A 113,452-nucleotide genomic window follows, 5' to 3' on the forward strand; every position below is an offset into this window, starting at 1 on the left:
GCCAGCCCCTATTATTGCAGCTCTGACGGCGTCCGTGGTCGCGGCGCTCCCATGACGAACTTGTCCCATGATGATTCCCTCCATTCCTGAGAAAGGATCGCACCATCAAAACCTGGGATCAAAGAACTAACAGCAAGGCATGGTCTATGTGGTGCATATCCGGACGGACTTTGCGCTGTCGACCATGACCTGTGGCGGCCCGCGCATGCAATGCGATCTTGTCGACGAGGGCCACGAGATCCGGCGGCACCGGACGGCGCGGTTGGTACGCGAGAACCAGTGGATCGCGCGGCAAAACAGCTGTCCAAACGGATGACGGGCAGCGCGCATACCTGGCCTGTCGTGCCCGATCTGGTGGCACAGAGCGTCACGACGGATGGCCCGGACCGTAAGTTTGGGGCGGGCATCTCCTCCATCTGGGCGGCAGAAGGCCGGCTTTCCCTCTCAGTCGTGCTCGACTTGTTCTCGCACCGAGTCGTTGGGTAGGCGACGAGTGACCGTCAGAAGCGCGACTTCGCAGTCGAAGCTCTGCGGCGTACTCTAGCGGATCGCGTCACTTCTGCGCCGAGCATCAGGCTCTGATCCGCAAACGTGACATCCTGATCTCGATCAGTGGGCGCAGGAACCGCCATCGTAAATAGATGGTGGAAAAATTTTCCAAGAGCATCAAATTGGAGCTGATCTGGCCGGTCTTTTGGCAATCGCGCCAGCAGGCTGAAAACGCCGTCGCCAGGTACATCAACGAGTTTCATAACCACGTCAGTCGACATTGATCGCGTGGGTTCCAGAACCACATCGCCTTTGAGCGCAAGGTATCAGAAGCGACTTGAACGCTCCTCAAACAAATTGAGTAAGTCAAACACCAACCGTGCTCGTTAGGAAGTAAGGCGAGATATGAGCGACAACCGAACCCACCATCATGCATGGAACGGCTTCTTGGCATCAGCCAAGTTGAAACTGCAAAAGAGATAAAGCGCACAGGCGTTCGGAAAAATCGCGTCCGTTCATGATTTACGCGGCACCACCGTTGAAATGTCGGCGGGTCGAATCGACCGATGTCGTTATCGCCACGATCGAAATGCGATTGCAAAGAAATCGCCGCGTACGCGAGGTGCGAAATCACGAAGGCTTGGGAACGAAATAGCTGCAAAAAAGGGGATAAGGTGCAGGATTCTGTTGCCAGGCTCCTGCGGGCCCCGCCTTACGCTGCTAGGCGCAAGGGCTTAGGTTTCGATCTCTCGAACTGCTTACGCAGCCAGAGCGATCGGAGCACGGTTGTCATTGGCAACTGTACGTTTTGCACCGATAACGGTAGTAGCTCACCGAGACAAAGCATAACCCCTTTAGACGTTCGTCGATCCTGTTTCGACCCCATTTGCCCCCAATGAAGGGTTGTTTGGTGGAGTCGCCGGGTACCGCCCCCGGGTCCGATCCGCTTATTACGAGCGCGTTTATGTCCATAGTCAGAATTGCTTCCGACAGGACCGATATAGGTGATTGACGCGAAAGCGGCAAGGGGCGGCGACCCAAGTCAGTGGCTCGGATTCCGGAACTGCATTGCGCAGGAAAGGGCCGACGATAACGCGTTGCCATGCGGAATGATGGTGACGGCGGCAGGCGCAAACAGGCCGCGTGCCCAAAGACCCAAGTCGGGAATGATGCGTGGGTTAACGATTGCCATCGCATCAGTGCAAACAGGCGACCGCTTGGGGCCGCCCGTTCCTGTTGGTGCTCAGGCTACCTGCGCCAATGGTTGCGCCTGCCGTTCGATCAGCGCGCCGTGCAGGGCCTTGATGCCGGGGGCAAGCGCGGTGCGCTCCAGGATGAACTGCACATCCACCGGGCGTGGCCCCTGCGTCGCGCCGATCGCCTCCAGCCCTGCGGCGGCAAGGGCGTTCAGGCCGCGACTGAGAACCGCCAGCCCGTCCAGGTCGCGTCCCACGGCCGATGCCATGGCCACCGCCCGCGACGACACCTGCGCCGAGGGGTAACGCTCGGCCAGATCCTTTTCGACCCGGCGCAGCACCTTGAGGCTGCTGTCCACGTAATGCGTGATCGTGTTGGCGTTCGACACCTTGCTGACGATGCGCACCTTGTGACGGGTCAGTACCTCGAGAATCGCGGCGTCATAGCCCTTGGCTCCGACCATGTCCTGTTCGAACAGTTCCAGCGCAAAGACGTTCAGGCCGGTCACGATCTCCACCGCGGGGGTGGTGGCGGGCTGGTCGTCGATCAGCGTGCCGGGGTCATGAGGCTCGAACGCGTTGGTCACGCGCAACGGTACGCCGGACTGGCGCAGAGTTTTGGCAGCCTTGGGGTGGATCGCCTCCATCCCCAGGTTCGACAGCTGGTCGGCCACGTCGTAGTTCGTGCGTCCCAGCTTGCGTACCGCACCCGCGCCGACCAGATTGGGATCGGCCGAGGACAGGTGGAATTCCTTGTGAATGATCGCCTCGCGCGCGCCGGTCAGGGCGGCCAGACGCGAGAACGTCACCTCGGAATAGCCACGGTCGAATTCGCGCATCAGCCCTTCGGTGCACTGGGCATAGCCGGTGACGATGGGCATCTCGGTCATCGGATCGATGCCAGCCATCGCGCCGGTGATGCGCTCCTCCAGCGTAACCTGACCCGTGTCGCGCCAACCCGACAGATCGACGAACCGCGCCTGAATGCCCGCACGTTGCAGCATCAGCGTGGTGACAAAGGCGGAATGCGCCTCTCCCAGACCGGACAGCAATTCGCGGGTGTGCAACATGTGCTCTTCCAGCCGGAAATGGCCATAGGAACACAGCCGCTGCAGGTCGATCAGGCAGTTGCGCGCGCCTACCAGACGGTCGCGGACGAACGCATCGGCGCGTTCCAGATCACCCGCATGATCCAGCACGACGTGGTGCGCCTGAATCATCGCATCGCTGGCACGGTCCAGCGCGGCCAGCCAACCGTGATCGCCGTCCCCGGACGCGAAGGCCGCATAGACGCCGGGCTCGCCCGATTTCTTGTGTTCCAGCAGCAGGTTGGTGATGCCGCCAAAGGCAGACACCACGAAGATCCGGCCATAGGGCGCGTCGGGGTCAGCGATCAGCACCGTGTCGCGCAGCTCGTGCACGCGCGACATCGACGTGCCGCCGATCTTTTCAACGGTATGACCCATCACGCGGTCTCGGCAGGGGCGTAGCTGCCGTCCTCCTGATGCACCTCGGTTCCGGTGACGGGCGGGTTGAAACAGCAGGCCATGACCAGCGTCTCTTCCGCGCGCAGGATGTGCTTGTCATGCAGGTTCAGCGCATACATCACGCCGGGCGTGATCTCATGCGTCTCGCCGGTACCCAGATCGGTGATCGAGCCCTTGCCCTGCATGCAGAACACGCTTTCAAAGTGGTGCTTGTAGTGGAACTGGTGTTCCGACCCGGCCTCCAGCGTGGTGATATGGAACGAAAATCCCATTCCATCATCGGCCAGCAGCATGCGGACCGAATTCCATTGCGCATCCGACACCGAACGGTCGGTGTCTTTCAGTTTATTGAAATCACGAACGATCATGTGAGTTACTCCGCAGCAATCTTGGTGGTGGAAACAACGTCGCGGGCGGCATCCAGCAGGATGTCAAAGCCGCGCGACAGCAGCGTGTCAGGGGTGGTCAGGGGGGCCAGCACCTTGACGACCTGATCCTCGTTGCCGGATGTCTCAATGATCAAACCGCCGTCAAAGGCACGCTTGCAGATGGCGGCGGCCAGATCGCCCGATCCGACATCCACACCGCGCATCAGACCGCGGCCCTTCAGATAGGCGCCGGGGACCAGATCGGCCAGTTCGGTCAGCCGGGTCTGGATCAAGTCGGCGCGGCGGGCCAGATCGGCCTCGAACGCCTTGTCGGACCAGAACTTTTCGATCGCCACGCGGGCAGTGACAAAGGCGTGGGTGTTGCCGCGGAACGTGCCGTTGTGTTCGGCGGGGCCAAAGACGTCATGTTCCGGACGCACCAGCACCATCGCCAGCGGCAGGCCAAAGCCCGAGATCGATTTCGCCAGCGGCACCAGATCGGGCGTCACGCCCATGTCCTCAAAGGAAAAGAATTTGCCGGTGCGGCCACAGCCTGCCTGGATGTCATCCATGATCAGCAGCGCGCCGTGGCGTTTGGCGATATCGGCGATGGCGCGCACGAATTCGGTCGATGCGGCGTTCAGACCACCCTCACCCTGCACGGCCTCCAGCATGATGGCGGCCGGGGCGTCGATGCCACCCGAATTGTCCGACAGCATCTGGTCCAGCAGGGCTGCACTGTCCAGCCCCTCGGCATAGCCGTCAAAGGGCACGCGGGTGACGCCCTGCGTCTCCATCCCGGCGCCGCCGCGGTGGTATCCATTGCCGGTCGCGGCCAGCGCGCCCATGGTCACGCCGTGAAAGCCGTTGGTAAAGGCGATGACATTGGTGCGGCCTGTCGACTTGCGGGCGATCTTCATCGCGGCTTCGACGGCATTGGCGCCGGTCGGTCCGGTGAACATCACGCGATGATCCATGCCGCGGGGCGTCAGGATATGGCGTTCAAATGCGTCCAGAAACGCCGCCTTGGTCGTCGTGTGCAGGTCCAGCCCGTGCGCGATCCCGTCACCCGCAATGTGATCGATCAGCGCGGATTTCATGTCAGGATCGTTGTGACCATAGTTCAGCGACGAACAGCCTGCGAGAAAGTCGATATAGTTCTGTCCGTCGGCACCGGTCATCACCGACCCGCTGGCCTTGGTGAAGACGGTGGGTATTCCGCGGCAATAGGACCGCGCCGCACTCTCGCGGCGCTCGAAAATGGCGGTCCCGGTCGTGGTGGTCGTGGTCGTCGTGTCGGTCATGTCTTTAGGCATGGGAAATCCTTTCGCATCATGTGCGTCAATCTGAATGCTTCGATGGACAAAGGGATCAGGCGGCGCGGGCCTGATCAACGTGGCGCGGCAGGGTGATCGTCACCATATGCTCGGTCGCGTGGCGCCCATCGAAATGATCATGGCGTGTGTAATGAGGATCGTCGGTCAGCCGCCCGCCCTGATGGCGGGCAAAGCTGCGGAACAGCGCCCAGGATGCATCGTTGTCGCGGGTGATGGTCGTGTTCATCCGTTGCGCATCGGCGCATTCGTCGCGTTCCACCAGATGCGTCAACATCTTGCGGGCCAATCCCAGACCGCGGGCATCCGGTCCGACGGCAACCTGCCAGACGAACAGCGCATCTTCGTTCGGGATCATGTGCCCGGAAATCCAGCCCACGATCTGATCGTCCAGCAGCGCCACGACACAGGTGTCGCGGAAATGCTCGGCCTGCACCAGATTGCAATACATCGAATTCTCGTCCAGCGGCTTGCATGCCCGGACCAGCTCCCAGATGGCGGAACCATCGGTCGGATAGGGCTTGCGCAGCGTCAGCTGACGGGGGCGTTCGAGTTCTTGCACATCTTTGGGCATGGGCGGCGGGTCCTCAATTGCTTCGTGGCCCTAACTAGTCAAAAGATGCTCTGGTTGCAACCTTGGTGTCGATAATACGCCGTATTTCGGCTAACGCCTTACGCTGGCGTGATATTTGCACACGCTCTCGTGACCGTGTGGTTCGCCTGTCGAATTATCTGCCACTCAAAGCATGTCATATTGCCCTGTCATGCCCGCCGATGGCATACAGACGGGCATGAGCCAGTCTTCCTCCATCCCCCGCACCGACGCCGCGCTGATCGCGCTGCGCCGAATCTTGCGTGCCACCGAACATTACGAACGCGACCTGGCCCAGGCCGCCAAGCTGACCCCGGCCAAGCTGCGGGTCCTGCAGATCCTGGCCGGGACCGAGACGCGGTCCGCCATGCCCACGCAGCTGTCGACCCAGATGGGCGTCAGCCAGGCCACCGTGACGGCGTTGGTCGATCAGCTGGATAAATTGGGCCTGACACAGCGCCAGCGATCCAGCACCGATCGCCGGCAATTGCACGTGATTCTGACCGATGCCGGGCTGGAGGCGCTGCGCAGCGCGCCCGACGCGTTGCAGCAGCATTTCGTGACCGGGTTCCTGGCCCTGCAGGATTGGGAACAGGCGATGCTGGTCGCGTCATTGGAACGGGTCGCGGCGATGCTGAATGCGCAGGGCATCGACGCATCGCCACTGTTGGCCCTGGGCGATATCAGCCGCCCGCGCGGCTGATCAGACCGCGTTTCCCCAGGGGCCGTGCGGGTCGTCGATGCCGTCCAGACGTTCGAACCCGTGCGCGCCGAAAAAATCGCGCTGTGCCTGGATCATGTTCGCCGTGCCGCGCGCGGTGCGCATCATGTCGAACCACATCAGCCCCGATGCCAGCGCCGGCAGCGCATGCCCCGCGCCGATACCATGCGACACCACGCGGCGCAGACCGGGCAGGGCGCCTTCGATCAGGTCGGCAAAGAACGGCGCCATGATCAGGTTGCGCGCCGGATCGTCGGCCAGCGCATCCGCCATGTCGTTCAGCATGGCCGACCGGATGATGCAGCCCGCCCGCCAGACGCGCGCGATTTCGGGCAGGTCCAACGTCCAGCCGAACCGCCCCGACGCGCCCGCGATCATCGTGAAGCCCTGCGCATAGCACAGGATCTTGCCCGCGATCAGCGCCTGTTCCAGATCTTTGGGGGTCAGGTCCACGGCACCGGGGGCCGCGCCGAAACGCGCCTGACCGGCCTGCCGCTCCTCCAGCCGGGCGCTGACGTTGCGGGCCATCACCGCGGCCTCGATCACGGGGATGGGGGCGGACAGGTGCTGGGCCTCGATGGCGGTCCAGCGGCCGGTGCCTTTCTGGCCCGCGCGGTCCAGGATCACATCGGGCATCGCCGCACCCGTATGCGGGTCGCGTGCTGCCGTGACCTTGGCCGAGATCTCGATCAGATAGCTGGACAGGGTGCCGCCGTTCCAGTCCGCGAAGATGTCGGAGATGGCCGGGGCCTCCAGCGACAGCCCGTCGCGCATCAGGCCATAGGCCTCGGCGATCATCTGCATGTCGGCATATTCGATGCCGTTATGCACCATCTTGACGAAATGGCCCGCGCCCGCGTCACCCATGCGCGCGGCGCAGGGTGTGCCGTCGTCGGCCTTGGCGGAAATGGCGGTCATCACATGCGCCACGCGGTCCCAGTCGGCGGCATCGCCGCCGCCCATGATGGCGGGGCCGTGGCGTGCGCCCTCTTCGCCGCCGGACACGCCCATGCCCAGGAACCGGAAGGGCAGGCCGGCCGCGGCGCGGCGGTTGGTGTCGTGGAAATCGGCATTGCCCGCGTCGATCACCAGATCGTCCGCGTCCAGCAGCGGCGCCAGCGCCTGCAACTGATCATCGACGGCCTGGCCCGCCGGGACCATCACGATGATCGCGCGCGGCGGCGTGATCGCCTGAACCAGCGCCTGCAGGGAATCGGTCGGGATCACGCGGGGCGCCAGATCGCCAGCCTGCGCGGCAAAGCGGTGCGTGACCTCTGTCGTGCGGTTCCAGACGGCGATCGGAAAGCCCTTTTCGGCGATGTTCAGGGCCAGCGCGGCCCCCATCGTCCCAAGCCCGATCAACCCGATTTCTGCCTGCGCCATTGCCATCCTCCTGCGGAAATTCTGGTCGCGGTTTACGCTAACGGTCCGCCACTGTCACGTGGGCGCACGACCCTGGACGCAAATCAGCGTCTGCAGGCCTGTCGCCACATGGGCCCGCGCGACACCGCTGACGGCATGGACATCGACCTGACAGACGGTCAGCGTGCGGCCTGCCTTGACGACGCGGCCGGTGGCCTCCAGGCAGTCGCCCTCTGCGGGGTTCAGCAGGTTCAGCTTGAATTCGGTGGTCAGCACGTCGCAGCCCTCGGGGAACAGCGTCAGCGCCGCGTAACCCCCCGCGCTGTCCGCCAGCGCCGTGGTCGCACCGGCGTGGAAATACCCCATCTGCTGCGTCAGGTCCGGGTGAAAGGGCAGGCGCAGCGTGACCTCGGCGGGGCGGATCGCGGCCATCTCGACGCCCAGGTGGCGCATCAGGCCCTGCGCGCGAAAGCTGTCCTCGATGCGGGCGATGGTGTGGGGTGTCAGGGTCGGGGTCAATCGCTGCTCCTCGTGATCGCGTGGGTGCAGTCTGACCACGGGCGGGGCAGGGCGAAAGCCCTGTTGACGGCGCGGACGTGGGGTCACGATGCGAAACGGGGCCCGCATGGGGCCCCGTCACGGTCGCGCTGTGTCGCGGCTCAACCGCGGCGTGCAACCGCCTGCAGGGCCAGCGCGCCTAGGGCGATCTTGACCATGTCGCCCAGAATGAACGGCGCGACGCCCACCGCCAGCAGCCGGTCCGCCGGCACAAAGGCTGACAGCCAGATCAGGCCGGGGACATAGATTGCCACTGTGCCGGCCAGCATCGCCACCGCCCGCATGCCCAGCCCGCGCCCCTGCGCCAGCACGCCGGTCACGACCATGGACAGCGCCATTCCGATCAGAAAACCGGTGGTCGGACCCGCCAGATACGCCAGCCCCAGCCCGCGTTCGGGCGATCCGGCGAAAACGGGCAGCCCTGCCAGCCCCGCGGCCATGTATGCGCCCATCGCGGCCAGACCAAGGCGCGGCCCCAGACCTGCGGCGATGACCAGCACTGCCAGCGTCTGCAGGGTCATGGGCACGGGCCAGAACGGCACCTGCGCCTTGGCGCCAAGCGCGATCAGGGCGGCGGCTGCCAGGGTCAGGCCGACCTTGGCCGCAAGGCTTTGTCCTGCGATATGGTCACGGGAGAGCAGCATGGGATGTCCCTTTCATCGAAGTGTCGCGAATCGAGGGCAATATCCTGCACCCCGGCTGCGGTCTATCAGACCCCGAACGGCAGGGCGCGCACAAGACCGCAGATGCCCGGTCCGCATGCGGCGTTCCGCGATGACCGCCTGATGACACCCGGGCGTGCTGTGCCAAAATGTCGCGGCGCCGCATTGGCCGGTGGTGTTCCAGCGGCACGGCGGAAACCGGGATACCTATTTACAGGGCGCGCGCGCACGCAAGGACCCTTGCTGATGCGCCAAGCGCAACTTTCGGTCGCCAAGGCCGATTTAGCCGCCCCAAGCGACTGTTTTCCGCCGACCAAGGGTGCTAAGCCATCCGCCAATTGCATGCCGCGACAAGGGTTCGAGACATGGCTGACGACTATCAATCGGTTGACCGCGTCATGGGTGGGCCTGCGGGCTGGATCTCGATCGCGTTCCCGACCGTCCTGTTTGTATATTTTCTGGGGCTGCTGCCCGAAATCGTGCAGGGTCCGCAGGTTTACGGCCTTGACTGGGTGCCGTCACTGGGCGTGCAGCTGTCGGTTCTGCTGGATGGGCTGTCCATGACGTTCGCGCTGCTGATCACCGGGATCGGCGCGGCGGTCACGCTGTACTCGGCACGCTATCTGGGGGATCACCCGCATTATCCCCGGTTCGTCAGCTATCTGCTGATGTTCATGGTCGGGATGCTGGGGCTGGTTCTGGCCGACAATCTGATCATGGTGTTCGTGTTCTGGGAAATCACGACCATCGCGTCCTATCTGCTGATCGGGTTCAACGCCGATAGCGCCGCGTCGCGGCGATCCGCGCTGCAGGCGCTGCTGGTGACGGGGACGGGGGGTCTGATCCTGCTGGCGGGACTGATCGTGTTGGGCACGGTCGCGGGCACGTTGCAGCTGTCGCAGATCGTGACGATGGGCGACATGATCCGCGCGCATCCCTGGTACCTGGCGATCATGCTGCTGTTCCTGGCGGGCGCGTTCACGAAATCGGCGCAGGTGCCGTTCCATTTCTGGTTGCCCAACGCGATGGCCGCGCCCACGCCCGTGTCGGCCTATCTGCATTCGGCCACGATGGTAAAGGCCGGCATCTTCCTGATGGCGCGCATGAACCCCGCGCTTGGCGGGACAGACGCGTGGTTCTGGATCCTGACGCTGTTCGGCGGGGTCACGGCGGTTTTCGCATCGGTCATGGCGCTGCGCCAGACCGACATCAAGCAGGTGCTGGCCTATACCACGCTGATGGCGCTTGGCACGCTGACCATGTTCATCGGCGCAGGCACCCATTACGCCATCGTCGCCGCAATGTTGTTCCTGGTGGTGCACTCGCTCTACAAGGCGGCGCTGTTCCTGATGATCGGCATTGTGGACCATGCCACCGGCACGCGTGATGCGGGTGTGCTGGGCGGCCTGTCCAAGGTCATGCCGCTGACCGGCCTTGCCGCGGCGCTGGCCGCGATCAGCATGGCGGGCATTCCGCCGATGATCGGCTTCATCGGCAAGGAATTCATGTACAAGGCCGGCCTTGGGCTGGAGGGGTTCGGCGCAATCTGGGTCACCGCGATGGCATTCGTGGCATCGGTGCTGATGTTCGCGGTCGGCGGCATCGTCGCGCTGAAACCGTTCCGCGGCGATCTGCGCCCGACCCCTACAACGCCGCACGAAGGGCCGTGGGCAATGCTGGCGGGGCCGCTGGTCCTGGGCGCGTTGTCGCTGACCTTTGGATTGCTGCCCGGCGTGCTGGGTCATTACCTGGTCGGTCCCGCCACCCAGGCCGTCACCGGAGAGGTTCATGACGTCGATCTGTACCTGTGGGGCGGCGTCAACACCGCGCTGATCCTGTCGATGCTGACGTTTCTGACGGGTTGGCTGGTCTATCGCCGCCACCAGGCCATCCGCGACCGGCTGGCCGCGTTCGAGGCGCGCAGCCCGATCGACTTTGACGCGGGCTGGGACCGTCTGCTGGACGGGTTCAAGGCCTATGCCGCATGGCAGACCCGCATGATCCAGACCGGCAGCCTGCAACGCTATATGGCGGTGATGTTCGCGACCTTCGTGGTGATGGTCGGCGGCACCTACCTGCTCAAGGGCGCGTTCCAGGGGCTGCCGGGCCTGTCGGGGAACGGCGTGCATCCGATCCAGTGGACCGTGCTGGGCCTGATCGTGACGGGCGCGATCCTGACCGTGTGGACGCACAGCCGCATGACGGCCGTCGCGGGCATGGGCGCTGCGGGCATCGGCGTATCGCTGATCTTCATCATGTTCAGCGCACCGGACGTCGCCATCACGCAGCTGCTGGTCGAGGTGCTGGTCGTGGTGCTGGTCAGCGTCGTCATGCTGCGCCTGCCCTATCTGCCGCGCCGGTCCAAGACGCTGTTCCGCACCGGGCACGCGATCATCGCGGGTGGCGCGGGGCTGGTCACGACCGTCCTGCTGATGTCGGTGATGGCGACCGATTTCGACCGCCGCCTGACCGCGTTCTTCGAGGCCGCATCCTATCCCGAGGCGCATGGCCGCAACATCGTCAACGTGATCCTGGTCGATTTCCGCGCGCTGGATACGTTCGGGGAAATCACCGTGGTGACCATCGCCGCCATCGCCGCATTCGCGCTGCTGCGCGGTGCCCCCCGCCGCAAGCCCGAGGAGGAGAACTGAGATGCAGTCGCTGATCCTGACCACCACCACGCGCCTGCTGGCGGCCCTGCTGCTGATGTTCTCCGTCTATTCGCTGTTGCGCGGGCACAACCTGCCCGGCGGCGGTTTCATCGGCGGGCTGATCGGGGCGACGGCGTTCATCCTGTATACCATCGCCACATCGGTCAACGAGGCGCAGGCCGCGTTGCGGGTCGACCCGTCGAACCTGGCGATGGCGGGCCTTGGCGTCGCGGCCCTGGGCGGCATCGGTGCGGTCTTTGCAGGGCAGCCCTTCTTTACCGGACAGTGGCTGTTCCTGTTTCGCGACGGTGACAGCTATGTGCCGCTGTCCACCGTCCTCGTGTTCGACATCGGAGTCTACATGGCCGTCTTTGGCGGAATCCTGACCCTGGTCTTTGCCCTGGAACAGGAGACCTGATTTGGAACTGCTGCTTGCCATATCCGTGGGCATCCTTGTTGCCGCCGCGGTCTATCTGATGCTGGACCGGAACGTGCTGCGTTTCCTGTTCGGGCTGGTGCTGCTGTCGAATGCGGTCAACCTGTTGATCTTTGCCAGCGGCCGCCTGACCCCCGGTGCCCCGCCGCTGATCGCTGCGGGTGAATACGCCCCCACCGGCGTCGTCGCCAATGCGCTGCCGCAGGCCCTGGTGCTGACCGCGATCGTGATCGGCTTCGGACTACTGGCGTTTACGCTGGCGCTGGTCTATCGCGCGTTTCTGACCCTGGGCACCGTCAACAGCGACGAGATGCGGGTGGCCGAACCCGTCGACGCAGGCAAGGAGGCCGGGAAATGAGCTGGCTTCTGGTCTATCCGATCCTGATCCCGCTGCTGACGGGGGTTCTGGCCTACCTGTTCCGCAATTCGCCCGCCGGGCGCTGGATCTCGGTCGTGGGCACCACGGCCCTGCTGATGGCCAGCATCCTGCTGATGGTGCAGGTTCTGGATCACGGCGTGATCGCTGCGCAGATGTCGAACTGGCAGGCGCCCTTTGGCATCACGCTGGTGGCCGACCTGCTGGGCGCGGTGATGGTCGTCATCACCGCCATCACCGGCCTTGCCACCGTGATCTATTCGCTGTCCGACATTCCCGAACGTCTGGAGCGGCTTGGTTTTCACGCGCTGCTGCAGATCCTGTTGATGGGCGTCTGCGGTGCCTTTGTGACGGGCGACCTGTTCAACCTGTATGTCTGGTTCGAGGTCATGCTGATCTCCAGCTTTGGTCTCTTGGTGCTGGGCGCCAGCCGTGAACAGTTGGACGGCGGGATCAAGTACGTACTGCTGAACCTGGTCTCGACAACCATGTTCCTTGCAGGGACGGGACTGCTCTATGGCCTGACCGGCACGCTGAACATGGCCGACCTGCACCTGGCCGTGCGCGAGGTCGAGAACACCGGCCTGCTGACCACGATCGCCGTGATGTTCATGGTGGCCTTTGGCGTCAAGGCGGCGCTGTTTCCGCTGTTCTTCTGGCTGCCCGCGTCCTATCACACGCCGCCCGTGGCGGTGTCGGCGATCTTTGCGGGCCTGCTGACCAAGGTGGGCGTCTATGCTCTGATCCGCATGTTCACGCTGGTCTTTGATCAGGATATCGGGTTCACCCACACGATCCTGTTGTGGGCTGCGGTTGTGACCATGGTCACGGGCGTTCTGGGCGCGGCCGCAATGAACGATTTCCGGCGCATCCTGTCGTTCCACATCATCAGCCAGATCGGCTATATGGTGTTGGGGCTGGCGCTCTACACGCCACTGGGCCTGATGGGCGCGGTGTTCTATCTGGTCCACCACATCATCGTGAAAGCGAACCTGTTCTTTGTGTCGGGCGTGGCGAAACGCATCGCCGGGTCGACCGATCTGGCGCGCATCGGGGGCCTGTACGCGCATGCCCCGGTGCTGGCCTTCCTGTTCCTGATCCCGGCCTTTTCGCTGGCGGGTTTTCCGCCGCTGTCGGGGTTCTGGGCCAAGTACGTGGTGGTCAAGGCCGCCCTGGACCTGGAGATGTGGTTCGTGGCCGGGGTGTCGCTGGCCGTCGGCCTGCTGACCATCTTTTCGATGACCAAGATCTGGGGATCGGCCTTCTGGCCCGCACATCCCGACGGGATCAAGCCGCGCCTGTCCGACGTGCCCTTGGGCGAGCGGATGGCGCTGATGATGCCGATCGTCGTGCTGGCCGCGTTGACCTGCATCATCGGGCTGTACCCGGAACCCTTTGTTCAGTTCGCCGAACGGGCTGCGATGCAGCTGCTTGATCCGACCGAATATGTGACGACCGTTTTGGGGGTGCAGCCATGAACATGTTCGCCATCAACATGGTTCTGGCATTCGCCTGGGTCGCGCTGACCGGCGGACTGACCCTCAGCGGGCTGACGACGGGGTTCGTCGTCGGCATGATCGCGATGTGGCTGGTCCGCCCGCTGTTTTCCGATACGGGCGTCTATTTCCGGCGCCTGTATTACTGGGCCCGGCTGATCGTGATGTTCGTCTATGAACTGGTGGTCAGCTCGCTTCCGGTGGTGCGCGATGTGCTGACGCCGGGGCATTCGTCCCAGCCCGCGCTGATCGCGGTGCCGATCACGGTCACCACCGACTTGCAGATCACGCTGCTGGCCAATTTCATTTCGCTGACCCCCGGCACGCTGAGCCTGGACGTGTCCACGGATCGCAGCACGCTGTATATCCACGCAATGTTCGGCGACGACCCGGACGCGATCCGTGCGCAGATCCGCGACCGGTTCGAGGTCTGGGTCCGCGAGGCGACGGAGTGAACGATATGACCATGTTGGAATTTGTAATCCTGATCGGTTTCGCCCTGGTGATCCTGGGGGTCGTGCTTGCCGCGATCCGGCTGGTGCGGGGGCCGACGCTGGCCGACCGTATCGTGGCGCTGGACCTGATGACGGTGCAGCTGGTGTCGTTCGGCGGGCTGACCGCGCTGCGGTCGGGCAGTGCCGGTTTTCTGGACGTGGCCGTCGTTCTGGCACTGGTGGGTTTTCTGGCGACCGTTTGCCTGGCACGCTATCTGGAGCGCCGCATCCTGCTCAAGGCGGAGGAGCTGATCTGATGCATGACATCATCGTTGCCCTGTTCGTGCTGTCTGGTGGCGTATTCTGTTTCGCGGCCGGGATGGGGGTGCTGCGCCTGCCTGACCTGCTGACGCGGATGCATGCCTCGACCAAGGCGGGGACGCTTGGATCGGGTCTGATCCTGGTGGCCGTGGCCGTCCATTTCGCCGAAGGCACGGTCATCGCGCGGGCCGTGGCGGCGATCCTGTTCCTGCTGATGACGGCACCTGTCGCGGCGCATCTGATCGGGCGCGCGGCATTCCGCACCGGCACCCCGATGGTCGACAGAACCGCCTGCGAGGATGGTGTGACCGATGCGTTGCGCGGCCGTCATGGCATGCGGGAACCGGACTAGCACCCGACCAGCGGTGCGCGGCGTCGGGGCTTTTCAACGCGCGGCGGTCGGCGTAAAGCTGTGCTATTGGCGGACGAACCGCCCGATCTGAAAGAGCGCATGAGCCAGGACATCCCCACCATCACCCGCACCGAAGACCTTGCCCGTTTCTGCGAGGCCGCAAAACTAGCCCCTTATGTGACCGTCGACACGGAATTCCTGCGCGAACGGACCTATTGGTCCAAGCTGTGCCTGATCCAGCTGGCGATCCCGCCGGCATCGACGGCCAAGACCGGCGGGGGCGATGCCGTCTTGGTCGATCCCCTGTCCGAGGAGCTGTCGCTGGAACCCCTGTACGACCTGTTCCGCCACGAGGCGACGGTCAAAGTGTTCCACGCCGCCCGTCAGGACCTTGAGATTTTCTTTCATGACGCCCAGCTGTTCCCGACACCGCTGTTCGACACCCAGGTCGCCGCGATGGTCTGTGGTTTCGGTGAACAGGTCGGATACGAGACGCTGGTCCGCAAGATCGCCAAGGCTGATCTGGACAAGTCGTCGCGTTTTACCGACTGGTCGCGTCGGCCATTATCGGATGCGCAGGCCGCCTATGCGCTTGCCGATGTGACGCATCTGCGGGTGATCTATGAATTTCTGTCGGCCGAACTGAAAAAGACAGGCCGTGACGCCTGGCTGGCCGAGGAGCTGGGGGTTCTGAAGGACCCCGAGACCTATATCACCCGCCCCGAAGAAGCCTGGCTCAAGGTCCGCACGCGGACCAATTCGCCGCGGTTTCTGGCGATCCTGCGTGAACTGGCGCGGTTTCGCGAAAGCTATGCGCAGGCCCGCGACATTCCCCGCAGCCGCGTCTACAAGGACGATGCGATGATCGAGCTGGCCTCGACCAAGCCCCTGTCCGAGGCTGACCTGGGCAAGTCGCGCCTGCTGCTGCGCGAGGCGCGCAAGGGAGACATCGCCAACGGTATTCTGGCCGCCGTCAAGGCCGGCATGGAGTCCAAGGACCTGCCCCAACCCAAGGGCGACGAACCCGGCAAGCCCGGAAACGCCGCCCTGTCGGACCTGCTGCGCGTGCTGCTCAAGGCCAAGGCCGACGCGGCGGGCGTGGCGCCCAAGCTGATCGCATCGTCGTCTGAACTGGACGCCCTTGCCACTGGCAGCCGCGATCTGCCCGCGCTGCAGGGGTGGCGGGCCGAGGTCTTTGGCCAGGACGCCCTGCGCCTGGCGGGCGGGGAAATCGCGCTGTCGGCCAAGGGCGGCGCGGTCCGGGTCGTTCCGGTCGGATAGGCGATGCACCCGCCGGTCGCCCTGACGCGCCCCTGGCCCGAAGACGCCGATGATATCGCGGCGGCCCTGGCCGATTGGAACGTCGTGCGCTGGCTGACCACGTTGCCTTGGCCCTACGGGGCCGACGACGCCCGCGATTTCGTCGCCGTCGCCGGGCTGGACGAACATGCGATCCGTCAGGACGGGCGGTTGGTGGGCATGGTCCAGGCCGGGCGGGTATTCGGCATCTGGGTTGCACCGGACCGACAGGGGCAGGGGATCGGCAGGCGTGCCGGCGTGCTGGCCCTGTCGCGGCTGTTCCTGTCCGGTGCGACAGAGATCAATGCCCATTGTCTGGTGGGCAACGACCGTTCCGCCCGGCTGCTGGACTGGCTGGGGTTCCGGGCGTGCGGTCGGACCGTGCTGCAATCGCGCCCCCTGCGGGACGAGGTTCAGGCCGACCTGCTGGTGCTGGACCGCGATACGTTCCAGCGGCGGCATTCGATTGCGCTGATGACACCGCGCCTGCGTATCGACGCCGTCACCCCCGAAGACCTGCCCGACCTGCACCGGATCGTGACCCTGCCTGACGTGGCGCGGATGCTGCTGCGTTATGACCCAGCGATGTCGCTGGACGACGTCCAGCCGCTGCTGTTGCAGGGCGCGCTGGTTCCGCCGTTGCGGCTGGCGGTGCGGTATCAGGGGCAGGTGATCGGCATTGTTGGATTGTCCGAAGGCCCGCCGCCACGCCTGAACTATTTCCTGGACCCCACCCATGCCGGCAAGGGTCTGGGCCAGGAAATGGTTGCCGCCGTTTTCAACGAGGTCGTGGCCAGGCTGGACCCGTCAGAGGTTCTGGCAGGAGCCTTTGTTGACAATGATGCGTCGCGCAAGATCCTCAAGAACCTGGGTTTTCGCCGTGGCGACGATCTGGAATTGCAGAGCATGGGCCGCGAATCGCCCGCACCCGCCGCCGTCTATCGCTGGCGTCCCGGCCTGTTGGGCTAGTCGTCAGTGCGCGTCGGCAGCGGTTGAATGACCCGGAACAGGGCGCGCCGTTCCTCGGGTGTGTCAGCCTGGGGAAAGCCGCGATGGGGCTTGTCGGTTGCAGGCTTGTCGGGCGTGGGCTTGCCACGGACGGGTCCGCGTGGCTTGAAATCAGTGCGGCCTTCGGCAAACCCGATCGCTGACGGCGATGGCTTGACCGTCGTGCCCCCCTCGATGATCGGCATCACCTCATCGTCCAGAATGTCAAAGCGGCGCGGCGCGATGCCGGTGTCGCCATCGGCCACCAGACAGCCCAGGGCGCGGGTGACATCACCCAGATCTGAGCGCAAAGGCAGCAGCAGCATCTGCGCGCTCAGCTGTGGGCGGCCATAGTCGGCCTTGCCCTGCAACGTCAGCTGCGCCACCTGCGGCGCCTTGAACACGCTTTCCAGTACATCCGAGAACCGCCCCCGCGACGAGGTGTTCAGAAACGCGCAGACCGGCATGCCGCGCACCTCCATCCCCATCAGATCGATCAGGTGACGTCCCGCCAGACGCATGCGTCCGGCCCCGGGCGCAATGCGTTCCAGGATGAACGCGTAATCCAGTGTCCGCGCGATGCCGCGCGGATCGACATCCGACCGCGCCGGGATCGCACGGCCCTTTCGGATGCTGTCCCAATACTCGCGCATTTCGCGCAACACGCGGTCAGGCCTGCAGGTATCGTAATCCTGCAGGCGCACGATCCGGCCCATGGCGTCGTCGGACGACATTCCCGGCCTGGCGTCTTGTCCGTCTTCCCGGTCCGGCACGGTCAACCCTTTACTTTATCCGGCCAAGGCCGATCACTGTTCATGACTTATGTTAGCGCGTCCACCGCCCCCGCGCCGAGTCATTTTATGAACGAATGGTTAAGATGCCATCCAGTTGCGGGTCTTGACCCCTGCGGCGGGACGGGGCATCCCCGAACGCACCGCCACCAGTTGCCAGGAAACATGCCGCCATGATCGAACGCACCGGCCTGATGGTCATCCTGTCCTCTCCGTCCGGGGCGGGCAAATCGACGCTTGCACGTCGGCTGATGGACTGGGACGCGGGGCTGCGGTTCTCGGTCTCGGCCACGACGCGCGCACCGCGACCCGGAGAGGTCGACGGAGAGCATTACCATTTCACCACCCGCGACGGGTTCCTGCGGATGGTCGCCGATGGGCAGATGCTGGAACATGCCGAAGTGTTCGGCAACCTCTACGGCACCCCACGCGGCCCGGTCGAACAGGCGATGATGGCCGGGCGGGACACGCTGTTCGACGTCGACTGGCAGGGTGGCCAGCAGATCCGCGCATCGGCACTGGGCAGTCATGTCGTGTCGATCTTTGTGCTGCCGCCGTCGTTGCCGGAACTGGAACGGCGGCTGCGCGGCCGTGGTCAGGACAGCGACGCGGTCATTGCCGGGCGCATGCTGAAAAGCCGATCCGAGATCAGCCACTGGGCCGAATATGATTACGTCCTGGTCAATGACGACCTGGACCAGACCGAGGAACGCATGCGCGCCATTCTGACCGCCGAACGTCTGCGTCGCGACCGGATGGCGGGTCTGGGCGCCTTTGTGCGTGACCTGATGTCCGAAGGTGACGCATGATCTGGACACTGGACGGCGTCGCGCCGCAGATCGACCCGCAGGCGTGGGTTGCGCCCGATGCGCAGGTCATGGGACGGGTGGTTCTGCGGGCAGGGGCCTCTGTCTGGTTCGGCGCTGTGCTGCGCGGTGACAACGACCTGATCGAAGTGGGGACCGGCAGCAATGTCCAGGACCTGTGCGTGCTGCATACCGATGACGGTCACCCGCTGGTCATCGGGGCGGATTGCACCATCGGGCATCGCGCGATCCTGCATGGCTGCCGGATCGGGGACGGTGCGTTGATCGGGATGGGGGCGACGTTGCTGAATGGCGCGGTCATCGGGTCGGGTGCCCTGATCGGCGCGGGCGCGCTGATCCCTGAAAACAAGGTGATCCCCGACGGGGCATTGGTGATGGGCGCGCCGGGCCGGGTGGTGCGCATGCTGGACGCCGATGCGTTGGCGGACCTGCGGGAATCCGCCGCGCGGTATCGCGACAACGCGGCGCGGTTCCGGGCCGGCCTGATCCCTGTGGAGGGCTAGCACGATGGCCGCCAGCCTGCGCCGGGTCGAGGGGTTTCTGGACGGCATTCCGGTGCCCATGCTGGCCGTTGACCGCGAGGCGCGGGTTATCGCGGCCAACCCGTTGGCGCAGGCGCTGTTCGGCCTGGATCTGATCGGACGGCCGTTTGTGACCGTGCTGCGCCATCCGGCCATCGTGCAGGCCGTGGATTGGGTGCTGGACCCCGAGGGGATGCCCGCGCCCTCTCCGGACCCGGCGTTGCCCGTGCCTCCCGACGGTGTGGCGACCCTGCGTGCCACATGTGCCGCCGACGGGCGCGAGATCCTGGCCGAGGTGACCGTGGCGCCGTTGCCCAGTCCGCTGGGGCGCGGTGCGACAGTGGCCATTCTGGATCGCAGCGTGGCCGAGGAGGCCGAGCAGATGCGCCGCGATTTCGTGGCCAATGTCAGCCACGAGCTGAAGACCCCCCTGACCGCCATGACCGGGTTCATCGAGACGCTGCGCGGTCCCGCCCGTGACGATGCCCGCGCCCGGGACCGGTTCCTGGACATCATGGAACGCGAGGCCGCACGCATGAACCGCCTGATCAGCGAATTGCTGTCGCTGAGCCGGGTGCAGGCGGATGAACGATCCCGCCCCGCGGGCCGGGTCGACCTGCCGGGCCTGTTGCGCGGGACGTTGGCCATGCTGGCACCCCGCATTCAGGCCGCGGGGGTCAGCGTCACGACCGAAGGGCTGGAGGTCGACCTGCGGCTGCCGGGAGATGGCGACCAGCTGACCCAGGTGTTCCAGAACCTGATAGAGAATGCGGTGAAATACGGCGGATCGGGCGGTATGCTGCGCGTCATCCTGACGCGCATCCCGCACGAACCGTTGCTGCGCGGCCCGGCCTGGGCCGTGGCCATCGAGGATCGTGGCGATGGCATCGAGGAACAGCACCTGCCACGGCTGACGGAACGGTTCTATCGTGTCGACACACACCGGTCACGCGCGCAGGGTGGGACCGGGCTGGGCCTGGCCATCGTCAAGCATATCGTGAACCGCCACCGGGGCAGGTTACGCATCGAAAGCAGCGTGGGGCAGGGCAGCCGATTTACCGTGATCCTGCCCGAGGGGTTGGCACGCGGCTGAGGGGTCGCGGCCCCTCGCCCTTGGTGGTGGCTTGGCCTATAAGTGGGCGAACGGATTATGGAGGGGATGTCGTCATGTCGCAATCACCGCAGGTCGATCCGGCCAAGCTGGCCGCCGCCAAGGCCGCGGTCGCGCTGGTCACGGACGGGATGAGGCTGGGTCTGGGCACCGGCTCGACCGCCAGCGTCATGGTGCGCGAACTGGCCGCCCGCGTGCAGGCCGAGGGTCTGTCGCTGCGCTGTGCCGCGACATCGCGCGCGACGGCCGATCTGGCGGAAAGCCTGGGCCTGCGCATCGAGACGCTGGACGACATCGGCTGGCTGGACCTGACCATCGACGGCGCCGACGAGGTCGACCCGGACCTGCACCTGGTCAAGGGCGGTGGCGCCGCGCATCTGCGCGAAAAGGTCGTGGCCGCCGCCAGCGACCGCATGGTGGTGATCGCCGACCCCGGCAAGGTGGTCGAGACGTTGGGCGCCTTTCCCCTGCCGGTCGAGGTGCTGCATTTCGGGTTCGAGACCACGCGCACGCTGATCCGCCGCGCGCTGGAGGCGCTGGAACTGGGTGAACGCGACATCCTGCAGCGGCTGAAGGACAGCGATCCGGTGGTCACGGATGAGGGGAACCTGATCCTTGACCTGCACCTGGAGGCGATCCCGGACCCTGCCGCGCTGGCGCGGGCATTGTCGGGTATTCCGGGCATCGTGGAACATGGATTGTTTCTGGGGATGTGCGATCTGGCGATCATCGGGCGCGAAGATGGCAGCGTCATAGAACTGGCGCGCAATGACATCGACGCCGACATGCTGGCGCAGGAAAGGGAATGACGTGACCTTTGATTATGATCTGTTCGTTATCGGCGGCGGCTCGGGCGGGGTGCGCGCCGCGCGGATCGCGGCGGGCGAACACGGCGCCAAGGTTGGCCTGGCCGAGGAAAGCCGCATGGGCGGCACCTGCGTCATCCGCGGCTGTGTGCCTAAAAAGCTGATGATCTTTGCGTCCCAGGCCGGGCTGATGTCCGACGAGATGCGCGGATACGGCTGGTGCGACGCCCAGGCCGGGTCATTTGACTGGCCGATCTTTCGCGAAAAGCTGCACGCGGAGTTGTCACGGCTGGAGGTGATCTATCGTGCCGGCCTGACCCGCGCGGGGGTCGAGATCCACGACCAGCGCGCGGTCCTGGACGGGCATCACCAGGTCAGGCTGGCCGACGGCACGACCAGGACCGCCCGCCACATCCTGATCGCGACCGGCGGTCGTCCCGCACCCATCGGCATTCCCGGAGAGGAGCTGGCGATGATCTCGGACGACCTGTTCCTGATGGACCGGCTGCCGGGACGCATCCTGCTGGTTGGCGGCGGCTTTATCGCCTGCGAATTTGCGACCATCCTTGCGGGGCTGGGGGTGGATACGGTTCAGGCCTATCGCGGTGACGCCGTGTTGCGTGGGTTCGACCGCGAGGCGCGCGATCTGGCCACGCTGCAACTGAGCGCGGTGGGTGTGGACCTGCGCCTGGGCGTGACGCCCGCGGCGCTGGAACGCGACGGCGACGGCATCCGCGTCCGGTTCGAGGACGGCACGGACGAGCGTTTCGACGCGGTTTTGATGGCCACGGGGCGCGACCCCTATACCCGGGGGCTGGGGCTTGAGACGACAGAGGTCCGCACCGGCCGCAACGGCGCGATCGAGGTCGACGAATGGTCGCAGACCTGCGTGCCGTCGATCTTTGCCGTGGGCGACGTGACCGATCGCGTGAACCTGACTCCGGTCGCGATCCGCGAGGGGCACGCCTTTGCCGACACGGTTTTCGGCGCGCGACCCCGGACGGTCGATCACACGCTGGTTGCCAGCGCCGTCTATCTGCGCCCCCACGAGCTGGCCACGATCGGCCTGACCGAGGAGGAGGCCAAGGCCCGCGGTCCGGTCGATGTCTTTGCCACCACCTTCCGCCCGATGCGGTCGATGTTCGCGGGCAGCGACGCCAAGGTGATGATGAAGCTGCTGGTCGATCCGGCGGACGACCGCGTGCTGGGGTGTCACATCTTTGGCCCAGAGGCCGGAGAGATGATCCAGATGGCGGCCGTGGCCATCACCATGGGCGCGACCAAGGCCCAGTTCGACGCGACCGTGGCGGTCCACCCGACCGCGGCCGAGGAACTGGTCACGATGCGCGCACCCACGCGCCGCCATGAGGGCGTGGAGGGCTGACAATGCCGTGGGCGCGGCCTTGGGTCGCGGCAATGGCAGGGGCGCAGGCTTGACTTTTCAGCCCCACGCCCCAGTTTTCAACCAACGGAAATTTCTACGAAAGAAGGTCTAGCGGATGGCAAATCAGGGCCCCTGGGGCGGAGGCGGCGGCGGCAACGGCGGCCGGGATGACGGGGATCGTGACAAAAAGCCAGCAGGTCGTCCCTGGGGCGAACAGCCGCCCCCCGGCGGCCCGCGTCGTCCCAACAACGACCCGCAGCGTCCCGAGATCGAGGACCTTATGAAAAAGGGCCAGGAACGCCTGCGCGTCCTGATGGGCGGGCGTGGCACCGGCGGCGGCACGGGCGGGGGCGGCGGTGGCGGTGGCAGCCCGATGGGTCCGAATTTCGGCCTGAACCGCTCGACCCTGGTCGTGGCGGGCCTGGCGGCGGTCGGCCTGTGGGCCTTTGCCAGCTTTTATCGCGTGCAGACCAACGAACAATCGGTCGAGTTCCTGTTCGGTCGTGCCATCGCCGTGGGGACCGAGGGTCTGAACTTTGCCCCCTGGCCCGTCGTCACCGCAGAAGTGGTCCCGGTCACCAACGAACGCGTGACGGAAATCGGAACCGGCTCGGCCGGCCCGATGGATACCGGCCTGATGTTGACCAGCGACCAGAACATCGTGAACATGGAATACCAGGTCGTCTGGAATATCCGCGATCCGCAGGCGTATCTGTTCAACCTGGCCGATCCGTCCGACACCATCCGTGCCGTGTCCGAGGCTGCGATGCGCGACATCATCGCGAGAAGCGAGCTGGCCCCTATTCTGAACCGCGACCGTGGCGTGATCGCCAGCGACCTGCGCGCCGCCGTTCAGAACACGTTGGACAGCTATCAGTCCGGGATCAACGTCATCCGCGTCAACCTCGACCGTGCCGATCCGCCTGATGAGGTCATCGACGCCTTTCGCGAGGTGCAGGCCGCCCAGCAGGAGCGGGACCGTCTGCAGAACGAAGCCGACGCCTATGCCAACCGCGAACTGGCAGCGGCCCGCGGTCAGGCAGCCCAGATCCTGGAGCAGGCCGAGGGTTATCGCGCCGAGGCGGTCAACACCGCGGCGGGTGAGGCCGCGCGTTTCAATTCGATTTATGAGGAATACGTGAACGCGCCCGACGTGACGCGGCGCCGGATGTATCTGGAGACGATGGAGCAGGTGCTGGGCAGCGTGAACAAGATCATCATCGGCGAGGGCATCGGCGGTGGCGAGGGTGGTTCGGGCGTCGTGCCCTATCTGCCGCTGGATCAGCTGCGCGGCACCGGGCAGGGCAATGCGCCCGCGGCCCCCACCGCCGGCCAGACCAACGGCACCCCCACGAACAGCGGAGGAACGAACTGATGGCTGCGCGCAAGAACCTGCTGACTGCCATGGCCCTGCCTGCCTTGGTCGTCGTCGCCGTCCTGGCCGGATCGGCCCTGTTCATCGTGGACGAGCGTGAAAAGGCGCTGGTCCTGCGGCTTGGCCGCGTGGTCGACGTACAAGAGCAGCCGGGTCTGAACTTCAAGCTGCCCTTCATCGACAACGTCGTGAAATATGACGGGCGCATCCTGGGTCTGCCGACCAGCCCGCTGGAGGTCACGCCGCTGGACGACCGCCGTCTGGTGGTCGATGCCTTTGCCCGCTGGCGCATCACCGACCCGGTCCGGTTTCGCCAGGCTGTCGGTGTCCAGGGCATCCAGGCGGCCGAGATGCGGCTGGAACCGATCGTGATCGACGCCATTCGCGGTGTTCTGGGTACGGTGCCTTCGACGTCGGTTCTGTCAGATGACCGGACCAGCCTGATGAACCAGATCCGTGACGAGGCCCGTTCGAATTCGGGTGGCCTGGGGATCGAGATCATCGACGTCCGCCTGACCCGCACCGACCTGCCAGAGCAGAACCTGAACGCGACCTATGCCAGGATGCGGGCAGAACGCGCACGCGAGGCCGCGGACGAAGTGGCGCGCGGCAACGAGGCTGCGCAACGCGTCCGCGCCGCCGCAGACAGGACAGTGGTCGAACTGACCTCCGAGGCCGGTCGCCGGTCCGAGATCGTCCGAGGCGAGGCCGACGCACAGCGCAACGCCATCTATGCCGACGCCTATGGCCGCGACCCCGAGTTCTTTGCGTTCACGCGGTCGCTGACCTCGTATGAACGCGCACTGCAGGGGTCGAACAGCTCGATGGTGATGCAGCCGGACAGCGAGTTCTTCAGCTATCTGTCAGGCGACGGGGCCGCGAACGCGAACCCGGCATCGACGCCGGTGCCGCCGGGCAATTCCGCAGAGCGCCTCAACGCGAACGGCCCGGTTGAATCCACCGAAGACGAGGAACTGGTCGTCCCCGAGGTGGTCGATCGCGACGGCAATCGTCTGGGCGAATCGGCGGGGATCGAACTGACCCCCGTACCGGAAAACCTGACAACGCCTCCGCAGCAACAGCCCGAGATGCTGTCGCCGGACGTCCCCGTCGAGGGTGCGCCCCCGGCATCAGAGGCACCCGCGGCTGACGCCCCTGCGGACGACGCGGCGGCTGATCCCGCGCCCGCGAATTGAACGGCGAGACCGGGGCAGAGGGTGACCTCTGCCCCGGTCTGCAATAAAAATCACGATCTGTTCACAGGCCGAGAGCGTGGTTTATTTGCCACGGCACCCTACATTGACGTCATATCCATCAGGCAGTCCGGGCAACCGCCCCTGATCACTGCCGTCGAGAGATGAGGACATCCCGCATGAAACCGCTTTTCCCTCGCCATATCCTGACCGCGTCGGCGCTGGCGCTGGCGGTGGGGCTTGGCCAAGCCGGCGCGCAGGCCGTCGATCCCGCCAATGACGATGTGGCCCCGGAGGTCAGCCAGCAGGCCCAAGAGGCCGCTGAGGCCAACCAGCCGTTGGGAATGGACGCCGCATCCAGCGACACGTCGCAGGTGATGCCGGGCAGCTTTGCCGATCTGGCTGAACAGGTCTCTCCGGCCGTGGTGAACATCACGACGACGTCGGTCGTGTCACAGCCGACCGGCGGACCGGCTTTTCCCGAAGGCAGCCCGTTCGCCGATCTGTTTCGTGAGTTTGGAATGCCCGGCGGTCCGGGGGCACCCGAAGGCATGCCGGCGCCGGGAAATCCGCAACGCTCGAACGCACTGGGTTCGGGTTTCGTGATTTCGGGTGACGGGTTCATTGTCACGAACAACCACGTCATCGAAGGCGCCGACCAGATCGAGATCGAGTTCTATTCGGGTGAGACGCTGCCCGCAGAGGTGGTGGGAACCGACCCGAACACGGACGTCGCCCTGCTGAAGGTCAGCAGCGAAGAGCCGATTCCGTTCGTCAATTTCGGCAACAGCGACAGTGCCCGTGTGGGGGATTGGGTTCTGGCACTGGGCAACCCTCTGGGACAGGGTTTTTCGGCAAGCTCGGGCATCGTGTCGGCCCGCAACCGAGAACTGTCGGGAACCTATGACGACTATCTGCAAACCGACGCGGCCATCAACCGGGGCAACTCTGGCGGGCCGCTTTTCAACCTGCAGGGCGAAGTGATCGGTGTGAACACCGCGATTCTGTCGCCCAACGGCGGATCTATCGGCATCGGTTTTTCGATGGCGTCGAATGTTGTTTCGCAAGTCGTTGAACAGCTGCAAGAATTCGGGGAAACCCGTCGTGGGTGGCTGGGCGTGATGATTCAGGACGTCACCCCGGAGATGTCCGAGGCGATGGGGCTGAACGTCACCGGTGGCGCGATGATCACCGACGTTCCCGAAGGTCCTGCCCGTGACGCGGGCCTGCAGACGGGCGATGTCATCACCGGCTTTGCAGGCACCGATGTCGAGGATACCCGCGGCCTGGTGCGTCGCGTGGCCGAGGCACCGGCGGGTGAAACCTCGCAGATCGTGGTAATGCGCGATGGCGACGAGCTGACGCTGGATGTGACCCTGGGTCGCCGGGAGACCGCACAGAACGGTGCGTCCGAGGCTCCGGACGCCAACGAGCCGTCCGAGAGTGATGTGCTTGGGATGACCGTGACCGTTCTGACGCCCGAAATGGCGGCCGAGTTGGGTGCGCCCGGCGATGCCACCGGGCTGGTGATCACGGGGATCGACCCGGAGGGTCCGGCCGCCGAAAAGGGTCTGGCCGCCGGTGACATCATCACGGACGTGAACCAGCAGAGCGTGACCAGCGTGGCCGACCTGAACGCGCGCATCGACGAGGCAACAGATGCCGGTCGACGGTCCGTGCTGGTTCTGATCCGCCGTGGCGGAGAGCCTCTGTTCGTGGCGCTTCCGTTGGTTGACGCGGCGCCCGCTGAATAGGCGGCATAGCTTTGCAAAAGGGGGGTGGCCTTTCGGGGCTGCCCCTTTTCAATGGCCGTCCGATTAAGTAGTTCTTGCGGAACACAAGGGAACAGATACGCATGGCGAAGATCACCTATATCGAACACAACGGAACCCGCCACCAGGTCGAGGTTCGCCCCGGCATGACCGTGATGGAGGGTGCACGCGACAACGGCATCCCCGGAATCGATGCCGATTGCGGCGGAGCATGCGCCTGTTCGACCTGCCATGTCTATGTGGCGCCCGAGTGGACGGACAAGCTGCCGGCGCGTGATCCGATGGAACAGGACATGCTAGATTTCGCGTACAAGCCTGACCCGGAACGGTCGCGCCTGACATGCCAGATCAAGGTGACCGAGGAGCTTGACGGCTTGGTCGTGCAGATGCCTGAACGCCAGATCTGAGCCGGGATCACGATGACTTGTGGATGGCCGCGCCCGCAAAGGCGCGGCCATTGGCATGGCGGCACCCAGCACAGGTTGTTCCGGACCGCATTTCGTGGTGACCTGCCCGCCATGTCGGGTCGGGACGCCACGGGGGAACGAATGCAGCATTGTCGCAGGATCGGGATCACGGCGCTGATCGCCGCCACCGCCCTGGCCGCGCCTGCCCACGCCGCCAGCATCGACGTGATGGTGACGGGGATTCCAAAGGACAGCGGGTTGCTGGCCTGCAGCCTGCACGCCGATCCCGGGGGGTTTCCCGATGGACCGGGCGCGGCCCATGCTGCCGCATCGCCCCATGGGGGATCGGCCGTCTGTACGTTCGACGGCGTGGCGCCCGGACGCTATGCCGTGGCGGTGCTGCATGATGCGAATGCCAACGGGCGGTTGGACACGAATGTTCTGGGCATGCCGCAGGAGCGGTGGGGCATTTCCGTCAGGCCCGCGCCGCGCCTTCGCCCACCGCGATTTGACGAAGCGGCGTTTGATATGGGCGACGATCCGCTGCGGTTGCAGATCAAGCTGCGACCCTGACCGCGACCTGAGTGACCGACAAGGATTTTCATAGATGACATTCCGGTTTCTGCATGCGTCCGATCTGCATTTGGGCAAGCCATTTGGCGGCTATCCCGAGGGTATCCGCAACCGCCTGCGCGAGGCCCGGCATGCCGCGATCGGTCGGCTGGCGCAGGCTGCCCGGCAGGGGGGTGCACAAGTCGTGCTGCTGGCTGGCGACAGTTTTGACGCGGAAACTCCGGCGCCGGACACCCTGCGCCAGGCGTTGCGGGCGATGGCGGACGAGGCCGACATCCGCTGGATCATGCTGCCCGGCAACCACGACAGCCTGGCCGCGACGGAACTGTGGCGGCGCATCGCGACCGACGGGCCGGCCAACCTGCAACCGCTGCTGGACGACAACCCCGTGGCGCTGGCGGGCGACGTCTGGTTGCTGCCCGCGCCCTGCACGCAGCGCCGCGCCGGGCGCGACCTGACGCAGGCGATGGACGCCGCCACGCCAGAGGGCGTGCGGCGTGTCGGGCTGGGCCATGGCCCGGTCACCGATTTCGACGACGGTGATGGGCGCGCGGGGATCATCCCACCTGATCGCGCGGCCCGGTCGGGGCTGGACTATCTGGCCCTTGGCGACTGGCACGGACAGCGCCAGATCGGCCCCGCTACCTGGTATTCGGGCGCGCCCGAGGCCGACAGCTTCAAACATGACGGCCCGGCGGGGGCGCTGTTGGTCGATCTGGGCGGGCAGGTCACCGCGCAGCCGGTGCCCATCGGTCAGTTCCGGTGGACCCGCCCGCATCTGGACCTGCTGCCCGGTGCCGATACCCGGGCCGCGCTGACCCGGGCGCTGCCCACGGAACGGGCGCGCGATCATCTGGTCAGCGTGACCGCCGGGGGCCGTTTGGCGATGTCGGACCGCGCCGCGCTGGACGCAGCCCTGCAGGCGATCGCGCCTGATTACGGTTGGTTTGCGGCCGACCTGTCCGCGTTGCAGGTCGAGGCGCGGCCCGATGATCTGGACCTGATCGACCGTGCGGGCGCGTTGCGCCATGCCGCCGACACCCTGTTGGCCGACATGACCGACCCGCAGCGGTCGCAGGCGGATCGCGACATCTCTGCCGCGGCGCTGTCGCGGCTGTACAGCTTTGCGCAGGAGGTTCAGGCATGAAACTGCGCGGGATCGAGCTGACCAATGTCCGCCGTTTTGCCGGACGCCGGGCGGTGCTGACCGATCTGGGCGACGGCATCACCGTGCTGTCCGAGCCGAACGAATTCGGCAAGTCGACGTTCTTTGATGCGCTGCACGCGCTATTTTTCGAACGACACCGCAGCAGCCGCGCCCCCGTCAAGGCGCTGCAGCCCCATGCCGGCGGCGCGCCCGAGGTTGCGGTCGACATCGACCTGCCGCAGGGGCGGTTCCGCATCCACAAGCGGTTCCTGTCGCGGGCGCAGGCGCGGATCACCGACGCGCAGGGACGCCTGATCGCGCAGGAGGACGAGGCCGAGGCGTGGATCGACCGCATGCTGGACGGCGGGTTGGCGGGGCCGTCGGGCCTGTTATGGGTGCGTCAGGGCCTGTTGGGGCTGGAACCCGAAGGCAGCAGCGCGGCCGATAGACAAGACCGGGACCGCAACCTGGGGACCCGGCGGGATCTGTTGTCTTCGGTCGCCGGAGAGATCGACATGATGACCGGGGGGCGGCGCATGGATGCCGTCCTGGACCGTGTGGGACAGGAGATGGCGCGGCTGGCCACCGCCACGGGGCGGCCCAAAGCGGGCGGCGAATGGCATCGCGCGCTGGACGACGCCGAGCGCCTGTCGCGTGCAGAGGTCGAGGCCCGTGACAAGGCCGCGCGCCTGTCCGGTGATCTGGCCCGCCGGTCCGAGGTGATGCGCATGCTGGCCCGCCTGACCGATCCGGACGCCGCCCGCGCGCGTCTGTCCGCCGTCGCAGAGGCCGAAGAGGCGCATCAGGTTGCCCGCAAGCATGCCGACCGCCTTGCGCAGGCCCAGCAGGAGCTTCAGCTGGCCCGGGTGGTCGAGACGGCGGCCCGCCAGCAGATTGATCAGATCCGCCAGCTGTCCGACCGTGTCACCCAAGCCCGCGAAACGTTGCGCGTGGCCGAGACGCGTGCCGTTGCCGCCCGCGACCGGGCCCGGACATTGTCCCTGCGCGACGCCGACGCTGCCGATGCGCACCGTCAATCAGCGCAGGCCGCACGTGATTTGCGCAGCCGCCTGACACGGGCGCAGCAGGCACGGCTGGCCCTGGCGGCGCGGGCGCGCGTGGCCGATCTGACCCATCGGCTGGACCGCGCGCAGGCGTTGCAGGCGCAACTGCACGCCGACCGGGCACAGCGTGCGCGGTTGATCATCACGCCCAAGGCGATGGCGCGGCTGGATCAGGCGCAGACGGTGCTGGACCGACTGGTCGCGCGGGCCGAGGCGCAGGCGGTGACGATCGAATTCCACGCGGACGGTCCGCACGCGATGCTGGACGACGGGACGGCCGTCGACGGTGTGTGGGCCGTGCCGGGGCGCATGCGGGTATCGCTGCCGGGGTTTGGCGCGATCAGCGTCGATCCCGGGGCCGCGCAGGGGGCGGCGTTGGCTGCTGATCTGGCGCAGGCGCAGGGCGACGTTGCGCAGGCGCTGCACGATTGCGGGGCGGCCGATCTGGCCGAGGCGCGTGACCGGCTGAACCGCGCGACGCGTCTGGACGATGCGTTGCGACAGGGGGCGCAGGCGTTGGACGATCTGTCGCCGCAGGGGTTGGATGCGATGCGCGAGGCGCTGGCGCTTGCCACCGCCGAGGCCGCAGACGTCCCCGCCGACGCCGAGGATGCGGCCACGCTGGAGCCCCTGTTGACCGCCGCCGACGCCGCCGAAACCCAGGCGCAGGCCCTTGCTCGCAGCGCGCATGATGCGGCCACCGTTGCTGGCGAAGCCCGCGCCGATGCCGAGGGAGAGCGCCGGTCCGCCGAACGCGCCATGGCCGATGTCGTGGCCGAGGCGGGCTCGATGGACGATCTGGTGGCGCATCTGGATGCGCTGGCGGCGACGCTGCCCGACCTATCGGCCCGCAGCGCCGAGGCCGCACGGCTGTGTGGCACCCTGGCCGATGCGGCCCCGGACCTGATCACCGCCCAGGCCGCATTGTCGCGGGCAACCAGCGCCGCTGAACAGGCCCGCCGTGACGCCGATGCGATGGCGCGTGATCTGGCCACGCTGAACACCCGGATCGAGGTGCTGGCCGAGGAGGGGATCGAGGAGACACTGGACGAACTGTCCGGCCAGCGCGCCGAGGCACAGGCCCGCGCCGACCGCTATGGGGCCGAGATGGCCGCCCTGACGCGGTTGCGCGACACGCTGGACCAGGCGCGCACGCGCCAGCGCGACGCCTATTTCAAGCCGGTCCTGCGCGAGTTGCAGCCGCTGTTGTCGATCCTGTATCCGGGGGCGGCGTTGCAGATCGACGACCAGACCCTGTTGCCCCATGCCCTGACACGCGACGGCCAGGCCGAGGCGCTGGACATCCTGTCGGGGGGCACCCGCGAACAGGTGGCGATCCTGACGCGGCTGGCCTTTGCGCGGCTGTTCGCGCAGGCCGGGCGACCGGTCCCAGTGATCCTAGACGACGCGTTGGTTCATACCGACGACGACCGGATCGAGGCGATGTTCACCGCCCTGCACCGTGTTGCCGCCGACCAGCAGGTGCTGGTCCTGACCTGCCGCCAGCGGGCGTTCCAATCGTTGGGCGGCTCTCGTGCGCGTATCCGCATCGAGGATCTGTAGCGCCTGAATCCCGGCAACTGCGCCCCGTCCGATTGTCCCGATCCGCCCCGCGGACGGTACGATCGCCTGCCCAGCCGTGCCGCCCATAGGTATGGCGGCGTGCTGGGTCCGGGTCGCGTTGACAGTGGCCGTCACGGCCCGACGCACGTCGTTCGCGGCGTGGCGTCGCGTCCCGCACCTGTGTTTATCCCCGCCGCTTTTGGTCCGGCATCGTACCCTGCCCAGATGTGGTTAGGCCCGCTGCCACCCGTCAAACCCTGACCTGACTTCCCGGGGGCGTAGGGGTCAGGCAATATCCATGGGGTCACGGTATATGGTCGCGGTGTCCCTCTGATCCGCCTGCGGGACCGAGGTGATCTGCTGCGTGGTTCATGGACGGCAACTTCCGTCAGCAGGGCATGTGGTCCGAACTGTACCGGACTGAATTATCCTGGCATCGTATGGCGGCGCAGCGGGTCATGGGAACATTCGATGGTGTTCAGCACATCGGCGCGGGCGTTTTTGCAGGTGCGATACCCTGTTCGTTCGGTCATTGACATTCAGAGGAAACGTGCCATCGCATGCCCTGCCGGTTCGATGTCGGCAATGGCCAAGCGTTCGTTATGATCCCTGGGGCTGCCACGACGCCAAAGCCGTGAGCAGACAGCGTTGCGTCGCAGATCGCGATCCCATCTTGGCCTGCGCAGTACCCGCATCGGTTTGGCGATCAATGTCGCAGGGGCGACCCATTTTCTGCAAGAAAATTGTGCGCCGCGTACCGAAACTGGTCGCAGGTATCATGATCATCTGTGGAGTGATCTTCCCAAAGGCGTGGCCTGTCGTGGTCAGGAAACAGATCTTGCTGACACTGCGATGAATCCAGCGATTGTATAGGAACGGGGCTGGTCCATGTTTCATCACGCTGCGATGTCATGGTGATCGCCATGGATCGTGGCATTCGAGGCCCGCCGTCCATCGACGCACGGCAACGGTTCGCGGGATAAATGGACCGATTGTGCGCCATCAACCCATGAACTCTGAGCCGGGGGAAGAGGTTGAGGCAATCGCCGCTTCGTACCATCCGCGCTTGTGCAGATACAATATCATGGCGACCCTGTTGCGGTCAGCGGCGACCATATCGCGACGTGTCGGCGCGATGTCAGGGTCTATGCGATGCCATTTTACCACGCGATTGCGGTCGGTGCACGGCGCAGCGTTCGCAACCTGATTGTTGTCATCTGCGGCCATGGTGTCGTAATGACGCGGAAACGTTCGAGGTCTGACAATGCGAGTTCATTTTGCTGCTATTCTGGCTGTTGTGATCGCCACCGGCTGCGCGGTCGGATCGGGCGCCGTCGTTGCAGGCGCCGGACCCGATGAGCTTCTGAAGCTGCGCGAGGGTCCCGGGCTGGAGCACAACATCATCATCGGTCTGCCTGACGGAACGCGTCTGACCCGGCAGCGCTGTGTGACGAACGCCGGCAAGGTCTGGTGTCGGGTCACGCTGACCGACAGGCCAAGCGTTGCGGGATATGTCTCTGCGGACTATCTGGCGCATCGCTGAGGTCGGGACCGGACCCGCGCCACGGGCGGCAAGACCGCGACCCCTCCCGATGTGACGGGCATGGGTTGTTGCCGACAAGGCGGTGGGTATATCCGTGCTTGCCGGTCGGATCATAAGCACCCTCCCGACGGTGGCGTCATGCCGGAGGGCGGATCGCCTGGCCTTCGCTGCGGATGCGGATCTTCAGGACGATAGCGTTCAGCACGGTAAAGACGATCGCCACCGCCCACAGGCCCAGAACCATCGGCGCGACGATGATTTCCGCGATGACAACCATATAGTTCGGATGGGACAGCCAGCGATACGGACCCTTTATCACCAGCGGTTCGTCCAGCACGATGATCCTGGTGGTCCACCGCGACCCAAGGCTGGCCAGCACCCAGATCCTTAGGCCCTGCAGGACGACGAACGCGGCGAACCAGCCGGGGCTGACTGTGTTCGACCAACCCCAGACACAGATGGCCAGCAGCCATGCCGCATGCATCGCCACGATCAGGGGATAGTGCCCGCGACCGTGTTCGACCGCGCCACGCGCCAGAAGGCGACGTGTGTTCCGCCGGGCCAGCACCAGTTCCGCACCCCGCTGGAGCAGCAGAAACGCGATGAAGGCAACGGCCAATGCATGCTCAGTCATGTGTGTCGACCGTGATCGGCAGAACCGACAGCGTAAAGCCCGGGCCAAGCGCAAGTGCCACCAGCGACCCGGTGGCACCGTCGCGCAGAACCTGATCCAGCACGAACAGGACAGTCGGCGCCGACATGTTGCCGTTGCGCGCAAGAACCTGTCGTTCCGCGTCCAGCGACCCGTCCGGCAGTGACAGCGTGGTTTCCAAGGCCGTGATGACCTTGGCGCCGCCCGGATGGCACACATAGCGGTCCACGGGATCATCGGGCAACAGGCCGTTCATCGCGCTGCGCAACTCCGCCTCGGCAAAGGCGGGGATTGATCGGTCGAAGATGACGCCCAGGCCGGTTTCCTCGACCGTCCAGCCCATGATGCCCAGGGTGTCGGGCCACATGTGCTGGCGACCCTGCCCGATCCGGGGGCGGGGACCATCTGCGGCAACGCCGGCGCGCAGCACGACGGCCGCCGCGCCATCGCCAAACAGGGCCGTGGCAATGATGTCGGCCTTGGCCAGACGGTCCAGCCGGAACAGGACGGTGCAGGTTTCGACCGCGACCATCAGCACGACCGCGGCGGGACGGGCCACTGCCAGATCGGCGGCGATCGCCAGACCCGACACGCCCCCGGCGCAGCCCAGACCAAAGACGGGCACCCGCACGACATCCGGTCGAAACCCCATCTGCTTTGCGCTCAGCGCCTCCAGCGTGGGCGTGACGATTCCGGTCGAGGACACGGTCACGATTACATCGACCTGATCGGCGCGCAGCCCCGCCTGTTCAAGCGCCTGACCCGCGGCGTCGCAGAACAGCCGCGTGGCGCCGTCCGCATAGGCCTGCGTCCGGTCCACCCATCCATGCGTCTCACGGAACCACCCCAAGGGCACTACCGAATGGCGGGTGTCGATGCCTGCATTCAGGAATGCCGGCGCAAGCCGGTCGAACTGGGCAAACCGCGATTGCAGCAGGGCCCGCGATTCCGTCAGGATATCCTGCTGATGCAGCAGGTTAGGCGGCGTCGCCGTGGCAATGGACAGCAGCCGTGGCCTGTTGTCATCCAAAGGGGTCATAAAGCACCTGTCATTCGTAGCTGGGGCCCGACCGAAACGGAAAGGCGCGCGGTATAAGGCGCAACATTGCGCCATTCTGGTGGTAAACGCCCGTAACGCGCCAACGGTGCCCGAACCGCGACGCTTTGCAGCGGAATGCCGGTTTTGCCATTCGCGTGCCTGTCGCGGCTGGTTCCGATCACGGCGCGCCGCTGCCGGCGTGGGGTTTGGGCGATGTCGGGGCGGGGCGGCCACGGGCAGGCGGTGGCCGATACCCGTGGATCGGGATCACCTGCCTGCCGGGAAACATCAGCGCGCGAACCCCCATCGCGGCGCGAATAGCCCTGGGACAGGCCGCGTCTCACGGTCCGCAGGCTGGCGGCACCGAACGGTGCAACGGTCGCCCCGAACGCCGGCGTCGTTCGACGCGGGGCATGGTCCGATGAAGGGTGTCGTGCGTGAATGACCGGACCTCTGTCTGTGGTTCGTGATCGCGCCCTGACACGCGAACCTTGCAACAACCTTGCAGATCGCCCCGGTGGCGCAATATTTTCATGACCGGACGATTGTGATTGATCAGGCCGGCACGGCCCTGCACCTGTATGCAAAGCTCAGGGAAATCTGCCATGCGCGTTCTGTTGATAGAGGATGAGGCTGATATTGCCGATGCGTTGACCCGGTTCCTGCGGGCACAGGGTCATGCGGTCGATCACGCGCCCGATCTGGACGGCGCGCGCGCGGCGTTGGACGTGGCGGTTTTTGACGCGGTCCTGTTGGATCTGGCACTGCCGGACGGGTCGGGGCTGATGCTGTTGCGCGCCCTGCGGCGGGGCGGCAACCGGGTGCCGGTGATCATTGCGACGGCGCGTGACCAGATATCGGAACGCATTGCGGGGCTGGATGCTGGAGCCGACGATTACGTTGTGAAACCCTATGATCTGGCCGAGATCGAGGCGCGGCTGCGCGCCCATGCCCGCCGCGCAATGGGCGATCCGGGAACGGAGAGCCGTCTGGGGGGCCTGCGGATCGACCGGGGCGGCGCACGCCTGTATCGCGGAGAGACCGAGATACGCCTGACCTCGCGCGAATGGGCGCTGTTTGATGCATTGCTGTCGGCGCGGGGCAGGGTGTTGTCGAAACCGGTTCTGGAGGAGCGGCTCTATACCTTTGACGATGCGATCGAGGGGAACGCTGTCGAGGTCTATGTGTCGCGCCTGCGCGCCAAGCTGGGTGCGGACGTCATTCAGACGCGACGGGGATTTGGGTATCTGATTGCATGACGGCGGCATGGTCCCTGGGCGGTCGTCTGGTGCGCCGGGTGGTGACGGGGGCCTGCCTGGCATGGCTGGCAGGTGTGGCCCTGGCCGCGACGGTGATCGCCCATGAAATGTCAGAGCTGATGGATGAAAGCCTTGCGGCCGCCGCGCGCCTGTCACTGGCGCTGTATCAGGGGGCCGGACAGATCGGCCCGGTCGCGCCCGGCGACGAGGTGGCGATTCGTCTGTCGGATGCGGGTCGGCTGATCTCTGACGCGCCATGGCCGCCCCTGACAGACGATGGCGGCCAGGACCGCGGCCGCTGGCGGGTGTTTCGGCTGACGGACGGCCCGGTCACGGTCGAGGTCGGCCAAAGTGGCGCATGGCGGCGCGAAGAGCTGGTCGAAAGTCTGGGCTGGCTGGTCGCGCTGATGTTGCCGGTGCTTGTGGCATCGCTGGTTGCGGTCCGGGGGGCGGTGGGGTCGGCCCTGCGCCCGGCCACGGCATTCGCGAACGCCCTGCGCAGGCGGTCGGCACAGGACCTGTCGCCGGTCGCCGCCCCAAACCTGCCGGTCGAGCTGACACCCATTCCCCAGGCGCTGAACGGCTATCTGGACATCATCCGCACGCGGATCGACGCGGAGCGCCAATTCGCGACCAATGCCGCCCACGAATTGCGGACACCGCTGGCTGCCGCATCGGCACAGGCGCAACTGATTGCCGCGGGACTGGCCGATGCGAACGCGGCGGATCGGCTGGCGGGCGCGCTTGGACGGATGGGTCATCTGGTCGAGCGTCTGCTGCAGCTGGCGCGTGCCGAGGCCGTGGATCCGGGCGCAGGCGCGGGCAGGGGCACCTGTGATCTGGTGCGGGTGGTGCGTCTGGTGATCACCGAAACCGGCATCCCGGTGATCTTTGACGATGGCGAACAGGCGCATGTGCCGGTCCCGGTTGATCCCGATGCGCTGGCGATGATCCTGCGCAATCTGCTGGCCAATGCCGCGGCCCATGGGACCGGCGATATCCGGGTGCTGTTGCAGGCCGGGCCGGTGCTGAGCATTTCGAATGCGGTTGGTCCGGGGGCCGTGTTCCGCCATGCGACATTCGAGAAATCGGCGATGTCGCAGGGAGCCGGACTGGGGCTGGCGATCGTGGCACAGTTGGCGGGCGCACAGGGCATCGCGGTGGATCACGTCATGGCCACGGGAAGGGCGACGGTGGTGTTGCGTTTCTGACCGCCACTGGTCGCCCTGATACCCGCCTACCACAGCGCCAGCAGGGTCAGGTGCCCCATGCGATGGGTCAGATCGATCGCCTCTGCCAACGGAAGGGCCGCCAGAAAGACCAGGGCATCGCGCCCATTGCGCCACAGCAACTGGGGTCGCACCTGCACCTGTGCGGCGCTGTGAAAATGCGACAGCCGTGGGCGGATCATCGGAACGCGGGCGCGATATGTGTCGTGAACCGCCCCGAAACGGGCCTGCAGAAAGCGCTCTTCGCGCGTGGCGATGTCATGCAGCACGGCAGCGCCCGCCAGCCCGAAGAGGCAGGCCAGCATCAGGCTTTCCAACGCCAGCCCAAAGCCGGTGATGCCGATGACGGAAAACAGATACAGGGGGTGGCGGCAGATGGAATAGGGCCCGTCCTGCAACAGCTGGTCGTTCTTGCGCCCGCCAATGTACAGCGTTGCCCAGAACCGGCCCAGTATCGCCGCAAAGATCATGATCGTGCCGGTGACATGCAGCGCCGCCGCGGGCAGGGCCGGCCACAGGGGATAACCGACCAGAACCAGCGGCATGGCCGCCAGGAACAGCGCGCGCAGCACATTGATGCGGCGGCGCTGATTGGCCGGATGGATGGGTCGTGTCGGGATGTCGGTTGCGGTCATCGCAGTGTTTTCAACTGTCGTATCCAAGGGAGGGCTCCAGTGCTTCCCAACTGAGGTTCATGGGCCAGGCGGCGCTGACAGGCAGCGATACATGGCCGTATTGGAACGAGATCTGCGCCTCGGCCTCGGCTTCGGGATGTCCAAGGCTGGCCAGATACAGCGCCGCGGCAAGGCCGGTGCGGTCGGCCCCGGCCTTGCAATGGATCAGCAGGGGTTTGGGCAGCGCGTGCAGCAGTGATATCAGGTCTGCGGCGCGGGCGGGGGTCATCTGCTGATCGTCGCTCATCGCGAAATCGACATGGTGCAGGTTCAGCCGCCGGGCCTCGCGGCGTTCCTGCCGATACCAGGTCGCATCGGATTGTCCGCGCAGGTTCAGGACGCTGCGAAACCCATATGCCGTCGTCCAGGTCGACAGGCGCTGTCCCGAGGGCTGGGCCGAGCGATAGACCTGTCCCGCGACGACCGCATGCAGGTTGCCCGTGTGTTGCAGCCAGCCCGCCCATCCGACCGCGGCAATGCCCGCAATGACCAACCCGATCGCCAGCGTTACGGCGACCCGTTTCAACAGGCGCACGATCATGGGCGATCCTTGTCCGACAGCGCACGTTTGGTGCCCGTCAGCATTGACAGAACCAGGTTTTCCCGGTGGCGCAGGCTCTCGACCAGGACGCCCGCAACATGCAGCGCCGCCAGCAACAGGATCAGGCCGGCAAACGCCCCATGGACCGTTTCCATTGCGGATGATCCCCAAAAGGCATCGGTCGTCTGCAGCCAGCCGGTCAGGATGGTACCCGCCACGGCCAGCAGCAGCGCCACGATCATCGCCCCGCCAGCCGGGTTGTGACCCAGAGAGCGGCGTTCCCGCCCGTGCCACAGGTCGCGCAGATAGGCCCGCACGACGCGCGGCCCACGGACGAAATCCGTGAAGCGGGCATGGCGGGGGCCGACCAGCCCCCAGACAACGCGCGCCGCAATCAGGGCGGCGGTGGCATGGCCCAACCATTCGTGCCAGATTTTCGGCCCGTCCGCTGTCAGCCAGCCCCCGGCGATCAATGCGACCAACGACCAGTGGAACAGACGGACAAAGCCGTCCCATACCGGGATCTTGTCAGTCATCACTGCCCACCGCCTCGAACGTGGCGGGATTGAAAAAGGTCTCGACCCGGGCGCCGGTCTGGTCATGGCCATAGACCTCGTAGCAGCCGTCCTCGGTCTTGATGTTGTTGACCGTCCAGCCTTGCGCCGTCAGGTCGTTGGTCAATTCCTCCACTGTGCGCCATTCGGCGCGCGGTACGTCGCAGCGTTCGGACGCAAGGGCAGGGCAGGCCAGTCCGGCCAGCAGCAGAGCAGCAAGGGGGGTCCGCATGGTGGTCTCCGTCATCGTGTTTCGATGCGGTCAGTCATGCGCGCCCAAGCTTGCGGGAACCTTGCGAACAGAGCGGAAATGTCGACCCCTGCGTTTTTCTCCGATGTGGCGGCCCGGTGATCCGCATGTCCGTTGGACGACGGCAGTATTTGCGACCAGACAGGCGGGACCGGTCCTGTGCCGACCTGTCGATGGGCAGATCCCCGTTTCCTTGCGACAAAGGTGATCGGCCGTGCGCTGGCACCGCGCAGACCGGGCAACGGCATGTCGTATCGTCGTTTGTGACGGAACAGTGCGGCGACGTTCAATGGCGGTCGGTTCAGTCAACTTTATCGCATGACCGCGGCAAGACGCGTTCTTACCCCGGATTGCCGTTGCCCAAACCCGTTGCAGGCGGCGAAAGGTCTGTGCGTCCGGTGGCCCTGATGCGGGGTATGCTGACGTCGGTGCGGGCGCGCCCCGACCGTGATCGCAGGCGGGCATTGCGCAACCCTGACGCGCGGACTGGTGTTGGATTGCACCGTGTTGATCCATCAACCGGCCTCTGGCACGCGGGGCGCCGTGCCGCAAAGTCGGCACGCATCACCGTGACCGACGGATGGCGACACTGAACCCGACAGGCCGTCTTGCCAGATCGGGATACGGCGGTGCAGCCAATGGAGGCGCGATCAGGAGCGTTGACCTGTGACGGCAGATGCAGCCTCCCTGCAGTCACAGCTTTTGGCGCAACAACCAGTCGACCAACAGTTTGACGTCTGCGCGCCCGGCGGAATCGTCATGTTCGACCAGCTTGAAGTTCGCGCCCATCGGGATTTCCAGATCCATCGGCGCGACCAGCCGTCCCTCCTCGATATGGCGCCGGGCAAAGCTTTTGCTGATGATCGCGCAGCCATGGCCGGCGGAAAGGATCTGCAGGGCGATCAGCGATGAATCGGCCTTGATCCAATGCGCAGGCCTTGGCCCGTGGAAACCGCACAGCTCAAAAAGGCGATCCCAGTCGGTTTCCGAGCCGCCGATCTGGACAATTGCGGCTTTGGCCAGGATTTCCTCCACCGGGGTTGGGCCAAGGACGGCGGCGTAATCCGGGTGGCAGACGATGACGGCGCTGTCGACGGGCAGCGGGTGGACGCGGTGCTCTGTCCAGCCGCCTTCGCCATAGCGGATATCCAGATCGATATGTGCGCCGTTCATCCGGTCTGCCCAGACCGTCGTGGACAGTTCCACCTCTATCTGCGGATGCGTCGTGCAGAACTGGCGCAGCAACGGGGCGACGATCAGGGCCGCGAACGAGATCGAGCAGCGGACGCGTATGACCGAACGCTGCTGATCGCGAAACAGGCCATCGGTGGCCGCCTGCATCTCCTGAAAGGACTTTCGCACGGGGACCGCATAGGCCACGCCCAGATCCGTCAGCTGTACGCCTTTGGCAAGGCGGCGAAACAACTGGATGTCCAGATGCTTTTCCAGAAGGCGGATCTGTTGGCTGACCGCGGCAGGCGTCAGGTTCAGCTCTTCGGCGGCAGAGCTGAAGGAACTGTGCCGCGCCGCCGCCTCGAACGAGCGGAGCCATGTGACGTGGGGCAACCTGCGCATATCGTGTCCATGTTGTGTGCCAGCCTCTTTTGGCAGCTTCCGTCGTTGACGCAATGCCATAAGCCTAAAATCGATCAGGGCTAAGCGATCATATCCGTTGTTTGCGCAATTCATGCACGGATGATTTGAGCGGACTGTACAACCGTCCGAGGGCCGGCAGTCATGACCGCTAGTGAATTTGATTACGTGATCGTCGGCGCAGGATCTGCGGGATGCGTGCTGGCCGACCGGATCTCTGCCAGCGGCAAGCATCGTATTCTGGTCCTGGAGGCAGGCGGCAGCGACCGCCAGTTCTGGATCAAGATACCCGTCGGTTATGCCATCAACTATGCCAAGCCTGCCCTGAACTGGGGCTATCACACCGAGGCCGATGGCGCGCTGAACGCACGCAAGAGCTATTGGCCGCGGGGCAAGGTCGTCGGTGGCTCCAGCTCCATCAATGCGATGGCCTATGTGCGCGGTCAGGCACGCGATTTCGATGACTGGGCCGCGGCCGGGGCGGATGGCTGGGGCTGGAGCGACGTGCGGTCGACCTATGACCGGATGGAGACGCGGTCGGACGCGCCCGATGCGGGCGGTCCTGTCTGGGTGCAGAACCTGGCGGATCAGATGAACCCGTTTTCGCGGCATTTTCTGACCGCCGCGCAGCAGGCAGGGTTTGCCGCCATCGACGACATGAATGCGGATGGGGCCGAGGGCGTCGGGTTCTATCGCAGCAATGTCCGGCGCGGGATGCGCTGGTCATCGGCGGACGCATTCCTGCGCCCTGCACTGAAACGTCCCAATGTGACCCTGCAGACCCGCGCGCATGTGATGCGGCTGGAGTTCGACGGCGCCCGCGTCGTGGGCCTCAGCTATGCGCATGGAGGCCGGACACACCGGGTCACGGCGCGCAAGGAGGTGATCCTCAGCGCGGGTGCGATCAATTCACCGCAACTGTTGCAACTGTCGGGCATAGGGCCGGCGGAACTGCTGCGCGGACAGGGCATCACGGTGCGCCACGACCTGCCGCAGGTGGGGCAGGGGCTGCAGGACCATCTTGCCGTGTCCTATCAGTTCCGCGCCACCCAAAAGACGCTGAACAGCATTCTGGGGCATCCCCTGGGGCGGCTGGCGGCGGGGATGCGTTACGTGATGACACGGCGTGGCCCGCTGGCGGTGCCGGTCAATCAGGTCGGCGGTTTTGTCCGGTCGGGCACGGGGCAGGACGCGCCTGATATCCAGTTGTTCTGCAACCCCGCATCCTATGAGGTCTCTCCGGCCGGAGAGGTGATCGTGGACCGCGATCCGGGCTATCTGCTGTCGGCTCAGGTCTGTCGCCCGACCAGCCGTGGATCGGTTCAGATCACCTCTGCCGATTATCGCAATGCGCCCGCCATTCAGCCCAACTCGCTGTCCACGAACGAGGATTGCGATGCCGCTGTCCGCGCCAGCCGCGTCATCCGCGCGTTGTCGCGCACACCCATTTTGCAATCCCTGACCGCCGCGTCCAAGCTGACCGGGTTCGACACGATGGACGATGACGCCCTGCTGGCCGAATTCCGCAACAGGGCCGGCACCGTCTATCACCCGACATGCACCTGTCGGATGGGTCAGGGCGCGGCAGATTCCGTGCTGAACGCGCGGTTGCAGGTGCACGGGGTGCCGGGGCTGCGGGTGGTCGACGCCTCGGCCTTTCCCAACATCACCTCGGGCAATACCAATGCACCGACGATGATGCTCGCCATGCGGGCAGCCGATCTGATCTTACAGGACGCAGGATGACCTGCCGGAACACGCAAAGGGGGACGCATGCGGCTCGATAAGCTGGAGACATTTGTCGTCGGGAACCCGCCGCCGCGGCATGGCGGGCGGTATTTCATCTTTGTGCGCCTGACCACGGCATGCGGGATCACCGGCGTCGGAGAGATCTATAACGCCACCTTTGGCCCGGAGGTCTGTTGCGCCATGGCGCAGGACATGTTCGCGCGACAGTTCGCGGGGGCCGATCCCCATCATGTCGAATTGCTGTTCCGCAAGGCCTACAGCGCCGGGTTCACCCAACGTCCCGATGTCAGCGTCATGGGCGTGTTCAGCGGGCTGGAGATGGCGTGCTGGGATATCGTCGGCAAGGCGGCGGACAAGCCGGTATACGAACTGTTGGGCGGGCGCGTTCATGACAGGTTGCGCAGCTATTCCTATATCTATCCCGCCAGCGGTGACGTCTATCCCGACCCGTCGCAGCCCAACGCCTATAACGATCCGGGCATCGCGGCAGAGGTGGCGCGGGGCATGGTCGACCAGGGCTTTACCGCGCTGAAGTTCGACCCTGCCGGACCCTATACCATATTTGACGGGCATCAGCCCCGGCTGGAGGATATCAGCCTCAGCGTCGCGTTCTGCCGGGAAATCCGCGCCGCCGTCGGCGACCGCGCCGATCTGCTGTTCGGAACGCACGGACAATTCACCGTGTCGGGCGCCAAGCGCATGGCGCGTGCGCTGGAGCCCTTTGATCCGCTGTGGTTCGAGGAACCTATTCCCCCCGAAAACCCCGCCGACATGGCGATCGTGTCGGCATTCACCTCGATCCCGGTGGCGGCGGGCGAGCGGCTGTGCACGAAATACGAATTCGCGCGGCTGCTGGAATCCGGCGCGGCGTCGATCCTGCAGATGAATCTGGGCCGCGTGGGTGGCCTGCTGGAGGCGAAAAAGATCGCCGGCATGGCCGAAACGCGGCAGGTGCAGATCGCGCCGCACCTGTATTGCGGGCCGATCGTCGCGGCCGCCAACATCCAGATCGCCGCCTGTTCGCCGAACTTCCTGATTCTGGAAAGCATCGGCACGTTCGAGGGCCCCTACATGCAGGCGGTCAAGGGGACGATCGAATGGGACAACGGCTATATCATTCCGTCCCGGGCTCCGGGCCTTGGGCTGGAACTGGACGACGATGCGATTGCAGCGATGCCCTATGTCGACACTGAACTGCATCTGACCATGGATCAGTTTCATGTTACCCCCCGTGGAGGAAAGCAATGATCACGCTAGACAAATTCTATATCAACGGCGCTTGGGTGGCACCTGTCGCGCAAGAGACCATGCCCATCGTCACGCCTTCCACCAACGCCCAGATCGGTACGTTGTCGCTGGGCAATGCCATGGATGTCGACCGCGCCGTTGCCGCCGCCAAGGCCGCGTTCGAGACATTCTCGATGACATCCAAAGAGGAACGTCTTGCCCTGCTGCGCAAGCTGGCAGAGGTGACGCGCGCAAGATTGGGCGATCTGGCCGCGGCGATCACGGCAGAGATGGGCGCCCCTGCAACCATGTCGCGCGACGCGCAGGCGGATTCGGGACTGGGCCATCTGGAAGCGTTCATCGCGGCGCTGGAGGCCCATGAGGACGAGGAAGTGCTGCCGAATGGCGATATCGTCAGCCGCGAACCGATCGGCGTCTGCGGGCTGATCACGCCGTGGAACTGGCCGGTCAACCAGATCGCCCTCAAGGTCGTTCCGGCCCTTGCGACCGGGGCGACCTGCGTGCTGAAACCGTCGGAATACACGCCGCTGTCCGCGCAGATCTATGCCGAACTGATACACGAGGCGGGCTATCCCGCGGGCGTCTTCAACCTGGTCTTTGGCGACGGCCCGTCGGTCGGCGCGGCGCTGTCGCGTCACCGGGATGTGGCCATGATGTCGTTCACCGGATCGACCCGGGCCGGCAGCGCCGTGTCGGTGGATGCCGCGCCGACGATCAAGCGCGTGACGCTGGAACTGGGTGGTAAATCGCCCAACCTGATCTTTGCCGACAGCGATGTCGCATCCGCGGTGACCGACGGTGTTCAACAGTGTTTCTACAACACGGGCCAGTCGTGCAACGCGCCGACCAAGATGCTGGTCGAACGCGCGGTCTATGACCAGGCGCTGTCCATCGCGCGCACTGTCGCTGAGGCGCAGATGGTCGGTGATCCGGAACAGGAGGGGGATCACATCGGCCCGCTTTTCAACCAGATCCAGTATGATCGCGTGCAGGAGTTGATCCAGACCGGCATCGCCGAGGGCACGCGGCTGCTGGCAGGCGGTCCGGGTCGCCCGGATGATTTGCCGACGGCGCTGCAGACGGGCTGGTTCGCGCGTCCGACGATATTCTGTGACGTCACGCCCCACATGACCGTCTGGCGCAAGGAGATTTTCGGGCCGGTTCTGATCATTTCGCCGTTCGACACCGAGGACGACGCGATCGCCATGGCCAACGACACGGAATATGGCCTTGACGCCTACCTGTCGACCACCGACGAGGCGCGCGCCCTGCGCGTCGCGCGGCGGCTGCGCGCCGGATCGATCCATATCAACGGGCACGCGACCGGCTATGGATCACCCTTTGGCGGGTTCAAGCAATCCGGCAACGGGCGCGAAGGCGGACGTTTCGGGCTGGAGGATTACCTGGAAACGAAAGTGCGCCCGCCCTTCGCGCTTTGATCTGCGCGACATCGTCAACGAAAAGAGCCGCCTGCAGATCGCAGGCGGCTTTTGTTTGGTGCTGATTTCCGGTCTATTCGGCCGGAACAGGCTGCTTTGCGCCAGCCGGGGCTGACAAGCCGGTCGGGATCACCTCATAGCCCGGTTCCTCGGGCTCGTCGTCGGTCAGTTCCGCAGGAAAGCCGGGCGCGCTGATGTGCAGGCCGGTGGCTTCTTCCAGACGACGGATGATGTTCGGCGACAGCTCACGCTCGCCAAAGCGGGCGATGCCATCATTGAAGATATCGACCATCAGCGGGCTGATCTCCAGGGGCACACCCAGGTTATCGGCGATCTTCTGGAACAGGCCGATGTCCTTTTTCACCAGGTCCATGGTAAAGGATACGTCACGCGATCCGTTCAGGATCAGCTGGCTTTCCGTTTCGTGCACGAATGACGTGCCCGACGAGATCTTCATCGCCTCATAGGTGGTGTTCATGTCCAGCCCGGCGGCCTTCATCGTGACCAATGCCTCGCAGCAGGTCAGCAGGTTCGCCGTCGCCAGATAGTTCGTCATGACCTTCAGAACCGATGCCGTGCCGATGTCACCGGTGTGCAGCACGCGGCGCCCCAATGTCGTCAGCGTCGGCAGCATGCGTTCGAACGTGGCGCGGTCGCAGCCGGCAAAGATCGAGATGTTGCCCGTATCCGCCCGGTGACAGCCGCCCGAAACGGGGCATTCCATCGCGGATCCGCCCTGTGCCTTGACCAGTGCGGCCAGACGCTTGACCTCGCTCTCGTCGGTCGTGGACATCTCCATCCAGATCTTGTCCGGCGTGACGGCGGGCAGCATCTCCTCGACCACGGCGGCGGATGCTGCGGGGGACGGCAGACAGGTGATGACCGCGTCGCAATCCTGCATCATCTGCAGGGGGCTGACGGCGGGATGGGCACCGCGCGCGACAAACGTCGCGACCAGCGCGGGGTTCAGGTCATGCACCGTCAGGTCGAACCCGTTGCGCAGCAAGCTGCCCGCAAGTTTGCCGCCCACGTTGCCAAGTCCGATAAAGCCGATTTTCATATACGATGTATCCTTGTCCGAAGCGCTGATCATTATCGCAACCAAGGTGGATCGGATCGTATTTTCAGTAAAGCAACGGCATTTGGCCCAATGGGTTATGATCCATTGGGCCCTGCGCGGTCTAGAGCGGCTTTGTCGCGCCGTCCTGTTGCCGGCTTGCGACAACGGTTTCCAACCAGCCGACCTGCATCTCCGGCACGGAGGCCAGCAAAAGCTTGGTATAGTCGTCAAAGGGCGGCGCAAGAACCTGCGATTTGGGACCATAGCGGACGACCTTGCCACGGTGCATCACGGCGATCTGGTCGGCGATGGCCTTTACCGTCGCCAGATCATGGGTGATGAACATATAGGCCACGCCCTCCTGTGCCTGCAGGTCCAGCAGCAGTTTCAGGATGCCGTCGGCGACCAGCGGGTCCAAGGCGGATGTGACCTCATCGCAGATGATCAGGCGGGGCTTGGCGGCCAGGGCACGGGCGATGCACACCCGCTGTTTCTGTCCCCCGGACAATTCCGCCGGATAGCGATCGATGAAGCCTTTGCCCATTTCGATCTGTTCCAGCAATTCCTGGACGCGGGCCCGTTTCGCCGCACCTTTGAGACCGAAATAGAACTCGAGCGGTCGCCCGATGATCGTGCCGACGGTATGGCGCGGGTTCATCGCCACGTCCGCCATTTGATAGATCATCTGCAGCTCGCGCAGGTCGTCGCGGGCGCGTCCATTCAGGGCAGACGACAGAACGCGGCCGTCGAAGGTGATGTCACCCGCAGATGGTGGCAGCAGCCCCGTGACGGCACGGGCCAGCGTCGATTTTCCTGAACCGCTCTCGCCGACAACGGCCAGCGTCTGACCCTGCGCGATCTGGACGTTCACATCCTTGAGAACGTCGAATGACAGACCCGGATAGCGGGCCGTCAGGTTGTTTATCGACAGCAGCGGCGGCGCCGGTTCCTTTTCGGTGTGATCGATCGACCGCACCGAGACAAGGGCGCGCGTATAATCTTCGCGCGGGGTCTCGATGATCTGGCGGACATCGGCATGTTCGACAGTCCTGCCCGATTTCAGGACCATGATCTCGTCCGAGACCTGCGCCACGACCGCAAGGTCATGGGTGATGTACAGCGCGGCAACCCCGGTGTCGTGGATGGCCTTTTTGATCGCCGACAGCACGTCGATCTGGGTGGTCACGTCCAACGCGGTTGTCGGTTCGTCAAAGATCACCAGCGACGGTTGCGGGCACAGCGCCATGGCGGTCATCACGCGCTGCAACTGTCCGCCCGACACCTGGTGCGGATAGCGCTGTCCGATGGTCTCCGGGTCCGGCAGCCCCAGTTGCCCGAACAGTGCGATGGCACGCGCCTCGGCCTCGGCGCGGGTGGCCAGACGGTGGCGGACCGTCGCCTCGACCACCTGGTCCATCAGCCGCATCGCCGGGTTGAAGGCCGCAGCGGCGGATTGGGCGACATAGGTCACCTCGGATCCGCGCAGGGCACGCAAGCCCCCCGAACCCTCCTTCAGGATGTCCCGGCCGTTCAGGAACACCTGACCGCCGGTGATCCGCACGCCGCCACGGCCATAGGCCATGGCCGACAGGCCGATGGTGGATTTGCCCGCACCGGATTCCCCGATCAGTCCCAGCACCTTGCCCTTTTTCAGGGCAAAGGAGACACCGTGCACGATCGAAATGTCGGTTGGCGCGGCATCGGGGGGGTAAACGGTCGCGCCGATCGTCAGGTCGCGTACATCAAGCAGGATGTCATCCATCCCTGCCTCCTTTCAGGCTGGCGGTGCGGCTGAGGACCCAGTCGGCCACCAGATTGACGGAAATCGCCAGCGTCGCGATGGCAAAGGCGGGGATCAGCGCGGCAGGGATGCCATAGACGATGCCGTCCTTGTTCTCCTTGACGATGCCACCCCAATCGGCCAGCGGCGGCTGCACCCCAAGGCCCAGGAACGACAGGGTCGAGATGAACAGCACCATGAAGATGAACCGCAGCCCCATTTCCGCGATCAGCGGCGACAGGGCATTTGGCAGGATCTCGTGAAAGATGATCCAGCGGTTGCCCTCGCCGCGCAGTTTCGCGGCCTCGACATAGTCCATGACGGTGATGTCGACGGCAACGGCGCGCGACAGGCGAAAGACGCGGGACGCATCCAGCAGGCCCATGACGACGATCAGCACGGGCAGGGTGACCGGCATGACCGACAGCACCACCAGCGCAAAGATCAGCGCCGGGATCGACATGACCAGGTCGATGAACCGCGACAGCGCCTGATCGATCCAGCCACCCGCGACGGCGGCCGTCAGCCCCAGGATGGAGCCTACCGTAAAGCTGAGGATCGTGGCGGCGGTGGCGACAAAGATCGTCGTCTGCCCGCCAAAGATGATCCGGCTGAGGAGGTCGCGGCCGATGTTGTCGGTGCCCAGCCAATGGGCTGACGATGCCGGCTCCCAGACGTCACCGACGACCTCGGCCATGCCGTATGGTGCGATGGCGCCGGCAAAGATCGCGCCAAAGAAATACAGCGACACAAAGCCAAGCCCGATCAGGGCGGAAATCGGAATACCCTTCATTTCGGATGCCTCAGGCGTGGGTTGGACACGATCGACACGATGTCGGCAACCATGTTGAGGCCGATATAGACGGCGGCGAAAACCAGGCCGCAGGCCTGCACGACGGGGACATCACGTTTGGTGACGTGATCGATCAGGTACTGGCCCATGCCGGGAAAGACGAACACGACCTCGACCACGACGACGCCCACGATCAGGTAGGCCATGTTCAGCATGACCACGTTGACCACCGGCGCGATGGCATTCGGGAATGCGTGGCGGGCGATCACGGTGATCGGACGCAGGCCTTTCAGCTCTGCTGTCTCGATATAGGCTGATTGCATCACGTTCAGGATTGCGGCCCGCGTCATGCGCATCATGTGGCCCAGCACGACCAGCACCAGGACCAGAACCGGGATCGCCACGGCATTCAGCTTTTCGCCCAGGCTCATGCTGTCATAGATCGTGGAGACCGACGGAAAGACGCGGAACTGAACCGTCAGCAGGAACATCGCGATATAGCCGAGCATGAATTCCGGGATCGACACCGATGTCAGTGTGATGCCGGAAATCACCTTGTCCGGCCACTGTCCGCGATAGCGCACGGCGATGACGCCCAGGATGATCGCCAGCGGCACGGCGATGATCGCGGCGCAGGATGCAAGAAACAGCGTGTTGGCAAGCCGTCCCGACATGGCCGTCCAGATGTCCTGACCGTTGGTCAGCGCGGTGCCCAGGTCACCGTGCAGAATACCGGTCAGCCAGTCGACATAGCGCGTCAGGGCAGGCTCGTTCAGGCCGAGTTCAGCACGCAGGTTGGCAAGGGCTTGCGGCGTCGCGCCCTGACCAAGAATGGATTGGGCCACATCGCCGGGAAGGATCTCGGTTCCCACGAAGATCAAGGCAGACGCGGCCAGCAGCAAAAGGAGGCCCAGCGATAAACGCAGGGCCAACAATATGACGATCGGACTGCGCTGCACGTCAGGCAACCAGCCAGGTCTTGTGCGGAGCCAGTCCGTTCATGGTGTCCTGACCGCCATCGGCGACCCAGCCCTGGACGTCGTTGCTGATGGCTTCGACAAAGTCGTTGAACATCGGCACGATGACGCCGCCTTCGTCATGCAGGATCGCCGCCATCTTGGCATAGGTTCCGACGCGCGTGGCGGGGTCCAGTTCGGCACGGGCCTGCATCAGCAGGTCGTCGAACTCGGGGTTCGTAAAGCGCGTGTCGTTCCAGTCGGCGGTCGACAGATAGGCCGTCGAATACATCTGGTCCTGAACCGGGCGTCCGCCCCAGTAGGATGCGCAGAACGGTTCCTTGTTCCAGACCTCGGACCAGTAGCCGTCATTGGGGACGCGCTGAATCTCCAGCGGGATGCCGGCGGCGGCTGCGGATTGCTGGAATAGTGCTGCTGCATCGACGGCGCCGGGGAACGCGGTATCCGCGACCTTCAGCACGATCGGGCTGCCGTCATGGCCGGACGCCTTGTAGTGTTCGGCGGCCTTTTCGATGTCAAAGGTTCGCTGGGGCAGGGTTTCCTCGAACAGCGGATAGGCGGCGTTGATCGGAATGTCGTTTCCGATCGTGCCATAACCCTGCAGGATCTTGTCGACCATCTCGGCGCGGTTCACGGCAAATTTCAGGGCGAGACGCAGGTCGCGGTTGTCGAACGGCGCCGTGTCGGTGTGCATGGCAAAGATATAGTGACCACGGCCGGGGACGTTCTTGACCTCCAGGTTCGGGGCACGGTTCAGCAGGGCCGCGACCTTGGGCTCGACCAGGTTGGCGATATGGACCTGGCCGGACTGCAATGCCGCCATCCGAGCGGTGGAATCGTTGATGATCAGGAACTCGACCGCGTCATAGTGACCGCGCGTGCTGTCCCAATAGGTCGCGTGCTTTTCGAACGTATAGCGGACGCCGGGTTCATGCGCGGTCAGCTTGTACGCGCCGGCGCCGATGCCGGACGCCGGGTCGTCGCGCCCGCCGTTCGGCTGGATCTGCAGGTGATAGTCGGACATCAGATAGGGCAGGTCGGCATTCGGCGTGCTCAGCGTGACCTCGACCCAGTCGCCGTCGACACGCATCGATTCGATGCCCTGCATGATGCCAAGGGCGCCGGACTGGGATTCCTCGTCCGAATGGCGTTCCAGCGTGGCCAACACGTCCTCGGGCGTCAGGACCGCGCCATCGTGGAACTCGACCCCCTGGCGGATCTTGAAGCGCCAGACCTTGGCTTCGGGATCGCTTTCGACCGCTTCGGCGACGCGCATTTCCAACGCTCCGTCGGCTGCAACATCGACCAGCGGTTCTCCCAGGATGCGCATCAGGTGGAACGTCACAGAGTTCGCGGCAATCGCCGGGTCGAGGCTGTCAGTGGTGCCGCCGCCGCCCAGGGCCATCTTCAGCGTGCCACCCTTCACGGGCTCCTGCGCAAAGGCACCGGTCGCCATGATCGTGCTGCCGAACGCGGCGGTCATCGCAAGGGCAGACGCGCGACCCAGGAAGGAGCGGCGATTGATCCCATTGTTCTGGAGGATGTTTTTCATATTACGATTTCCCTGTTCTCTGTTTTTTTTGTTGTGTATCCGACACCTGCCAAACGGCAGGTACGGGCCATGTGTCGTCGTCAGTCATCAGCCGTCGATCAGGCCGTTGCGCAAAGCAAACATGCCTTGGGGGTGGCCGGAAACATTGCGGGCATCTGGTGTCGGGTCGGCGCATCACGCGCTGCAGAGCCCCTGAACGGACATCTGCAGGGCGCCACTGTTTTCATACCATATTCCCATTGCGGAAACAGACCCGGGACAGTGCGAAACGCGTCACGTCGATCTCTTCTCTGGTAACTCTATCGTAGTCATTCAAGATTTGTGACCAAGTTGGGTCAGATCGAAACCGCAGTAAAGCAACGACATTTGACCCAATGGGGTTGCTGAACTATTTGCTGGGGTCTGATCTGATGCTGTGCAGAAAATGTACAAACGCTGTCCGTTTTGGGTGCAGGGCGGCTGAGCGCCCTATGGGAGTGCAGGCATCAAGCGCGCTAGAGCGAATCGTCCAGCCCGGTGATCCATTTCAGAAAGCTGCGTCCGCTGGCGGACAAATCATCTGCTGCGGTGACATAGTATGCGGTTCCCAAATCTACGCCGCCATCCGGCCAAGGTGCAAGGGCCCCGTCGCGCACGCCATTTCCAGTGATCGATCGCCACCCCAGCATCATCCCGCGTCCGTCCAGCACCGCCTGCGCCGCCTGCACATAATTGTTGAAACTTTGCCCGACCATGTTGTGACGGGTGATACCCCGCAACCTCAGATAATCCTCCCACCCGGCCCAATGTTGATTGTTCTGGCTGCGGACGTGGATCAGGGGCGCGGTGTCCAGACCGATCCGGTCGGAAAGCAGGCGCGCGACCAGATCGGGCGCGCCGACCGGGCAGACCTGTTCGGGGAACAACTGCTGTGTCTGGCCCTCCCTCCAGCCTCCGACACCATAGCGCAGGGCGATGTCAACGCCTGGCGCAAGAACCGGCAGGTCGGTGGCCGGTGCCTGCACATTCACGGTGATGTCGGGAAATTCGGCATAAAACGCGGGCAACCGCGGCATCAACCAATAGCTGGCCATCCCAAGGGTGCATGACACCGTCACCTGCAGGTTGGCGGTGTCATGCAGGGCGCGGATGTGGTCCACCGCCGCCGTGATCTGTCCCAAGCCACCGCGCACGGCACGGGCCAGGATATCGCCGGTTTCTGTCAGTCGGGCGGGGCGGACACTGCGATCGATAAGCGGCGCGCCGATGTAATCCTCCAGCGCAGTCAGCGCCTGGCTGACCGCAGGCTGCGTGACGTTCAGCTTCAGCGCAGCCTCTCTCATGGAGCCATGACGCGACACCGCCTCGAAGGTCGTCAGCAAGCGCAAGGGGGGCAGTCGATCCATCGGGGTAACTTAACCTGTGGCTTAATCTACTTTCAGCTTAACCGGTCTTTTGACACAAGAGAAACTCTGAAATGGTGTCGGTGACCCAACCTCCCCCCTCCAGACATGCAGAGCATTCAGATGAACGAGATGACAGCACCGACCTCTTCCGCCCCGCAGGTTGTCACACTGAAGGCCAAGGGGCTGGACGTGACCCTGTCCGATGGCAGCGCGCACTATTTCAATTACTATTGGCTGCGGGACAACTGCCCCACATCGTTCAACGCCAACACCAGAGAGCGGTCGTTCGACATCTTTCACCTCGCCACCGGCCCCGTCGCCAAGGCCGCGATGATCGAGAACGATGCCCTTGTGATCTCATGGGCCGACGAGGACCACGTCACGCGCTTTCCGCTTGGCTGGCTGGAAGCGTACTCCACGCCCACCCCGCGCGCCGATCCGGCGGATCTGCCCCGCGTCGCGTGGTTCGGCGACCATTATCCGGATGTACCGCGCTTCTCGCAGCCCGATCTTGTCGCCGATCCCGAAACGCGCGCAAAGTGGATCGAGGCGCTGATCGTCGAGGGTTTCGCCATCGTCACCGACATGCCCGACAGCGATGCCGGGCTGACCGAGACCGCCAATCTGATCGGCCAGGTGCGCCCGACCTTCTTTGGCGATTACTTTGACGTACGCACGCATATCAAACCGACGAACACCGCCTATACCGCCGCCGCGCTGGAGCTGCACACCGACACCCCGGCCGAGGAACACGCCCCGGGCGTCCAGTTCCTGCACTGCCGCGCGAACACCGTCGCCGGCGGCCAGAGCATCTACAGCGACGGCGTGGCGGTCGCGAACGCCTTCCGCGAACGCGATCCCGAAGGGTTCCGCCTGCTGTCCGAGGTCGCGATTCCCTTTTATTGCGAACACGACACCTATGACATGCGCTCGCGTCAGACCGTGATCGAGCTGGACGAACGCGGCGAGGTGACGGGCCTGACGATCAGCCAGCACATGGCCGATATCTTTGATCTCGATCAGACCGTTCTGGACAGCTATTACCCCGCATTCTGCAACTTTGGCAGAATGCTGCAGGAGGACCGCTACATGATGCGGTTCCTGATGAAGGCCGGCGAATGCATGGTCTTTGACAACCACCGCATCGTGCATGGCCGCGCTGCCTATTCGGCGGACAGCGGGTCGCGTTACCTGCGCGGCTGCTATGTCGATCGCGGAGAGATGCGGTCCACCTATCGCGCTCTGGTCAGCAAGGGCAGGTTCGCGGAATGAATGTGCAAACATCCGTCACCCCGGACGTGGCCGCGCTGCGCCGGGACCTGTCGGACGCCTTTCGCATCTGCCACCAGTTCGGGTGGAGCGAATCCGTCGGCAACCACTTCAGCGCCGCCGCCTCTGGCGACGGTGCGCAGTTTCTGCTCAATCCGAAATGGCAGCATTTCGCGACGATCGGTCCCGACGATCTTTTGCTGCTGGACAGCCGCAATGCTGCGGCGACGACCGGGCCCGATGCACCCGATGCATCGGCCTGGTGCATCCACGGCACGATCCATCGCCGTCGGCCAGAGGCGCGGGTCGTGCTGCATTGCCATTCGCCCTATGCGACGGCACTGGCGTGCCTGAAGGACCCGACGGTGGTGCCGATCGACAACAACACGGCGCGGTTCTATGGCCGCACGGCGTATGATCTGTCCTTTGGTGGTATCGCCGACGCCGCAGAAGAGGGCGAGCGCATCGCCGAAGCTATCGGAACCAAGGCGGTGCTGGTGATGGGCAATCACGGGGTCACCGTGGTCGGTGAAACCGTCGCCGATGCATTCGAGGACCTGTATTTCTTTGAAAGGGCCGCGCAAACTCTGATTCTGGCGAAATCGAGCGGTGACCCGTTGGCGATATTGTCGGATGCCGTTGCTCAGAACACCGCTGATGGCTGGCGTGATTATCAGGGCATGGCCGCAAGGCATTTTGATTTCCTGAGAAGCCAACTGCCATCGTTGAACTGACAGGCCAGTCCGCTCACGTTTCCACAGCCGGGCAGCGTCACCCGACCGTTGCCGCGCATCCACTGTGGACGGTGCCCGGAGGTCGCTGAGGGCATCGCCTGTGGCAGCCTGTCGTTCCCAGTGTTGAATTGACCCATGGCGGTCGGCTGTTCGCCATGGGCGGTGAATGCCGCCCGTGGTCGTTGGTCGGGATCGATCGGGACATACCGCGCGGTCATGGTTTCATCCGTCCCATGTCTGCAGGCAGCCCCATTCACCAACAAACGATCCGCCTTGCCGTGGTCGAACATGACGTTGGTGATACATCCCCATCGCCATGCGCCAGGGTTCAGGCCTCTCCCGGCCCCGGACCGTCGGGGGAGGTAGCGAGCCAGTTGCACGGCATTGATCGATGGCCATGATTCCGGGTGCGCCGAGGTGATGGGAACATCATCCGGGGCGATAGACAGACAGCCTCCAAACGGCTTCGGATCAGCCAATCCCGCATTCCGCAGATCAGCCAGCCCACGATCGATATGCGCCATCGAAAGCCGTACCGCATTCAGCGGCCAGTGATGTCGACGGACCCGACCTGACAGGGGGGCGCTCAGTGCTGGAGCGGCAATGTGGCCTTGGTTACCGCCGATGCATTTGGCCGTTTTCGGTCGACCCTGTCGGCGGCGTTGTCCGGAACGCGGTTGTCGGGCGACGGGTCCGGCGGGCGTGGAACGCCGGATGATCAACACCGGCTCCGACAGGCGCACCGCCTTATGGCCGCAGGGTTGGTCCACAGAACTACGGGGCAATGATGGCGTGCGTTGCAGGCCGTCGGTCGGCGTGGCGATGACGACCAGCAAACCGGGGTTTGATGGCAGCGCGGCCATTCAACAAGCCCCGATCCTGATGGTGGCCTGGGCTGAAGTAACTATCGCCAGGTGCCATAGTAACCCCGAACCAGATCAAGCGCGGTGTCGGCCAGTTCGGCGATCTCGTCGTCCGTCTTTGTCCGGGGGCGCAGGTGCCACTGACGCAGGCGGTCCAGCTGTTGCTTGTGATCGACCGTGACAAAGGCGCCATCGACAAAGATCCTGCGACCGGCGACCAGAACCTGAAGGACGGCGTCGGATTTGGCGCGGCGAAGCAGTACGTCGGCAAATCCGGTACGGGGGTCCTGCCAGGGATAGGTGACACGGTTCCAGTCCAGCACCACCAGATCGGCGGCCTGCCCAACAGCCAGGCCGCCGATCCGGTTGCGAAACGGTGTCGTTGCGGCGCCATGCTGGGTCGCCATGCGCAGGATCTGGGCGGCCGTGGGGGCGGGGGCATCGTGCCCTGCGGGGCGATGCAGCGTCAGCGCCAGACGCATTTCCTGCAGCATGTCGCGATCGTCGTTGATGCCGGCCTCGTCGATCCCCAACGCGACCGGAAGGCCAGCGGCCAGAAATGCGTTCAGGTCGGCCGTACCGCTTTTCAGGCGCAGGTTCGATGAACAGTTGTGGCACAGGCAGACGCCTTTCCGTCGGCACAGCGCCAGATCATCGTGGTCCAACCAGACGCCGTGGCCGATGGTCAGGTCCGGTCCCAGAAGGCCGAACCGGTCGATCTGTTCGACGGCACTGCCACGACCCCGACGCGCCGCATAGTCGCGTTGATAGGGCGTCTCCAGCAGGTGCATGTGCATGGGTGCACCGGTTGCGTCATGCAGGCGTGCAGCCATTTCCAACCCGGCATCCGACAGCCAGTGCAGGTTCGCGGGCGCGATCTGGACCGCGACGCGGTCCTTGTCACGATACGTCTTGCGAAGTTCGTGAAACACCTGGGCCTGATCATCCAGGTTCAGGCCAAAGCCTGCCAGGTACCGCGCCGCGATCGGGCGCATCGCGGCCGGCAGAAGATCAAGAAAGACCTGATCGTCGTCGTACAGGATGCGGTTCTGATCGCGCATCGCAAAGGAATAGCTGACGCGCATGCCAAGGCGGTCATAGGCCCCGATGATCTGGTTCGCCCGATCCAGCACGGCGGCGACATCGCCCGGCGCGCGGCTGTGCAGGTGCTGGACGGTGGTGACGCCGGACGCGACCATCTCGAATCCCGAATAGAGCGTGTCCAGATCGGGCGGCACGTCGCGCATGCGCAGGCGTTCGGCAAACCACAGTTCCAGCGGTTGATCCTGTGCGCCCATCTGGAAAGGCGTGACGCCGACATGGTGATGCGCATTGATCAGGCCCGGGATGATCGCCGTTCCGGCGCCGCCGGTCTGATCGGTGTCAGGGTGCTTGCGTCGCATGGCGGCGGCGGTCCCGGCATCGGCAATCAGGCCATCCCGGATGACAAGCGCCGCGTTCTCCAGCAGGATCGGTTCACCGTCACGATCGAACCCCGTCAGGATGGTGTCGGCAGCGATCAGCAGTGGTTGCGTCATGTCGTCATGTCCCTGTGTTCGATACGCGCGCGCACAAGACGCATTGCGGCGGGAATGGGCTGGACGATCGGAACCGGAACGTCCCCGGCGATGGCCTGTGCCGCCTGTGCCAGCGGCCCGCCCCCTATGATCACCGCGCCGATGGCGGGATCGGCCGCCAGCGCCGCGAGGGCCGCATCGCGCAGCGCCTCGCGCAGGCGGTGGGGATCGGCCGTCAGCGCCACAGGATCACCCGGCGTGATCCAGCACCCCGCATAGGCATCCAGATAGCCAAGATCGCGGGCCCGCTGGTCTATCCGGCCAATCAGTTTCGGAGTGGTGGTCACGACCGCGAACCGTGGCGCCAATGCGCGCGCCTCGATCATGGCGGCTGCGGCGATGCCGATCACGGGCACCCGAAGGCTGCGGGCCAGCATGGCCTGACCGGGGTCGCCAAAGGCGGACACCACCACACCGTCGTATCCGGCCAGCTGCGGCAGCAGGGCCATGACGGCCAGTGCGGCCTGATCCAGCGCGGCAGGCGTGGTGATCAGCGACGCACCCGAGGCGGCAGTCAAGCCGTCGATCCGGCCTGTGAAATGCGATGCGGCGATGCGAACCATCTGCTGTGTGGTGGCGGTGCTGGTATTGGGATTGATCAGCGCAACGCTCATACGCGGACCTGATCGGCAAAGCTGCGGGCGATCTGGGCACGGGTGCCGATGAACAGATCGTCGCGTCTGCGCGCCAGTTCCGCCAGTACCCCCGTAAAGGCCGGGAAACGACCGGGACGGCCGCAGATGCGCAGATGAAAGCCGATATTAAGCAGGCGCGGCTGGTCGGCACGGCCCTCGGCCATCAGAACGTCCAACGCGTCACAAACATAATCGACCATGTCAGAGGCGCGGACAAATCCGTTGGGATGAAAGAACTTCATGTCGTTGCTGTCCAGCGCATAAGGCACGATCACCAGACCGGGGTGGGCCGCATCGCGATACGGCAGATCGTCGTCGAAACCGTTCGACGTATAAAGATACCCGCGCCGAGCCAGCAGATCGCGCGTCCACGGACTCTCGGCGCCGCGGCAAAAGAACCCCGATGGGCGTTGACCGGTTGCGGCGTGAATGGCGTCCTCGGTCCGGGCCAGCGCGGCTTCTTCGGCATCGGCGCTGTCGAAATCGGCATGCGGACGCCACAGCCAGCCATGCGATGCGATTTCGTGGCCGTCGCGCGCCAGTTGTCTCAGACCAAGCGGCGCGCGTTCTGCGGCGCGTCCGCAGGCAAAGATCGTCGCCGGGATGGCATGATCGCGCAGCGCCTGCGCCATCCGCCACAGGCCCGCGCGCGGCCCATAGGCAAAGATCTGTTCCTGACCCGGATCTGCGCGACCCGCGGGCACGACGCTGATGACCTCTCCCATCCGTTCGGACGACGGGTCACCGTCGCCGACCTGCATCTCGGCGCCTTCCTCGTGGTTCAGAACGACCGACACGGCACAGCGATGCCCGCCGGGCCAGCGGATGTCGGGCCAGACACCGCCATATCCCTGCAGATCGCGGTTCATGTTGACGGGCTCCAGCGCGGCAGGCCACAGGCCGTGCGCCAGTGATGGGCGATCTGGTCGCGACGTGCGAACCAGGCGCCTTGATGGCCCAATGCGTGGTCCAGGAACTGCTCCAGCCCTGCGATGCGGGCGGGGCGGCCGATGATGCGGGTGTGCAGGCCGATGGACAGCATCCGTGGCGCATGCGCCGATTCCTTCAGCAGCCGGTCAAACGCCGCGATGCAATAGCGCGAAAAGTCCTCGGCAAAGACAAATCCGCCCCGGTTGAAGAACCGCATGTCGTTGGTGTCAAAGGCATAGGGCAGCACGACATGCTGTCCCTGCAGCCAGGGCAGGTCATCATTATAGGCGTTGGAATCATACAGAAAACCGCCCTGTTCCCGCAGCAGCGACCGCGTATGGTCCGACGTTGCCGACCGCGTGTGCCAGCCGACCGGCGGCGTTCCCGCAGCCTGCGTGATGGCGGCGACCGTGCGGGCAATCACATCGGCCTCAAGGTCGCGATCCATGCCGACATGGCGTTCCCACCGCCAGCCGTGGGCGGACACTTCGTGCCCGTCGGACACGGCCTCGGCGGCGATCCACGGCGTGCGGGCGATGGCCCGACCGCAGGCGTTCAGCGTCGCGGGGACGCCGCGTTCGGCCAATACGGCGCGGATGCGGGGCCAGCCTGCACGGGGGCCGTATTCAAAATGGCTTTCCATGCAGGGATCGGTGGCGTCATGCACCTGTTCGACCGCCTCATAGATATGCTCGTTCGCTTCATCGCCATCGCCAAGGCTCAGTTCGGCGCCTTCCTCGATGTTGACGACGATCGATACGGCCAGCCCGGCGCCTCCGGGCCAGCGGATGTCGGGCCGTGGGCGGGCAGGCGCAAAGTCGCGGCGGTCCGTCATGCGGGCGTTCCGTCGCGCACCGTATCCATCAGGCGGGCGATCAGGTCGTGGTCCCACCGCGCAGACAGCCCCCCCTGTCGCGACATCAGCGAGGTCGATACGATCGCCCCGTCGGCCGCCGCCAGAGCCTGCAAGATGTTGCCCTGATCCACGCTGCCGCCGATCAGGATCGGCCGGCTGACACCCGCCTGCCGCGCCGCGGTCACCCTTGCCACGCTGTCGGCAAAGCTGGTTCCGGTCAGCACCAGCGCATCCGCGCCGTATTTCTGTGCCGCCACCGCAGCCTGCGACGGGTCAACGTCGATCAGCGGGCGCGATGTCCGGTCGAACACGTCGGCCATGATCGCGATGTCATCGGCGCGCAGGTGATGGCGATAGGTGGCGGCGCGCACGGCCAGGGGATCACGGGCGCCTTCGAACGTCATCGCGGCGCCGACAAAAACCTTCAGGCGCACGAAATCGGCCCCTGATGCGCGGGCGATGGCCAGTGGCGCCTCGGCGTCATGGGCTTGCACGATGATGCCAAGCGACATCTGCGGAAACGCCCGTTTCAGGCTGCGACCGATGGCGGCGGTCAGTGCGATCGTTTCGGGGGCGGCGGGACCCGACTGGCGTGTCTGATCCTGCAACATGATGCGGCGCATTCCGCCTGCGACGAACGCCTCGGCATTCCGAAGGGCAAAATCCTCCAGCTGCGACAGGGTCAGGTCGCGGTTCACCGACAGGTCGGGCAGGTGCAGCGCACCGATCACCAGGGGTTCGTTTGCGGAATGGGTCAGGGCCGGGTGGGTCATGGAAACCTCTCTTTCATCGATGTTTCAGCGTGGTGCCCGATGCGGGCCAACAGATGATCCAGCCTGTGATCGCGCTGTTCCGGTGTCGCGGCCAGCAACGCGTCCGGCCCGAAACCTTCGACCGCAAAGGACGCGGCGACGGTGCCCATGCAGGCCGCAGTCACGGGATCCCTGTCCAGCAGCAATCCCGCTAGAAATCCGCCGCAAAAGCTGTCTCCGGCCCCGGTGGGGTCCAGGGCGGTCACGGCAAGCGCAGGAACCGTGGTCAGGCCCCCATCGGCCAGGCGCAGCAGCACGCCTTCGGCGCCCAGCTTGACAAGGGCCAGATGCGCCCCGCCGTGATGCAGGGCCGTCAAGGCCGCAGCCCGGTCATGCCCGGGTGTCAGGATCTGCAGCTCTTTCAGGCTTGGGATCACGGCGGTGACGGCGGCCAGGATCTGCGCGCTGCGGGGATGGGCGGCCAGATCGCCGGCGCGTGCGCCGGGGTCCAGCGTGATCTGCGCGCCGCGCATCGCAACCGCCAGGTCCAGCGTTGCCCGAGGATCGTTGCCGGCCAGATGCACCCCTTTGGCCGCCCGCCATTCGGCCGGCACGTCAGTCGCGCCAATGGGATGGCTCCGCCGAAAGGTGGGAAAGTCGGGATCGGAATCGCCGTCATCGGGTGACGACATTTCGTCCCGGCGTGATCCGTCGCATGCGTAAACGAACCATTCTGGCCCGCGAACACGAACATGCGATCTGTGGATTCCGTCGGTCAAAAGGCCGGCGTCCCGCAGTTGTTTCAGCAGGCGGGGGGGATAGTTTGCGGGAACATGTCCCACGATCCCCACCCGGTGCGCGCCCAGCCACAGGCGCAGACCGGCTGCGGCATAGACCGCGTTACCGCCGAGGGCGTTCTGGTTCACGGTGCCGCTGGCCGTCACGACGCTGTCGATCAGGATACCGCCACACGCGATCGCAATCGGTGCGGTCATGATGGTTCGATCAGGTTCGACGGTGCCCCCAGACCCATCTCGGCACGGATTACCGCCAGATGATAGGCCAGCAGATGCAGCGGCGCGATCGAGACCAGCGGTTCGAACCCTGCGGGCAGGGGTGGCAGATGAAGGCAGTGGGCGCGGGCCTCGATATGCGGGGCGGGGGCGGACAGCACGGCAATGACCGGGGCCCCTGCATCCCGGGCAACCAGCACCGTGTCCAGAGCGCGTTCGCGGGACGCGGGATCGGTTGCGATCACGATGACCGGATCTCCGCGTTTGAACGATCGGTAGTGGTGGACCTCTTCCAGCGGCAGGGCAAAGGCATGGATGGGAGACAGTTCGCGGATCTTGGCCGCGCCGATCCCCGCGGCGGCAAAGTTGGGACCAAGGCCGGTGGTCAGCACTAGATTGGCGGGTGCGATACCACGCGCCAAGGTCTGGCAACGGTCATCCAGGCCGTCGATCTGTGCGTCGATCATTTCCGCCAGGTCGTCCAGCAGACCCGTGTGGCTGCCCTTTTGTCCGATGCGGGCTGCGATCTCGACCAGCAGCGCCATGGTCGCGGATGTCGCCTGCGTGGGCCAGCCGCGCCGGGTGGCACGGACCATCAGCGACCGGTCGCATGCCTGGGTGATCGGGCTGCCTTCGGTGTTGGTCAGACCCAAGGTGGTCGCCCCCTGCCGTGCCGATGCGGCCATGGCATGCATGACCGCAGGGGTGCTGCCGCCCGAACTGATGCCGATGGCCAACGTGCCCGGACCGACCGCCAGCGAGGGATAGTGCGCGTGGTCCAGCGCCTGTACGGCCAGAACCGGCAGGCCTGACGCGGCCTCCATCGCGTGGCGCATCGCCATGCCCGAGAACCAGCTGTCGCCACAGCCAAGGACGGCGATCTGCCGGAACGGCGTAGCGGCAGCCATCCGGCCCAGCGCGTCAAGACCCGGTGCGGCACTGGTCAGCGTGTCGCGGATCGCGTTGCCCTGGCCGCTCATTTCGTCGCGGGTGCGTTGGACGCGGCCCAGGCGCGCCTCGTTGTGGGCGTCGTCGCGCGACGGTTCGGCAGTCAGCGCCAGCAGGCGTGCAGTAAAGTCTGTCATCGTATCGTCCATGATTGTCATCGCCCGATCCGGTCCAGCCCGATGGTGCGGGCAAGGATGACCAAGACGATCAGTGAGAACCCGATCTGCAGCGCGGAAATTGCCGCGATCATGGGGGTGCTTTCGAACTGCACCAGATAATACAGCTCGACCGGCAGGGGCCGTGCCCTGACATCCGACGTGAACAGCGCCACCGTGACGTTGTCGAACGCCTCGATGAAGGTAAACGCCGCCGCCGCGATGGCCGACGGTGCCAGCTGGGGCAGCGTGATGCGAAAGAACGTCTGCGCGCGCCCGGCACCCAGATTGGCGCTGGCCTCGTCCAGGCCGGGGTCCAGTGCGGCCAGCCGGGCCATGACGATGCGCACCACGAACGGAAGGCAAAAGACAGACAGGCTGACGACCAGCATCAGGTCGGACTGTCGCCATGCGAAATAGGCGCCAAAGAACAGCGTGGCGATACCGATCACCATGCCCGGCATCATCTGAGGCGACAGCAGGAAAGCGTTCAGTGCGCTTTTGCCACCGAACCGTCCCCGGATCGCCGCAAAGGCCGCCGGGATCCCCAATGCAAGGCACGCCAGCATGACCAGTCCCGCGATGCGCAACGATGTCAGGAATGCGTCCATCAGCTGCCGGTTCTGAAAGACCTCGCCGTACCAGCGCATCGAGAACCCGGATGGCGGAAAGGCGATGTAGCCGCGCGGTTCGAAAGAGATGGCGATGACAATGATGCTGGGTCCGACCAACAGCAGGATCGACAGGCCGGCCAGCGCGATCAGGACCACCTTGCCGATGCGATCAATGGGCGACTGTGTCATCTGGGAACCTCGCTCCACCGGGTCAGGCGTGCGCCGACCGTGGTGATCAACAGGATCATCACAAAGCAGCTGCCCAGCAGCAGCGTGGCCAACGCGGCACCCCGCGACCAGTCCAGCACCACGATGGTCTGCTCATAGACCTGAACGGCCAATGTGGAGTAGTTGCCTCCACCCAGCAGTTGCGGGATGATGAAGTTGGTATAGGACACCGCAAACACCAGCGCGAACCCCGCGACGATGCCCGGCAGGCTCATGGGGACGACCACCTTGAAAAAGGTCGCGACCTGACCCGCCCCAAGGTTCAGTGACGCTTCCTCGAACCGGCGATCGCGTTCGGCCAGCACGGCCAGCAGCGGCAGGATCATGAAGGGCAGGTGGATCTGTGTCATCCCGATCAGCACCGCCATCGAGGTGTTGAGGATCTGCAGCGGCTGGTCGATGAGGCCCGTCGACAGCAATGTCTGGTTCAACAGTCCGCGCCGACCGCCAAGGATGACGATCCACGCATAGGCGCGCACAAGGGCCGAGGTCAGCAACGGAGAAATGATCGCCACCAACAACAGCGTGCGCCAGATGCCCTGCACATGGCTGAACGCATAGGCGACCGGATAGGCAAGGATCAACGTCAGGGTCGTCGCCACGGCCGCCACCCAAAAGCTGCGCCATGTCAGCCGCCAGACCAGTGGATCGGTCAGCACACCGGCCATGTGTTCCAACGTGACGCTGCCATCCGCGACCTGTCCACGGTCCAGCGTCACAAAGCCGAACCCCAGCAGTGTCACGATCGGAGCGACAAGAAACACGGCCAGATAGACCAGCGCGGGCACGGCTGGCCAAAAGCCGCCGCCCTCCAGAATGCGCCGGCGCCAGGACATGCGGCGGCGGGGCAGGGCTGTCGTTGTCGCATCAGACATGGGCGGCCTCGCCCGCCAGAACGATCGCGCGATCCGGCGATCGCAGGCGCAGCGTGACGTCCGTCCCCTGTGCCAGCGGTCCCGCACCCGGCGCCCGCGCGACCGAGACGCGCAGGGCGTCAGGCATGCCGCAATCGACCTCGTATTCGATGGTTGCGCCCAGGGCCGTGGCAAAACCGATGCGGCCCGGCCAGCCGGTCGCGGTGCCGGGCACCACCTCGAAATTCTCGGGGCGCACGATCATCACGGCGGGTCCATCGGCGCGGGGTGTGGGCACCGGCTGCGGTGTCTGCGTCTGTCCGGAGCGGACCTGAACCGGCATGATGTTCGCACGACCGATGAAATCGGCCACAAAGGACGTCGATGGTTGATCATAGATGGACAGTGGCGGTGCCAGCTGTTCGATCCGTCCGCCATGCATGACCGCAACCTTGTCCGACAGGATCATCGCCTCGGCCTGATCATGGGTCACGAAAATAGAGGTGATGCCGATCCGGTCGATCAGCTTGCGCAATTCGACCTGCATGGTCAGACGCAACTGCGCGTCCAGCGCATTGAAAGGCTCGTCCAGCAGCAGAACCTTTGGTTCCAGCACCAACGCACGGGCGATGGCCACGCGTTGCTGTTGGCCGCCCGACATCTGCTTTGGATAGCGGCCGCCGAAGTCGGACAATGCGACCAGACCCAATGCCTCGTCGACACGTCGTGCGATCTCTGCCCGGGGGCGACGGCGGATGGTCAGGCCGTAGGCCACGTTCTGTGCGACGGTCAAGTGCGGAAACAAGGCATAGTTCTGAAAGACATACGCCACCTCGCGCCGGTTGGGGGGCAGCATGGAAATGTCGCGCCCCCCCACCATCACACGCCCCGCATCGGGTTCGACGAACCCTGCGATACTGCGCAACAGCGTGGTCTTGCCGCAGCCGCTGGGCCCCAAAAGGGTCACCACAGAGCCGCTCTGGGCCAACAGAGTGCAATCGGTCAGCACCTGCAGCTTGTTATAGCGTTTCGACAGCCGGTCGATTTCCAGATCGCTCATGGGATCTCCTCCGAAAGGGTTTGTTCGGGCACGCGCAGGCCAAGACCCGATGGCCCCAGACCGGAAACAGCCATTGCGCCGATGGCCATGGCGGAACGCGCGGCGGCAAACGGGGTCATGCCCCGGGCAAGGCCTGCGGCGATGGCGCCGACGACGGCGTCCCCGGCACCGGTCGGGTCCACGACATGGGCGGGATGGGCGGGGATGCGCCGCAGGTCCGTGCCCTGCACGATCACCAATCCCTGCGCACCGCGTTTCTGTATGATGACTGTCCCGCATACCGCCAGCGCCAGCGCGGCATGATCGTCGTCAAGGCCGGGGCACAACAACCGCGTTTCCTCGCAGCTGGGCGCAAAGACGGTCAGGCGACCCAGCACCGCGATCAGTTCGGCGGCCTGTGTGCCGGCCACCCATTCCGACGTGTCCGCAACGACCGGACGGTCACCCGCGGCGTCCAGAATGGCTGCCAGCACGCTGACCGGCATCGGGGTCGCCACCATGACCCGACCATCGGCGCCCAGCGGGTCGGGGCGATGTGCCAGCGTCGCGGCCAGCCAATCCTGGCGACCGAAATGGGGTGATTGGCGCGCCCCCAGCCCGTGCCGGATCTGTGTCCGGCGGGTCGGATGGGGGCGGTGCGCAACACGATGTGTTTCGATGCCGCAACCCGACAGCGCGCCCGTCCAGTCGTTGGGCCAGTCCGGTCCGACGCTGGCCACGATTGCGGTGCTTGCCCCGCCGCGCAGCGCGCCAAGGGACGCATAAAGTGCGGCCCCGCCGGGTTGTTGCGCCGCGACCCCGTGGCCATGCGACAAGGTATCAATGGACAAATAGCCCAGAACGGCGACGTCGGTCATGTTCCGGTGCCCAGCAGGGACCGTCGTGTCAGCATGCGGCTGGTGCGGAACCGGGTCTTGTCCGCTTTCAGGTGCAGGCGGCGGTTCGGGTCCAGACCGTCGGCGGTGCCCACGGCATAGGCCAGATGTTGCAGCCCCGGCAGGTGGCACAGCCCCGCTGGACCCGCCTGCGGTACCGTCAGGCGGAGCGTTGCGCGCGTGACCGGTGCATCGTCGCAGTCCAGGGCCAGCGTCCGCGTCCCCATCTGCGCCAGCGCATCGGCCGAGGCATCGGCATAGTCCGCCTCGGTCGCACAGGTGGCGATCAGCACGACCAGATCACAGGGTGACATTGTCCAGAACTGGCTGTGGGCGAACTCTTCCAGTTCGGCGGTCCAGACGGGACGGGCGGCGACCTCGACGCATTTGGCCGCGCCATAGCGCGCAAGGCCAAGCGTGGCGCCCGATGCCAGATACCGCAATCCCGTGATGGCGTTCAGGTCGATGCCGGTCATCATCCGATCGGCTGCGCTGTTGGCAGCCGCCATCGCAGCCGCACTGTCGCCCAGATCGATGTGGGCACGCCCCGACAGTCCTGAAATGACCGCCAGCAGCGCCGCAAGGGTCGCGGCAAAGCTGGATGTACCGCACAGGAACGGTGCCAGATCGGCCAGATCCATGGACCAGCGGTCGGGCACCAGTTGCGCCAGGCGCCCACCATCGCCATTGACGATCGCCAAAAGGCGACAGCCCCGGTCGCGCACCAGCTGGGCGGCCTCGACGGTGCGGTCGACATTGCCGGACATCGACATCAGCACGGCGACGTCGCCGGGTTGGACGCGATCCGGCTCGACCAGCAGATCCATCGGACCGACGGCCTGCCAATTCAGACCCGCCTGCCGCGCGGTCTGCGCGACGGCCTCGGCGGCGAACAGCCCGTCGCCGCAACCGATCACCCAGACACCGCCCGCCGGACCGTCCGCGGCGACGGTTGCCGCACGGTCGTGCAGCACGGCCAGCCTAGGGGAAAGTCCGCACAGGATATCGGGCTGACGCCCGATATCGTTCTTCATGAACAGATCCGCAGCCTGCATCATGAATATGTCCGATCAAAGCGGTCGACGATCTCGCCCCGCTGCGGGGCGATGACGGACCAGTCCACCGTCAGCAGGCTGGCCAGGGCCTCGGGCGTGGTCGGGGTGTATTCGGCGGCCGATGCGGGGACCTCGACACCCGCGACGGTCGGGCCAAAGAAATAGGGCTTATCCGCTGCCCGGGCCTGATATTCGGGCGACAGCAGGCGGTTCATCCATTGATGCACCAGATCGGGATGCTGCGTCCCGTCGATCTGCGATGTGATCGACAGCACGACGATCGGTCCCGGATCGGGCATCACGAACCGGATCGGCAGCCCCTTGCCGGCCGCGCCGGCCGCGTCGTTGTTCCAGATCGGCGCCATCGCGATTTCCTCGCGTTCCAACATCTGGATCAGCTGCGACGGCGACCGACCGATCACGGGCTGCAACTCCTCCAGCGCGGCCCAGCCCGGTTCCAGATCGGATTCCGACCCACCGCGCAGGCGCGCCAGCGCCACCAAGGCCCCAAGCCCCAGGTTCGACGATGCCCGCGGAAAGCCCACCATCCCCTTCAGTTCAGGCGCGAACATGTCCTCCCACGACGTCGGCGGCGTTTCGACAAGCGCTTCGTTATAGGCGATGCCGATCAAAGAATAGCTGGTGGGCACGCCATAGCCGTTTGCAAGCTTCATGAATGTCGGCTGGATGTTTGCGGCGTTGGGAACGGCCGCGACATCCAGGGGGACGATGTATCCCTCGGTCTGCGCGATCATGTGCGGCGGCTCACCGTTGGGCATGACGTCATAGGGTGAAAAACCCTGCGCGGCCTTGATCTGGGCAACGATGTCCTGGCTTTCACTGGGCACCAGCCGGACGGTCAGACCGGGAATGTCGGCCTCCATCCGGTCGGCCAGCCAACGATGCGGTTCCTGCAACTGGCCGGCAAAGCTGACGACAATCAGTTCGCGTGCGGATTGGGCGCGGACAAGGCCGGGCATTGCAAAGGTGGCGGCACCAAGCGCGGCACCTGTGCCCAGGAAACGACGACGGGAAATGCTCATGGGGTTCATCCTTTCGATGACGGGATCAGATCGAGAATTCGCGGTCAAAGCGGTCGACCAATTCGGATCGCTGCGGCACGATCCTGGTCCAGTCGATGGTCTGCAGCGCGGCGATTTCAGCGGCCGAACCGGGTGTGAACGCCGCCGCCTCGGGCGGGACGGTGACGCCCGTCACCGTAGGGCCAAAGTAATATGGCGCAGCTGCCGCGTGGGCCTGATACTCTTTGGACAGGATGCCGTTCAGCCATTCGGCGACCAGTTCGGGATGCGCCGATTTTCTGAACCCCGAAAAGAACGACAGGATCGCCACAGGCCCGTCATTCGGTTTCACAAACCGGATGGGCAGGCCCATCTGCGACAGCCCGGCGGTGTTGTTGTTCCACAAGGGCGCAATGGCGATTTCCTCGCGCTCCAGCATCTGGGTCAGGGCGGCGGGCGACCGCGCTGCACGGGGGGACAGTTCCTTCAGCTTCTGCCAGCCGATCTCCAGATCGTCTTCGGAGCCGCCGAATGTCTTTGCCGCCTGAACCAGCGTGGCCAGGCCCAGGTTCGACGACGTCCGCGCAATGCCGACCTGCCCGGCAAAGCGGGGCGACCACAGATCGGCCCAGCTTTCCGGCAGTTCCGGAACGACATCCGTATTCACGGCAAGTCCCACCAGGGAATAGGTCGCAGGCACCCCGGCGCCCTGACTTTTGGTGACGAACTGTGGCAGCGCATTCGCCAGATTTGGTATCTGGCCGTCATCGCGTGCCGCCAGATAGCCCTCGGACAGACCGATCAGGTGCGGGGGTTCATCGTTGGGCCCGGCATCATAGGGCACATGGCCCTGTGCCGCCTTGATCTGGGCCACGATGTCCTGGCTGTCGGACGGCACAAGCCGGATGCGCAGGCCGGGATGGCGCGCCTCCATCTGGTCTGCCAGCCAGCGGTGGGGCCCGGACAGCGCCCCGGGATAGGTGACGATCACAAGCTCGCGGCTGTCCTGTGCCAGCGTCGGAAACCCCGACGCAGCCATGACAGCACCCGAGCCGACCATGCCAAGCATGGTTCGACGGTTCAGGTCCATGCCTGAATCTCCCTGTTGAGGATGATGAGAACGATACAGCGGAGACCCAAAGCCGCATTGCGGCGCGTCCATTCAGAATCTGTCAGTCGTGGGAATCCGTAGGTCGGGGCAGCCCCGATCAGTGCCTGTCGTTGCCGATGGTGTGCAACAGCGTAACATACAGGCGGCAGGAACGCGACTTCCAGCTGGGAAGACGGCGCCGAGATTTGCACGCCGTGAGCGGGCTGCAGCAGCCGCCCAGATCAGCGATTCTCATGGCGACGGAATGTTCCATAAATTGATCCAACCAAAGAATGCTTTGCCACGCAAGCGTGAACCAAATGCCATCCGCTCTTTCGCACGCGGCCATCTGATTTTGCCTCAAACATCGGCATCACCAATGTCATGACCGGCCCATGGCGGCACGGATCGGGGATGACGTCCCGGCATGGTCACGCACCACTGGTATGGCTGGTATTCCGATACGGGAACTGGTCGCCGTGCGGCGGGGTGCGGCCCGTGCACCGTGGTACAACCCGACACCGTTTCGTTCGCGCAGCACCGGTTTGCGATCATGCGGCCGTACGATGGCCGTTCATCACCATCACAGTTTGGGAACCGCAGCCAGAAGCTGTCGGGTATAGCTGTGGCGGGGGGCCTGAAAGATGGCGTCCGTCTGACCCTGTTCGACGACCTTCCCGGCCTGCATGACCAGGATGTCGTCGGCAATGTGGCGAACGACCGACAGGTCATGCGAGATGAACACATAGGCCAGCCCAAGGCGGGCCTGCAGATCCAGCAACAGGTTGAGGATCTGGGACTGGATCGAGACGTCCAGTGCTGACACAGCCTCGTCGCAGATGACCGCCTGCGGTTCCAGCACCAGCGCGCGCGCGATGACGACGCGCTGCTTTTGTCCGCCCGAAAATTCTCGCGGCAGCTTGCCGGCCGAGGATTGGGGCAGACCCACCAGATCCAACAGCTCTGCCACCCGCGCGCGGCGTTCGCGGGCATTGCCGACCCTGTGGATCTGCAGCGGCTCGACGATGCTGTCATAGGCGGTCATGCGAGGGTTCAGCGCCGAGGCGGGGTCCTGAAAGATGATCTGTAGCCGGCGCATGGTCGCCATCTTTTCGGTGGGTGACATCTGCGCGCGGTCGCGCCCGTCGATCATGATCTGCCCTTCGGTCGGGTCCTGCATGCCCATCACCGCATATCCGGTCGTGGATTTGCCGCTGCCGGATTCGCCGACGATTGCCACGGTCCGTCCGGGCATCAGATCGAAGCTGACACCATCGACGGCGCGGACGTGGTCCGTGACCCGACCCAGCAGCCCCCCGCGTACCGGGAAATGCACCTTGAGGTCGCGAACAGAGACGATCGGATGGCTCATGTCAGCTCCGTTGCGATGCGGTCGTGATGCCAACAGGCGGTCTGGTGACCTGACGCGACCGGGGCCAGCGGCGGCGTGTCGGTACGGCAGCGATCCGTGGCCAGGGGGCAGCGGGGGTGAAACCGACAGCCATCGGGCCAGTTGCGGATGTCCGGCACCGCCCCCGCGATGGCGGGCAGGGCGACCTTGCGCGGTCGGTCCAGGCGCGGGATCGTACGCAGCAGCATCGCGGTATAGGGGTGTCGTGGCGCTGCGAAAACCTGTGCGACCGTGCCTGTTTCGACGATCCGTCCGGCGTACATGACCGCCACGCGGTCCGCGCTTTCCGACACCACACCCATGTCGTGGGTGATCAGCAGAACAGCACTTTTGGTTTCCTGACGCAGATCGGCCATCAGCTCCAGGATCTGTTTCTGGATCGTCACGTCCAGCGCCGTCGTCGGCTCATCTGCGATCAGCAGGGTCGGGCGACGGATCATCGCCATGGCGATCATCACCCGTTGGCACATGCCACCCGACAGCTGGAATGGATATTGACGGGCACGCACCTCGGGGCGGTCGATGCCGACCCGGACCAGCATGTCCAGCACCCGGGCGTTCACCGCCGGATGGGTCAGGGACCTGTCACGGCTCAACGCCTCTGCAATCTGGCGCCCGACAGGCATCAGCGGGTCCAGCGAGGCGACGGGCTCCTGAAAGATCATCGCAAGACGATCGCCGCGCAGACGGTTCATCCGGCGTTCGGGCAGCGTGTCCAGCCGATCGCCCTGCAGGTCGATCCGGCCGCCAGTCTGGCGGGCGACATCCGGCAGCAGGCGGATCAGGCCAAGCGCGGTCATGCTTTTGCCGCATCCGGATTCACCGACCAGCGCAAGCGTCTCGCCCGCCGCAATGGACAGCGATGTGCCATCCACCACCGGCCGGCCATCGATCTCGATACGCAGGTCGGTACAGGACAGCACGACGCTCATGGTTGCGGCTCCGCGGCGACGGCGGCGGACCAGGGATGGTTGGGGTGGACCATCCCCTGCAACAGCCCGTCGGGGCGGCGTTCGACCGCACTGGGGATGGCAAATTGCACGGGATACAGAATGTCGTCGACCACCTGGACATCATGGTTGCGCGCGATCAGGCCCGCCGATTGCTGTGGCGCACGACGGTCGATGCGAACGCGCGGGTCCGACGCATCCAGGCGCGGATGCGACAGCGCTTGTCCCAGGTCCATGCCATGTCGCAGCCGGAATGCCAGCAACTGCGCGATCGCGGGCATGATCTGCCGTCCCCCGGCAGCGCCCATGGCCAGCACGCCGCCGCCCGGCATTTCGGCCAGCACGGGACACATGTTGGCCAGCGGCTGCACACCCGGGGCCAGGGCGTTCGGCGTCCCCGGTCGCGGGTCGAACCACATCATGCCGTTGTTCAACAGCACGCCCGTGCGCGCCGACGTCACCTTGGACCCAAAGCGCGACAGCAGCGTGTTGGTCAGCGACACGGCGTGCCCGTTGGCGTCGATGACCGACAGATGCGTGGTGCACCCCGGATCGACATTTGACCCTGCATGGCCGCGCTGCGTCAGGCGCCGGGCATAGGCGCCGCGGATCGCATCGGCAAACGCCGCATAGTCCTGCGCCTGCGGTACGTCCCCGGACCGGTCGTCCAGCCGCGCCAGCACATCCAGCAGCGCGGGACCGCCCGACAGGCCGGGCACCGCCAGGACGGTCCCGCCCGCCCAGGCCTGCCGCAGCGGTGTACCCCATCGCGGACGATAGGCGTGCAGGTCATCGGTCCCCATGCAGCCGCCCAGATTAGCGATATCGGCGACCAGATCGCGCGCGATCTGGCCGTCATAGAAATCCCGTGGCCCGGCACTGGCCAGACGCCGAAGGGTCGCGGCCTTTTCGGTCAGGGGCAGACGTCGGCGCGCACCACCTTCGGCCAGCGAGGGCGCGCGCCCGTCCGGCAGAAAGATCCGCGTCGAGATCGCATCGGTCAGCAGATTGCCCGCGTCGATGGACAGGCACAGGGCGGTGAACCAATCGACCTCCAGCCCCTTGTCGGCCTCTTCGATCGCGGGGGCCAGCGCTTCGGCCCAGCTGATAGTACCATGCGCCTCCAGTGCCTCGGACAGGCCCGCGACGGCGCCGGGCACGCAGATCGAATGGACGCCGATCAGGTTCTTTTGTCCCTGAACCTGCGGCCAGTTGAACCAGTCGTCATCACGGCCGGGTACCAGCGGATAGTCCTGCGGGCGCAGCGCGCGTGGCGACATCATCGAGAAATCCAGGCTGCGTGCCGATCCGTCGCGACCATCACGCCACAGCAGAAAGCCGCCACCGCCGATGCCGCTCAGCCAGGGTTCCACCACCGACAGGACCAACGCCGTCGTGACGGCCGCGTCCATCGCATTGCCACCGCGTGCCAGCACATCTGCGCCGGCCTGTGCGGCCACCTTGTGCTGAGCGGCAACCATGCCGTGACGCCCCTGGACCATCGTCTTGCCGGGTTCCCATGTCGAGGTCATGCGCCTGTCTCCGATGCGGTTTGACCCAAGGCCGTGTTCAACGCCTGCAGTCCCGGTTCGGCCATGAAGCGTCCCTCGTTCGCGGACAGGTGCCAGTCGGCGATCTGTGCCGCGGTCGCGAACCAGACGTCGTCTGCAGCCACGATATCGGCCAGCAGCCGTTCCAGCATCATCACGCGCTGTGCACGCCCCGAGATCCAGGGGTGCACAGTGATCATGAACAACTGACCAAAGCATCGGCCAGCCTGGAATTCGTCGCGCCATCCGGCCTCGACCGCGCGGGCGGGTTCGGGTGGCCAGCGGTCGGCACCGCCACCGACGAACTTGAAATAGATCGCATCATCGATCTGCCACTGCACCGGCACCTGGACCAAACCACCGATCTGATAGGGGTGATCATAGCCCATCAACGAACTGTCATAGCGCAGACCCCGATCCCGGAGGGCGGCCAGCATCGTGGGCGTCATTTCCCATGCCGGGGACCGAAATCCGGTCGGAACCACCCCTGTCTGGGCGTGAAACACCTGCAACGACCGGTCCAGCGCGGCCTCGAACCGGTCGTCCGTCGTCTCTGATACCAATTCGTGCAGATGCCCGTGCAGGCCGATTTCATGGCCCCGGTCGAACAGCGCGGGCAAAAGGCCGGGGTTCAGTTCCGCGACGACCGACGGCACATAAAAGCTGCCCTTGACGCCGACGCGATCCAGCATGTCCAGAATGCGCCAGATCCCTTCGCGCGGGCCAAAGCGACGCTGTTCCAATTGGCCCAACGTGGACGGCAGGCCCGCACGGTTCGCCCAAAGCCAAGGCGCCTCGGCATCGACATCGACGCTGAAACATGCGGCCGACCGCTTTCCCTCTGGCCAGATATAGCGGGGGCGGTCCATCACAAGGCCTTCTTCTTGTCCTGATGCACCAGGATCTGGCCCGCCGACCCGCCGCCGTCGACCGACAGTGTCGCTCCGGTGATGTAACTTGCGGCATCGGATGCAAGAAACATCACCGCCGCCGGGGCGTCCTCGTACCGCGAGGCACGGCCCAGGGGGATCGAGCCTGTCACAGCCGTCACATGCGCGTCCGTCAGCGGACTGGCGGTGCTGCCGGCGGCAAAGCCCGGCTCAACCGCGTTGCAGCGGATGCCATATTCCGCCAGCTCGACCGCAAAGCCTTTGGTCAGCCTGTCCAGCGCGGATTTGGAAATGGAATAGGGTGCCGCCGTGGTGCGCATCTTGCGCGATGCCCCGGACGAGATCATGACGATGTTGCCGTGGACCTCTTGCCGGACCATCTGGGTTGCGATGCCGCGGGTCAACAAAAACGGCGCGCGCAGGTTGATGTCAAAGATGCGGTCCCATTCATCGGCATCCACATCCAGCAGGAACCCACTGGGATAGACGGCGGCGTTGTTCACCAGGATATCGGCCGCCCCCCATTCGCGACCGACCATCGCCACCAGATCGTCGATCGATGCCGCATCGGTCAGTTCGGTCACATGGCTCAGCGCCGGGCGCTGAAGCGTCGCCATGACATCCGCCATCGCCCCCTGATCGCGGTCCGACAGCAACAGCGTGGCACCCGCCGCGTCAAAGGCCTTTGCGATCCAGCGACCGAAAATGCCGGCGGCACCGGTCACGATCACGCGCTTGCCGCCAAAGTCGGCGCCGGGCAGGGGCAGGGGTCGGGTCATCGGATGGTCCTTTCGAATGCGGTTCAGCGTCTGCCTTCGACGACGTCGCGGACGTGATCGCCCAGGACGTTGACCGACAGGATCAGAAGAAACAGGAACAGGCCCGGAAAGACCGCGATCCACCAGGCCGTGGTGACGTAGTTGCGCCCCGCCGACAGGATCGCGCCCCAACTGGGCGTCGGTGGCTGTACGCCAAGGCCCAAAAAGGACAGGCCTGCCTCGAACAGGACCATCAGGCCGAATTCCAGCGTGACGACGACCATGATCGGGCCGATGATGTTGGGCAGGATATGGCGCAGCAGGACGCGCAGCGTGGACGCCCCCATGAAACGCGACAGCCGGACATATGGCAGGTTCATCAGCCCCAGGGTCTGACCATAGGCGATGCGCGCGTAGCGCGGCCAGCGTGTAAAGGCCAACACCGCGATGACATTGATGAATCCCGGTCCAAGGATGGCGACAGTGATGATCGCCAGCAGGATCGCGGGGACCGACAGCACGATATCGGCAACGCGCATGATGATGGTGCCGGTCCAGCCACCGGACCAGGCCGCGATCATGCCCACCGCCGTGCCGATGGTACCGCTGACCAGCACGGACAGCGCCGCCACCGTCAGCGACACCTGTGCGCCGTAAATCAACCGGGACAACAGATCGCGCCCCAGTTCGTCCGAGCCCAGCAGGTAGGTGATGCCCCGCACGTCGGCCCCGGGCGGGCGCAGGCGCCCCAGCAGGTTCTGGGCCTCGGGGCTTTGGGGTGCGACCCAGGGTGCCAACACGGCCGCCAGCGAAAGCGCCGCCAGAAACGCCGCAAAGATCCACAGCCGCGGGGGCAGCCAGCGGACAAGGCGGGCCCGGGCGATCATTTGCCCCCCTCCAGCCGGATGCGGGGATCGACGGCGCTGTACAGCAGGTCAGCCGCCAGATTGAGGCCGATCGACACCAAAGCGCCCAGCAGCACGATGGCCTGAACAATGGGAAAATCGCGCGCGGCGATCGACTGGATGGTCAGCTGGCCAAGGCCGGGCCAGGCAAAGACCGTTTCCACGATGACCGCCCCCGACAAAAGGTTGGCGATTTCCAGCGCCGCGATCGAGATCACCGGAATGGCACTGTTGCGCAGCGCGTGCCGGCGCACGGCCTGGCCCATGGACAGGCCCTTGGCACGGGCGGCGCGCATATACGGTTTGGACAGTTCATCCAGAACTGCGGTCCGGGTCACGCGGGCAAAGGTCGCCATGCTGAGCAGCGACAGGCAGATCGCGGGCAGGATGACGCTTTGCGTTTCGCGCGCGCCCGAGGCGGGCAACCAGCCCAGGGTCACGGCGAACAGCAGGATCAGCAGGACCCCGCTCCAGAATGTCGGCAGGCTTTGACCGGCCAGCACAAAGGCCATGCCGATCCTGCTGAGCGGGTGGTCGCGGCGCATCGCCATGAAAACCCCAAGCGGCGCGCCAATCCCCAACGCCAGCGTCAGCGCGGCGCCCGCCAGCCAGATCGTGTAGGGCAGGCGCGACCCGATGATGTCGACCACCGGAACCTGCTGGACGATCGACCGCCCGAAATCGAACCGCGCCAGATCCGACATGTAGTCGGTGAACTGAACCAGCACGGGTCGGTCAAAGCCCAGATTGACGCGCAGCGCATCGATGGCCTGCTGGCTGGCGCCCTCGGACACCATCAGCAGGACAGGATCACCCGCCAGTCGCTGCAGGAAAAAGATAAGCGCCGTGACCCCAAGGATCGAGATCACGGCCTGCATCAGCCGCCGGATCAGAAACCGGCTCATTGCGCGACCTGTCCGGGGGCGCGGGCCGTGATCATTCCGACCAGCCCATCCGGTTCAGGAACAGGCTTTCGTTCGGGGTCGGCGTCCAGTCCAGATTGTCCGAGGCACCATAAAGGATTGCGGCCTGGTACAGCGGCACCTGGGGCACCTCCCGGGCGACCCATTCATGCACCTGACTATACAGGGCAAGCCGGGCGTCCGGGTCCATCTGCGAGCGGGCATTTTCCAGCAGGCTGTCCAGATCGTCATCGCGGACCCGCGACCAGGACGAACTGGAATGCAGCAGCGGGTACAGAACCCCATCCGCATCCTGACAGGCGCATGACCAGCGCCCAAAGCCCATGTCGGGGGCATCTTCGGGCGCGCTTTGCGATTTCTGCAGATAGGTTGCCATGTCGGTCATCTCGATCTCGACCGAGAGGCCGACATCGCCCAGCATCTGCTGAATCGCCTGCACGATACGCTGGTCAAAGACCGGCGCGGTGGCAAAGCCCAACGGCCGCGTTGCAGGCTCTCCGATCTCGGCGATCAGGGCGCGGGCGGCGTCGGGATCATAGGGCACGCCCTCCAGCCCCTCGACCCATCCGACATGGGCAGGTGTCAGCATCTGGCCAACGGGGTTGTCGAAACCACCCAGCAGACCTTCGACCAGCAGATCGCGGTCGATGGCGTGGGCGATGGCGCGGCGCAGGCGCACGTCGTCCAACCCCGGCTTGGCCCGGTTCACGCTGAGATAGGCGACGCGTTCGGTCAGCGCCGACAACGGGCTGACGCCATCGGCGGCCTCCAGCTGCAGGGACAGGTCGGGGTCCATGCCAACCACCAGGTCCGACGCCCCCGACGTCAGGTTCGCCACCCGGGTCGAGGCATCGGGCACGGCGCGGAACACCGCCGCAGGAAAGACCCCGGCATCGCCCCAATAGTCGTCGTTGCGGACCAGCCCCACCTCGACCCCGCGCTGCCAGCTGTCGAACCGATAGGGGCCTGACCCGACCGGCGCCAGGTTGAACGCCTCGCGGCCCAGATCCTCGACGATCGCCTTGGGTACGATGGACAGCTTGACCAACTGGGCGAACAGCGCCGGATAGCCGGTCGCGGTGGTCAGGCGCACGCGACCGTCGTCCAGCACCTCGGCGCTGGTGATGCTCTCGAATTGCGACAACTGTGGAGAGCCGAATTCCGGGTCGGTGATGCGCTGGATGGAATAGACTACATCCTCTGCCGTCAGCGGGCTGCCATCGTGGAACTGTACGCCGTCGCGGATCGTGAACACCGTCTCGGTGTCTGACACCTGTTCCCATTCGGTGGCGATCTGCGGAACGATCTGCCCCGCGTCGTCCCGGGTCAGCAGATTATCAAAGATGTTGCGGTAAACGTAATAGCTGTCGGGGTTCCATTGCAGGTGCGGATCCAGCGTCGTCGGTTCATTGACCAGATCGATCACCAACCGTTCCGCATCGGCCAGCGCGACCGAAGGCGCCGTAAGCGCCGTCGTTGCGGTCAGAATGGCGGCGAACAGCGTATTGGGAACAAGTCTCATGCCGGATCTCCTTTGAATGAACGGGTTTTGCGCGATGCACCAGCTTTAGGCGCGGCAGGTCGGGCCGTGGCTGAACGATTAGGCTGTTGATTGGTCGGGGCGGTGGACAGGGGCGCGGCGCTGCGGGCCAGCGCCCGCGCCGCGCGATGGTCAAAGGCGTGCCGCATGTCGTCCAGCAACACCGTCGCCGCGGGGGCATCGCCCTTGGCCAGCGCCTCGGCAAGCGCGGCCAGCGGCAGGGGGTCGCGCTGTACGCCGAATGCCTGTTCCAGATTCCGATCCGCGCGCAGGGACAATTCCCACGTGTCGATCAGCCAGCGCCTGATCCGGGGTGGGGCGACCGACTGCGCGATCAGACCCAGCAGGGCCCGTTCCTGATGCAGCAGCGCCTGACGGTTTGATTTGGTCAGCTGCGCGGTTGCCGCATGATGCACCGTCGCGCGCAGACGCAGTTCGTCCGCCAGGTCGATGGGTGGCGCATGATCAAGCAGCGCGGGTTCAAGGCAGCGCCGGGATGCCGTCAGATCCGCAAGATGCGCGGCCGATACCGGCAGGATCATCGAGCCGCGCCTGCCGTCGGGTGCAATCCAATCGGAGGCCGTCAGCTTCATCATCGCTGCGCGAACGGCCGCAAGGCCAAACGCGAACCGTGTGCTCATCTCGGCCTCCGAGATGGCGCTGCCCGGCGGCAGGCGGCAATCAATGATCGCGGTGCAAAGCGTGGCATAGGCACTGTCGGCCAGGCTGTCGCGCCGCCCAGTCAGTTTGATCGCTGAAAACGGGGATTGCTTGTCATACATCCGTCGATGATGGCAGCAGTTTTCAACATGTCAATTCTGTATCTTCAACATGTTCATTGCTGCCGGATACGCGCCCATTCGACAGGCAATGATGCCGTCAGCGTTCCAGAACGCATTCCCGCACGGTGGTCCAGGCGGGCGGTTCGTCATTCCCGCCGCGTCCAGATCCCCGACCGGCTTGCGATCACAGACCCTCAAGCCAATCGATGCCACAGCCAGAACCATCGTGCGCTACGCATGGTCGAACCCAGCAGCCCCCGTGATCTGTTGCCGGAGACGGCCCCTTGTCGCCAAAATCGTAGCCCTGACCATGCTGAAATGAGGCGACAGCATGGATACGACGTCGCGTGTCGGATCGACGTTTTCCGAAACTCGGCTGGCCGGCTTGCCTGAATTCGACCCTGAATGGTAGCGGGGATGGCCGTACACGACGATCGACGTCGCAGTGCTGTGGGGTTGCCCGTCGCGGTTCTGGCCTGTGATCGGGCAGGGACCGGGCGCAATACCTACATCATGCCCCACCGCCGATGACTCAGCGCGTGTTTCGGTGTTCCTTTGCCGCTGTCGGTCCGTCCATGCGGCATCCGGTTGTGCGCCGTGTCGGGTGCCGCTGTGGCTGGACTGGCGGTTTTGCGGTACCAACGCCGGTCGTGTTTCTGTGCCGCAGCCCATGCGCCGGACATTGCGGGTGCCGCGGCGGTGGCGCCCGGGCGTTTTCGCGGCACGGATGACTGGCCCCGACTGTTTCCAGACTATCCATTTCGTCCTAGCATGCAGTGACGTCATCGACAGGATCCGCATCATGCCGCAGCGCAACGGTTACAGCCGTGCCGAGACCGTTTCCGACCTGATCGTGCACCTGATCGGTCTTGGGGCTGCGGTGCTGGCGGTTCCGGTTCTGGTGACCCTGACATGGACCCAAGGCGGCGGCGCCATGTCGGTGCTGGGCGTGTCCGTCTATGGCGCGACGCTTGTCATGATGATCCTGTGTTCCACCCTGTACAACGCGAACCACATGCCCCGATTAAGCCCGGTTCTAAGACGGCTGGACCATTCGGCAATCTATCTGAAGATCGCCGGCACCTATACCGCGTTTGCGTTGACGGCGACCGAACCGGCGGGCTGGTTCCTGGCATGGATCTGGGGATGTGCCCTTGGCGGCGCAGGATTGCGCAGTCTTGCCCCAGACAGCTGGCGCGGCGCCGCCATCGGTCTGTATCTTGTCATGGGGTGGTCGGGCGCCGTGGCCGGTGGCGCGCTGTTCGACGATATGTCGTCCCGCGCCTTTGGCCTGATCCTGACGGGCGGAATCGTTTACACGGCGGGCTTTGGTTTTTACCTGTCACCGCGCCTGCGGTTCCATCGCACGATCTGGCACGTCTTTGTCATGACGGCCAGCGCCGTGTTCTTTGCGGCGGTGATGGTGCATGTCACGGGGCCGCGCTGATACGGGGGGACCGCTGACCGCCTCGTATCGCCGCACGGGCAGGCCGAAAGGCTGTCCGGGCCACGGCAATGCCTGTCCCGCGTCATTGCGCAACGATGAACGACACCCGCCGGATGATCCTGCACAGGCGGTTCACATGCGCAGGCCACGATCGCCTGCCGTGCTGCGTCCGCGCCCATGATCGGTTGTCCCTTGGCGTTCGGAGCGCGGACCGCGATCAGTGGAATGACGCAAAGGGAGTGCGTAGGATGCGTATCGAAATCACATCGCGGGGCAGGGAAAACACAATGATCGATCTTGCAGGAAAGACGGTACTGGTCACCGGGGCCAGCCGGGGCATTGGTGCGGCCACGGCGCGGGCCTTTGCCATGGCGGGTGCCACGGTCGGGGTGATGGCGCGTGACGCCCATGCGGTCGCTGCGCTGGCGGATGATATCGACGGTATCCCCCTGTCGGGTGACGTTGCGCGGGCCGGCGATATGGACAACGCGGTGGGTGTGCTGCGCGACAGGACCGGACGGTTGGACGTTCTGGTGAACAACGCCGGTCTGATCGGCCCTATCTCCGGGCTGGCCGACGCGGACCCCGATGACTGGAGCGACGCGATCGACGTCAACCTGAAGGGTGTATTCCACGGCATCCGGTCCGCGCTTCCGCTGATGCGGGGGCAGGGTGGCGGGACGATCCTGACCGTCGGATCGGGTGCGGCCCACGCCCCGCAGCAGGGATGGAGTGCCTATTGCGCCAGCAAGGCGGGTGCGCTGATGCTGACCCGGTCCCTGCATCTGGAGGCGCATGCCGACGGCATACGGGCGATAAGTCTGTCGCCCGGCACGGTGGCCACCGACATGCAGGCGGCAATCCGCGACAGTGGTATGAACCCGGTCAGCCAGCTTGACTGGGCCGTGCATATTCCACCCGAATGGCCTGCACGAACCTTGGTCTGGATGTGCGGCCCGGATGCGGATTCCTATCTGGGTGAGGAGATCTCACTGCGCGATGAGGCCATTCGGCGGCGGGTGGGACTTTGCTGATACCGTGGCACGACTGCTGATGGTGATATCGCGCACCGGGACGGGCTCTCTGCGACATGGCGGAAACGGGGCGCATCCGTCGGGTCGCATGTGACCGCTGCATGGGGCGTCAGGGATGTCCCGCAACGGTAGACTATCGGTCGGCTGATGCCCGCTGCGGTAGTTCCACGTCCTGCTGTGGCGGCAATGTCGCAGAGATTTGATGGGTGCCGTGCACAGGGCAGGGGTAGGCACGTCTGGCAAACTTGACAAACGGTCGTGCCTTACCATTATCGCCCGACGGAGGATTTTGATCGTGTTTTTGGTATCCCGTATTCCGGTGGCAACGTTGGCAGCCGTCGGCCTTTTGGGCGCGACAGGGTTTTCGTGGGCGCAGACAACGCAAGATGAGCGTATCGCGCAGGCACATGCGTTGCGTCAGATCATCGTCGAGATGGAGACCGAGGCGGCGGCACTTGAACCGCAGGTGGAGGCGGCCCGGTCGGCGCTGCGCGATTTGACCACTAGCATCGAAGAATCGACCGGTCAGCTTGCTCAGGAACAGGAAAATCTTGCCGCCGCCAAGGCTGACGAGAGCGCGATCCGCAGCGAGATCGAACGAGTGCGGGCCCAGGAGGTCGAACTGAGCGACCGTATCAGCGCCGCAGAGGCGCAACTGACAGAGCTGTCGGCGACAATCGACGCCCGTCGCGCAGAGGCTGATCAACTGATCGCGCGCACCGAAGACCTTCGCACCGCCGAGCAGCAGCAGGCACAGCGGCTGTCCTCGCTGGAAGGTGAGATCGAGGGCGTGACGGCCGGGCGGGCGGATCTGGCCTCGGCGCGACAGGGCCTGGAGACACAGCTTGGCGAACTGCGGACGGAATTGGCTGACCTGACCGGCCAGCGCGATGCGATGCAGGCCGATCTGGAACGGTCCGAAGACCTGGCGGCCCGGATCGTCGCACAAGAGGCACAGTCGTCCGCCCTGGCAGAGCAGGTCCAGAGTCTGACCGCTCAGGTGGCATCCCGGCAAGCGCAACTTGACGCCGCCGCCGCCGCGCCAGAGCCCGCCGCGATCGCGGAACCCGAACCCCAGTCACCGCCGCCAGTGCCCGCGCCCACGACACCGCCCACGCCACCGCAGGCCGCCGAGGACAGCGTTGCCTTGCAACCGCGCAATGCGGATCAGGTCAGCGCAGTCCTGGCGACGACGCCAGGACTGCCTGAATCGCCGGCTGCGCGTGACCAGCTGCGCGATCTTCTGGTCGAGGGTCAGTGCACGGTCGAGGCACTGCGTCAGGTTCAGGACCCGATCAACCGACAGGCTCTGGTCGTCCTTTTGGCTGGGCTGGATGGATGTTGACACACCTTGTACCGAAAGAAACGACGATGCTGGTCTCTACCTTCATGCGACGCCTTGGTTTGGGAATTTGTGCGGCCTCCGGCATCGCATTCGGCGGCAATGCGCAGGATGCCGACCTGTCGATCATGACGGGGTTGCAGGCAGGCACCTATATCCAGTTCGGTCGCGATCTGAGTGCGATCATGCAGCAATGCGGCACGACCCTGGATGTCGTTGAATCGGCTGGTTCGCTGGAAAACCTGCTTGCCCTGAGAGAGCGTCCGAACACCCAGTTCGGCATCGTTCAAAGCGATGTTCTGGAGTACATGCAGACATTTGCCGTGGATGATCCCACGGTCGCGCGTGCGGTCGACGGCGTCCGGATTGCATTCCCCCTGTACGAGGAGGAAGTCCATATTCTGGCACGTCGCGACATTGCAGAGTTCGGCGGCCTGAACGGAAAGCGGGTCGCGATCGGTGCGCTGGACAGCGGCACATATCTGACGGCGTCGCTGATGATATCATTGGCGGGGATCGAGCCTGCCCAAGTGGTCGCCATCGCCCCTGACGACGCCCTTGCGCAACTGGAGGCTGGCGACATCGATGCATTTTTCTATGTCGCGGGTGCACCCGCGACTCTGTATTCCGCAAACGCGATCGACGGCGAACGGTTTCACCTTTTGCCGGTCCAGGACACGACGCTGCAGGCGGTGTACACCCCGACGACGCTGGCTGGCGGCACCTATGGCTTTCAGCCCGATCCAGTAGAGACCGTCGCCGTCAAGGCAGTGCTGATGACATATGATTATGATCCCCGCGGAAACCGGTATCATCAGGACAGTTGCCGCGGGGTGTCGGATCTGTCTTCGCTGATGCTGTCCAACATCGATACGCTGCGACGCGAGGGGCATCCCAAATGGCAATCTGTCGACCTGACCGACATGCCGTCAGGATGGGACGTTTCCACCTGTGTCAGTCGCGGCATCGATCCTGACTATGTTGCAAACTGCAGCGTCGAAACGCCCTAGGATCAGGCGCAGTCCGAACGGGCATTCAACCTGCGTGCCATCGTTGCGACATCTGCGTGGCCGTGCTGATGGTCAGGGCTGGTTGGCGGCCGTCCAGGGCGATGCCGGACCCGGTGTTCCGTCGCGCCGCAATGCGATGACCCTCCAGCGGGATACCGGCTGTCCGATCAGGGCTGCTGTCAGGTCGGTTTCCAGTTCCTGGACCTGTTGCGTGCCCGCTGCGACGAACTCGATCAGATAGCGCGATGCGTCTGTTCCGGACGCCCCGCGCCAGTACAATTCGGACTGGCTGCCAGCCAGGATCGTCTGGCGTTCCGGCATTGCGGCGACAAGGTCGGTGGTTGCCGGCATTGGTGGCGCCGTTTCCAGATCGCGCAGGCGTGCTGCGGCACCATCAATCTGCGCGGCATTGCGATACCACGCACGCGCGCTGTTCACGTTGGCCTCGACCCCGACACCCGTCTCATAGAGCTGACCGAGGTAATAGGCGGCCCGCTCGCTGCCCCAAAGCGCGGCCCGGGTATAGAGCCATAGCGCCGATTCCGGATCGTCCCCACCCACGGCAAGTGCTTGGGTCAGCAGCTGCCGCGGGTCGGGTAGCGCGTCCTCGACACGCGTGTCCAGCTGCGCGATCGGTGGATCGGGCTGGACGACGGGAGGGGGATCGGCCTGAACGACGGGAGGGGGTGCAGGCTCTGCGGCGGGCTGCTGAACAGCGGCTGTCTGAACAGGGATCGATTGATCGGCAGGCCCCCTGCCCAATATGATCCAGGTTCCGGCCAGAGCGATAACACCAACGGTCGCAGCACCCGCCAAAGCCGGTGTCAGCCAGCGTCGGCGCAGCGGATCGTCCTGGGGGATGACATCGTGAAATTCGTGCGTCTTCAGTGCTGCGTTGCCCTGAAGCGATGCAAGCAATGTGGGTGTCTCGGCCGCGGTCGGCCGGTCCTCATGCTCACCCGAAGGCAGCTCCGGCAAGGGATAGGGAAGCGTTTTCGCCTGCGCCATCGAGGCGAGGCAGGCATGAACGAACCGCTCGTCCAACGTATCGCCCGGGTGTCCGCCTGCCTGTGACAGGCAGTACCTGACCAGATTGTCGATATGCCCCGGATACCCTCCGGATGCCATGTGTATCAGCAACAGACTGCCGGCATCGAAGGGTTGGTTGCCTTCGTGGCATGGACATTTGCGGGCGCGAAAGCGATGGGCGATGTACTGGGACGTCTCTGCGGGCAAGAACGGATGCATGCGCAGGTGGCCGCCGAGTCTGCGGCGCAACTCCTCCCGGACAGGGGGGGCAAGCAGCGCCGTCGCCTCTCCGCGCCCGACCAGCAGCACATAAAGTGGTTGAGGCAGGCCCGATGCCGCCGTGTACTGCTCGAGGAATTCTTTCGAGGCCTCCGAGATCAGATGTGCATTGTCGACGATCAGGACGCATTTGCGATAGGACGCACGGCACCGGGCGAAAAGCCGCGCCAGTTCGTCCAGCGGGTCTGCAGCATTGATGCCGAATGCCTTGGGCACCTCTTGGGCTAGGTCGATGCCGGGCCTGTCCAGGTTGACGCGGGCGACATTCATGCTGCCCGAGAGCAGGGCGGCAAGCTCTGACGCGAGGACGGTCTTGCCGACCTTGGCTGGACCCGACAGGCTCAGCAGGCCGCGGTCGAACTTGGTCCATGCCTTGATCATCGCAAGATTGTCGCGATGCGCCTCGGTCAGGTACAACTGGTGACGGTCCGGTGCGGTGGCAAAGCTTGGACAGGCCGTCGTCTCAGATGCATTGTCCACGATACGCTCCACCAATGCACACGGTCCCGACACCCTGGCAGGGGTGTCAAAGTATGGAAAAGACCCACAACCACGCTAAACAACAATGACGGGGCCGTCCATCGCCAAGCTGTTCAACTCTTCTGCACTTCGACGCTCATGTGGCCATTCGCATCGGTGGTCCATGCGGCACGCGCCCAAGGCGGTCTGTCGAAATGGTGGTTTTGGCGGCGCATGCTGGTCTGCGCGAACGGCCCGTTTGCTGAACAAACGCAGCCGATGTCCCACCGCACGTCTTGCCGCAGACGCCGTGCGGCAAGAACTGCTGATCGTCTTTCGAGGCTGCCTTGTAGCCCGCAGTCCATTGGATGGCGGCTGCTGCCAGACCGCCCCTGATCGTGAACACGCGCTGCCGTGTCGCGGGCAACCACCAGCCTGACACTGTGCCATAGCACTCTGCTGAACTGGTAAGGCACGCCTCGATCGCCATGCAGGGCGGAATGTGGGTCACCCCAGCATGGTCGATCAATTGAGAACAATTCTCATATGCATTGACACTTGCGAGTGCTTCTCATTACGATTACCGTGTTTGTACAATGTCAGGAGACATCCATGCGCCTTTTCACGGTTCGGTCCGCCGTTCTTGCCACGGCTGCGTCAATGGCCATACCGGCCGCCGCACAGGACACGGGTGACAAGTTCAAGGTTCTGACCACATTCACCATCCTTCAGGATATGGCCCAGAACGTGGCCGGGGACGCCGCCGAAGTCGTCTCCATCACCAAGCCGGGGGCCGAAATTCACGGCTATCAGCCCACCCCCCAGGACATCGTGCGCGCGTCGGACGCCGATCTCGTGCTGTTCAACGGGCTGAACCTGGAGCTGTGGTTCGAACAGTTCATCGGCAACCTGGGCGACATGCCGTCCGCGATCCTGACGGACGGGATCGAGCCTATATCGATCTCGTCAGGCGACTATGAGGGTCAACCCAATCCGCATGGCTGGATGGGGCTGCAGAATGCCACGATCTATGTCGACAACATCCGCGACGCGCTGTCGCAGCATGATCCGGACAATGCGGCGACCTATGCCGCCAATGCCGAAGCCTACAAACAGCAGATCACCGATACCGTCGGCCCGTTGCGCGAACAGATCATGGCCCTGCCCGAGGAAGGCCGCTGGCTGGTGTCCTGCGAAGGAGCCTTCAGCTATCTGGCGCGCGATTTCGGCCTGAAGGAATCCTATCTGTGGCCCATCAATGCCGATCAGACCGGCACGCCCCAGCAGGTCCGTCGCGTCATCGACACCGTGCGCGAACACGACATTCCGGCGGTGTTCTGTGAAAGCACCGTCAATCAGGCCCCCGCCCAGCAGGTCGCCCGTGAAACCGGCGCCGAATACGGCGGCATGCTGTATGTCGACAGTCTGAGTGAACCGGACGGCCCTGTGCCGACTTATCTGGATCTGCTGCGCGTCGATGCCGAAACCATTGCGGCGGCGCTGGCGCAGCAGATGAACTGATCGACGGGCACCAACGACCCGGCCCACCGTTCGCCGCGGCGGACACCCGCGTTGCGAACCGCGCGAAACCGCGCCACAAGGATGATACCGATGCCAGACGTTTCCCCCGACCCGATGCGCGATGCCGACGGCGGTGATGCAGCGAGTGGTATCATGGTCCGCGACGTGACGGTGACCTATCGCAACGGGCACACTGCGCTGCACGATGCCAGCTTCGAGATCCCGCGTGGCACCATCACGGCGCTGGTCGGCGTCAACGGCGCGGGGAAATCGACCCTGTTCAAGGCGATCATGGGGTTCGTTCCGACCGCGCGCGGAGAGATCCGGCTGTTGGGCCGGACGGTCAAACAGGCGCTGGCCGCGAACCTCGTCGCCTATGTTCCACAGGCCGAGGAGGTGGACTGGGCCTTTCCCGTCCTGGTCGAGGACGTGGTCATGATGGGCCGTTACGGTCACATGGGCTTTCTGCGGCGCGCCCGCCGTGCCGATCATGCGGCGGTCGATGCGGCATTGGGCCGGGTCGGCATGAGCGATTTCCGCAAGCGCCAGATCGGAGAGCTGTCCGGCGGACAGCGCAAGCGCGTGTTCCTGGCCCGCAGCATCGCACAGGACGGTCAGGTCATCCTGCTGGACGAGCCGTTCACCGGCGTCGACGTCAGGACCGAGGAACGCATCATCACCCTGCTGCGCGAACTCAAGGCCGAGGGGCGGGTGATGCTGGTATCGACCCACAACCTGGGTTCGGTGCCGGAATTCTGCGACCGGACGGTTCTGGTCAAGGGCACGGTCCTGGCCCACGGTCCTACCCGCACGACGTTCACACGCGACAACCTGGAACAGGCGTTCGGCGGCGTTCTGCGCCATTTCACGCTTGGCGGCGGCGATCTGCATCACGACGATGACGGCCGCGAGGTCAGCATCATCAGCGACGACGAACGCCCCTTTGTCCATTACGGCGAAAAACGGACCGCCGCCGCGGGTCGCGCAGAGGACGCGCAATGATCGACGTTCTTCTTCAGCCGTTCTCCTATGGCTACATGTTCAACGCGATGTGGGTGTCGTCGCTGGTGGGGGGTGTCTGCGCCTTTCTGTCGTGCTATCTGATGCTCAAGGGTTGGTCGCTGATCGGCGATGCGCTGTCCCATTCGGTCGTGCCGGGGGTGGCGGGCGCCTATATGCTGGGCCTGCCCTTTGCGGTGGGGGCGTTTCTGGCGGGCGGGCTGGCGGCGGGGGCGATGCTGTTCATGTCGGGCCGGTCGGGGCTCAAGATCGACGTGATCATCGGCATCATCTTTACCTCGTTCTTTGGGCTGGGGCTGTTCATGGTGTCGTTGTCACCTGTTTCGGTGTCGATCCAGACGATCATCATGGGCAACATCCTGGCCATCACCCCCGGCGACACGCTGCAGCTGGCGATCATCGGCTTTGTCTGCCTGTCGGTGCTGCTGTTGAAATGGCGCGACCTGATGGTGGTGTTCTTTGACGAGAACCACGCCCGCACCATCGGCCTGCGCCCCGACCTGCTCAAGGCGGTTTTTTTCATGCTGCTGTCGGCGGCGGTGGTCGCGGCGATGATCACCGTCGGCGCGTTCCTGGTGATCGCGCTGGTCGTCACGCCCGGCGCCACGGCCTATCTGCTGTGCGACCGCTTTCCGCGCCTGATCATGGTGTCGGTGCTGATCGGCACGGTGACCAGTTTCCTGGGGGCCTATGCCAGCTATTTTCTGGATGGGGCGACCGGTGGCGTCATCGTGACGCTGCAGACGGTGATCTTTCTGATCGCGTTCGTCTTTGCGCCCAAGCACGGCATGCTTGCGGCCCGCCGCAAGGCCGCGCGCGCGCTGGAACGGCGTCCCCAGGACGCGGCCGAGGAGGCCCACCCGTGATGGACACGCTTTTGCTGCCGTTCCAGTTTCCGTTCATGCAGAACGCCTTTTGGATCTGCCTGATGGTTGCGCCGCCCACGGCGCTGCTGTCGTGTTTCCTGGTGCTCAAGGGGTGGGCGTTGATGGGCGATGCGGTCAGCCATGCGACCTTGCCCGGTATCGTTCTGGCATGGATTCTGGGCCTGCCGCTGCTGGTGGGGGCCTTTGCGGCGGGCATGCTGTGCGCCCTGTCCACCGGGTTTCTGGCCCATAACAGCCGCGTCAAGGAAGACACAGTCATGGGTGTCGTGTTCTCGGGCATGTTCGGGCTGGGCATCATCATGTACACCTCGATTTCCACGAACGAGCATCTGGACCACATCCTGTTCGGCAACATGCTGGGCGTGGGGTCCGCCGATCTGTGGACATCGGGGATCATCGGTCTGCTGGTCAGCGGACTTCTGGCCCTGAAATGGAAGGATCTGCTGCTGCACGCTTTTGACCCGGCACAGGCGCAGGCCTCCGGCCTGCCGATCCGCGTGCTGCATTACGGACTGCTGTGCGCGCTGTCGCTGACGATCGTATCGACGCTATCATCGGTTGGCCTGATCCTGGCGGTGGCGCTGCTGGTGACGCCGGGGGCCATCGCGTTCCTGCTGGTCCGCAGCTTTCATCGGATGATGGCGGTGTCGCTGATCGTCTGCGTGTTCGCGATGCTGGGCGGAACCTATATCAGCTTTTATCTGGACAGCGCGCCCGCGGCGACGGTCGTGATGGTGCTGACCGTGATCTTTATCGGCGCATTTCTGCGCCGGTTGATCGTGACACGACATGCGTCTCGGGTCGGTGGCGTCCAGAACAGTTGATGGTCGTCCGGCTGCCGCGTCTGTCCCGGGCTGATCCAGCCGGATGGACGCCGGTGGCAGGGGCGCGCAGCGATGCTAGCCCAGGACCAGATCCGACAGACTGGCGCGCAGCTGCGTGTTCGTGTCGTCGCTGTCCGCCGAGACCGCCAGCCCGACCAGCACCTGCGGTGCCTCGCCGAATGCCGTGGCATAATCGCGGGCCAGATCGACCTGCGCGCGTCCCGCGCCCGTCCCTGCGGGGCGAAGGGCGATCGTGAAGCCCCGCCCGCGCAGATAGGGGCTGGCCAGCATCGCGCCCGGCGCATGATTGCCGCCCCACACATAGATCAGCGTCCGCGCGGACCGGCTGGTCAGCAACCGCTGTGGCGAGGTGTCGGGCGACAAACGAGCCGCCGCCTGCTGATCCATGAACACGAAATAGACCGAGACGTTGCGATCATCGCCCCCCTTGCGCGCCAGGTCTGTGGGGGGGACGCTGGCTGTGACGGACCACGCCCACGAGGCCACCCGTGCGCCGCGCGCGGCATCGGGCACCGCGCGATACACCAGCGATGAACTGGAATCAGCCGCGATCGACAGCGTCCCCCCACCCAGGCCATAGCGCGTCGAGGCCAATCGTGGAAAGTCCACGGACCGCCAGGCGTTGTCAAAGGCGACGCGGACGCCCTGCTGGGCCATGCCCGCATGCGGGAGGCCTGCTGCTGCGGCCAATGCCGCCCCTGTGGCGAGAAAAGAACGACGCTGCATCATGGTAGCTCCTGCGGTGTGTGTCCCTGCTCATGTCTCATGCGCGGGGGAAATGTTACGGGGCTCACGTTTATGTGTTGGCACGGGTCAATCCTGCAGGCTGGCCATGAAGCGGCGGTCGATCCGGTCCTTCCACCGCCACAGCCACGCCCCGTACAAGGTCAGCCCGCGCCATTCGGCCAGCGCCAGCCGATCGCCCAGAGAGATGATCTTGAGGTAATCACGCTGCGGGTCGTAGCGCTGCAGCGGCTGGTCCGATATCGCCGCGGCAATGTTTGCGGCCAGCACCGGTGCCTGGCGAACGGCGAACACGCCCGCCTTGGGGCGGGGCGCATGCACCATCGCGGCACAGTCGCCCACCGCAAACAGCGTCGGGTGCCCCTCTACCTGCAATGTCGGGGTGACACGGACAAATCCGGCATCATCGACAGGAAGGGTTTCGGCCATCCACGCATGTGATCGCGCGCCCGCGATGCCTATCGACAGTCCGGAATTGATCGTGGTTCCATCCGTCAGCACGGCGACATCAGGATGAACCGCAGCAACTGTTGCGCCTGTCAGGACGCGGATACCGGACCGGGTAAGCGCCGCGGTCAGATAACGACGCGCGCGTGGTCGCAGCGCCGCGGCGATCATCGGACCTGCCTCGACCACGGTGACGTTCCGGGCTCCGCGATGGCGCAGTGCCAGGGCAACTTCGGCACCGGCCACGCCGCCGCCTATGATCACCACAGGCGCCGTCGGGTCGGTCCCGAAAAGCCGCGCGGTGAACGCCTCCAGCGGCTTGATGGCGATGGCGTGGTCGGCAAAGCCCATGATTTCGGGCATGGCACCATGGCTGCCCACATCCAGCGCCGCGATATCATACGACATCATCGTTCCATCGCCCAACGACACCTGCCGGGCCACCGGATCCACCGCCATGATCGACCCTTGAACAAAGGATACGCCGTGCGTTGTTGCGAAACGGTCAAGATCAATCCGCATCTTGTCCGGGCCATAATGACCGGCGATGCATCCGGGAAACATGCCCGAGTAATGGGCCTGCGCCGCCGCGTCGATGACGGTGATGCGCGCCGTGGGCAACGCTGACCGCAACGCGCGCACGGCCAGCAGGTTCGCGTGCCCGGCCCCAAGAAGCAGGATCCGGGAACTGTCTGCAACTGCCATCTGCTACTCCCCTGGGGCATGCGGGCGCCTGTGCCCCACGCATGCGTGTTCGTATTCATGTCGGGATTCAATGGCGATTGTCGCCCGACTGCCCCAAGATGGGCCGGAACAGTCACGAAAGGACATCTGAATGCGCCATTTTCTTGCGACCATTGCCTTGGGCCTTGCCGCCGCCACGACTGCACATGCCGACGACTGGGTCGTCAAGGCCAGCCCGCATGATGTCGCGGCAACCGCAGACCGGCTGGAGGCGATCATCGATGAAAGTCCCGCCACCCTGGTCGCGCGCGTCGATCATCAGGCCGCCGCGGCTGATGCCGGGCTGCAGATGGACCCGGCGACCGTGATGATCTTTGGCAACCCTCAGATCGGCACGCCGCTGATGCAGGCCGATCCGCGCGCCGCGCTGGACCTGCCACTGCGCGTCCTGATCTGGCAGCAGGACGGTGTCACGAACGTCGGCTACCTGTCGGTCGATGCATTGACCGACCGTTATGATCTGGATGATGCAGAGCAGGCGCTGGACGGAATGGCACAGGCGCTGGACCGCATGACGGATGGGGCGATCGCCGCCGAATAGGCCGCGAAACGACCAACGCATTGTCTTGTTTCCACCCAATATGGCCGAAGCCGCATGTCAGATGCGGCATCGGCCTTTTATGGCGCTGTGGTCCGGACGCGCCATCGCCCGACGCGATGTCACGTGATGGTGTCCGGTCCACCGCAACGAAGTTCGTGATTCGATGAACAGCATGCCACGGCGCATGGCTGATCGATTTTGAACACTTTGAAAAAGGGCCAGGGGAGGCGGGCATTCGTTGATCCGCGTTGCAGCTTTAGAACTGCTGCATGTCACTGCGTTTGCCTACCTAGGCTCTGGACCCATCGATTTCAGATTGGCTGCGTGATTCAGGGTTCTGGAAACGGAGCGGTGATATGTCTGATCTCTTCTGGCTGAGCGAGGCGCAGATGGCGCGTCTGGAGCCTTGTTTTCCGAAGTCCCACGGCAGGCCAAGGGTCGATGACCGCAGGGTGCTGAGCGGGATTATCTCTATCAACCGCAATGGTTTGTGCTGGCGTGATGCATCTGCGGAATACGGTCCGCACAAGACACTCTACAACCGTTGGAAGCGATGGAGTGACAAGGGCGTCTTTGCCCGGATCGTGGCCGGCCTGGCCGCAGAGTGCCGCGAAGAGAATACCGTCATGATCGACGCGACCGACCTCAAGGCACACCGCACCGTGACCAGCATGGGCGTGAAAAAGGGGGGCGCGGTCGCCTGATCGGTCGGACCAAGGGCGGCATGAACACCAGGCTGCATGCCATTTGTGACAGCCAGGGCCGGCCGTTGAACCTTTTCGTTGCCGCCGGGCAGGTCAGCGATCACATCGACGCGCGGGCGTCCCAGAGCAGCCTGCCGGATGTCGACTGGCTGCTCGGGGACCGCGGATATGATGCCGAATGGTTCCGAAAAGCGTTGGAAGACAACGGGATACGCGCCTGCGTCCCGGGGTGCAAGCAGCGCAAGACAACCGTGAAATACGACAAGCGTCGCTCCAAACGCCGCAATCGCATCGAGATCATGTTCGGCAGGCTCAAGGACTAGCGACGTGTCGCAACTCGGTATGACAGGTGCCCAAAGGTCTTCCTCTGGGCGATCGCGCTCGATGCAACCGTTATCTATTGGTTATGAGTCCAGAGCCTAGTGGATGCACCCCCCTCTACCCAGATGCCAGCCATGTTCAAAAACGATCCCCGCTGATACTCTTGTACCGACTTGCCGCAGTTCATAATTAAAGAACTGTCGTTCTGAAATGGTGATGGAATGCGCGCTGATGATTGCAGGGGTCGTCGCGACCCATCTGTGCGTGTTGATAAGCGGGGCGATCGCCACGTGCCATGGTCAGGACCGTTGTCCGACCCAATCGTAAAAGGATACTCACATGGACATGATGAATGGTCACATGGGAGGCATGATGATGCTGGGCTGCGGCATTGCCGGGCTCTTGGTGCTGGGTATTCTGGTCGTGGGTGTCGTCTGGGCTTTACGGTACCTAAGGCGGTCGAAACAAGACCACGCCTCTTGATCCATGGCAGGCTGCTGGTGGGTCGCGCGGCGCGTTGCCGAAGACGAAGCTGGCGTTGGGAGTAGCGAAAACTGCGGTGGATCGGCGTTGATGATATCGTACCTGTTCGTCATCTCGTGCAGACGTCTTTTCCCGGTGGCGACCATGCCGACAAAGCGCCGTCCTCAAAAGCCTTGCTGGCATCCGAAGGTTGCCGGAAAAACAGCAATTGGCTCTCATAAGTCAAAAATCCGCCGGACATGTTGCACGATTGATGACCCGTCATTCGGACAGCGGATGGAACGACGGCCCGAATGACGCATTTCTGCGCGGTCAGGCGTGGTTGTCCCATGAAAATGGGCCATGGTTCCGGTTTCCGTGATCACCTGATCCGTCTGGTTCACGCGGTCATTGTCCGGCTGCAGACACATACCACGACCCAGCTGGGCGTCGTGAACCGGCAGTGCGAAATGCGCGATAACCCCGCCGGCAATCAAATCCGATCAAATTAATCGCCTTTACTTCGATCGGTCGCGGCGCTAGTCAGGGCGGCGTTGTTGCTGCCTTATGAAAGGTGGCAATGCATCGTTTCACAGGATGATTGCCATGAAAGTCAGCGTTGCCGCCTATCTTGTCTCGACGTCTCTTTTTGCCACTGCGGCGGTTGCGGCCGACCCGGGTCAGGTGGTCGCGCATTACGCGGATATGGCGCATGCGCAATATGGCGACAGCCTGAAAACCGCGACCGCATTGCGCGGGGCGGTGGAAACACTGATCGCCGAACCGTCAGAGGCGGCGCTGGCGGCGGCGCGCCAGGCCTGGATCGCTGCACGCGTGCCCTATCAGCAGACCGAGGTGTTTCGGTTCGGAAACGCGGTCGTGGACGACTGGGAAGGCCGCGTGAACGCATGGCCGCTGGACGAAGGGCTGATCGACTATGTCGCCGATGGCTCGGCGCAGAACGAAGAGAACGACCTGGCGGGTCTGAACGTAATCGCCTCGCCACAATTCACCCTGTCCGGCACGGCCATCGACGCCACCGCCATCACGCCGGAACTGATCGCCGAAACGCTGCAGGAGGCTGACGGCATCGAAGCGAACGTCGCGTCGGGGTATCATGCCATCGAATTTCTGCTGTGGGGGCAGGACCTCAACGGGACCGGCCCGGGTGCGGGCGATCGTCCATACACCGATTTTGTTCAGGGCGCTGATTGCACAGGCGGCAATTGCGATCGTCGCGCCGCCTATCTGCAGGCGGCAACCGACCTGCTGATCACCGATCTGCAGGAAATGACGGCTGCCTGGGGCGACGGTGGTGAAGGACGCCTGGCAGTCACTCAGGACCCGCGCGCGGGTCTGTTGGCGATGCTGACCGGAATGGGCAGCCTGTCCTATGGAGAGCAGGCCGGAGAGCGGATGAAGCTTGGCCTGATGCTGAACGACCCCGAGGAAGAGCACGACTGCTTTTCCGACAACACGCATAACAGCCACTATTACGATGGGCTGGGCATCCGGAACGTTTATCTCGGGACCTACACCCAGGTGGACGGCACCGTGATCAGCGGACCGTCCCTGTCCGATCTGGTGTCGGAGGCCGATCCTGCTGTCGACACGCGACTGCGCGCCGAACTGGACGGGTCGGTAGGCACATTGCAGGCGATCAAGACCGCAGCCGAGGGTGGAATGGCCTATGACCAGATGCTGGCCGCGGGCAACGTCCAGGGCGAGGCGCTGATCATGGCCGCCATTGATGCGCTGGTAACCCAGACCGCTTCGATAGAGCGCGCGGTCAGCGTGCTGGGGCTTTCCGGTATCGACGTTGCGGGATCGGACAGCCTGGACAATCCAGCGGCGGTCTTTCAGTAAGCATGTCCGGGACGCTGCGAACCTGGCGCATGTGGGTTGCGCCGCTTCTGGTGCAAGGTCTGCTGACCGGCGCCGCATCGGGACAGGAACTGGACGACCGGCATCTGTCCGTGATTGATCGGACGCCGGCCGAGACTGCCCGCATCGCGGCCATCCTGTCGCCGCCCACGTCCTTTGACGCAGCAGAGCCGTTCGAGGAAAATGCCGCCGGTGCCGCCACGGTGCGCGCCATCGACACTGCCGATGCCTTCAGTCAGGCGTCGGCAAACATGCCCTTTGCGCATGAGATGGACTTTAAGCTGGGGAACGCGCTTTTTCGCAAGACCTGGGTGGCCTCGCCCGCCTCGACGCTGGCCTCTGACGGATTGGGGCCGCTTTACAACGCGCGCGGCTGTCAGGACTGTCACCTGAAGGACGGGCGCGGCCACCCGCCCGCGAACGACATGGATGGCGGGGTATCGATGTTCCTGCGCCTGTCGGTGCCGGGCGGTGACAGCCCGGTGGGCATCCCGGATTGGCACGCAACCAGCCCGGATCCCATCTATGGCGGCCAATTGCAGGATTTCGCAACCTTCGGCCTGCCAGCCGAGGGACAGATGCAGATCACCCACACCGAACGGTCGATGACCCTGGCGGACGGAACGACGGTCGTTCTTCGTGCCCCGACCTATGCGGTGGTGGACCCGGGCTTTGGCCCGCTGTCAGCGGACGTGATGCTGTCGCCGCGTATCGCGCCGCAGATGATCGGGCTGGGACTGCTGGAGGCCATTCCGGCCGCCGACATCCTGGCACGCGCTGACCCCGATGATGCCGATGGCGACGGTATTTCGGGGCGGCCCCAGATTGTCATGTCACGCGCATACGATGCCCCGATGCTGGGCCGGTTCGGCCTCAAGGCAGGCAACCCCACGGTGATCGACCAGTCGGCCGAGGCTTTCGCAGGCGATATGGGTCTGTCGAATCCACTGCACCCGCAGCCATTCGGGGACTGCACGCCGATGCAGGACCGCTGTCTGAACGCGCCTCACGGAGAGGAGCCGGGTCAGCGCGACGGGCTGGAGGTCGACGGCCCCAGTCTTGATCTGGTCAGCTTTTATGCGCGCAATCTGGGTGTTCCGGCACGGCGCGGGGCGGGTGACCCGCAGGTGCTGCGTGGCAAGGCGGTGTTTCATCAGCTGGGCTGCGCGAACTGCCACACGCCCAAACACGTGACCCACCGCCTCGAGGATCGTCCCGAGCAGAGCTTTCAGTTGATCTGGCCCTATACCGATCTTTTGCTGCATGACATGGGCCCCGACCTGGCGGACAATCGTCCCGAAGGGCGCGCGACAGGCACGGAATGGCGCACGCCGCCGCTGTGGGGGGTCGGTCTGACCAAGGCGGTCAGCGGCCATACCCGATTTCTTCACGACGGCCGGGCCGGATCCTTGCTGGAGGCACTGTTGTGGCATGGCGGCGAGGCCGCCGCAGCCCGCGACGGTGTCGTGGCCCTGCCGGCTTCTGACCGCGAAGACCTGATCCTTTTTCTGGAGAGCCTTTGATGCTGCGACCCCTGATCGTGTTGATCTCACTGTTCGCGACCACGGCAAGGGCGGATGTCCCGGACGTGGTCGACGACCATATCCTGCCGCGACACCAGGTCTTTGCCGAATCGACGCAGAGGCTGGCGCAGGCCGCGAATGACGGTTGCGACATGCAGACGCTGATCCCCGCGTATCAGGCGGCCTATGACGACTGGATGGGCATTCAGCACATCCGCATCGGACCGATCGAAGAAGAGGGCAGGGGCCTTGCGATCAGTTTCTGGCCCGATCCCAAAAGGCGGGGCCTGCAGGCGCAGCGGGAACTGCTGCAGAGCGATGCGGCGCAGCTGACCCCTACGGCAATGGCCCAGCAATCTGTCGCGGCGCGCGGTCTGACCGGGCTGGAACGGCTTTTGTTTCCGGCCGAGCCATGGGACATGGAAACCTGCCCGTTGATCCGGGCGACCTCGGACGATCTTGCACGATTGGCGACTGAATTGCGCGATGGCTGGCAGGACGATTTCGCGCCGCAACTGCTGATGGCCGGCGATCCGCAGAATGCCCGCTTTCTGTCCGTGGACGAGGCGCGACAGGCGCTTTTTACACAGGTCATCACCGGCCTTGAATACATCAAGGACCAGCGTCTTGGGCGGCCTATGGGCAGTTTTGATCGCCCGGCCCCCGAACGGGCAGAGGCCACAGCCTCGGGCCGCAGCCTTGTCAACGTCCAGTTGTCGCTGGAGGCGATCCGGGAAATGGTGGTGGCCCTGTCCGATCAGGCACCTCGGACCGTGCAATCGCTGGAACACGCGATCGATCAGACCCGCGATCTGGACGATCCGCAGCTGGCAGGGGTGTCCACCCCGCAGGGGCGCCTGAAGGTCGAAGTCCTGCAGCAATCGGTCGAGGCCGCGCGCCTGACCGCGCTGGAGGAATTGGGATCAGCCCTGGGCGTGACCCTGGGGTTCAACGCGATGGATGGTGACTGATGGCAACGCGTCGCATGTTTCTGGCCGGGCTGGCCGCATTGACGGTCCCCACACGCAGTTGGGCCGATGTCGGCAGCCCGGCGTTCCTGGTGGCCGGAAAATCAGGCCAGACGCATGTATTGCATGGCGTTACGGAGCAGGGTGAAAGTCTTTTCGCGATCGACCTGCCCGGTCGTGGACATGCGGCGGCGGCACACCCCCGCAAACCGCAGGCCGTGGCCTTTGCCCGCCGGCCGGGAGTTTTCGCCATCGTACTGAATTGCCATGACGGTTCCGTCCAGCACCGCATCACGCCGCCGGACGGGCGACAGTTCAATGGGCATGGCGTGTTTTCGGCAGATGGTCGCGTGCTCTATACATCCGAGGTCGTTGCCCGGACATCCGAGGGTCGGATCGGTCTGTGGGACACTGACGGATATACGCGGATCGCCGAGTGGGCTTCGGGGGGCATCGGACCCCACGACCTGAAGCGTCAGCACGATGGCGCCCTGATCGTGGCCAATGGCGGCATCGCCACGGACCCGGACGACCGCACCAAGCTGAACATCGACAGCATGCGTCCGAACCTTACACGCATCGCGGCTGATGGGCGGATCGACACGCAGGCCGAACTGCCCGACAGTCTCCGCCGCAATTCGATCCGGCATCTGGCGTTGGGTGCCGACGGTCTGGTTGCCTTTGCGATGCAGTGGGAGGGCGATCCGTCCGATGATGTCCCCCAACTGGGCCTGTGGCGGCCCGGAACGTCCCTCGTCCTGTGCCCACCGCCCCAGTCAGAGGCTCAGCGCATGAAGGGTTACGCCGGATCGATCGCGATGACCGATGACGGAATGGTCGCGGTGACCTCGCCGCGCGGGGGCGTCGTGATGATCCATAATCCGGACGGCACGCATCGGATGACCCATGTCAGGGCGGACGTCTGTGGTGTTGCGCCTTCGGCAGATGGCTTTGTCGTCAGCGACGGCAGCGGTGTCCTCTGGAACTGCGGTGCGACGACGTTTCGGCCTTTGACGACGGGTGGACCCGCGTGGGACAACCATCTCGTTCGATTGACCTGACCGCGTCTGACACGGACTGTCCGTCACGCGCACGCATGGGTCGACGCGCGGAACAGTTACGCAAACGCCGATAGCTCTTGCAACCGTTTCGATCCTGGAGCGGCCGGCACCACTGTGTTCGTGATGATACATTGGCAATGCAATATGCCTTGCCGTATCCCAAGCACAGGAATTGAGAGAGCGGAGATTGCGCCGACCGGTTCCGGACACAGGCCGGGATCAGGTCATCCACGACCGTGACCAACCGCACATCCAAGGATCGGCACGACTTCAAACACCCCGATCCTTCGCAGTGCCGGTCGCTGACCGGACGCAAGGCAGCGCGGCATTAGACCTTTCCCGACGACTACTCCTCCTCCGGGCCGCGGACGATGCAATATCACCAGGTCGGCAACGCCGTCCCCCATACCAGGTGTGACAGATCGCCAAGGCGGTCCGAGCACTACTGCCCTGACCCTTGTTAGGCGTCCGCCGCGTCGCGGTTGAAGCCATTCTCCTCAAGGTGCTCATGTTGCGCACACCGGCGGATGGGCATGTGATCACCTCCTGAGCCTCGGCCGCCGTTGTCAGCAACGCCCCCTCCAGCATGGGCGGCACGGCCTGCGTGCGCCAGACCCGCGCAAGATTCACCACCTTGTCCCTCGCAGCCACGTCGGCGGCGACCTTTGCGATCGCATAGGTCACGATGTTCGCCCGGTAACCGCCCTCATACTAGGCTTGGGCCGAGACGAGCTTTTCCAGTTTCCGGAAGATGATCGCCTTTGCGATCAGGTGCCTGAACCAGCCATCATTGACCCTGTTACCGCTCTTGCCCCACACCTTCTCGATTAAGCGTGCGAAGGCCGCAAAGTTCTTCTGCGCCTCCTTGCAACGAAGGCGAATCTCATGTCGCCTCGCGCGCGAAATAAGCGTTCGACCATTGTCCTTGCACCAATGGCGGAAAATGCTCTTACCCTGCTTGAGGATGTCACGCTCCGCCAGGAGCCGGACGACCTCTTTCTTAGGGCTGCGATCTCCGTCAGGTCGGCCCGCATTTGTCCGTTTCCGGGAAAGGCAGTGGCCGGGGCTACACTCAGCTCCCTCATCCAGCGGCACGAGCCACACTCTCGGACAGGTCGAGGTCGCGGGCCGCCTGCGACACCGCTACGCCCCGATCGTTTACCAGCCTCACGGCCTCTGTCTTGAACTCACGGCTGAACTTTCGTCTCGTCATATCCAATCTCCAGTTCCTTTCACGATCTTATCTTCGTGTCCACGAAACCGGCAGCCGTTCATGGGGCATGTTCTGGACGGCGGCGGTCTCGGAATTAAGCGGTTACGACGCGATCGATCACCACCGCTACCCAAGCTTTTTCGCAGATTCAGATCCAGCCGCCCGGCCTCCTTGGTCGAGCATCTACCGGACCGGGTCCGGATCTTTCGCGGCCAGGACGCCGGGGCTGGCTCTGGCTTGGTGTGAACCACGTCCGACAGGTAGCGCAGGGCTTCACGCTGGGGCACCGTGGAATCTGGCACGATGATCCCTTCGTCTACGAGATCACTGTCCAGCGCGAAGGTGCTGCGTTTGCGTGCGATCACCGGGGCGAGCATGAAATCATTCTGCTGCGGATAACCCCGGAAATTCGCCGTCAAGCCATTGCCAAAGCGCTACGAATGTCGGGCCTTAGTGTCCAAATGGACGCCCAGCCGCACCCCTGGAAGCGGCGAAAGCCAAGCTGTGAGGCCGGACATTCCAGAAAATTTCATAGATTAAAATGGTGCTGTGAGAGAGGATTGAACTCTGGTGGGTGTCATATAAATCAATGCCTTATGCAGATCTCTGGCACCTGATTTGGCCACCTTTCTGGCACCGAGTTAACGTTGCGTCATTCATTCTGGCCACATGACTGCAGAGGCTTTCGTCTGGGCCCGTGGTCCCGTGGTCCAGCATTGTGGAAAGGGTAAGGACCGACCGCAGGTCGCCTCGGTCCCTGCGTCGGGGTTGAGGAATGGGCAGCGCTCGATCCTCGCGCCCCTTGGTCTACCGTAAGCTACCTGCCGAAGATCGCCCTGAGAGCCCCCCTCGATCGGGTGGTCAGCTTGGGGTCGGTGTTGCCAGACGCGTCGCGGATCTCGTCCAGCCAGGCGCGCTCGTTCACGGTGGTCGGCGTGCCGAAGGTCTCGAGCACCGCCACCGAGGCCGTCTTCCCGACAGCCTGCTCCAGTGCCAGGCGCATCAGATGGGCCGGGTCCGTCTCGAGCGCCCGGGCCAGAGCCGGAACGCGGTCCAGGGGGATCTTCGATGCGCCGCTCTTGAACATCGAGATCAGATTTCCGTTCGTGAAGCCCGCCTCGTGCGCGATCGTCTTCTGGGTCTTGCGGTGCGCCAGAAGCTCGGTCTGGCGGCGCAGAAACACGGCGGCAGGCGTGGTTTCATAGGGGTTGGGCATGGTCGTCTCTTTCTTGAACATTGGCTGATGAGACGAATCTAGCGGCCGGTGCCGCGACATGTGCTTGGGAGTTGGCGCGCAGTCGTCGGGAAGGTCGAAGTCCTAGAAAACGGGCGTCGAGACGACGGGGATGCTTTGGGACCCCTGACCATTTCCCTGCTCGGACCCTCCACTTTGGTGGCCGGCCGCGTGCGGGGTGATCCTAGTCGGCAGCTGGGCTACGCAGGTGCCCGGTGCCCTGCACCTCGCTCTGCGCGTCCTGATGGTCCATCCCTGCGCCGGGCCATGGGGCAGCGTGCCCGTCAGCTGAATGCTCCCCAGCGTGCGATCCTAGCCAGCGGGCCCGCCGGCCTGCCTGTCACCTCCCGAAGACCGCCCGCAACGCTGTCCGGGATTGGGCGGTCAGCCTGGGGTCGGTATCGCCCGAGGCCTCCCTGATCTCGTCCAGCCAGGCGCGCTCGTTCACGGTGGTCGGCGTGCCGAAGACTTCGAGAATCGCGACCGAGGCCATCGTTCCGATGCTCTGCTCGAGGGCGATCCGCATCAGATATGCCGGGTCCACCTCGATGGCGCGCGCCAGGTCGGGCACCCTGTCGAGGGGGATCTTGCTGGCACCGTTCTTCAGCAGGCTGATCATGTTCGCGTTCACGAAACCCGCCTGATGGGCGATCTCCTTCTGGGTCTTTCTATGGCTGATCAGCTCGATCTGTCGTCGCAGGAATATCGCGGCAGGGGTGTCGGCATGGGGGTTCTTCATGTGGCCTCTCTGGAAAATCGCTGACTGCCACGAAACCAGCCGGTGCGCGGCTGCAGGCGTTCGGGATCTACACTGATCTCAGGTCGAGGCGAAGTCTTGGAAGTCTATGCGTCAGTTGACGAGGATGGTTTTGGGACTGGAAGATTGCACCGCTCTGCAGTCGGTTCGGGCTGCAGGGCGATGTGCCTAGAGCGTCATCTTCGCTGCCGCGTGAATAGGCGTCCATGGAGCTTCAGAGGGATGAATAGCCCAAAGGATGCGCCTGACTGGAGTCAGACAGGTCCGACGTGGCGCGCGTGGCTGGTCGACCCTTCCGGCCTGCGCTGCATCCGCAATGCGTGTCCGTCACTCGCAGTCCGAGATGAGGGGTGGAAAATCGTTGACGATTCATAAAAAAATGATAAGTTGTAGCTTATCTTTCTTGCCCACCACCACGGACTGCGCACCGCGCACAATGAGACGAACATGACTGGATCACCTGCCGCCGGCTTTGCTGGCGACCAACGCCCATTGACAATCGGCGATACGTCTTGCGACGAGCAGGCCTGCGACGCAAAGGGGCATGCCCTCCTTCCCGAGCGATCCGGAACTCGCGCCGATACGGCGGACGCATCGTGCAAAGTTGTCTCTCTCACGTCTCGTCGTGGAGCCCATTCCAGCCAATGCTGGCAGGGATTCCAGACTCGACAGGATCAATCGCGTCAGTGTGCAGAACCCACCCCTAACTCCTACCTTCCCATGTCAATCCTCTTCACGTCACAGGACGGGGTAGACGAGGTCAAGCATATCGCTGGCGAGCCATCCATCGTCGCCCCGGGTCAGCCTCGTTCCGGAAGGTTCAACCCAACCCCGATTGCTCCATCCAAGGCTGCGAACACCCTTGCCGTCAAACCCGAACCGTCACGCAAGGCGCGACGCAAGGCAGCCGACATTTCGGCGCTCTACAAAAAGACGTGGCGGAACCTTCGGCGGACCGAAAGGGTCGGCTTGGCCATGGAGGCTATCAAACGGGATGGGGGCGAGGCCCTCAGCCTGAACTTCGGCATTCCAAGGCAGTTGTCCACCCAGCGGCTGCAAGACCCCCGCCGCGTCTTTGAAAAGGCGCTGAGCAAGCAACTCGGTCTCGCCGGGTTGCCAAGTCTCAAGTTCGTCATGACTCTAGAGGTGACGCCCGACGGCTGTGGCACCCAATCTCGTGTCCATACACACGGAGCGGTCGCAACAGCAGGCCTCACAGGGGATCAGCGCGACAGGCTCAGGGCCGCGCTTTGCAAGGCCGCGTCAGTCGCTGTCGGAGCGATCGGGGGTGATCGACAACTCGTGATGAAGCCCATGACATGTGCATCCGGTTGGATGGATTACTGCCTCAAGGATCAGGCGAAGACGAAGGCGGCGCTCGGCATCGACAATCTGTGGGTGATGACCAGGCAAGCTCACCACGCGGCGAAGGCGCTTCACGGCGAGTGCCGCAGGGCTGGAACCAGCAACGCTGCTTGACTGGAGACTGGTTTTGTGGTAATAGGATACCGTCTCCTGTGGTGGGAAGACTGAGGAACGTTTCTTGAACAGGTCTCCCTCGCGAAAGCAGGAGAGGCCTGTTTCGGTTCCCGCCGGTCGTGTTCCATATCTGTGTCGCTTACCAGGCTCGGGCCGCCTCGAGTGCCGCCGCGATCCGCCTTGCAAGGTCAGTCGGGACGGCGGCATTCTCGGCACAGCGTGGCCAGTCCAGCAGGGCCGCGTCCACCTCATTGATGATCTCAGCGATGCGAGCGGACTTGATACCGGACTGCGCGCCCACCGCGTGGATCTGCGCCATGCCCGGATGACGGCCCTCGCCCGCCACGGTCAGTGTGTGCTCTCCACCAGGTCCGCTGCTGAAGCTGAGATCATAGGCCGGGGCCAGTCGCCACGCGCCGTCCGGACCCATGATGAAGGCGAAGTTTTTCAGGTGATCGTCCCGGTTCTGGGCGCGGATGTTGAACACCATCCTGCGGGCCATCTGTTCGACCGCGCGCTGATCGCGGGTCATCACCCGCACCAGCTTCAGCAATTCGGCATAGTCCAGCGTCGCATTGCGGAAATCGACGTCCAAGAGGGCCGCGACCGTCTGGACGTGCAGACGTCGGCCGTCCACGCGATCGAAGCGGTCGGTGACGAAGAAGGCCTCGCCCGAGCGCGCGTGCAAAAGGCCCGTCGGCATCATCTCGATCCCGGCAGCGCGGGCCATGGCAGCATAGGCGGCCTCCGCCTCGGCGGCGCCTGGCGCGTCGGTCATGGCGCGCCGCTTGACCAGAACCGCGCGCCAGCCCGGCAGAAGGGTCAGGCGGTGGTCGCGCAGCCGGGTGCCGTCATCGGACAGCTGCGCCACGAATTTCGGTCGCGCGCCCTGAGAGCCGCCGGCCATCGCGCGCAGACGGTCCAGATCATCGGCGCTGGTCTCCTCGCCGATGGAGGGCACGAGCCGGTCGAACCAGTCCAAGCTGATGTCCTCAGCGGCATCCGGGGCCTCTTCAGGCCGATAGACGAGTGCGCCCATCCCGCCCGTGCCGACCATCGCCAGCCGGTCCAGATCAGTGATCTCGGACCGCGCGCGGCCTCGGGCGGCGAGGTTGCGGTCGATCAGCAATCGGCCCCAGCCATCCGGCAGGCTGTCGCCGAAAAGGCCCGGCAGATCGCCGAAGCCCCGCCCGCGCGGTCGCAGAAGGGCCTGCGGCTGGCGGACCAGAAGTGGGCTGAGCGGCAACGGATCGGCGACGAAGGCCGGGTTCCACTCGGCAACGACCTGCCGGGCCGCGGGGTCCCAGCCCAGTTGAGCCACCCGACGTTCCTGGCCATCATCCCAATCCAGTGACACCAGCAGGCGCCCCCGGCTCATCGACGGCTCCTCGCGCGCACCCGGACGGGCGGCTTGGCCTGACGCTCGATATCGTCCAGCGTGCGGGCCTCGGGCAGGGGGAAGAGGTCGTGGAAGGCCTCCAGCGCTTCCATGGCCTCGGCCAGCGCCAGCAGCGAGGCCAGCGAGATCTCCCCCAATCGTTCAAAGCGCTTGAGCGTGCCCAAGGGAACACCGGATCGCTGAGACAGCTCGATCTGTGTCAGGCCAAGCGCGATCCGCCGCTGGCGCGCGGTGTTGCGGATAGTCTCGCGCAGGTCGGTGGCGGTATCGAAGCTGGGCAGCATGATGTCTCCCTATCGGCTCTCATGCTATCCGCAAACGCTGTCGGAGTCGACCAAGAGATCACATGTTATCCAGCAACCTAGTGTCGACATTCTGTTGATAGATCGCCTCTCCGGTGCGAGGCTGCCCAGAAAGCACGGAGAGACCCTGGGTTCTTGCCACTCCATCGCAGAACGCAGCTGGGGAGGCTGAAGGTCGAATGTTGGGGACGCAGGAAGACACGCTCACAGACCCCTCAAATATCGCCGTGTATGGCCCTTTAGTTTGGACGCAGTTTGACCCAGTAAAAGTGCAAGATGACTCTGCAAGGCGCCGTTCAGGGGCTGTGAGGGGGTAGCAGGCGATGTGGGCGGCCTGCGCGCGTTGCTTGACGCCCACCCACGCCGTATTACGCATCTGCAGGACACAAAGGGCCATCCCGGGCACCCTCCGATCCGCTCTGACGGGCGGTCGTCCGCATGCTGCTTGGGTCGCCGCTGACCGACCAGCGCCTGCTCTCAGCACGCGTCCAGCCCGGAGCAGTGTGGTGGAAGCGGACTGGTGGACGAGCCAGCGAAACTGGGCTTGGTCTCGATCTTCCGACGGTGCTGTTCTCCAACCAGCGATTACCATCCGGAGTATCAGAACGACGCGGGGGTGGATGCCCGGCAGGATCACCCTCGATGATTGCGTCTCACCACGCGCGAACCATGAGCAGGAATGTTGACGGATGTCTCAATTGGGCGGTCAAATATTCCATGGCGATCAGAAAATGGAACATTTGAGGCCCGAAATGTCGCATTTTCTGGGACTTAAGGCACCGGAATGAGCCGCGAAGTCCAACGCCGATCGCTGTTTTCCTAGCGATTGCTGAAGTTGCAAAATGGGATGAGCAGAAATGTTCCACTATCGAGGGATTTTTTGCTTTTTTGTCATCGCTCAAGGTCCAAATCGCGGTGGTGCAATCGAAATTCCGCCGATGACGGATCAGGCCGGATAGGGGGCCTGGTCTCCGGTCCGCTGAGGACTTCGATCATTTTGCGACGATTACGATTGCTGATCGCCTCATCTGGGCGCGGGCAGGGTGCGTAAGCAGGGATTGCTGTCCTGCCCCCGAACAGGGGAGTGGCTCTGTCCGTTACCTGAGGAGGCGCGGGGCTGCGCAATCCCCGTCTCACGCCGCATACACGTGCCGCCCGTGCGGAACGTCGAGGGTGGAGGAGGGATCGGCGGCGCGCATCATTGGGCGGCGCGACCCGTGCCGGGAGTCCTCCGCTGTGCGATTGGATGAACTAACCGATCAGCCCCTCGACCCAAAGTCCGCCCAGAAACGCCGTCTGGCGCATTTCGGATCATCTCTTGGATCTCAACAGCCGTCGTCATGCCGTCCATATCGTGGATCTACTTCACCATGCCTGTTCCGCCCATATCCATCCAGAGGTCCCAAGCACCTCGGCGGCCAACCAGGAACTTCGGCATCGCGATCTCATGGTTGAGAGAAGTGGGCCAGCAAGGGCTCCCGCTTGTCCAGCGCGTCGATCTCATGGCCCATGTCGATTGGACAGGGAGCGTCCGACGATCCCACTGCGAGCTCGAAGGTGGCATCGCGCAGGTTCTCCCGCACCCAGCCATCCTCTCTCAGCATCTCGCGGGCCATCCGGAACGTCGCCGCCCGATCGCTCGCGCTGGCGGTCAGTTCGACAAGCGCGACATCGCCTCGCTGGTCGATCTTGATGGCCTCGAATGCCAGATATGTTGGGAAAGGCTCTATGTCCGCTTGCCTGAATCGCCGCGACATGGGACGACGAATTACAACAGTGTTTGCGCAGTGGTTTCCATGCTGAACTTTTTCAAGACTTCGACCTTGGCCGTGTCGATCATTTTTGCAGCGGCTTCCGCGCTCAAGGCTGAGATTGTTGAGGCCGGCGCAGAATCGCCCGACGTCGGCAACTCCGATACCCTGGACTTTCATCGCGACAACCTCTTAGCGCATGCGGCAGAACAGGAGAGACTGGCCAATGGACCTTTCAGGCTAGATGACCCCGATGCCTGCACAGCCATCGTCAATGGGGAAGAGCTGATCCTGCGCGATCCTTCGAGCGGGGCGGGATTCGATGAAGCGGTCGACAACACCACCTTCCGGGAGATCTTCTTTTCCGGCTGGGGTGGCCAGTGCCCAAGCTATGCAATCCTCAAGCATATAACCCCGGAACTGAACGTGGCGGAGCGCGCGGCGTTCTGTCTGTCCTATGATGAGGAGACTGAGCAGTATCTTGGGTATGAGGTCGGTGCGAGGGACGCATATGGCGTTTGCCGACAGCCGTCACGCACCCTTTGCGAGCGCGTGAATGCCGGCAAGGAGGTGGTGCTGGCGGTAAGCGGCGTCGGAGCGGGTGCCAGCGCCGGAACATCCGGCGCGATGGCTGCAGCGGGTGTCACGGCGGTCACGCACAGCTCTGGTGCCGTCATTCTGACAGGCTCGAGCGGTTACATCGCCGGCACCTTGGGAACAGCCGCAACGACCGCTCTGGGCATCCTGTCTGCACCAGCTGTCATTGCCGGAAGTGCCGTTGCGCTCGTCGCGGCTGGGGGCGCCGTCTACGTTTGCAAGGAATAGGATGCAGACCAGCTTCGTTCCAATGATCGGCCTCGCTTGATGAGCACGACCAACTCCGTAACCGAGCTCTGCGAACTCGTGGTTCGCTTGAAGGCAGCGCCGGATCAGGATGGCGAACTAGACTGCCTGGTCGAGCTGAGACTCGCATCAGGCGATATCGAGCTGGAAGACGAAACCTGTGAGATTTCCATCTCGAAGCTTACGATTGCCTTGGATCTTGAGGGTGTTTCGGAAGTTCTGGGAAGCCGCTACGGCGAGCCCCGCAAGATGCCGGTTGAGATGGAGCGGACGGTCATTCAGACGAATACTTCCGGCAAGCGCTTCAAGGCATCAGGAGCGGCGAAGATCGATGTGACCGGCCCTGCGCTCGGCGCCTATATATCCGGCGACGCGGAGATCGGAGTGCGGAAGGAAGCGACCCTGCGCTCCCACGATACGTTCCTGCACCAACACGTCACAGCGGCGCCAAATCTGCGCTGGGAAGTGCGCGAGCATGACGATGGTGTGCTGCGTGGCACCTACCTGGATGGACAGAGACTGCTGCGAGTGACGCGGGCAGAGCGTGCGAACCGGTCCGCGCTGATTGCTCGCGCCACGGTGAAGCAGAAGGACGTGTCCATCGATCAGGTCGTGCATATCGCGCTTGCCCTGAAGTTTCTCAGACGACCGGACGTGACACGGCGACGGCTCATGGACATCTTCATCAAGAAAACTCTGGATGCGGCCATCCGGGGCGGAGGCAAGTTCGCCGGTCAGATCGTCCTGTCAAAAGCCGAAATCGATCTTGCCGATGAGGACTGATGCAAGCCTCCAAGAGCTCTTGGACCCACAGGAGTTGGCCGCAGCATACGAAAGGGTGTGCGGGACGTCCGGCGAGTTCATGGAGATCAAGGATGCCTTGGATCTCGATCCCGTGCGGGATTTTCGCTTCTCCGATCTGCGCGATGTGGACTTCTCGAATGCGGATCTTCGCGACTTTGATTTTACCGGAGCAGACCTGCGTGGCGGCCATGGCACGGATGTCACGTTTGACGAGAGCACGATTTTTGCTGATGCCGACCTGCAAGGGTCCTGCTTTGCGACGCACGTTCGGGAAATGACGCTGTTCAGGCAGAACCCCATGGCGGAGCGGATGTATCGCGTGCTGCTCGAGGGTGATCCGATGGAGATCTCGAGCTGGCTGCATGCGCGGTATCGCAATGGTCGCGAGGAGCATTCCATCCTGAGGAAGGCAGACAGCGTCACCGCCTCGATACTGTGCCAGAAGATGCTCTCAGAGGATATCGATCTGACCAAGCGCACCGATCTGTTCTATTTCCTCAGGAGCATCACCAGTTCGCCGATGGAGCTCCGCGAGCTCCTGCTCGGCATTTTCGCACGGCACAGCACCAACGCGTCGGTCATCGAAAAATTCACGACGATCGCGTCGATCCTGCACGGGAAGGATCCCAACATTAGGACCTTCATCCTTCAGCTCTGTGATGCGCGATCCCCCAAGGTCAGACTGGCCGCGTTCAAGGCCAGCATCAACATCGGCCTTTTCATGCGGAACTTCCAAGCGATGAGGGACCTGTTCATGGCGGCACATAATGCCAGCATTCGCAGGGAACTGATCCTTGAGAGCGCCACTGCCTTGGGGCGCCATCACGTGGGCTCGGTGAACCGATCTGCCACTCTTGAGGGTGTCCGAGCAGATGACGTCCTCGATGTGCCAGACCTGTTTGATGACACGATCTGCACCCAGATTGCCGTTGCCATCCGACGTCGTCATGATGAGATCGGAGAGCGAATGAAGCAGGGTGTAGACAGCAAGAATAGGACACCTGAAGATCCCAGACAGGTGAGCCCATCCATCATTTTCGAGCAGCAGGCGGAAGTTTTATGCAACGCTCCGGTCTTGAGCGCTATCTTCGCCAAGGACGATCCACACAGGTCCATGTCGGCACAGCAGCGGCTGTCCCGGCGAGCTGAGCGCGAGCAATGGAGACGTGATGATCTCGCCCAGAGGACAATGAGAAGCAGGCGGCGCTACCCCCGGCTATAGCGGATATCGCTGTTACGGTAAGCGGGACTCCTTCGGCTCGATCATCACCTGCCTTTGGCCATGAGGCTCAGATCCAGAAACCACGCTCTGTAGCGGTCAAGGATGCAGTCCGTATCGCTACCGCAACGATCTCGCTAGCTTACCCAGTGGCCTGTGCCTGCACGAGATCTGTCCGCTCAGCTGCGCTGCTCAAGTTCCGCAGAACTGAGTAGATCAATCTCAACGCGCGATCCTCCAGCCACAGATCAAAGCTTTCGCAGACCGCCAGCTCGGTGCTGGTTGTGGCCTTGGCGCAGTCGTAGGTCTGGGTGACCTACCCCTGATCTCGCTTAGCACGTTCTGGGTAAGGCTCTTCGGGTCGTAATATTCGCCGTCAAGATGCGGCAGGGCTTCAACCAGCGAACAGAGCGATTGACCGCTGCCGCGCCAAGTTGCAGCATGCCCACGTATCCGACGCCCACCGCGTCAGAATTCGAGTGGCGAAGGGGTGAGGCGTGACAAAGGGGCGTGGAGGTAAGCCGGAGATCAAAGATGATCTCTGTGAATACCGGAGTGCCGTCAATACGGTTTGCGAGCTTCTGCCTATGGAAACCCGAGAGTGTTGGCGCACCCCGTTCAAGGAGGCGTATCTCGGCATATACCATGAGCTTGGCAAGAGGCTTGTTCAGCACTGCAGGCTGCTGGCGACGAGCGGTGCCATTCCACGCGTTGACGTGCCCCCGACCGTGCTGCACGCCGTCTTCGCGACCGATCGACCGGACCATGCGTTTCTCCAAGATCCGCTTCGCTGGGGCTTCGGGCTAACCGAGCCCATGGCGACGAAGACGCTTGCGAGGTTGCTTTCGGCCGGGCATAGCGAGACGCGCGCGAAGCGCATTCACGCCTTTCTCCAAGCACTGGGGCTTCCTGAGGACTGTGCAAGCCTCCGTGCGCTTGAAAGCTGCCGCATTTTCGCCGAACAGGATAGAATTGATCTCAAGCTCGTCTGGATAGACGATGCCAACAGGGATGTCGTCGTCATCGTCGAAGCCAAGTTGGGACACAAGATCACGGACGGTCAGTTGAGCGGCTACCGGAAGGCCGTCAAGGCACTGCACAAGACCGATCCATTCGCATCGATCTTGCTGACGCTGGATGACGGCGTGCTCTCGGCCCTCCATCCACAGCAGCGAAAGCTCTGGAAGCAGGTCGACTGGCGCACCTTCTGCATGCGTTTCGAGAGGCTGCGTCCGATCGAGCACGACGCTGCCGTGCAGATGTTTCTGACGACCTTATGGCACCGCACTGGATGCCTGACACAAGAGGATAGACATGGCCGGATTTGAGATACGGGACAGCATAAGGGCCTACTTCACCAACAAGCCTGTCAGAAAAGCCTTGGATTCTCTCTCGGAGACCTTGCAGGGAGATAGTCTCCCGGAGATGAAGTGGCACGAGGCCCGGAACTTCAACCAAGCAATCCTGATGGCTGCTCAGGCTCGGGCCGACCACAATGAGATGCTATTCGAGATCTGGGAACGCACCTTTGGTCGGGCTCTGGAGCAAGCGGCAGGCGAATTCGAGGTGGACCTCGAGCACGACATCTGCACGCCCGACTACATGTGGAACGAGGGCATTGTCTGGCAGTCAATGAGCCGCCATGGCCTTTTGCAGCCCGGACTGGTCCAAGCTTTCGAATTATATGTATGCGCCGGTCTCGAAGGCGTCTATCTCCTCGTCGCCAAGTGGGACGGCTCCCAAGAAGCTCATGGAAGTTTCGATTTCGACCCTGCCGATATTGGTGACGGCTCGGCATGGGCATCCATGGAGGATGACGACGGTGACGTCGTAGGGCAAACGCCACTCGTATCGCTGACGGATTTCATGGCTGATCCAGATCAGCACATAGCAAGCATGCGAGACGCCGCCGAGGACATAGTTTCCTACTTAGAAAAGATCGTCTGACGCCTGGTGAGCGGGATCAGGCGACACCGAAATAACGGATCCTACTCCCGCTGATCTGCGCGCCGCCGAGTCGATCCAGAAAGCCAGAGCCAAGTGTCGGTGGGTGAAAAGGCCCTCATGTGATTTTCGCACCGCCTCCGACCAGTTTTCGTCCGTGATGGGCTGGTGGCCATGCATAATGGCGGCAGCGTCGAATGCGTGCCAGCCGCCTTGCCATTCGCTGAAGCCGTCGGAGATCATCAACAAATGGGTGCTTGGATCACCCTCGAACCGCGCCGTCGCTAGTTAGGCTTGCGGCCGACCTCATGCCCTTGTCTTGATGAGGTCGCTGCCGACTGCAATGCGCGCTTGGAAAACCTTCGGCGTCAGCGCTCGACGGCACCTTCGATGACTATCCTAGATGTCGTGCCATCCCTCATGAAGTCGACAAGGCTGGCGATCGTCGAGGGTGCGATGGATGTCTGCAAGGCACATTCCCAGACCACCGCGCTCCTCCAACCCAAGGCCGCCAGTGCGTCCAAGGCGCGCTGGTCCCGGGCCGTGTTCGCACTGAATTTCGCGGACCAGAACTCGGCATTCGTCGAGGGTGTCGTCGCCTTGCGGCAACCTTGATGCCGATGCCAGAAACAGCCGTGGACGAAGACCGCAGTGCGCCACTTCGTCAACACGATGTCAGGTGAACCCGGAAGCTTGCGTTGGTTGAGACGGAACCGGAAGCCGCGGGTATGGAGAGCCCGCCGCAGCAGCAGCTCCGGCTTCGTGTCCCGACCACGGATCCGTGCCATCACTCTTGAACGCGTTTGTCTGTCCATCACGTCGGTCATGCCTCCGATATAGGGCTTCGAACCCATCTTTTCCACCTGGCGCCTTCTTATGGTTTTCCGTTATGTCAGCGTCGGAAAGCGGAGGATGCCATGACCATCAATTACGGGATCATCGATCTGTTCGCCGGTCCCGGCGGCCTTGGGGAAGGGTTCTCTCAAGCCGGCCGAGAGGCGGGCATACCCATGGAAATACGCCT

At 64.3% G+C, this 113,452-nt stretch carries 108 protein-coding genes, 1 other RNA gene and 2 pseudogenes (1 of these 111 cut by a window edge); 53 read left to right on the forward strand and 58 right to left on the reverse strand.

Going from position 1 to position 113,452, the window contains the following annotated elements; genetic code table 11:
• Positions 1-500: 500 nt before the first annotated feature.
• The 6 genes from ACJJVR_RS12105 to ectA form a co-directional block, all read right to left on the reverse strand.
• A complete protein-coding gene (locus ACJJVR_RS12105) occupies positions 501-752 on the reverse strand; it encodes a hypothetical protein (RefSeq protein WP_405404893.1) in 252 nt (83 codons plus the stop codon).
• Positions 753-1,162: 410 nt separating this feature from the next.
• Positions 1,163-1,519: a transfer-messenger RNA gene (gene ssrA, locus ACJJVR_RS12110) on the reverse strand.
• 213 nt (positions 1,520-1,732) lie between these two features.
• Positions 1,733-3,151: an aspartate kinase gene (locus ACJJVR_RS12115; RefSeq protein WP_405404895.1), complete on the reverse strand. Its 1,419-nt coding sequence runs from the start codon at positions 3,149-3,151 to the stop codon at positions 1,733-1,735.
• Positions 3,151-3,540: an ectoine synthase gene (locus ACJJVR_RS12120; protein WP_405404897.1), complete on the reverse strand. Its 390-nt coding sequence runs from the start codon at positions 3,538-3,540 to the stop codon at positions 3,151-3,153. Before ACJJVR_RS12120 ends, ACJJVR_RS12115 begins: the two co-directional genes overlap by 1 nt.
• Positions 3,541-3,545: 5 nt before the next feature.
• A complete protein-coding gene (gene ectB / locus ACJJVR_RS12125; protein WP_405404899.1) occupies positions 3,546-4,856 on the reverse strand; it encodes a diaminobutyrate--2-oxoglutarate transaminase in 1,311 nt (436 codons plus the stop codon).
• A 55-nt stretch (positions 4,857-4,911) separates the two neighbouring features.
• The gene (gene ectA, locus ACJJVR_RS12130; RefSeq protein ID WP_405404901.1) at positions 4,912-5,448 is read right to left on the reverse strand and encodes a diaminobutyrate acetyltransferase; all 537 of its coding nucleotides are present in this window, start codon (positions 5,446-5,448) and stop codon (positions 4,912-4,914) included.
• Between the two features lie 217 nt (positions 5,449-5,665).
• Here ectA and ACJJVR_RS12135 point away from each other — a divergent pair, with 217 nt between their 5' ends.
• A complete protein-coding gene (locus tag ACJJVR_RS12135) occupies positions 5,666-6,169 on the forward strand; it encodes a MarR family winged helix-turn-helix transcriptional regulator (RefSeq protein ID WP_405404903.1) in 504 nt (167 codons plus the stop codon).
• Here the strand turns inward: ACJJVR_RS12135 and gndA are convergent, their stop codons facing one another.
• The 3 genes from gndA to ACJJVR_RS12150 all read right to left on the reverse strand — a co-directional run bounded on the left by gndA (position 6,170) and on the right by ACJJVR_RS12150 (position 8,751).
• Positions 6,170-7,570 (reverse strand): NADP-dependent phosphogluconate dehydrogenase, encoded by a 1,401-nt coding sequence (gene gndA, locus ACJJVR_RS12140; RefSeq protein WP_405404905.1) that lies wholly within the window; start codon positions 7,568-7,570, stop codon positions 6,170-6,172.
• A 54-nt stretch (positions 7,571-7,624) separates the two neighbouring features.
• Positions 7,625-8,068, reverse strand: a complete 444-nt coding sequence (locus ACJJVR_RS12145; protein WP_405404907.1) for a PaaI family thioesterase — start codon at positions 8,066-8,068, stop codon at positions 7,625-7,627.
• Positions 8,069-8,208: 140 nt separating this feature from the next.
• Positions 8,209-8,751, reverse strand: a complete 543-nt coding sequence (locus ACJJVR_RS12150) for a biotin transporter BioY (RefSeq protein WP_405404909.1) — start codon at positions 8,749-8,751, stop codon at positions 8,209-8,211.
• A gap of 383 nt (positions 8,752-9,134) precedes the next feature.
• On the opposite strand from ACJJVR_RS12150, the gene ACJJVR_RS12155 reads away from it, so the two are divergent.
• The 9 genes from ACJJVR_RS12155 (at position 9,135) to ACJJVR_RS12195 (ending at position 17,103) form a co-directional block, all read left to right on the forward strand.
• On the forward strand, positions 9,135-11,420 hold the full coding sequence (locus ACJJVR_RS12155) for a putative monovalent cation/H+ antiporter subunit A (RefSeq protein WP_405404911.1): 2,286 nt from the start codon (positions 9,135-9,137) through the stop codon (positions 11,418-11,420).
• A 1-nt stretch (position 11,421) separates the two neighbouring features.
• Entirely contained in the window at positions 11,422-11,838 is a 417-nt protein-coding gene (locus tag ACJJVR_RS12160; RefSeq protein ID WP_405404913.1) for a Na+/H+ antiporter subunit B, read from the forward strand.
• 1 nt (position 11,839) lies between these two features.
• Complete coding sequence (locus ACJJVR_RS12165; protein WP_405404915.1) at positions 11,840-12,214, forward strand: Na+/H+ antiporter subunit C; 375 nt, start codon at positions 11,840-11,842, stop codon at positions 12,212-12,214.
• On the forward strand, positions 12,211-13,710 hold the full coding sequence (locus ACJJVR_RS12170) for a Na+/H+ antiporter subunit D (RefSeq protein WP_405404917.1): 1,500 nt from the start codon (positions 12,211-12,213) through the stop codon (positions 13,708-13,710). The genes ACJJVR_RS12165 and ACJJVR_RS12170 overlap by 4 nt, the downstream gene beginning before the upstream one ends.
• Positions 13,707-14,183 (forward strand): Na+/H+ antiporter subunit E, encoded by a 477-nt coding sequence (locus ACJJVR_RS12175; protein ID WP_405404919.1) that lies wholly within the window; start codon positions 13,707-13,709, stop codon positions 14,181-14,183. The genes ACJJVR_RS12170 and ACJJVR_RS12175 overlap by 4 nt, the downstream gene beginning before the upstream one ends.
• 5 nt (positions 14,184-14,188) lie before the next feature.
• Positions 14,189-14,479, forward strand: a complete 291-nt coding sequence (locus tag ACJJVR_RS12180; protein ID WP_405404921.1) for a monovalent cation/H+ antiporter complex subunit F — start codon at positions 14,189-14,191, stop codon at positions 14,477-14,479.
• Positions 14,479-14,835, forward strand: coding sequence for a monovalent cation/H(+) antiporter subunit G (gene mnhG, locus ACJJVR_RS12185; RefSeq protein ID WP_405404924.1), 357 nt, complete (start codon positions 14,479-14,481; stop codon positions 14,833-14,835). Before ACJJVR_RS12180 ends, mnhG begins: the two co-directional genes overlap by 1 nt.
• A 111-nt stretch (positions 14,836-14,946) precedes the next feature.
• Complete coding sequence (rnd, locus tag ACJJVR_RS12190; RefSeq protein ID WP_405405402.1) at positions 14,947-16,116, forward strand: ribonuclease D; 1,170 nt, start codon at positions 14,947-14,949, stop codon at positions 16,114-16,116.
• 3 nt (positions 16,117-16,119) lie between these two features.
• A complete protein-coding gene (locus ACJJVR_RS12195; RefSeq protein ID WP_405404926.1) occupies positions 16,120-17,103 on the forward strand; it encodes a GNAT family N-acetyltransferase in 984 nt (327 codons plus the stop codon).
• On the opposite strand, the gene ACJJVR_RS12200 is transcribed toward ACJJVR_RS12195, so the two are convergent.
• Positions 17,100-17,855, reverse strand: a complete 756-nt coding sequence (locus ACJJVR_RS12200; RefSeq protein WP_405404928.1) for a PAS domain-containing protein — start codon at positions 17,853-17,855, stop codon at positions 17,100-17,102. The genes ACJJVR_RS12195 and ACJJVR_RS12200 overlap by 4 nt on opposite strands.
• A gap of 233 nt (positions 17,856-18,088) precedes the next feature.
• On the opposite strand from ACJJVR_RS12200, the gene gmk reads away from it, so the two are divergent.
• From gmk to ACJJVR_RS12260, 12 genes are all read left to right on the forward strand, one after another.
• Positions 18,089-18,721 carry a guanylate kinase gene (gene gmk / locus ACJJVR_RS12205; RefSeq protein WP_405405403.1) on the forward strand — a complete coding sequence of 211 codons (633 nt, stop codon included), beginning with the start codon at positions 18,089-18,091 and terminating at the stop codon, positions 18,719-18,721.
• Complete coding sequence (locus ACJJVR_RS12210; protein ID WP_405404930.1) at positions 18,718-19,242, forward strand: gamma carbonic anhydrase family protein; 525 nt, start codon at positions 18,718-18,720, stop codon at positions 19,240-19,242. The genes gmk and ACJJVR_RS12210 overlap by 4 nt, the downstream gene beginning before the upstream one ends.
• A 4-nt stretch (positions 19,243-19,246) precedes the next feature.
• Positions 19,247-20,353, forward strand: coding sequence for a sensor histidine kinase (locus ACJJVR_RS12215; protein ID WP_405404931.1), 1,107 nt, complete (start codon positions 19,247-19,249; stop codon positions 20,351-20,353).
• Positions 20,354-20,427: 74 nt separating this feature from the next.
• On the forward strand, positions 20,428-21,180 hold the full coding sequence (gene rpiA / locus ACJJVR_RS12220; RefSeq protein ID WP_405404933.1) for a ribose-5-phosphate isomerase RpiA: 753 nt from the start codon (positions 20,428-20,430) through the stop codon (positions 21,178-21,180).
• A 1-nt stretch (position 21,181) separates the two neighbouring features.
• Positions 21,182-22,561 (forward strand): glutathione-disulfide reductase, encoded by a 1,380-nt coding sequence (gene gorA / locus ACJJVR_RS12225; protein ID WP_405404934.1) that lies wholly within the window; start codon positions 21,182-21,184, stop codon positions 22,559-22,561.
• A gap of 115 nt (positions 22,562-22,676) precedes the next feature.
• A complete protein-coding gene (gene hflK / locus ACJJVR_RS12230) occupies positions 22,677-23,936 on the forward strand; it encodes an FtsH protease activity modulator HflK (RefSeq protein WP_405404936.1) in 1,260 nt (419 codons plus the stop codon).
• Positions 23,937-23,965: 29 nt separating this feature from the next.
• Positions 23,966-25,132, forward strand: coding sequence for a protease modulator HflC (hflC, locus tag ACJJVR_RS12235; protein ID WP_405405404.1), 1,167 nt, complete (start codon positions 23,966-23,968; stop codon positions 25,130-25,132).
• A gap of 341 nt (positions 25,133-25,473) precedes the next feature.
• Complete coding sequence (locus ACJJVR_RS12240) at positions 25,474-26,883, forward strand: Do family serine endopeptidase (RefSeq protein ID WP_405405405.1); 1,410 nt, start codon at positions 25,474-25,476, stop codon at positions 26,881-26,883.
• A 101-nt stretch (positions 26,884-26,984) separates the two neighbouring features.
• Positions 26,985-27,308 carry a 2Fe-2S iron-sulfur cluster-binding protein gene (locus tag ACJJVR_RS12245; RefSeq protein WP_405404937.1) on the forward strand — a complete coding sequence of 108 codons (324 nt, stop codon included), beginning with the start codon at positions 26,985-26,987 and terminating at the stop codon, positions 27,306-27,308.
• Between the two features lie 141 nt (positions 27,309-27,449).
• The gene (locus ACJJVR_RS12250; RefSeq protein WP_405404938.1) at positions 27,450-27,881 is read left to right on the forward strand and encodes a DUF2141 domain-containing protein; all 432 of its coding nucleotides are present in this window, start codon (positions 27,450-27,452) and stop codon (positions 27,879-27,881) included.
• Positions 27,882-27,915: 34 nt separating this feature from the next.
• Entirely contained in the window at positions 27,916-29,028 is a 1,113-nt protein-coding gene (locus tag ACJJVR_RS12255) for an exonuclease SbcCD subunit D (RefSeq protein ID WP_405404940.1), read from the forward strand.
• Positions 29,025-31,655, forward strand: coding sequence for a chromosome segregation protein SMC (locus tag ACJJVR_RS12260; protein ID WP_405404941.1), 2,631 nt, complete (start codon positions 29,025-29,027; stop codon positions 31,653-31,655). The genes ACJJVR_RS12255 and ACJJVR_RS12260 overlap by 4 nt, the downstream gene beginning before the upstream one ends.
• Before the next feature lie 1,002 nt (positions 31,656-32,657).
• Here the strand turns inward: ACJJVR_RS12260 and ACJJVR_RS12265 are convergent.
• On the reverse strand, positions 32,658-32,882 hold the full coding sequence (locus tag ACJJVR_RS12265; protein WP_405404942.1) for a hypothetical protein: 225 nt from the start codon (positions 32,880-32,882) through the stop codon (positions 32,658-32,660).
• Positions 32,883-32,919: 37 nt separating this feature from the next.
• On the opposite strand from ACJJVR_RS12265, the gene ACJJVR_RS12270 reads away from it, so the two are divergent.
• The gene (locus ACJJVR_RS12270; RefSeq protein ID WP_405404944.1) at positions 32,920-33,198 is read left to right on the forward strand and encodes an SH3 domain-containing protein; all 279 of its coding nucleotides are present in this window, start codon (positions 32,920-32,922) and stop codon (positions 33,196-33,198) included.
• Between the two features lie 136 nt (positions 33,199-33,334).
• On the opposite strand, the gene ACJJVR_RS12275 is transcribed toward ACJJVR_RS12270, so the two are convergent.
• A complete protein-coding gene (locus ACJJVR_RS12275) occupies positions 33,335-33,832 on the reverse strand; it encodes an isoprenylcysteine carboxyl methyltransferase family protein (protein ID WP_405404945.1) in 498 nt (165 codons plus the stop codon).
• On the reverse strand, positions 33,825-34,889 hold the full coding sequence (locus ACJJVR_RS12280; protein WP_405404946.1) for a type III polyketide synthase: 1,065 nt from the start codon (positions 34,887-34,889) through the stop codon (positions 33,825-33,827). Before ACJJVR_RS12280 ends, ACJJVR_RS12275 begins: the two co-directional genes overlap by 8 nt.
• 502 nt (positions 34,890-35,391) lie before the next feature.
• Here ACJJVR_RS12280 and ACJJVR_RS12285 point away from each other — a divergent pair.
• Genes ACJJVR_RS12285 through ACJJVR_RS12295 form a run of 3 tightly spaced genes read left to right on the forward strand, consistent with a single transcriptional unit; the run spans position 35,392 to position 37,359 of the window.
• Positions 35,392-35,520 (forward strand): hypothetical protein, encoded by a 129-nt coding sequence (locus ACJJVR_RS12285; protein ID WP_405404948.1) that lies wholly within the window; start codon positions 35,392-35,394, stop codon positions 35,518-35,520.
• Positions 35,495-36,148, forward strand: coding sequence for a response regulator transcription factor (locus ACJJVR_RS12290; protein WP_405404950.1), 654 nt, complete (start codon positions 35,495-35,497; stop codon positions 36,146-36,148). The genes ACJJVR_RS12285 and ACJJVR_RS12290 overlap by 26 nt, the downstream gene beginning before the upstream one ends.
• Positions 36,145-37,359, forward strand: a complete 1,215-nt coding sequence (locus tag ACJJVR_RS12295; protein ID WP_405404952.1) for a sensor histidine kinase — start codon at positions 36,145-36,147, stop codon at positions 37,357-37,359. Before ACJJVR_RS12290 ends, ACJJVR_RS12295 begins: the two co-directional genes overlap by 4 nt.
• Positions 37,360-37,385: 26 nt before the next feature.
• Here the strand turns inward: ACJJVR_RS12295 and ACJJVR_RS12300 are convergent, their stop codons facing one another.
• The 5 genes from ACJJVR_RS12300 to ACJJVR_RS12320 form a co-directional block, all read right to left on the reverse strand.
• The gene (locus tag ACJJVR_RS12300) at positions 37,386-38,012 is read right to left on the reverse strand and encodes a methyltransferase family protein (RefSeq protein ID WP_405404953.1); all 627 of its coding nucleotides are present in this window, start codon (positions 38,010-38,012) and stop codon (positions 37,386-37,388) included.
• A 10-nt stretch (positions 38,013-38,022) separates the two neighbouring features.
• Positions 38,023-38,592 (reverse strand): tyrosine-protein phosphatase, encoded by a 570-nt coding sequence (locus ACJJVR_RS12305; RefSeq protein ID WP_405404954.1) that lies wholly within the window; start codon positions 38,590-38,592, stop codon positions 38,023-38,025.
• On the reverse strand, positions 38,589-39,128 hold the full coding sequence (locus tag ACJJVR_RS12310; RefSeq protein ID WP_405404955.1) for a cytochrome b/b6 domain-containing protein: 540 nt from the start codon (positions 39,126-39,128) through the stop codon (positions 38,589-38,591). The genes ACJJVR_RS12305 and ACJJVR_RS12310 overlap by 4 nt, the downstream gene beginning before the upstream one ends.
• Positions 39,121-39,378, reverse strand: coding sequence for a PepSY domain-containing protein (locus ACJJVR_RS12315; RefSeq protein ID WP_405404956.1), 258 nt, complete (start codon positions 39,376-39,378; stop codon positions 39,121-39,123). Before ACJJVR_RS12315 ends, ACJJVR_RS12310 begins: the two co-directional genes overlap by 8 nt.
• Before the next feature lie 711 nt (positions 39,379-40,089).
• Entirely contained in the window at positions 40,090-40,971 is an 882-nt protein-coding gene (locus tag ACJJVR_RS12320; protein ID WP_405404957.1) for a LysR substrate-binding domain-containing protein, read from the reverse strand.
• A gap of 162 nt (positions 40,972-41,133) precedes the next feature.
• Between ACJJVR_RS12320 and ACJJVR_RS12325 the strand changes: the two genes are divergently transcribed.
• The 3 genes from ACJJVR_RS12325 to ACJJVR_RS12335 are packed head-to-tail and all read left to right on the forward strand — an operon-like array spanning position 41,134 to position 45,425.
• Positions 41,134-42,735, forward strand: a complete 1,602-nt coding sequence (locus tag ACJJVR_RS12325; RefSeq protein WP_405404958.1) for a GMC family oxidoreductase — start codon at positions 41,134-41,136, stop codon at positions 42,733-42,735.
• 27 nt (positions 42,736-42,762) lie between these two features.
• Complete coding sequence (locus ACJJVR_RS12330) at positions 42,763-43,986, forward strand: mandelate racemase/muconate lactonizing enzyme family protein (protein ID WP_405404959.1); 1,224 nt, start codon at positions 42,763-42,765, stop codon at positions 43,984-43,986.
• On the forward strand, positions 43,983-45,425 hold the full coding sequence (locus ACJJVR_RS12335) for an aldehyde dehydrogenase family protein (protein ID WP_405404960.1): 1,443 nt from the start codon (positions 43,983-43,985) through the stop codon (positions 45,423-45,425). The genes ACJJVR_RS12330 and ACJJVR_RS12335 overlap by 4 nt, the downstream gene beginning before the upstream one ends.
• A 73-nt stretch (positions 45,426-45,498) precedes the next feature.
• Here the strand turns inward: ACJJVR_RS12335 and ACJJVR_RS12340 are convergent, their stop codons facing one another.
• The 6 genes from ACJJVR_RS12340 to ACJJVR_RS12365 form a co-directional block, all read right to left on the reverse strand.
• Positions 45,499-46,485 (reverse strand): NAD(P)-dependent oxidoreductase, encoded by a 987-nt coding sequence (locus ACJJVR_RS12340; protein WP_405405407.1) that lies wholly within the window; start codon positions 46,483-46,485, stop codon positions 45,499-45,501.
• Positions 46,486-46,606: 121 nt separating this feature from the next.
• Entirely contained in the window at positions 46,607-48,247 is a 1,641-nt protein-coding gene (locus tag ACJJVR_RS12345; RefSeq protein ID WP_405404962.1) for an ABC transporter ATP-binding protein, read from the reverse strand.
• On the reverse strand, positions 48,240-49,058 hold the full coding sequence (locus tag ACJJVR_RS12350) for an ABC transporter permease (RefSeq protein WP_405404963.1): 819 nt from the start codon (positions 49,056-49,058) through the stop codon (positions 48,240-48,242). The genes ACJJVR_RS12345 and ACJJVR_RS12350 overlap by 8 nt, the downstream gene beginning before the upstream one ends.
• Positions 49,055-50,017 carry an ABC transporter permease gene (locus ACJJVR_RS12355; RefSeq protein ID WP_405405410.1) on the reverse strand — a complete coding sequence of 321 codons (963 nt, stop codon included), beginning with the start codon at positions 50,015-50,017 and terminating at the stop codon, positions 49,055-49,057. Before ACJJVR_RS12355 ends, ACJJVR_RS12350 begins: the two co-directional genes overlap by 4 nt.
• Position 50,018: 1 nt before the next feature.
• Positions 50,019-51,587 carry an ABC transporter substrate-binding protein gene (locus tag ACJJVR_RS12360; RefSeq protein WP_405404965.1) on the reverse strand — a complete coding sequence of 523 codons (1,569 nt, stop codon included), beginning with the start codon at positions 51,585-51,587 and terminating at the stop codon, positions 50,019-50,021.
• 494 nt (positions 51,588-52,081) lie between these two features.
• On the reverse strand, positions 52,082-52,954 hold the full coding sequence (locus tag ACJJVR_RS12365) for a LysR substrate-binding domain-containing protein (RefSeq protein ID WP_405404966.1): 873 nt from the start codon (positions 52,952-52,954) through the stop codon (positions 52,082-52,084).
• 138 nt (positions 52,955-53,092) lie between these two features.
• Here ACJJVR_RS12365 and ACJJVR_RS12370 point away from each other — a divergent pair, with 138 nt between their 5' ends.
• Together ACJJVR_RS12370 and ACJJVR_RS12375 are read left to right on the forward strand one after the other, a co-directional pair.
• Positions 53,093-54,244: a TauD/TfdA family dioxygenase gene (locus tag ACJJVR_RS12370; protein ID WP_405404968.1), complete on the forward strand. Its 1,152-nt coding sequence runs from the start codon at positions 53,093-53,095 to the stop codon at positions 54,242-54,244.
• Entirely contained in the window at positions 54,241-54,975 is a 735-nt protein-coding gene (locus ACJJVR_RS12375; RefSeq protein WP_405404970.1) for a class II aldolase/adducin family protein, read from the forward strand. The genes ACJJVR_RS12370 and ACJJVR_RS12375 overlap by 4 nt, the downstream gene beginning before the upstream one ends.
• Here the strand turns inward: ACJJVR_RS12375 and ACJJVR_RS12380 are convergent.
• The 24 genes from ACJJVR_RS12380 to ACJJVR_RS12495 all read right to left on the reverse strand — a co-directional run bounded on the left by ACJJVR_RS12380 (position 54,915) and on the right by ACJJVR_RS12495 (position 79,211).
• Positions 54,915-55,838: a hypothetical protein gene (locus ACJJVR_RS12380; protein WP_405404971.1), complete on the reverse strand. Its 924-nt coding sequence runs from the start codon at positions 55,836-55,838 to the stop codon at positions 54,915-54,917. The two genes, ACJJVR_RS12375 and ACJJVR_RS12380, sit on opposite strands and share 61 nt — an antisense overlap.
• A gap of 41 nt (positions 55,839-55,879) precedes the next feature.
• The gene (locus ACJJVR_RS12385) at positions 55,880-57,376 is read right to left on the reverse strand and encodes an amidohydrolase family protein (RefSeq protein ID WP_405404974.1); all 1,497 of its coding nucleotides are present in this window, start codon (positions 57,374-57,376) and stop codon (positions 55,880-55,882) included.
• Complete coding sequence (locus tag ACJJVR_RS12390) at positions 57,373-58,029, reverse strand: aspartate/glutamate racemase family protein (RefSeq protein ID WP_405404976.1); 657 nt, start codon at positions 58,027-58,029, stop codon at positions 57,373-57,375. Before ACJJVR_RS12390 ends, ACJJVR_RS12385 begins: the two co-directional genes overlap by 4 nt.
• The gene (locus tag ACJJVR_RS12395) at positions 58,026-58,919 is read right to left on the reverse strand and encodes a polysaccharide deacetylase family protein (protein WP_405404978.1); all 894 of its coding nucleotides are present in this window, start codon (positions 58,917-58,919) and stop codon (positions 58,026-58,028) included. The genes ACJJVR_RS12390 and ACJJVR_RS12395 overlap by 4 nt, the downstream gene beginning before the upstream one ends.
• The gene (locus ACJJVR_RS12400; RefSeq protein WP_405404979.1) at positions 58,916-59,815 is read right to left on the reverse strand and encodes a polysaccharide deacetylase family protein; all 900 of its coding nucleotides are present in this window, start codon (positions 59,813-59,815) and stop codon (positions 58,916-58,918) included. Before ACJJVR_RS12400 ends, ACJJVR_RS12395 begins: the two co-directional genes overlap by 4 nt.
• Complete coding sequence (locus tag ACJJVR_RS12405) at positions 59,812-60,609, reverse strand: BtpA/SgcQ family protein (RefSeq protein ID WP_405404981.1); 798 nt, start codon at positions 60,607-60,609, stop codon at positions 59,812-59,814. Before ACJJVR_RS12405 ends, ACJJVR_RS12400 begins: the two co-directional genes overlap by 4 nt.
• Positions 60,606-61,583: a carbohydrate kinase family protein gene (locus ACJJVR_RS12410; RefSeq protein WP_405404982.1), complete on the reverse strand. Its 978-nt coding sequence runs from the start codon at positions 61,581-61,583 to the stop codon at positions 60,606-60,608. Before ACJJVR_RS12410 ends, ACJJVR_RS12405 begins: the two co-directional genes overlap by 4 nt.
• Complete coding sequence (locus ACJJVR_RS12415; protein ID WP_405404983.1) at positions 61,580-62,686, reverse strand: SIS domain-containing protein; 1,107 nt, start codon at positions 62,684-62,686, stop codon at positions 61,580-61,582. Before ACJJVR_RS12415 ends, ACJJVR_RS12410 begins: the two co-directional genes overlap by 4 nt.
• A gap of 17 nt (positions 62,687-62,703) precedes the next feature.
• Positions 62,704-63,507 carry an ABC transporter permease gene (locus tag ACJJVR_RS12420; RefSeq protein ID WP_405404985.1) on the reverse strand — a complete coding sequence of 268 codons (804 nt, stop codon included), beginning with the start codon at positions 63,505-63,507 and terminating at the stop codon, positions 62,704-62,706.
• Positions 63,504-64,421, reverse strand: coding sequence for an ABC transporter permease (locus ACJJVR_RS12425; protein ID WP_405404987.1), 918 nt, complete (start codon positions 64,419-64,421; stop codon positions 63,504-63,506). The genes ACJJVR_RS12420 and ACJJVR_RS12425 overlap by 4 nt, the downstream gene beginning before the upstream one ends.
• The gene (locus ACJJVR_RS12430; RefSeq protein ID WP_405404989.1) at positions 64,414-65,460 is read right to left on the reverse strand and encodes an ABC transporter ATP-binding protein; all 1,047 of its coding nucleotides are present in this window, start codon (positions 65,458-65,460) and stop codon (positions 64,414-64,416) included. The genes ACJJVR_RS12425 and ACJJVR_RS12430 overlap by 8 nt, the downstream gene beginning before the upstream one ends.
• A complete protein-coding gene (locus ACJJVR_RS12435) occupies positions 65,457-66,317 on the reverse strand; it encodes a carbohydrate kinase family protein (protein ID WP_405404991.1) in 861 nt (286 codons plus the stop codon). The genes ACJJVR_RS12430 and ACJJVR_RS12435 overlap by 4 nt, the downstream gene beginning before the upstream one ends.
• Entirely contained in the window at positions 66,314-67,393 is a 1,080-nt protein-coding gene (locus ACJJVR_RS12440; protein WP_405404993.1) for an SIS domain-containing protein, read from the reverse strand. Before ACJJVR_RS12440 ends, ACJJVR_RS12435 begins: the two co-directional genes overlap by 4 nt.
• Entirely contained in the window at positions 67,390-68,433 is a 1,044-nt protein-coding gene (locus tag ACJJVR_RS12445) for a PotD/PotF family extracellular solute-binding protein (RefSeq protein ID WP_405404995.1), read from the reverse strand. Before ACJJVR_RS12445 ends, ACJJVR_RS12440 begins: the two co-directional genes overlap by 4 nt.
• 25 nt (positions 68,434-68,458) lie before the next feature.
• Positions 68,459-69,502, reverse strand: a complete 1,044-nt coding sequence (locus tag ACJJVR_RS12450) for a PotD/PotF family extracellular solute-binding protein (protein ID WP_405404996.1) — start codon at positions 69,500-69,502, stop codon at positions 68,459-68,461.
• A gap of 583 nt (positions 69,503-70,085) precedes the next feature.
• Entirely contained in the window at positions 70,086-70,874 is a 789-nt protein-coding gene (locus ACJJVR_RS12455; RefSeq protein ID WP_405404998.1) for an ATP-binding cassette domain-containing protein, read from the reverse strand.
• Positions 70,871-71,845 carry an ABC transporter ATP-binding protein gene (locus tag ACJJVR_RS12460; RefSeq protein ID WP_405404999.1) on the reverse strand — a complete coding sequence of 325 codons (975 nt, stop codon included), beginning with the start codon at positions 71,843-71,845 and terminating at the stop codon, positions 70,871-70,873. Before ACJJVR_RS12460 ends, ACJJVR_RS12455 begins: the two co-directional genes overlap by 4 nt.
• Positions 71,842-73,395 carry a gamma-glutamyltransferase family protein gene (locus tag ACJJVR_RS12465; RefSeq protein ID WP_405405001.1) on the reverse strand — a complete coding sequence of 518 codons (1,554 nt, stop codon included), beginning with the start codon at positions 73,393-73,395 and terminating at the stop codon, positions 71,842-71,844. Before ACJJVR_RS12465 ends, ACJJVR_RS12460 begins: the two co-directional genes overlap by 4 nt.
• On the reverse strand, positions 73,392-74,282 hold the full coding sequence (locus ACJJVR_RS12470; protein ID WP_405405004.1) for a polysaccharide deacetylase: 891 nt from the start codon (positions 74,280-74,282) through the stop codon (positions 73,392-73,394). The genes ACJJVR_RS12465 and ACJJVR_RS12470 overlap by 4 nt, the downstream gene beginning before the upstream one ends.
• On the reverse strand, positions 74,282-75,082 hold the full coding sequence (locus ACJJVR_RS12475; RefSeq protein WP_405405006.1) for an SDR family NAD(P)-dependent oxidoreductase: 801 nt from the start codon (positions 75,080-75,082) through the stop codon (positions 74,282-74,284). Before ACJJVR_RS12475 ends, ACJJVR_RS12470 begins: the two co-directional genes overlap by 1 nt.
• 23 nt (positions 75,083-75,105) lie before the next feature.
• The gene (locus ACJJVR_RS12480) at positions 75,106-75,948 is read right to left on the reverse strand and encodes an ABC transporter permease (RefSeq protein WP_405405007.1); all 843 of its coding nucleotides are present in this window, start codon (positions 75,946-75,948) and stop codon (positions 75,106-75,108) included.
• Entirely contained in the window at positions 75,945-76,871 is a 927-nt protein-coding gene (locus ACJJVR_RS12485; RefSeq protein ID WP_405405008.1) for an ABC transporter permease, read from the reverse strand. The genes ACJJVR_RS12480 and ACJJVR_RS12485 overlap by 4 nt, the downstream gene beginning before the upstream one ends.
• A 31-nt stretch (positions 76,872-76,902) precedes the next feature.
• On the reverse strand, positions 76,903-78,411 hold the full coding sequence (locus ACJJVR_RS12490) for an ABC transporter substrate-binding protein (RefSeq protein WP_405405010.1): 1,509 nt from the start codon (positions 78,409-78,411) through the stop codon (positions 76,903-76,905).
• A complete protein-coding gene (locus ACJJVR_RS12495) occupies positions 78,408-79,211 on the reverse strand; it encodes a hypothetical protein (RefSeq protein ID WP_405405011.1) in 804 nt (267 codons plus the stop codon). Before ACJJVR_RS12495 ends, ACJJVR_RS12490 begins: the two co-directional genes overlap by 4 nt.
• Positions 79,212-80,013: 802 nt before the next feature.
• On the opposite strand from ACJJVR_RS12495, the gene ACJJVR_RS12500 reads away from it, so the two are divergent.
• From ACJJVR_RS12500 to ACJJVR_RS12515, 4 genes are all read left to right on the forward strand, one after another.
• Positions 80,014-80,658 (forward strand): hemolysin III family protein, encoded by a 645-nt coding sequence (locus ACJJVR_RS12500; protein ID WP_405405013.1) that lies wholly within the window; start codon positions 80,014-80,016, stop codon positions 80,656-80,658.
• A gap of 290 nt (positions 80,659-80,948) precedes the next feature.
• Complete coding sequence (locus ACJJVR_RS12505; protein WP_405405412.1) at positions 80,949-81,692, forward strand: SDR family oxidoreductase; 744 nt, start codon at positions 80,949-80,951, stop codon at positions 81,690-81,692.
• Between the two features lie 295 nt (positions 81,693-81,987).
• Positions 81,988-83,037, forward strand: a complete 1,050-nt coding sequence (locus tag ACJJVR_RS12510; RefSeq protein ID WP_405405015.1) for a hypothetical protein — start codon at positions 81,988-81,990, stop codon at positions 83,035-83,037.
• A gap of 26 nt (positions 83,038-83,063) precedes the next feature.
• Entirely contained in the window at positions 83,064-84,044 is a 981-nt protein-coding gene (locus tag ACJJVR_RS12515; RefSeq protein ID WP_405405017.1) for a TAXI family TRAP transporter solute-binding subunit, read from the forward strand.
• A 72-nt stretch (positions 84,045-84,116) separates the two neighbouring features.
• On the opposite strand, the gene ACJJVR_RS12520 is transcribed toward ACJJVR_RS12515, so the two are convergent.
• Positions 84,117-85,832 (reverse strand): AAA family ATPase, encoded by a 1,716-nt coding sequence (locus tag ACJJVR_RS12520; RefSeq protein ID WP_405405018.1) that lies wholly within the window; start codon positions 85,830-85,832, stop codon positions 84,117-84,119.
• Between the two features lie 591 nt (positions 85,833-86,423).
• Between ACJJVR_RS12520 and ACJJVR_RS12525 the strand changes: the two genes are divergently transcribed.
• The 4 genes from ACJJVR_RS12525 to ACJJVR_RS12540 all read left to right on the forward strand — a co-directional run bounded on the left by ACJJVR_RS12525 (position 86,424) and on the right by ACJJVR_RS12540 (position 90,063).
• Positions 86,424-87,332 carry a metal ABC transporter substrate-binding protein gene (locus ACJJVR_RS12525; RefSeq protein ID WP_405405020.1) on the forward strand — a complete coding sequence of 303 codons (909 nt, stop codon included), beginning with the start codon at positions 86,424-86,426 and terminating at the stop codon, positions 87,330-87,332.
• A 90-nt stretch (positions 87,333-87,422) separates the two neighbouring features.
• Positions 87,423-88,334 carry a manganese/iron ABC transporter ATP-binding protein gene (locus ACJJVR_RS12530; RefSeq protein WP_405405022.1) on the forward strand — a complete coding sequence of 304 codons (912 nt, stop codon included), beginning with the start codon at positions 87,423-87,425 and terminating at the stop codon, positions 88,332-88,334.
• On the forward strand, positions 88,331-89,218 hold the full coding sequence (locus ACJJVR_RS12535; protein WP_405405023.1) for a metal ABC transporter permease: 888 nt from the start codon (positions 88,331-88,333) through the stop codon (positions 89,216-89,218). The genes ACJJVR_RS12530 and ACJJVR_RS12535 overlap by 4 nt, the downstream gene beginning before the upstream one ends.
• A complete protein-coding gene (locus ACJJVR_RS12540) occupies positions 89,215-90,063 on the forward strand; it encodes a metal ABC transporter permease (RefSeq protein WP_405405025.1) in 849 nt (282 codons plus the stop codon). Before ACJJVR_RS12535 ends, ACJJVR_RS12540 begins: the two co-directional genes overlap by 4 nt.
• Before the next feature lie 75 nt (positions 90,064-90,138).
• On the opposite strand, the gene ACJJVR_RS12545 is transcribed toward ACJJVR_RS12540, so the two are convergent.
• Positions 90,139-90,813, reverse strand: coding sequence for a DUF3047 domain-containing protein (locus ACJJVR_RS12545; RefSeq protein WP_405405026.1), 675 nt, complete (start codon positions 90,811-90,813; stop codon positions 90,139-90,141).
• An 84-nt stretch (positions 90,814-90,897) separates the two neighbouring features.
• On the reverse strand, positions 90,898-91,980 hold the full coding sequence (locus ACJJVR_RS12550; protein WP_405405027.1) for an FAD-dependent oxidoreductase: 1,083 nt from the start codon (positions 91,978-91,980) through the stop codon (positions 90,898-90,900).
• Between the two features lie 130 nt (positions 91,981-92,110).
• Between ACJJVR_RS12550 and ACJJVR_RS12555 the strand changes: the two genes are divergently transcribed.
• From ACJJVR_RS12555 to ACJJVR_RS12585, 7 genes and pseudogenes are all read left to right on the forward strand, one after another.
• On the forward strand, positions 92,111-92,560 hold the full coding sequence (locus tag ACJJVR_RS12555; RefSeq protein WP_405405028.1) for a DUF302 domain-containing protein: 450 nt from the start codon (positions 92,111-92,113) through the stop codon (positions 92,558-92,560).
• A gap of 356 nt (positions 92,561-92,916) precedes the next feature.
• Positions 92,917-93,674: pseudogene (locus tag ACJJVR_RS12560) on the forward strand (IS5 family transposase).
• A gap of 250 nt (positions 93,675-93,924) precedes the next feature.
• Positions 93,925-94,068 carry a hypothetical protein gene (locus tag ACJJVR_RS12565; protein WP_405405030.1) on the forward strand — a complete coding sequence of 48 codons (144 nt, stop codon included), beginning with the start codon at positions 93,925-93,927 and terminating at the stop codon, positions 94,066-94,068.
• Positions 94,069-94,653: 585 nt separating this feature from the next.
• Positions 94,654-95,913 (forward strand): imelysin family protein, encoded by a 1,260-nt coding sequence (locus ACJJVR_RS12570; protein WP_405405031.1) that lies wholly within the window; start codon positions 94,654-94,656, stop codon positions 95,911-95,913.
• A 2-nt stretch (positions 95,914-95,915) separates the two neighbouring features.
• Complete coding sequence (locus ACJJVR_RS12575) at positions 95,916-97,454, forward strand: di-heme oxidoredictase family protein (protein WP_405405033.1); 1,539 nt, start codon at positions 95,916-95,918, stop codon at positions 97,452-97,454.
• Positions 97,454-98,425, forward strand: coding sequence for an imelysin family protein (locus tag ACJJVR_RS12580; protein WP_405405035.1), 972 nt, complete (start codon positions 97,454-97,456; stop codon positions 98,423-98,425). The genes ACJJVR_RS12575 and ACJJVR_RS12580 overlap by 1 nt, the downstream gene beginning before the upstream one ends.
• Positions 98,425-99,483, forward strand: a complete 1,059-nt coding sequence (locus ACJJVR_RS12585; RefSeq protein ID WP_405405037.1) for a DUF1513 domain-containing protein — start codon at positions 98,425-98,427, stop codon at positions 99,481-99,483. Before ACJJVR_RS12580 ends, ACJJVR_RS12585 begins: the two co-directional genes overlap by 1 nt.
• Before the next feature lie 857 nt (positions 99,484-100,340).
• Here ACJJVR_RS12585 and ACJJVR_RS12590 read toward each other — a convergent pair.
• From ACJJVR_RS12590 to ACJJVR_RS12600, 3 genes and pseudogenes are all read right to left on the reverse strand, one after another.
• Positions 100,341-100,696: pseudogene (locus tag ACJJVR_RS12590) on the reverse strand (transposase); the annotation flags it as partial.
• 817 nt (positions 100,697-101,513) lie between these two features.
• The gene (locus ACJJVR_RS12595) at positions 101,514-101,912 is read right to left on the reverse strand and encodes an XRE family transcriptional regulator (RefSeq protein ID WP_405405039.1); all 399 of its coding nucleotides are present in this window, start codon (positions 101,910-101,912) and stop codon (positions 101,514-101,516) included.
• 358 nt (positions 101,913-102,270) lie between these two features.
• Positions 102,271-102,669 carry a helix-turn-helix transcriptional regulator gene (locus tag ACJJVR_RS12600; protein WP_405405040.1) on the reverse strand — a complete coding sequence of 133 codons (399 nt, stop codon included), beginning with the start codon at positions 102,667-102,669 and terminating at the stop codon, positions 102,271-102,273.
• Positions 102,670-103,407: 738 nt separating this feature from the next.
• Between ACJJVR_RS12600 and ACJJVR_RS12605 the strand changes: the two genes are divergently transcribed.
• Positions 103,408-104,166, forward strand: a complete 759-nt coding sequence (locus tag ACJJVR_RS12605; protein WP_405405042.1) for a hypothetical protein — start codon at positions 103,408-103,410, stop codon at positions 104,164-104,166.
• Positions 104,167-104,305: 139 nt separating this feature from the next.
• Here ACJJVR_RS12605 and ACJJVR_RS12610 read toward each other — a convergent pair whose 3' ends face one another.
• The 3 genes from ACJJVR_RS12610 to ACJJVR_RS12620 form a co-directional block, all read right to left on the reverse strand.
• Positions 104,306-105,544, reverse strand: a complete 1,239-nt coding sequence (locus tag ACJJVR_RS12610) for a type II toxin-antitoxin system HipA family toxin (protein WP_405405043.1) — start codon at positions 105,542-105,544, stop codon at positions 104,306-104,308.
• Complete coding sequence (locus ACJJVR_RS12615; protein ID WP_405405045.1) at positions 105,541-105,849, reverse strand: helix-turn-helix domain-containing protein; 309 nt, start codon at positions 105,847-105,849, stop codon at positions 105,541-105,543. Before ACJJVR_RS12615 ends, ACJJVR_RS12610 begins: the two co-directional genes overlap by 4 nt.
• A 1,463-nt stretch (positions 105,850-107,312) precedes the next feature.
• Complete coding sequence (locus tag ACJJVR_RS12620; RefSeq protein ID WP_405405046.1) at positions 107,313-107,624, reverse strand: hypothetical protein; 312 nt, start codon at positions 107,622-107,624, stop codon at positions 107,313-107,315.
• A 39-nt stretch (positions 107,625-107,663) separates the two neighbouring features.
• Between ACJJVR_RS12620 and ACJJVR_RS12625 the strand changes: the two genes are divergently transcribed.
• The 5 genes from ACJJVR_RS12625 (at position 107,664) to ACJJVR_RS12645 (ending at position 112,431) form a co-directional block, all read left to right on the forward strand.
• Positions 107,664-108,443 (forward strand): hypothetical protein, encoded by a 780-nt coding sequence (locus ACJJVR_RS12625; RefSeq protein WP_405405047.1) that lies wholly within the window; start codon positions 107,664-107,666, stop codon positions 108,441-108,443.
• Positions 108,444-108,482: 39 nt separating this feature from the next.
• Entirely contained in the window at positions 108,483-109,244 is a 762-nt protein-coding gene (locus tag ACJJVR_RS12630; protein ID WP_405405048.1) for a hypothetical protein, read from the forward strand.
• Positions 109,245-109,323: 79 nt separating this feature from the next.
• A complete protein-coding gene (locus ACJJVR_RS12635) occupies positions 109,324-110,487 on the forward strand; it encodes a pentapeptide repeat-containing protein (protein WP_405405050.1) in 1,164 nt (387 codons plus the stop codon).
• Between the two features lie 494 nt (positions 110,488-110,981).
• Positions 110,982-111,812 (forward strand): PD-(D/E)XK nuclease family protein, encoded by an 831-nt coding sequence (locus ACJJVR_RS12640; protein WP_405405051.1) that lies wholly within the window; start codon positions 110,982-110,984, stop codon positions 111,810-111,812.
• Positions 111,799-112,431 (forward strand): hypothetical protein, encoded by a 633-nt coding sequence (locus ACJJVR_RS12645; RefSeq protein ID WP_405405052.1) that lies wholly within the window; start codon positions 111,799-111,801, stop codon positions 112,429-112,431. The genes ACJJVR_RS12640 and ACJJVR_RS12645 overlap by 14 nt, the downstream gene beginning before the upstream one ends.
• Before the next feature lie 365 nt (positions 112,432-112,796).
• On the opposite strand, the gene ACJJVR_RS12650 is transcribed toward ACJJVR_RS12645, so the two are convergent.
• Complete coding sequence (locus tag ACJJVR_RS12650) at positions 112,797-113,255, reverse strand: very short patch repair endonuclease (RefSeq protein ID WP_405405054.1); 459 nt, start codon at positions 113,253-113,255, stop codon at positions 112,797-112,799.
• A gap of 90 nt (positions 113,256-113,345) precedes the next feature.
• Between ACJJVR_RS12650 and ACJJVR_RS12655 the strand changes: the two genes are divergently transcribed.
• Positions 113,346-113,452, forward strand: the 5' end (the start) of a protein-coding gene (locus ACJJVR_RS12655) for a DNA cytosine methyltransferase (RefSeq protein ID WP_405405055.1). Its footprint extends 1,384 nt past the window's final position; 107 of the gene's 1,491 nt are visible here — the first part of the coding sequence; it begins with the start codon at positions 113,346-113,348; the stop codon falls past the right edge of the window.

Origin of the sequence: Paracoccus sp. Ld10 (genome assembly GCF_045064235.1) — a bacterium.
In the GTDB taxonomy this organism is placed as follows: Bacteria; Pseudomonadota; Alphaproteobacteria; order Rhodobacterales; family Rhodobacteraceae; genus Paracoccus.

Excerpts from the sequence above, each read along its gene's own strand:
- ACJJVR_RS12105 (WP_405404893.1), bottom strand. The coding sequence starts at position 752 with ATGAAACTCGTTGATGTACCTGGCGACGGCGTTTTCAGCCTGCTGGCG.
- ACJJVR_RS12115 (WP_405404895.1), bottom strand. The coding sequence starts at position 3,151 with ATGGGTCATACCGTTGAAAAGATCGGCGGCACGTCGATGTCGCGCGTG.
- ACJJVR_RS12120 (WP_405404897.1), bottom strand. The coding sequence starts at position 3,540 with ATGATCGTTCGTGATTTCAATAAACTGAAAGACACCGACCGTTCGGTG.
- ectB (WP_405404899.1), bottom strand. The coding sequence starts at position 4,856 with ATGCCTAAAGACATGACCGACACGACGACCACGACCACCACGACCGGG.
- ectA (WP_405404901.1), bottom strand. The coding sequence starts at position 5,448 with ATGCCCAAAGATGTGCAAGAACTCGAACGCCCCCGTCAGCTGACGCTG.
- ACJJVR_RS12135 (WP_405404903.1), top strand. The coding sequence starts at position 5,666 with ATGAGCCAGTCTTCCTCCATCCCCCGCACCGACGCCGCGCTGATCGCG.
- gndA (WP_405404905.1), bottom strand. The coding sequence starts at position 7,570 with ATGGCGCAGGCAGAAATCGGGTTGATCGGGCTTGGGACGATGGGGGCC.
- ACJJVR_RS12150 (WP_405404909.1), bottom strand. The coding sequence starts at position 8,751 with ATGCTGCTCTCCCGTGACCATATCGCAGGACAAAGCCTTGCGGCCAAG.
- ACJJVR_RS12155 (WP_405404911.1), top strand. The coding sequence starts at position 9,135 with ATGGCTGACGACTATCAATCGGTTGACCGCGTCATGGGTGGGCCTGCG.
- ACJJVR_RS12160 (WP_405404913.1), top strand. The coding sequence starts at position 11,422 with ATGCAGTCGCTGATCCTGACCACCACCACGCGCCTGCTGGCGGCCCTG.
- ACJJVR_RS12170 (WP_405404917.1), top strand. The coding sequence starts at position 12,211 with ATGAGCTGGCTTCTGGTCTATCCGATCCTGATCCCGCTGCTGACGGGG.
- ACJJVR_RS12175 (WP_405404919.1), top strand. The coding sequence starts at position 13,707 with ATGAACATGTTCGCCATCAACATGGTTCTGGCATTCGCCTGGGTCGCG.
- ACJJVR_RS12180 (WP_405404921.1), top strand. The coding sequence starts at position 14,189 with ATGACCATGTTGGAATTTGTAATCCTGATCGGTTTCGCCCTGGTGATC.
- mnhG (WP_405404924.1), top strand. The coding sequence starts at position 14,479 with ATGCATGACATCATCGTTGCCCTGTTCGTGCTGTCTGGTGGCGTATTC.
- ACJJVR_RS12195 (WP_405404926.1), top strand. The coding sequence starts at position 16,120 with ATGCACCCGCCGGTCGCCCTGACGCGCCCCTGGCCCGAAGACGCCGAT.
- ACJJVR_RS12200 (WP_405404928.1), bottom strand. The coding sequence starts at position 17,855 with ATGTCGTCCGACGACGCCATGGGCCGGATCGTGCGCCTGCAGGATTAC.
- ACJJVR_RS12210 (WP_405404930.1), top strand. The coding sequence starts at position 18,718 with ATGATCTGGACACTGGACGGCGTCGCGCCGCAGATCGACCCGCAGGCG.
- ACJJVR_RS12215 (WP_405404931.1), top strand. The coding sequence starts at position 19,247 with ATGGCCGCCAGCCTGCGCCGGGTCGAGGGGTTTCTGGACGGCATTCCG.
- rpiA (WP_405404933.1), top strand. The coding sequence starts at position 20,428 with ATGTCGCAATCACCGCAGGTCGATCCGGCCAAGCTGGCCGCCGCCAAG.
- hflK (WP_405404936.1), top strand. The coding sequence starts at position 22,677 with ATGGCAAATCAGGGCCCCTGGGGCGGAGGCGGCGGCGGCAACGGCGGC.
- hflC (WP_405405404.1), top strand. The coding sequence starts at position 23,966 with ATGGCCCTGCCTGCCTTGGTCGTCGTCGCCGTCCTGGCCGGATCGGCC.
- ACJJVR_RS12240 (WP_405405405.1), top strand. The coding sequence starts at position 25,474 with ATGGACGCCGCATCCAGCGACACGTCGCAGGTGATGCCGGGCAGCTTT.
- ACJJVR_RS12245 (WP_405404937.1), top strand. The coding sequence starts at position 26,985 with ATGGCGAAGATCACCTATATCGAACACAACGGAACCCGCCACCAGGTC.
- ACJJVR_RS12250 (WP_405404938.1), top strand. The coding sequence starts at position 27,450 with ATGCAGCATTGTCGCAGGATCGGGATCACGGCGCTGATCGCCGCCACC.
- ACJJVR_RS12255 (WP_405404940.1), top strand. The coding sequence starts at position 27,916 with ATGACATTCCGGTTTCTGCATGCGTCCGATCTGCATTTGGGCAAGCCA.
- ACJJVR_RS12260 (WP_405404941.1), top strand. The coding sequence starts at position 29,025 with ATGAAACTGCGCGGGATCGAGCTGACCAATGTCCGCCGTTTTGCCGGA.
- ACJJVR_RS12265 (WP_405404942.1), bottom strand. The coding sequence starts at position 32,882 with ATGGCCGCAGATGACAACAATCAGGTTGCGAACGCTGCGCCGTGCACC.
- ACJJVR_RS12270 (WP_405404944.1), top strand. The coding sequence starts at position 32,920 with ATGCGAGTTCATTTTGCTGCTATTCTGGCTGTTGTGATCGCCACCGGC.
- ACJJVR_RS12275 (WP_405404945.1), bottom strand. The coding sequence starts at position 33,832 with ATGACTGAGCATGCATTGGCCGTTGCCTTCATCGCGTTTCTGCTGCTC.
- ACJJVR_RS12280 (WP_405404946.1), bottom strand. The coding sequence starts at position 34,889 with ATGACCCCTTTGGATGACAACAGGCCACGGCTGCTGTCCATTGCCACG.
- ACJJVR_RS12290 (WP_405404950.1), top strand. The coding sequence starts at position 35,495 with ATGCGCGTTCTGTTGATAGAGGATGAGGCTGATATTGCCGATGCGTTG.
- ACJJVR_RS12295 (WP_405404952.1), top strand. The coding sequence starts at position 36,145 with ATGACGGCGGCATGGTCCCTGGGCGGTCGTCTGGTGCGCCGGGTGGTG.
- ACJJVR_RS12300 (WP_405404953.1), bottom strand. The coding sequence starts at position 38,012 with ATGACCGCAACCGACATCCCGACACGACCCATCCATCCGGCCAATCAG.
- ACJJVR_RS12305 (WP_405404954.1), bottom strand. The coding sequence starts at position 38,592 with ATGATCGTGCGCCTGTTGAAACGGGTCGCCGTAACGCTGGCGATCGGG.
- ACJJVR_RS12310 (WP_405404955.1), bottom strand. The coding sequence starts at position 39,128 with ATGACTGACAAGATCCCGGTATGGGACGGCTTTGTCCGTCTGTTCCAC.
- ACJJVR_RS12315 (WP_405404956.1), bottom strand. The coding sequence starts at position 39,378 with ATGCGGACCCCCCTTGCTGCTCTGCTGCTGGCCGGACTGGCCTGCCCT.
- ACJJVR_RS12320 (WP_405404957.1), bottom strand. The coding sequence starts at position 40,971 with ATGCGCAGGTTGCCCCACGTCACATGGCTCCGCTCGTTCGAGGCGGCG.
- ACJJVR_RS12325 (WP_405404958.1), top strand. The coding sequence starts at position 41,134 with ATGACCGCTAGTGAATTTGATTACGTGATCGTCGGCGCAGGATCTGCG.
- ACJJVR_RS12330 (WP_405404959.1), top strand. The coding sequence starts at position 42,763 with ATGCGGCTCGATAAGCTGGAGACATTTGTCGTCGGGAACCCGCCGCCG.
- ACJJVR_RS12335 (WP_405404960.1), top strand. The coding sequence starts at position 43,983 with ATGATCACGCTAGACAAATTCTATATCAACGGCGCTTGGGTGGCACCT.
- ACJJVR_RS12340 (WP_405405407.1), bottom strand. The coding sequence starts at position 46,485 with ATGAAAATCGGCTTTATCGGACTTGGCAACGTGGGCGGCAAACTTGCG.
- ACJJVR_RS12345 (WP_405404962.1), bottom strand. The coding sequence starts at position 48,247 with ATGGATGACATCCTGCTTGATGTACGCGACCTGACGATCGGCGCGACC.
- ACJJVR_RS12350 (WP_405404963.1), bottom strand. The coding sequence starts at position 49,058 with ATGAAGGGTATTCCGATTTCCGCCCTGATCGGGCTTGGCTTTGTGTCG.
- ACJJVR_RS12360 (WP_405404965.1), bottom strand. The coding sequence starts at position 51,587 with ATGAAAAACATCCTCCAGAACAATGGGATCAATCGCCGCTCCTTCCTG.
- ACJJVR_RS12370 (WP_405404968.1), top strand. The coding sequence starts at position 53,093 with ATGAACGAGATGACAGCACCGACCTCTTCCGCCCCGCAGGTTGTCACA.
- ACJJVR_RS12375 (WP_405404970.1), top strand. The coding sequence starts at position 54,241 with ATGAATGTGCAAACATCCGTCACCCCGGACGTGGCCGCGCTGCGCCGG.
- ACJJVR_RS12380 (WP_405404971.1), bottom strand. The coding sequence starts at position 55,838 with ATGGCCGCGCTGCCATCAAACCCCGGTTTGCTGGTCGTCATCGCCACG.
- ACJJVR_RS12385 (WP_405404974.1), bottom strand. The coding sequence starts at position 57,376 with ATGACGCAACCACTGCTGATCGCTGCCGACACCATCCTGACGGGGTTC.
- ACJJVR_RS12390 (WP_405404976.1), bottom strand. The coding sequence starts at position 58,029 with ATGAGCGTTGCGCTGATCAATCCCAATACCAGCACCGCCACCACACAG.
- ACJJVR_RS12395 (WP_405404978.1), bottom strand. The coding sequence starts at position 58,919 with ATGAACCGCGATCTGCAGGGATATGGCGGTGTCTGGCCCGACATCCGC.
- ACJJVR_RS12400 (WP_405404979.1), bottom strand. The coding sequence starts at position 59,815 with ATGACGGACCGCCGCGACTTTGCGCCTGCCCGCCCACGGCCCGACATC.
- ACJJVR_RS12405 (WP_405404981.1), bottom strand. The coding sequence starts at position 60,609 with ATGACCCACCCGGCCCTGACCCATTCCGCAAACGAACCCCTGGTGATC.
- ACJJVR_RS12410 (WP_405404982.1), bottom strand. The coding sequence starts at position 61,583 with ATGACCGCACCGATTGCGATCGCGTGTGGCGGTATCCTGATCGACAGC.
- ACJJVR_RS12415 (WP_405404983.1), bottom strand. The coding sequence starts at position 62,686 with ATGACAGACTTTACTGCACGCCTGCTGGCGCTGACTGCCGAACCGTCG.
- ACJJVR_RS12420 (WP_405404985.1), bottom strand. The coding sequence starts at position 63,507 with ATGACACAGTCGCCCATTGATCGCATCGGCAAGGTGGTCCTGATCGCG.
- ACJJVR_RS12425 (WP_405404987.1), bottom strand. The coding sequence starts at position 64,421 with ATGTCTGATGCGACAACGACAGCCCTGCCCCGCCGCCGCATGTCCTGG.
- ACJJVR_RS12430 (WP_405404989.1), bottom strand. The coding sequence starts at position 65,460 with ATGAGCGATCTGGAAATCGACCGGCTGTCGAAACGCTATAACAAGCTG.
- ACJJVR_RS12435 (WP_405404991.1), bottom strand. The coding sequence starts at position 66,317 with ATGACCGACGTCGCCGTTCTGGGCTATTTGTCCATTGATACCTTGTCG.
- ACJJVR_RS12440 (WP_405404993.1), bottom strand. The coding sequence starts at position 67,393 with ATGATGCAGGCTGCGGATCTGTTCATGAAGAACGATATCGGGCGTCAG.
- ACJJVR_RS12445 (WP_405404995.1), bottom strand. The coding sequence starts at position 68,433 with ATGAGCATTTCCCGTCGTCGTTTCCTGGGCACAGGTGCCGCGCTTGGT.
- ACJJVR_RS12450 (WP_405404996.1), bottom strand. The coding sequence starts at position 69,502 with ATGGACCTGAACCGTCGAACCATGCTTGGCATGGTCGGCTCGGGTGCT.
- ACJJVR_RS12455 (WP_405404998.1), bottom strand. The coding sequence starts at position 70,874 with ATGAGCCATCCGATCGTCTCTGTTCGCGACCTCAAGGTGCATTTCCCG.
- ACJJVR_RS12460 (WP_405404999.1), bottom strand. The coding sequence starts at position 71,845 with ATGAGCGTCGTGCTGTCCTGTACCGACCTGCGTATCGAGATCGATGGC.
- ACJJVR_RS12465 (WP_405405001.1), bottom strand. The coding sequence starts at position 73,395 with ATGACCTCGACATGGGAACCCGGCAAGACGATGGTCCAGGGGCGTCAC.
- ACJJVR_RS12470 (WP_405405004.1), bottom strand. The coding sequence starts at position 74,282 with ATGGACCGCCCCCGCTATATCTGGCCAGAGGGAAAGCGGTCGGCCGCA.
- ACJJVR_RS12475 (WP_405405006.1), bottom strand. The coding sequence starts at position 75,082 with ATGACCCGACCCCTGCCCCTGCCCGGCGCCGACTTTGGCGGCAAGCGC.
- ACJJVR_RS12480 (WP_405405007.1), bottom strand. The coding sequence starts at position 75,948 with ATGATCGCCCGGGCCCGCCTTGTCCGCTGGCTGCCCCCGCGGCTGTGG.
- ACJJVR_RS12485 (WP_405405008.1), bottom strand. The coding sequence starts at position 76,871 with ATGAGCCGGTTTCTGATCCGGCGGCTGATGCAGGCCGTGATCTCGATC.
- ACJJVR_RS12490 (WP_405405010.1), bottom strand. The coding sequence starts at position 78,411 with ATGAGACTTGTTCCCAATACGCTGTTCGCCGCCATTCTGACCGCAACG.
- ACJJVR_RS12495 (WP_405405011.1), bottom strand. The coding sequence starts at position 79,211 with ATGTATGACAAGCAATCCCCGTTTTCAGCGATCAAACTGACTGGGCGG.
- ACJJVR_RS12500 (WP_405405013.1), top strand. The coding sequence starts at position 80,014 with ATGCCGCAGCGCAACGGTTACAGCCGTGCCGAGACCGTTTCCGACCTG.
- ACJJVR_RS12515 (WP_405405017.1), top strand. The coding sequence starts at position 83,064 with ATGCTGGTCTCTACCTTCATGCGACGCCTTGGTTTGGGAATTTGTGCG.
- ACJJVR_RS12525 (WP_405405020.1), top strand. The coding sequence starts at position 86,424 with ATGCGCCTTTTCACGGTTCGGTCCGCCGTTCTTGCCACGGCTGCGTCA.
- ACJJVR_RS12530 (WP_405405022.1), top strand. The coding sequence starts at position 87,423 with ATGCCAGACGTTTCCCCCGACCCGATGCGCGATGCCGACGGCGGTGAT.
- ACJJVR_RS12535 (WP_405405023.1), top strand. The coding sequence starts at position 88,331 with ATGATCGACGTTCTTCTTCAGCCGTTCTCCTATGGCTACATGTTCAAC.
- ACJJVR_RS12545 (WP_405405026.1), bottom strand. The coding sequence starts at position 90,813 with ATGATGCAGCGTCGTTCTTTTCTCGCCACAGGGGCGGCATTGGCCGCA.
- ACJJVR_RS12550 (WP_405405027.1), bottom strand. The coding sequence starts at position 91,980 with ATGGCAGTTGCAGACAGTTCCCGGATCCTGCTTCTTGGGGCCGGGCAC.
- ACJJVR_RS12555 (WP_405405028.1), top strand. The coding sequence starts at position 92,111 with ATGCGCCATTTTCTTGCGACCATTGCCTTGGGCCTTGCCGCCGCCACG.
- ACJJVR_RS12565 (WP_405405030.1), top strand. The coding sequence starts at position 93,925 with ATGGACATGATGAATGGTCACATGGGAGGCATGATGATGCTGGGCTGC.
- ACJJVR_RS12570 (WP_405405031.1), top strand. The coding sequence starts at position 94,654 with ATGAAAGTCAGCGTTGCCGCCTATCTTGTCTCGACGTCTCTTTTTGCC.
- ACJJVR_RS12575 (WP_405405033.1), top strand. The coding sequence starts at position 95,916 with ATGTCCGGGACGCTGCGAACCTGGCGCATGTGGGTTGCGCCGCTTCTG.
- ACJJVR_RS12580 (WP_405405035.1), top strand. The coding sequence starts at position 97,454 with ATGCTGCGACCCCTGATCGTGTTGATCTCACTGTTCGCGACCACGGCA.
- ACJJVR_RS12585 (WP_405405037.1), top strand. The coding sequence starts at position 98,425 with ATGGCAACGCGTCGCATGTTTCTGGCCGGGCTGGCCGCATTGACGGTC.
- ACJJVR_RS12595 (WP_405405039.1), bottom strand. The coding sequence starts at position 101,912 with ATGCCCAACCCCTATGAAACCACGCCTGCCGCCGTGTTTCTGCGCCGC.
- ACJJVR_RS12600 (WP_405405040.1), bottom strand. The coding sequence starts at position 102,669 with ATGAAGAACCCCCATGCCGACACCCCTGCCGCGATATTCCTGCGACGA.
- ACJJVR_RS12605 (WP_405405042.1), top strand. The coding sequence starts at position 103,408 with ATGTCAATCCTCTTCACGTCACAGGACGGGGTAGACGAGGTCAAGCAT.
- ACJJVR_RS12610 (WP_405405043.1), bottom strand. The coding sequence starts at position 105,544 with ATGAGCCGGGGGCGCCTGCTGGTGTCACTGGATTGGGATGATGGCCAG.
- ACJJVR_RS12615 (WP_405405045.1), bottom strand. The coding sequence starts at position 105,849 with ATGCTGCCCAGCTTCGATACCGCCACCGACCTGCGCGAGACTATCCGC.
- ACJJVR_RS12620 (WP_405405046.1), bottom strand. The coding sequence starts at position 107,624 with ATGTCGCGGCGATTCAGGCAAGCGGACATAGAGCCTTTCCCAACATAT.
- ACJJVR_RS12625 (WP_405405047.1), top strand. The coding sequence starts at position 107,664 with ATGCTGAACTTTTTCAAGACTTCGACCTTGGCCGTGTCGATCATTTTT.
- ACJJVR_RS12630 (WP_405405048.1), top strand. The coding sequence starts at position 108,483 with ATGAGCACGACCAACTCCGTAACCGAGCTCTGCGAACTCGTGGTTCGC.
- ACJJVR_RS12635 (WP_405405050.1), top strand. The coding sequence starts at position 109,324 with ATGGAGATCAAGGATGCCTTGGATCTCGATCCCGTGCGGGATTTTCGC.
- ACJJVR_RS12645 (WP_405405052.1), top strand. The coding sequence starts at position 111,799 with ATGGCCGGATTTGAGATACGGGACAGCATAAGGGCCTACTTCACCAAC.
- ACJJVR_RS12650 (WP_405405054.1), bottom strand. The coding sequence starts at position 113,255 with ATGACCGACGTGATGGACAGACAAACGCGTTCAAGAGTGATGGCACGG.